Source organism: Burkholderia sp. SCN-KJ, from assembly GCF_024656005.1.
Classification (GTDB): Bacteria; Pseudomonadota; Gammaproteobacteria; order Burkholderiales; family Burkholderiaceae; genus Burkholderia.
The window spans coordinates 57,672-169,356 of sequence record NZ_JANKOG010000003.1; the positions used below are offsets into that span (position 1 = coordinate 57,672).

Sequence of the window (111,685 nt, forward strand, 5' to 3'; positions counted from 1 at the left end):
TTGCCGCGTCGCAGCGCGTCGTCGTCCATGCACGGCATGTCGTCGTGCACGAGCGAGTAGACGTGGATCATCTCCAGCGCCGCCGCTGCCGCGTTGCGCGCCGCTTCGGTCGCGCCGGTCAGTTCGCCTGCTGCATGGCACAGCAGCGGGCGAACGCGTTTGCCGCCGCCGAGGACCGCGTAGCGCATCGCTTCGTGGAGTTGCGTGGGCACCACGTTGTCAGCCGGCAAATAGTGGCCGAGTGCGTCCTCGACACGGTCGAGCACGGACCGCATCCATTGTTCGAATGTCATAGATCGTCGTCTTCGCCGTCCGTGGCGGCCGTTCCGGACGAAAGCGGCTTCAGCGTCGCGCCGTCGAGCACGCGAACCTGCTGTTCCACTTTCTCGAGCTGCTGTTGGCAAAACGCAACGAGAGTCGCACCGCGGCGATACGCAGCGAGCGAATCCTCGAGGCTCAACGTGCCGCCTTCCATCCGGGCAACCAGCGTCTCGAGTTCCGCGAGCGCCGTTTCATAGTTGTCCGGCAACGGTTCGGTGCCATTGCCGGGCGGGGTGGCGCCTTGGGATGCGGTTTTCGCCATGGACGAGGGTGTCAAATTTCAAAACAAGTCGGACATTCTACGGCAAAAGAGAATTTTCCGACCTGCCGACTTGGGCACCCGGGCACGCATTCGGGCCCCTTCTTCGACACACATTGTGCGCCACCCTATCGTCTCCGGACAAAAAATTGACACAAATCAGGCACTTAATCCTAGCCTTGCGAGGCGAACCGGGTATAATTCCGCGTTTCCCTAAATCGATTTTTCGATGGTTGGGTTGTTCACTGCTTTCACGCTAACACCGGGAGTGGGAATGTCCAATCTGAGCGATGCGCTTCAGTTGAAGTCGGCTCACAGCCAGCTTCCAGTCACTGCATACTTCGATGAGGCGCTGCTCGAGCGCGAGATCGAAACCCTCTTCAAGAAAGGACCTCGTTACGTCGGGCACGAGTTGATGGTGCCCGAGGCGGGGGATTATTTTGCGCTGCCGTCCGAGAAGGAAGGCCGCGTGCTGGTCCGCAACCCGGCGAACCAGATCGAACTGCTGTCGAACGTGTGCCGCCACCGGCAGGCGATCATGCTGAACGGGCGCGGCCACACGCAGAACATCGTGTGTCCGCTGCACCGCTGGACGTACGATCTGGAAGGCCAGTTGCTCGGCGCGCCGCACTTCCCCGACAAGCCGTGCCTGAACCTCGGCAAGAGCCCGCTGCAGAACTGGCAGGGGCTGCTGTTCGAGGCCGAAGGCCGCAACGTCGCGCGCGATCTCGCGAACCTCGGCACGAAGCATCACTTCGACTTCTCCGAGTATCACTTCGATCACGTCGAAGTGCACGAGTGCGATTACAACTGGAAGACGTTCATCGAGGTCTACCTCGAGGATTACCACGTCGTCCCGTTCCACCCGGGCCTCGGTAGCTTCGTGTCGTGCGACGATCTCAAATGGGAGTTCGGCGACTGGTACAGCGTGCAGACGGTCGGCGTGCACAACGCGCTCGCGAAACCGGGCAGCGCGACCTACAAGACGTGGCACGAGCAGGTGCTCAAGTTCCGCAACGGCGTGCCGCCGGAGTTCGGCGCGATCTGGATGGTCTACTACCCGGGCCTGATGATCGAGTGGTATCCGCACGTGCTCGTCGTGTCGTGGCTGATTCCGCGCGGCCCGCAGAAGACGACCAACATCGTCGAGTTCTACTACCCCGAGGAAATCGCGCTGTTCGAGCGCGAGTTCGTCGAGGCCGAGCGCGCCGCCTATATGGAAACGGCCATCGAGGACGACGAAATCGCGATGCGGATGGACGCAGGCCGCCGTGCACTGATGGCGCGCGGCGAATCGCAGGTCGGCCCGTACCAGAGCCCGATGGAAGACGGCATGCAGCACTTCCACGAGTTCCTGCGCCGCCACCTCGGCGATCTCTGACCGGCGCGCGGCGCTTGCGCGCCGCACGGCATTCGGCATATGAAAAGACGGGTTCCGGCCCGTCTTTTTTTGTTTAGACTTGGAGTATCAGGCCGTTTGCACTCCAGGGAGCCGTCATGCCACATACCCACTACACCACGCTCATCTCAGCAACCAATCTCGCCGAGCGCGTGGCCGCGGCGCCGGGCAGCGTTGCCGTGTTCGACTGCCGCTTCGATCTCGCCGATCCGGGCGCAGGCGAAGCCGCCTACGCAGCCGGCCATATCGCGGGCGCACAGTATCTCCATCTCGACCGCGACCTGTCCGGCCGCAAGACCGGCACCAACGGCCGCCATCCGCTGCCGACCCGCGACGCGCTCGCCACGCTGCTCGCCAGCCGCGGCGTCAAGCAGGGCCAGCAGGTCGTCGCCTATGATGCACACGGCGGCGCTTATGCGGCACGCCTGTGGTGGCTGCTGCGCTGGCTCGGGCACGATTCCGTCGCAGTGCTCGACGGCGGCCTGCAGGCATGGGAAGCAGCCGGCCAGCCGCTGACCGCCGACGTGCCGCACCCGGCCGCCGGTGACTTCCGCGCGGCAGCCCCGCTCGAATCGACGGTCGACGCGGCAGCCGTGCTCGCGAACGTGACGTCGGCCCAGCGCGTCGTGATCGATGCGCGCGCGCCGGATCGCTATCGCGGCGAAAACGAAACGATCGATCGTGTCGGCGGCCACATTCCGGGCGCACGCAACCGGTTCTTCAAGGACAACCTGGCTGCCGACGGCCGCTTCAAGACCGGCCACGAACTGCGCGAGACGTTCACTGCGCTGCTGGCCGGCACCGAACCGAACAACGCGATCCTGCAATGCGGATCCGGCGTGACCGCGTGCCACAACGCACTCGCGCTCGAGATCGCCGGGCTCCACGGTGCGTCGCTGTATCCGGGCTCGTGGAGCGAATGGAGCGCCGATCCGTCGCGGCCGATCGCGACCGGCCCGAACCCGTAAGCACCGGCGCGACACGTCGACGAGGCGGCGACATCTGCCGCCTTGTCGCCTACATCACGCCGTACTTGTGGAACCACTCGATCGCGCGCTTCCAGCCGTCCTCGGCATCGCCCTTCACGTAACTCGGCCGGTAATCGGCGAAGAACGCATGACCGGCATCCGGATACACGACGATCTCCGATTGGCGCGCGAGCTTCGAATCGCTCGCCTGGATCGCCTTGCGCATGTTCGCGAGCGCCGCCTGCGTGATGTTCGTATCCTTCTCGCCGTACAGCCCGAGCACCGGCACCTTCAGCAACGACGCATGATCGACCGGATTGAACGGTGTCATCTCGTCGGTCTTGCCTTCGACGAACCCGTACCACGCGACGGCCGCCAGCACGTGCGGATTGTGCTCCGCATAGAGCCACACCTGGCGGCCGCCCCAGCAGAACCCCGTCACGCCGAGACGCGACAGGTCGCCGCCGTTCTTGCCGGCCCACGCGACGGTCGCATCGAGATCCTCGGTGACCTGACGGTCCGGCACCTTGTTGACGATGTTGTCGACGAGCGCCTGGATGGTCGGATACTTCGACACGTCGCCCTGGCGCACGAACAGGTCGGGCGCGATCGCGAGATAGCCGAGCTTCGCGAAGCGACGGCAGACGTCGGCGATATGCGCATGCACGCCGAAGGCCTCGTGGATCACGATGACGACCGGCAGGTTCGTCTTGCCGACCGGCTGCGCGCGATACGCGGGGATGCTCGCGTCGCCCGAGCGGATCTCGATGGTGTCGACGTCCAGCCCCGCGCTGTCGGTCGTGATCGTCTGCGCCGACACGGGCAGCACGGCCGCCGCGAAGGTGCCGCCCAGCGCGGCCTGCATGAACTTGCGGCGCGAGAACGGAACATGGGGAACCAGGCTGTCGACTTCGGGTTTCAACATGAATGCACTCCTCGATTGGGCGCCGCCGTCACGGCCATCGCTTCGACCTGACGGGGCATCGCGCCGGCGGACGGCGCGGATGTCGCGGCGGTTGGCACCCGGCCGCAAGCGGAAATCCGGACAAGATGCCCAATAATCCGTTGTCGCGTCAACTGTCAGATGTGTAAGACTCGATTACGAAGGTGTAATCCGGCGGCGTCCGTCGCGGTATCGACAACCGCGGTCCGGCCCGGCAAGCTCATCCGCGGCGCACATGCGGCAAGCGCCTTCGCGCGCTCGAATGCTTGCGGATCGGCACGAAACGACGCGCAATAGACAGGCCCGGCGCGCGCGCCCCCCCGGTCACCCGGCACTTGAAGCGACAACGGGCAGGAAATGCGCGCGATGCGCATTCCCTGCCCGCCTGGCGCACGAACGTGCGGCCGCGTCAGTGCAGCTTGACGCGCGGCAGCGTCGTGCGGCGCAGCCAGTGCGCGACCGTATCGAGCATCATGCGCGGATAGCCGTGCAGCGCCGCGATGTGCAGCCGGTACAGCGACATGTACATGAAGCGCGCGAACAGCCCTTCGATCAGCATGTTGCCGCCGATCAGCCCGCCCATCAGGTTGCCGACCGCGCTGAAATGACCGAGCGACACGAGCGATCCGAAATCGCGATACGTGAATTCCGGCAGCGAACGCCCGTCGAGCCGGCAGCCGATCGCCTTCAGCAGGAAGCTCGCCTGCTGGTGCGCCGCCTGCGCGCGCGGCGGCACGTTGCGCTCGTTGCCGGGCCAGACGCAGGCCGCGCAATCGCCGAGCGCGAATACGTTGTCGTCGGTGAAGGTCTGCAGCGTGCGGCGCACGTCGAGCTGGCCGAGCTTGTTGACCTGCAGGCCGTCGAGATTCGACAGCACGGACGGCGCCTTGATGCCGGCCGCCCAGACCGTGAGATCCGCACGCACCGTCTTGCCGCTCGCGGTGTGCACGAAACCCGGCGCGACTTCGGTCACGCGCTCGGCGAGCATCAAGCGCACGCCGAGCTTTTCGAGCAGCTCGGCCGTTGCCGTCGATACGCGCTCCTGCAGCGCGGGCAGAATCCGCGGCCCCGATTCGATCAGCACGATGCCGACGTCGTGCTGCGGGTCGAGCTTGTGCAGCCCATAGACGGACAGCACCTGCGCGGTATTGCGCAGCTCGGCGGACAACTCGACGCCCGTCGCGCCGCCACCGACGATCACGACCTGGATGCGCGGCTCGGCCGCCGCCCCCGGCGCGGGCTGCGCCGGCGCCTGATGCTCGGCGCGCATGCACGCGGCGATCAGGCGCTTGCGGAAGCGCTCGGCCTCGCCGACCGTATCGAGCGCGATCGCGTTTTCGGCCGCGCCCTGCACGCCGAAGAAGTGCGTCGTGCTGCCGATCGCGATCACGAGCGTGTCGTATTCCAGGTCGCGCGCCGGCAGCAGCTCCGCGCCGTCGCTGTCGTTGACGGGCGACAGCGTGATGCGCTTCGCCGTGCGGTCGAGCGCGGTCAGTTCGCCCTGCTGAAACTCGAAGCCATGCCAGCGCGCCTGCGCCGCGTATTCGAGCTCCTGCGTGAACGGGTCCATGCTGCCGGCCGCGACCTCGTGCAGCAACGGCTTCCAGATGTGGGTCGGATTGCGGTCGACCAGCGTGACGAGCGCACGTGCAGGACGATTGCCGCGCGCGCCGTAACGGTCGCCGAGCCGCGTCGCCAGTTCCAGGCCGCCTGCGCCGCCGCCTACGATGATGATCCGATGCATCTGATTCCCCCTTTGCGATTCGAAACTGCTGCCGCCGCACGAGGCAGACGCGATGCGTTCGCGCCGCCCGTTGGATTAACCGGTTCGGACATCATCGATGTGCAGTTCGAAACACTTCGATGCGTCCGATGCCGGAACACGGGGCGCGCTGCCCCCGCGACAATGACCTGACCGACTTGCATTGTCCGGGAGCTTGCGCGTTGACCACAAGCAAACCATCTCGATATTCAGCATCCCTGCAACAATATGCCGCGGGAAACGGGAATCGCACGGGGGTGCGTCAGTGTGCCTCTTCCCAGTTCGCGCCGGCGCCCACTTCGGCGACCAGCGGCACCTTCAGCTTCGCCACGCCGCACATCATTTCGGGCAGCTTCTCGCGCACGAGCGACAGTTCTTCGTCGGGGACCTCGAGCACCAGTTCGTCGTGCACCTGCATGATCATCCGCGACGCGAGCCGGTCGCGCGTGAGCCAGTCGTCCACCGCGATCATCGACAGCTTGATCAGGTCGGCCGCCGTGCCCTGCATCGGTGCGTTGATGGCGGCGCGCTCGGCGGCCTGACGGCGCGGGCCGTTGCCGCCGTTGATCTCCGGCAGCCACAGGCGGCGGCCGAAAACGGTTTCGACGTAACCCTTCTCCTTCGCCACCGCGCGCGTGTTTTCCATGTACTGCGCGACGCCCGGGTAGCGCGCGAAATAGCGGTCGATATAGAGCTTCGCCGCATCGCGCGTGATGCCGAGGTTCGACGCGAGGCCGAACGCGCTCATCCCGTAGATAAGCCCGAAGTTGATCACCTTCGCGATCCGGCGCTGGTCGGAGTTGACCTCCAGCGGCGTCACGCCGAACACTTCGGCGGCGGTTGCGCGGTGGATGTCCTCGCCCTGCGAGAACGCGCGGAGCAGCGACGCGTCGCCGGAAATGTGCGCCATGATCCGCAGTTCGATCTGCGAATAGTCGGCCGACACGATGCGGTGCCCCGGCGATGCGATGAACGCCTCGCGGATCCGCCGGCCTTCGGCCGTGCGCACCGGAATGTTCTGAAGATTGGGATCGTTCGACGCGAGACGGCCCGTGACCGCGACCGCCTGCGCATAGTTCGTGTGCACGCGGCCCGTTGCGGGATTCACCATGCGCGGCAGCTTGTCGGTGTAGGTCGACTTCAGCTTCGACAGCCCGCGATGCTCGAGCAGCAGCTTCGGCAGCGGGTAATCCTCGGCGAGCTTCTGCAGCACTTCCTCGTCGGTCGACGGTGCGCCGCTCGGCGTCTTCTTCACGACCGGCAACTGCAGCTTCTCGAAGAAGATCTGCCCGATCTGCTTCGGCGAGCCGAGATTGAACTCGCCGCCCGCCAGTTCGTACGCCTGGCCCTCGAGCTCGATGAGCCGCGTCGCGATCTCGCTGCTTTGCGCCTGCAGGCGTGCGTCGTCGATCAGCACGCCGGTGCGCTCCATCTTGCGCAGCACGAGCGACACCGGCATCTCGATCTCGCGATACACGCGCTCGAGGCCCGCCTCGCGCGCGACCTGCGGATACAGCGCCTGATGCAGCTGCAGCGTGATGTCCGCATCCTCGGCCGCATACGCCGCGGCTTGCTCGAGCGCCACTTCGTCGAAGCCGATCTGCTTCGCGCCCTTGCCGGCCACGTCTTCGTACTTGATCGTCTTGACGCCCAGATGACGCAGCGCGAGGCTGTCCATGTCGTGCGTGCGGTGCGATTCGAGCACGTACGATTCGAGCAGCGTGTCGTGCTCGATGCCGTTCAGCGCGATGTCGTAGTTCGCGAGCACCTGCGCGTCGTACTTCAGGTGCTGGCCGACCTTCTTGCGGTCGGCCGATTCGAGCCACGGCTTCAGGCGCGCGAGCACGTCGTCGATCGGCAGTTGCTCGGGCAGGTCGGGACCGCGATGCGCGACCGGAAGATACGCGGCCTTGCCCGGCTCGACCGAGAACGACAGGCCGACGAGCCGCGCGGTCATCGGGTCGAGCGACGTGGTTTCGGTGTCGAACGCGGTCAGCGCGGCCGCGTCGATCTTCGCGAACCATGCGTCGAACTGCTCCCAGGTCTGGATCGTGTCGTACTCGCGGACGATGTCCACGGCCACCACCGGTGCGGGGTCGCCTTCCGGCGCATCGGCGCCGTCGCCTTCGGCGGGCGCGCTGTCGACTTCGCGCAGCCACGTCTTGAAGCCGTAGCGCGCGAAGATGTCGCGCAGCAGGTCGCGTGCTTCGCCGTCGCTCTTCAGCGACGCTTCGATCGATTCGAGATGCGGCGCGAGATCGCAGGCCGTGTCGACGGTCACGAGCTTGCGGCCGAGCGGCAGGAAGTCGAGCGCGCGGCGCAGGTTGTCGCCGACCACGCCCTTGATCTCGCCTGCGTGTTCGATCACGCCGTCGAGGCTGTCGTATTGTGACAGCCACTTCACGGCCGTCTTCGGCCCGCACTTCTCGACGCCGGGCACGTTGTCGACGGTGTCGCCGATCAGCGCGAGGTAGTCGATGATCCGCTCGGGCGGCACGCCGAACTTCGCGACCACGCCGTCGCGATCGAGCGTCTCGTTGGTCATCGTGTTGACGAGCGTGACGTGATCGGTGACGAGTTGCGCGAGGTCCTTGTCGCCGGTCGACACGATCACGTTCATCCCGTGCCGCTCGGCTTCGCGCGCGAGCGTGCCGATCACGTCGTCGGCCTCGACGCCCTCGACCATCAGCAGCGGCCAGCCGAGCGCGCGCACGGCGCCGTGAATCGGTTCGACCTGCAATGCAAGATCGGGCGGCATGGACGGACGGTTTGCCTTATAGTCGGCATAAAGGTCGTCGCGGAACGTCTTGCCCTTTGCATCGAACACGCAAGCGCTATACTCTGCACTGACTTCCTTGCGCATACGACGCAGCATGTTGATGATTCCGTAGAGCGCTCCGGTCGGCTCCCCGCCAGGGCCACGCAAATCAGGCATCGCATGGTAAGCCCGATACAGATAGCTCGAACCGTCAACCAATAGCAGGGTCTTACCTTCCAGATTTCGTTCTTCAGGCATTATGAACAAGAGAAAAGTGATTCCGAGTCTGCGTTCGCTCGCAGATCAAGAACGCGCGACGGCCAAGAAGGCGCGCGCATCGTGGCAGATGTTCACGATTATGGCAGAGTTTATCGAGGCGACCGAGTACCTGTCGGAGATCCGCCCGGCCGTCAGCATCTACGGTTCTGCCCGTCTGAAGCCCGATACGCCGCACTACAAGTTGGCCGTGCAGATCGCGCGCAAGCTGTCCGACGCCGGCTTCGCGGTGATCTCCGGCGGCGGCCCCGGCATCATGGAAGCCGCGAACAAGGGCGCGCACGCCGGCAAGGCGCCGTCGGTCGGCCTGAACATCGAGCTGCCGCACGAGCAGGCCGGCAACCACTACCAGGACATCTCGCTGCGCTTCCGCCACTTCTTCACGCGCAAGGTCACGTTCGTGAAGAACTCCGACGCGGTGATCGTGATGCCGGGCGGCTTCGGCACGCTCGACGAACTGTCCGAAGTGCTCACGCTGATCCAGACGAAGAAGTCGCGCCTCGTGCCGATCATTCTCGTCGGCAGCACGTTCTGGCAGGGGCTGCTGCAATGGTTCCGCGACCAGTTGATCCCGAACGGCCTCATCAATCCGGAAGACATGGACCTGATGCAGGTGATCGACGATCCCGACCAGGTGCTCGACGCCGTGCTCGCGTTCTACGAGGACAGCGGCGAGGAAGAAGGCGCGGATGGTGACGATCATCCGCCGCGGCCCGAAGAAGACCGCATGTTCTATCTGTAATTCGATCGACTCGACGGCCGGCCTTCACGGCCGGCATCCCGCTTCCCGCGCGGCAGGCATGGCGATTCCGCCACCTGCCGCGCGTCATTTTGTAACGTCGCGTTAATCCCGCAACGCGGCCGCGCGCCGTCGAATGTCAAATCCGGGCGGCCGGTGCCGCACAACGCATTCGACGCGTGCCACGCCCGGGACCGACCATTGTCAAATCACGCTGCCGGCCATCGGTCCAGCCGGCCGGCCTGACGTCAATCTGCCGTAACAAATGCCGCTCGCATTTTCCGTGCGGCGCCCGCACACTGCCTCTTGTCGGCGTGGCGTCCCCCCGGTGGAACGATCCCCCCTCGCGTCCATCGCGTCGCGCCGGCCTTTCGACAACGACATCACGGAAAACAACATGAAACGTTCGCTGATCGCCCTCGCCTTCGCCGGCCTCGGTGTTTCGCTGTCCGGCCTGGCCCACGCCGTCAACGTCGACGTCAACATCGGCACGCCCGCGCCGGTCGTCGTCGCGCCCGCGCCTGTCGTGGTCGCACCGGCGCCCGCGGTCATCGTCGGCTGGCACGGCGATCGTTACTGGGACGGCCGCCGCTACTGGGAGCGCCGCGAGTGGGAAGATCATGAGCGCCATCGCGGTCACGGCGGCTACCACTGCCCGCCGGGACACGCGAAGAAGGGCGAATGCTGAGCATCCGAGTGCGGGTTCGATCGGGCTCGCGCACTGCAGGACAAAGAACAAGGCCGCACGTGAACGAAAGTTCGCGTGCGGCCTTTGTCGTTACGCCCGCGGCTTGCGCGGCGTTCACGTCACTGGAACGCCACTTCCGCGAAGCTCCGCAGCTTGCAGACACAAAATCGTGTCAAATCAAGGCCTTGCGTCACTTCCTCAAACTTTATGCGGAACTACCGTTCACGATTACGTGGGGATTTCAGCTGCATTCTCGGAGCAAGTTAGACGACTCTTGCGGACGATCGAACACTGGATTCGTGCCGCATATCAAGACTTCATGCACATAGGTTAGGCTTCCGCGACTTCGCTAAGGTAGCGCGCTACCTTGCCCGCCAGCCCACGTCCCCAACCAATCTCTTCGAGACGGCATGTTTTTGCATGTTCGGCGACTGACGCTGCAACAGCCGACTTGACATCGTCGGACATCGCATCCCAACTCATACCCTGCGCATTCAGTATCCGCTCCATGACGACCGACCATTTCGCACACCTCCTACCTTTGCCTCCGCTTCGCCGCTGCGCGTCGTGAAATTCGTCAGGCGTGATATCGAACGCCACACACTGCGAAACTGCGTTGAGATATACCTCCGGCACGAAAAGGTCTTCGAACTCCGTGTCGGGGCAGTCGGGGCGGCCAGCAACCTCGAAAACGTCTTCGCGAAGCATGTGGCCGGACTCGCTGACGCGCTTCGAAGCCGCCCGGCCCTCGTCATCGCCATCGATGAACACCAGACATGTGGCGGCGTCTCGCGCCAGTGCTCGCACAACCGCCGGGATATTGGCCGCGCCCCCGGCGGACAACACCTTGACACGCCCTGATGAAAACGCAGTAGCCAGCGCCGCCGATAGTCGCCCGAGAACGGCAGGGAGGACGGTTTCCTCGCTCGCGCCTTCGACCACAATGACAACTTCCGCGGTCGTCATGTTCTCATGTGGCTTGATCCCCAATGATTTCCGGATGTCCTCTAGCCTCCCTGCCGCTCGTGCAGTCGAATAAAAATCCGCCTCCCCGCCCGAACTTTCTACAATTACGTTCGCTTTAATGTCATCCCTTTGAATCAAAATCGGGGAGTGCGTAGTGCACAACACCTGAAAATCAGACGACAAATTCCGCAACGCCCCCTTAATTTCATAGATGGCAGAGGAATGAAGGTGTGCTTCTGGCTCTTCAATCGCAAAAATCAGATTCCTCGTGCTTTTTTGCCTTGCAACATATTGCAAAAGAGACATCGAGAACAGGCTTTTAAATCCGTCACCCTTATGACGCAAAAGAGTTTTTGCTCCATCATCAACGATGACATCACTTACAGACACTAGACGTTCGAGGCTCCAATCTTCAATGGAGAAATTCATTTCCCTAACGGACGGAAGATACTGTCGCAGCTCTTCGACAAGCTCTTTCTCGACAACCGCGATTTCTGCCTTCACATCCTCAAACAACCTCTCTAACGCTTGAAGACGCTGCTTACTACGGCTGATCCGGGCTAACGCACCTGACACAACTTCGTCATATATCGTGCGGCGAAAGTTCGTTACTCCTCGTTCAGCCGAGATGTAGACGTATCGAACGTGCTCGGACAGCCAGATGAAAACCCCTTTTTCCAGACCTTTCGGCACCCCAGTTAAATAATAATTTGGCCGAAATGCCTTACTGAGATCGTGCCATTCGAATTTTATTGCAACCGAAATCGTCGGATCCGGACCAATATCGGCATCCCCTTGTATCAAAGCGACATCCTGGTCATCAATGTCCATTTCGACTTTAATTTCCGTCGGCCAGCGCCTCCCTGACCGCCCTTGATATCGCTTCGGATAGTCGATTTCGTATGAATAGGAACCATATCGCCTACGACCCGTCTCGAAATGCGAAAAGAATACTTCCAGCGCACTAAGGACTGTCGATTTACCTAAATTGTTAGGTCCGGTTACGACGGTAAAATCCTTGAGTGGAATTGTCACTTGCCTATCGAACGCCCGGTATCTTCGAATCTCAACTTTAGATATTTTCATGCCAACCCCGCTGTAATTTTTCGTTGTTCTTCCGTACCGACCATCTGTGAATGGCCGAACGCACCTTCAGTGGCCACATCAGTGTATCGCTATCTCACACATCCTAGCCTTCGTATCATCCCCGCTTCGCGTGCGGTTACACCTGATACGAGACTAGACGTGCTCACGCACTACCACCGCATCATGATCTGCACCACAATACACGGCAAATGCGCGTTCGACCCAACCACACGACGAGTATCGCGAGAGGCCCCAAATGAGCAAGATAGTCGCACCTGCTGCGAGTGAAACCGCCTTCAACTGCCCCCACTGCGGAGCGCTGACATCACAAACCTGGCATCGACTTCACTCGGTTCGCCTCACTGAACCAAGTCGCGTCCCCTATTTCCCCTCGCCCGACGATCAAGCGGAAATGCTTGCCGATGAAGAATTGGACGAAGAGAGCCGGGAACGCTTCGCCAAATATCTCAAGCGACTCCAGTCCGGCGCCCCCTTCATAACGGCCGACCAGCGGAACGTGTTCGCTGATGGCGAAATAGGAAACTTGCATTTGAGCGAATGCTATAACTGTCGCGGTGTGGCGATCTGGGTTCACGACAGGCTCGTTTATCCCGAGATTGCGCCCAGCATTTTGCCCAATGACGATTTGAGCGAGGATGTGAAAGCTGACTTCATCGAGGCTCGTTCAATCCTCAATGTTTCGCCACGTGGCGCCGCCGCGCTGCTTCGCCTTGCCGTCCAGAAGTTGTGTGTCCAGCTCGGAGAGCCTGGGAAACACATCGACACGGACATCGCGTCTCTCGTGAAGAAGGGCTTGAGCCCAAAAATCCAGCGTGCGCTAGACATCGTCCGCGTAGTCGGAAACGAGAGCGTGCATCCTGGCGAAATTGATGTTCGTGACGATGTGGAAACCGCGGCGAAGCTTTTGACGTTAGTGAATCTCGTCGCCGAACAGATGATCACGCATCCCCGTGAAGTCGACAGCCTTTATGAAATGCTTCCGCAGAGCAAGCGAGATGCTATCGATCGGCGAGACATGGCAAAACCAGCAAAGTAAGCGGATACCTCGATCTTCGATCGTGAGCGTGCTCAGCAATCGCCGCCTTTTTCCTTTCAGCCGTTTGGGGCGCCTTCGCCGGACGAGGGGAGCACGAAACCTCGGATCGCAGAGACTGCATAACCAAGGCGCATAAAACTGCATGGGAGATTTAGCCCGCCGAGCGCCGCGCGGCCCGTGCCAGGCGGCCCCGAGCGCCGGTCGCATAAGTGCATAAAAACCGTTCGTTTTCGCGGGCAGGTGGGGCGGGGTCACAACTGCGCGCGCCGGGTCTGAATCGTCATCCCAGGGGCAGGGTCCGGCCCCTGGGATGACGCCTCCGATGCGTCAGGCGGCCCGCCACGGCCCTGCGGCGGTCCGATCCGGCTCTAGGGGTATGTCGACGCCGCGGCCGCTCAGAGGCGCCCTAATCCGCCGAGGCTACGCACTGGCGACGGACGCAAAAAAGCCGCCGGCACCAAAGTGCCCGGCGGCTTTGCTTTGCCGGTTGCGGTCGGGCGTCAGCCCTTCGGCATCTCGAAGTCCCTGAACCGCACGACCTCGATACCGAGCCAGTCGTTCACCTCCCGGAGTCGCGCCTTCAGCGGTTCGATCTCGAGACCGTTGAATACCCCTGCCGCCTTCTCCACGTCACCAAATCCGCCCACGTTCGACGGAATGATTCCCATAAGCTGCGGCGGCACCCGGTGCGCCGCGAGCTGATCCTCAACCGTCACCTTCTTGATGTTCCAGAACTCGTCCTTCGCCGCGACCTCGCCGATCGGCAGGAGCTGGATGCCGTCCTTCTTCCCCTTCGGGGCGTACATGAACAGGTTCCGGAAGTTCCCCGGCCCCTTCGCGTTCTTCAGTGCCGAGCGCAGGTTGTCGACGTCCTCCTGCTTTTCAGCCGCGTCGGTCATGTACAGGATGAAGCCGGCGTGGCTCCCGTTCTTGTAGTAGCGCCGGCGAAACAGCGTCGCGCTTTCGTTGAGCCAGGTCGAGTTCAACGCCGACAGGTATTCGGGTAGCCCGTAGATCTCCTGGTTCAGGTCCGGCTCGAACAGGTGATAGACCGAGCCCTTCGGGAACTCGTACGGCTCCCGCACGTTCGTCACGAACCAGAATTGACCCGGCTCGACGCCGACCCGTGTGTACTTCGCGAGCGACGACTTCAGCGCCATCGGCGCGCGTAGCTGGTTCGTTCGCAGCTCGAGGTAGCTGTTCGCGAAGACCAGGTACTCAAGCACGAACCGGCTGAAGTCCGCGCGCGACAGCAGCGGATGCTCGATATACGACTGCACGAGGATGTTGCGCTTCACGTAGATGGCCGAGCTGTGGTGCGGCGCAGCCCGAAACGAGCGCGCGAGGCCGTCCAGGGGCAGCGGCGGCTCGTACCAGTTCCCCATCCGCATGCATTCAACATACTCGAGCAGCTCGCGCCGATCCATTACCTCGATCGGATCGCCAAACGAGAACACCTCCGTGCGCGTCGGCGCCGGCGTGGATTCGGCGGCCTGTTCGGCGCGGCCATACGTGCGGCGCCCGGCGCCGCGTCGAATCTTGCGTGACATCAGAAAAGCTCCATAAATCCGGTATTGGTGCTCGTCGCGCCCTCGAGCGGCTCGTTCGCGAGCGCGTGCATGCACGCCCAGGCCAGGTCGCCGTGGCTCGCCTCTTCGGATCGGCTCGCCTTGTACGTGACCTGCAGCCCGCTGGGCGTGATCGTTTTCTTGATCGCCATGAACGCGGCGGCGAAATCCTTCCAGCCAGTGTCGAACTCGAGCCGGCCTTTGCGGATCACGTTCTGCGCCTTCATCACGAGCGCGGTCTTGATCTCGACCGAGTAGTGGAACGGCGTCGCGGCCGGGAAAAACTTCGTGACGAGCTGATAGACACCCTGCCCGATCCCGGTCGTGTCGATGCCGATGTAGGTCACGCGGTAGCGCCTGGTCAACGCCTCGATCTGAGCGGCCTGCGCTTCGAAGTCGAGGCCGTGCCACTGGAAGCGCTCGAGCACGCGGAATTTCCCGCCGGGATACTTCGGCGGCGCCAGGACAACGCAGCCGGCACTGTCGCCCGTGTGCGACGGGTCGTAACCGATCCACACCTCTTCGTCGCCGAATGGGCGCAGGTACAGCGGCTTGAAGTCGTCCCACACCTCCCAGGTGTCGACCATGCAAGACTGCAGCGTCGACAGCGGGAACACTGACAGCGAATCGTCGATGAACTCGCACAACAGCAAGTTCGCGTATTCCTCCGTGCTGTACTCGAGCTTCAACCGGTCGAGGTTGAAGAGCGGCCTCGCTCCACTGTTACAGCCGCCGCGCACCGCGTCCTCGACCGTCACGATCTGGCGATACTGACCATCCGGGCACGACCGGCCAGCGGCCAGTGCCGCATGCGAAATGTCGATTGACACGTGCTGATCTTTCGGTCGACCGCGGTTGAACAGCTTGCCCGACCAGAAGGGATAGGCGTCGTGCGCGAGGCTCGACGGCGTCGAGAAATACGTCTGACGCCAGTGATCGTGAATCGCCATGCCCGACGCCACCTTGCGCAGGTCCTGAAAGCGCGGAACCCAGAAGTATTCGTCGAAATACAGGTTGCCGTGATAGCTCTGTGCCGTGCGCGCATTGGTGCCGAGGAAGTACAACGTCGCGCCGTTCGGCAGCACCATCGGATCGCCCTTCAGCTCGACGCCGACCGCGTCCTTCGCGAACTGGACGATGTACTGGCGGAACACGTGCGCCTGCGCCTTACTGGCCGACAGGAAAATTTGATTGCGGCCCGTGTTCAGCGCGTCGAGTAGCGCTTCGCGAGCGAAGTACCAAGTCGCGCCGATCTGCCGGCTCTTGAGAATGTTGCGAATCCGCTCCTTGAAGCCCGCGCGATACCAGGTACGCTGATAGTCGAAGATCGATTCGAGGAACGCGTCGTTCAACTTCTCGATCTGCTCTTCGCTGAACGCGTTGCGGTCGTCCGAGCTGCGTGATCGGCGCGTGCCGCCACCGCCCCCGGATTCGCTCACCTTTGCATCGTTCGCTGGCCGCGAGCGCAACCGGTCGAGCTGACGCGTCAGTAGGTCGATCTCCTTGAAGTCACGCCCTTCCTTCGCCTCCTTCGTGACGAGCTTTATCAGCTGCGCCTCGATCGTCATGTTGACGCGATCGACCGGCTCGGTCTTGTCCCATCCGTCGCGCTTTTTCCAGCTGTAGAGCGTGGCCGGCTTCACGCCGAGCAGCTCTGCGATGCGCGCGATGCGATACCCCTGCCAGTACAGGTCGCGCGCGCGTCGGCGTGGATCAACGTCGGAAGAATCGATGGGAAGTGCAGTCATGCAGCAAGGCTACCGACGCGCGCGCGTAGGCCCTACTGCATACGGTTGTATCAGTTGCGCGCACAACCAACATGCGTTGCGACACCGGTTCGAACTGCCGAAACTGGAATCCCTGAAAACAGCACCCTCTCAGCGGATTCGCACATGGCACAGGACGCAAAGAAGACGAAGTTTTTCTGCATCGCGACGGAAGGCGCGACCACTGACGGTCGCAAGATCGACCGCACGATGCTCGAGCAGATGGCGAGCAGCTACGACCCGAAGACGTACGGCGCACGCATCAACATGGAACACATCCGCGGCATGTATCCGGACAGCGCGTTCCGCGCATACGGCGACGTGATCGCGCTGAAGACCGACCACCAGGACGGCAAAACGCGCCTGCTCGCGCAGCTGTCGCCGACGAAAGACCTGATCGCGATGACCACCGAGCAGCGCCAGAAAGTCTACACGTCGATGGAGGTCGATCCCGACTTCGCCGGCACCGGCGAGGCGTATCTGGTCGGCCTCGCTGTCACCGACAACCCGGCAAGCCTCGGCACCGAAATGCTCGAGTTCACCGCGACAAGCAAGGCGCTCGATACGCGCAAGCAGCGCCCCGAAAACCTGTTCAGCGCTTCAGTCGCGGTTGACATCGAGCTGGACGAAGACGAGGTGCGAACGAACGATGCCGGCAAGTCGCTGTTCTCGAAGGTGCGCGGCCTGCTGAACCGCAAGGAAGCAACCGACGACCAGCGCTTTTCCGACCTCTCGCAATCGGTCGTCGCGCTTGCGGAGAGCCAGAGCCAGGTGCTCGAGCAGCTCGAGAAGTTCAACACCAATTTCGACGAGCTGAAGCGCGCGCAGCAGGACGGCGACAAGCGACACAGCGAGCTGGTCCAGAAACTGTCGCGCACCGACAGCAGCACGCAACAGCGTCCGACGTCGACGGGCAGCGACAACGGGGCGCAGACCGACTGCTAACCCGGCCTCATCCAATTTCCCCTAGACGGAGAACCCATGCGGAACACTACCCGCGAGCAGTACAACCGGTATCTGGCTCGCATCCAGGAACTGAACGGCATCAGCGATGCCACGAAGAAGTTTTCTGTCGCGCCGAGCGTGCAGCAAACGCTCGAAACCAAGATCCAGGAATCGAGCGCATTCCTCGGCCGAATCAACATCCACGGCGTCGACGAACTGGAGGGCGAGAAGATTGGCCTCGGCGTATCCGGCCCGATCGCGAGCCGCACCGATACGACCAAGCGAATGCGTGAAACGCGCGACGTCTCGGCACTCGACAACCAGAAATACCGTTGCGAGAAGACGAACTACGACACGCACATCCGCTATCAGCAGCTCGACGCGTGGGCGAAGTTCCCGGACTTCCAGGCACGTTTGCGCGATTCCATCATCGTGCGTCAGGCACTCGATCGCATCATGATCGGCTGGAACGGCGTGAAGGTTGCGGACGATACCGATCTCGCCAAGAACCCGCTCCTGCAGGACGTGAACATCGGTTGGCTGCAGCAGTACCGCAACAACGCAAAGCAACGCGTGTTCTCGGGCGTGAAGATCGGCAAGGGCGAGGAATTCAAGAATCTCGACGCCGTCGTTTCGCTCGCGCGCAACGAGTTCCTCGACCCGTGGTACGCCGAAGACCCGAAACTCGTCGTGATCTGTGGCCGCGAGCTGCTCCAGGACAAGTATTTCCCGCTCATCAACCAGGTGCAGCCGTCGAGCGAAACGCTCGCAACCGACATCGTCGTCTCGCAGAAGCGCGTCGGCAACCTGCCCGCAGTCAGCGTCCCGTTCTTCCCCGCACATGCGCTGATGGTCACTCGCCTGGACAACCTCTCGATCTACTGGCAGATGAGCGCGCGCCGGCGCTCGCTGAAGGAAGTGCCCGAGCGCGACCGCATCGAAAACTATGAAAGCTCGAACGATGCGTACGTGATCGAGCAGTACGGAGCCGGTTGCGTGGTCGAGAACATCCAGCTCGTCGACCTTGCCCCGGCCGCTCCGCAGGGTGGCGCATGACGAACCCGTTCCGCCAACACTTCCAGCGCACCGTCGCGGCTACGGCCGCGCGCGGCACGCCGGCGAGTGTCGGCGGGCTGCGCGACGACTCGGCATATACGCTGATGCTCGCGCAGCTCGACGAACACCGCCGCGCGCTGAAGGCTGTCGAGTCCCTCGAACGCAAGGCCGACCTTAAGCGTCAGTTTCTGCCCGCATACGACGCGTGGGTCGCGGGCGTGCTCGATGGCGCGGCCGGCGCCCAGGACGACGTGCTAATGACGATCATGGTCTGGCGCGTCGACGTCGGCGACTATCAGGGCGCGCTCGAGATCGGCGCCTACGCGCTGCGGCACGCTCTCCCGCTGCCCGACCAGTACAAGCGCAGCACGCCGTGCCTGCTCGTCGAGGAATTCGCCGAGGCCGCGCTGCGCGCCCATCGCGCTGGCGATGCCATCCAGGTCGAACCGCTCGTCCAGATCGAGCAGGTCACCGCAACGGCCGATATGCCCGACGAAGTTCGCGCGAAGCTGCACAAGGCGATCGGCTACGGCCTCTCCGCTTCCGATCCTGCGCGTGCCCTCGACCATCTACGCCGCGCGTTGCAACTCTTCGCGAACGTGGGCGTGAAGAAGGACATCGAGCGGCTCGAGCGCGAGCTGAAGAATTCCGCCAACGGGAGCCAGCCCGGCCCCGGTGGCTGACACCGAGCGTACCCCGCGCACCAGGCGGCACGGGGCCGTAGCCGGCAGTGTCCGCGCGAAAGCCCCGTCCACCGCCTCTACCGATCAACCTGACGAACCCGACCATGTCATTTGTCTCAACCCCGCCGCTGCCGCGCGCGCAGGCGGATACGGAACCCGCCAAGCCGATCAAGAACGACCCGTTCTACCCGGATGTGTCGCTCGAGCACGCGCGCGACACGATGCGCCTCGACGGGTCGATCACCGACGCTCGTCTGCGGCACGAGCTGCTCGCCGCGATCGCCGAGGTAAACGACGAGCTGCGCAGCGCACGCGCGGCGTGGCGCGATGCCGGCATCACGTACCTGGCCGACGTGCCGGCCGACCAGCTCGACGGCGAAAGCGTACGGCTGCAGCACTACCGGCGCGCGGTGTATTGCCTGGCGAAAGCGACGCTCATCGAGCGGTACCGCGACTACGACACGACGGGCGATGGCGCACGCCGCGCAGACGAGCTGGAGCCCCAGGGCGACGAGCTGCGCCGTGACGCCCGCTGGGCAATCAGCGACATCATCGGCCGCCCTCGCATGACGGTGGAGCTGATCTGATGGAGGTGCGAGCGCTCCAGGGCGAAACCATCGACGCGCTTTGCTGGCGCGTGCTCGGCCGCACGCGCGGCATTGTCGAAGCGGTGCTCGACCTCAACCGGGACGTGGCGCAGTACGGCCCGATCCTGCCTCACGGGCTGCTCGTCGAGCTGCCCGACGAAGTACCGCAAGCGGTGCAATCCGGTGCCGAGCGGCTCCAGTTATGGGACTGAGAATGGCTGAACCTATTTCCACGTCGTCCGCGACGGTCGCAGCGCTCGGCGTCGCCGCGCTGTCGCTGTTTCCCGGCGTCGACGCCAACGTCGTCATGGGCGCGTTCGCCGGCTCGCTGTTGTTCGTGATGACGGCCGCCGACCCGTCGATTCCAAAGCGCATCGCGTTCTTCGTGATCTCGTTCGTCGCCGGGTGCCTCACGGCCGAGCTGTTCGCCGCCGCGCTCGACGCCGCGTTGCCGGCACGCGTCGAGGTGCACGCCGGCATCGGCGCGCTGATCGCGTCTGCGCTCGTCGTGAAACTGCTGCTGTGGCTGATCGCCCAGGCCGATGCGCCCGATCGGCTGCTGAACATGTTCAAGGGGAGGGAAAAGTGATGCTCACGACCGTCTACGTGCTGCTGTGCGCGGCGCTCGCCCTGCGCCTCGTGACCTTCCGCCGTGGCACGAGCTCGCACCGGCCGCTCGCTGCATGCCTGGCATACACGATCGCGGTCGCCGCTGGCGCCGCGCCGATCCGCGCCGCGTTCGGCATGCTGCCGCCGGCGAATCTCGCCGACACAGTGCTGGTCGGCGTCCTGTGCCTCGCCGTGTACGGCGTTCGCGGCAACGTCGTCGAGCTGTTCCACCGTGGCAACCCGCGCGACTCCCTGATCGCTCGCATGTTGCAATTCAAGGTATGGGGGCGCCATGTATAAGACCCTGCGCCTCGGCGACCGCGGCGCCGATGTCGGTTACCTGCAGCGCCGGCTCATCGCGGCCGGCGCGCGTCTCGACACCGACGCGATTTACGGCAGCGTGACCCGTAACGCCGTGATGGCGTTCCAGGCCACGCACGGGCTGGTCGCAGACGGCATTGCCGGCCCGAAGACCTGGTCGACACTCTCGGCCGGCCGGCGCGACCCGCGCCATCTCACCGACGCCGACCTGCAGCGCGCGGCCGATCGGCTGCAGGCCGATCTCGCGGCCGTGCGTGCCGTCAATGAGGTGGAATCGAAAGGTGCCGGGTTCCTGCCTGACGGCCGGCCCGTGATCCTGTACGAGCGGCACATCATGTACCGCCAGCTCGCGGCGGCCGGCCTGGACGCGAACGCGCTGGCGGCGAAGCATCCAGCCCTGGTCAACTCGAAGCGCGGCGGCTACGCCGGCGACGCGGCGGAATATGCGCGCCTGGCGAGCGCGTCGCAAATTTCCGCCGCGTGCGCGCTCGAGGCGACGAGCTGGGGCGCGTTTCAAATCATGGGCTTCCACTGGAAGGCGCTCGGCTACCCGGACGTGTTCGCGTTCGTCGAGACGATGAAGGTCAGCGAAGCCGAGCAGCTCGAGGCATTCGTCCGCTTCGTCCTGGCGGACAAGGTGATGCTCGCCGCGCTGCGCGGCAAGAAGTGGGCGAAGTTCGCCGAGCTGTACAACGGCAAGGCGTACGCGGAGAACCTGTACGACGTCAAGCTCGAACGGGCGTTCGATCGCTACAGCCGGGCGGCCGCGTGACGACCGGCGCCCGTATCTTCGTCGCCGGCGCGATCGCGCTCGCCGGAGCTGCCGCCGTCATCGCGACCCAGCATGCGCGCATGGTCGACGCCGGCCAGCGCGTCGACGATCTCGCGCGCGACGTGCGCGATCGTACGGCCGAGCGCGACGCGGCACGCCGCGACGTGAAGGTCGTCACGCAGTACGTCGACCGCGTCCAGGTCGTCCGCGAGAAAGGCAACACCATCATCAAGGAGGTTCCCGTTTATGTGGATCGCGAAGCTGATCGCGCCTGCGTTGTTCCTGTCGGGTTTGTGCGCGTGCACGACGGCGCCGCCGCCAACGTGCCGGTGGGCGATCCCGGAAGCGCTGATGCGGCCCCCTCGGGCATTGCGCTCTCTGCAGTTGCCGCAACCGTCGCCGGCAACTACACCACCTGTTACGAAAACGCCGAGCAACTGATCGCGCTGCAGGCTCGAGTACGCGACACGGAGGAACCGGCGCCATGAACAAACCCAACAGCCTACGCGCGGCGCTCACCGCCGCCCTGCCCGAGTTCGCGCGCGATCCCGACCGGCTGCACATCTTCATCGAACACGGGTCGATTGCCGTCACCGCCGCGAAGTCGCTGTCGTTCGAGTATGCGTACACGCTCAACATCGTCGTGATCGACTACGCCGGCCATTCGGATCACCTGATGGTGCCGATCATCGCCTGGCTGAAGATCCACCAGCCCGAGCTGCTGCTCAACCGCGATCTCTGCCGTGACGGGTTCAAGTTCCAGGCCGAGCTGCTCGACAACGGCAAATCGGACGTCGAGATCCTGCTGAAGCTGACCGAGCGCGTCGGCGTGGTCGAGCAGCCGGGCGGCTACGAGATTCGCCACTTCGGCGAGCCGCCGATCGCGGGGGCTTGATGGTCGATCGACTGTCCCGCGCCGAGGATTGGGCGGCCGGCCTGCTCGGCCGGCTCACGTCCGGGCAGCGTGTGGTCCTGGCGAAAGGGCTGGCCGCCGAGCTACGCCGGCGCCATTCGCGGCGCATCGCCGAAGCCCGCAACCCGGACGGTAGCCGCTTCGCACCGCGCAAGCCACAGGCCCGGCGCAAGAAGGGCCGCATCCGGCGCGCAATGTTCGCGAAGCTACGCACCGCGCGGTTCCTCAAGACCGCCGCGACCGCCGATGCCTCGGTGCTGCATTTCACGCGCCAGGTCGAGCGCATCGCCCGCGTCCACCAGGAGGGCCTGCGCGATCGCGTGGAACGCAATCGTGGTCCGGTCGTGAAGTATCCCGCGCGCGAACTGCTCGGCCTGGCCGACGCGGACATACACCGGATCGCTGACGTCGTCCTCGAGTTTCTGTCGCGATAGCACGACGTGCGCCGAATTCGCGAAGACAGGCCCCTTGTTACGATGTTGACAGGTCGTCAGAATGGGATCTCCACGAAAAAGGAGACCATCTTGGAATTTCTCAACAGCGGCGACGTGAATCAGGTGTTCACTTTTCTGTCCCAAGGCGCGACATTGAACAAATCCGTTCGTGCCTTCTTCACCGGCATAGGAGTCGAGTTCGGCAACGCCGAGCTGACATCGAAAGGAGTCTCGGCCGTGGTCGCACCGGACGAGGACTCAATCGTCATCACGACGCCACATGGCAAAATCATCGGTGCCGCAGAGCACACTCGCGACGATAGGACCATCGCAGCGACCGTAACATTCTCAGTGGTTCGCACAACCGCCGACGACAAAAAATCTGCGGCCGAGATAATGTCGGTGATCCTGTCTGGGTACGGCTTCATCACCGCGCATAACGGTAATCGCTTACATCGACCGGTTAAGTTCGATGACGAGATCGCTTACAACATGGCGGTACTGTTACTCAAGTCCATCCAGGACACGCTCGATCCCACATCGTACGGTCACGGCTCGTAACCTACCGTCCGAAGCCCGCCGAATATTTCTGGCGGGCTTCGGTTGTGCCACGGTCGGTTACAACCATATCCGCGTGACCCACCCCCGCGCGCGCGGCATCCTCGCCGCATGGATGATTTTGCCGACCTGAACCGCCGACTCGAAAGCCTGCTGCGCGAGGGCACCGTGATCGACGTCGATCACGATGCCCGCCGCGTGCGCGTCGAATCGGGCGGACTGCAAACCGACTGGATTCGGTGGCTAGCGCAGCGCACGGGCGACAGCATCACCTGGGATCCGCCGTCGATCGGCGAGCCAGGTCTGCTGCTCTGCCCGTCCGGTGAGCCGACGACCAGCCTCTTTCTCCCTGGCGTCTACTGCGACGGCCACGACGCGCCCAGCTCGAGCCCGACGCAGCACGTCCGCGTCTACAAGGATCTAGCGTGCATCGCGTACGACTTCGCATCACATGCACTCACGGCAGTGCTGCCCGCAGGCGCGACCGTGCGCGTCGTCGCGCCGGTTAGTGTCCGGGTCGAAACCGATGACGCGACCGTCAAGGCGAAGAACGTCACCATCGACGCCGACGACACGGTCGTAACGGGCGCGCTGCGCGTGAAAGGGCCACTCTCCTTCGACTCCGGCGTGACCGGCAAGGACGGGCGTGGAACTGGCGGCCCTGTCATCAAGATTGACGGCAACGCGCGAGTCACCGGCACTGTGACGGCAGACGTCGACGTGCAGGCGCAGAACGTGAGCCTCGTGAAGCACCCGCACGACGCCCAGGGCGAATACGCCCGGACCACGAAGCCGATTCCGGGGGGCGCATGATCGGCATGAATGCACGCACCGGCCGCGCTATCAGCGGCCAGGCCCACATCGAGCAATCCGTCGCGGACATCCTGTTCACGCCGCTCGGCACGCGCGTGATGCGTCGCGACTACGGGTCATTGCTGCCCGAGCTGATCGACGGTCCGATCAATCCGCTGATGCGCATGCGCGTGATGGCAGCGTCCGTCATGGCGTTGGCCCGGTGGGAGCCGCGCATCCAGGTCACCCAGGTCGACTTCTCCGAATCCGGTATTGATGGCGCTGCCATGCTCGAGCTGCACGGCGAACGCACGGATGGCCCAAACGCAGGCATGCCGGTATCGCTACGTGTGCCGACGCCGAACATGCGAGGTAGGTCGTGAGCGCGGCCATGATCGATCTCTCCCTCCTCCCGGCTCCCGACGTCATCGAAACGATCGACTTTGAAACGTTGCTGGCTGAGCGCAAGGCACGGCTCGTGTCCTTCTATCCTGCTGATCAGCAGCAACAAGTCACCGCGACGCTGGACTTGGAATCGGAACCGCTGACGCGTGCGCTGCAAGAAAACGCGTATCGCGAAATGCTCCTGCGTCAATACGTGATCGACTCCGCACGCGCTCTGATGTTGGCTTTCGCCGAGCGCGGAAATCTTGAGCACCTTGCCGCCCTGTTCGGCATTAAGCGACACACGATCAACGAGCCGGATCCGGAAAACGGTATCGACGGGGTCTACGAAGGTGATACCGATCTGCGCTACCGCACGCAGCTCGCACCGCAGGGCTTCTCAGTAGCCGGCCCAGAGGCCGCATATCGCTCGAAAGCTCTCAACGCTGACGGGCGTGTGCGCGATGTGTGGGTCGAAAGCCCTGCAGGAGCTGAAATCGTCGTCACGGTGCTGTCACGTGACGGGGACGGCACGGCAGATAAGCCGCTGCTGGATCGTGTCACTGAAGCCCTGTCTCCGGAAGATGTTCGTCCGATTGGCGATCGCGTGGATGCGAGGAGCGCCATCATCAAGCGATACACGGTGACGGCTACGTTGATTTTCTACGATGGGCCAGATCGTGAGGTCGCATTAAGCGAAGCAAAAAAGCGCGTTGGGAAATTCACGACCGGCATGCACAAGCTCGGTGAAGAGGTCACTCGAGACGGCATTTCCGCGGCCTTGCGCGTGTCCGGGGTCCAGAAGGTCATCCTCCTCGAGCCCGCAACCGACATCCCCGTATCGACGCACGAAGCGGCGTTCTGCACCGAAATCGAGGTGCTCGACGGCGGAATTTACCGAAATGACTGACCTGCTCCCACCCAACGCGACCCCGCTTGAACGCAGCCTCGCGAGAGTCGGTGCACGCATCAGCGATATTCCCGTGCCGATTGACACGCTGATGGATCCGGATCGAATCCCGCTCGCCTTGCTGCCGTGGCTGGCCTGGCACCTTGGCGTAGACACGTGGGACGCCGCGTGGCCGGAAGAACGCAAGCGAGGCGTCGTTCGCAATGCGATTCGTATCTCTCTAATGAAGGGAACTATCGCAGCCGTACGACACGCGATAGAACCTGTCGCGCAACTGATCGAGGTGATCGAGTGGTGGCAGGAGACGCCCCTAGCGAGCCGCGGTACGTTCAGGCTGCGCGTTGGTGTGCTCGATTCTGGCATCACGGAAATCATGCATGCCGAGCTGCTGCGTCTCATCAATAGCGCGAAGCCGGCGAGTCGGCATCTCGCTGGCCTGGACGTCGTCCTCGTCTCGCGCGGGCCGCTCCATCTCGCCGCAGCCTCGTATGACGGCGACATGCAGACGGTCTATCCATACACCCCGAAGCAAATAACCGCGACCGGCTATGTCGTCGTCGGCGGCGGAACCCATGTAATTGACACACTTACTACGCGCCCATGAATCTCGACTACTTCACTCTCCTCACAGAAATCGGTGAGGCACGACTCGCGAATGCGATCGTGCTCGGCCAGAAGCTGGACTTTGTCACGATGAGTTTCGGTGATGGTGCGGGAGCGGTGCCGATCCCGGATCGAAAACAACAGAAGCTCGTGAATGAGGTTCATCGTACGAACATCAATCACGTTTTTCCAGATCCAAACAACCCGAGCTATGTCGTCATCGAGACGGTGTTGCCGGAGAACGTCGGTGGCTGGTGGATTCGTGAATATGCCGTGCATGACAGCGACGGAAACACTCTCGCCGTTGCCAATTGCCCGCCGTCGTATAAACCGATACTCGCCGAGGGTGCAAGCCGAACCCAGACCGTGCGAATGGTGCTTGCGATCGCGAGCGCGGCCAATGTTCAATTGAAGATCGATCCGTCCGTCGTGCTCGCGACGCGCCAATACGTCGACGACATGGTTGCGGCGGCAGCCGGTCGGATCAAGCACGACGTGACCGTGACGTACCCTGTGGGTACGCTCGGCCACATCATCAACAAAGCCGTGTTGAATTCGCCCGCGAATCGCGCGGCTCTGTCGTCGACCCCGATCGTCCTCGTCGGCTGGGGGCAGTCGAATCAGCTCGGCGCCAACAGCGGTGGACCGAATCCGGCTTCGCCATTGGTCAAGAGTTGGGATGCGGTGGCCGGCACTTGGGGGGCGAGCGATTACACGAAGCGCCCGTGGTCGTTGCCGGCTCCGAACGGAAATAGCGGATGCAACAACTTGACGCTGGCGCTCGCCCATCGGCTTGCGGACGAAACTGGTCGCCCGGTCTACATCATTTTCGACGCACGTAGCGGCCGTCCCATCAGCGACTGGATCGGCGCAGGAAAAGAGTCGGAGCGGTATGCGGCCGGAAAGGGAAAGATCGATGCAGCGCTGGCATCGCCGGAACTTGTATCGGCGGGCGTCAAGCGCGTCGACGCGTTCGTGTGGATGCAGGGCGAAGCCGACTATCTGCGCACGTTCGACGAGTATCTCGCGGACCTGAAAACGCTGGTTTCGCAACTTCGGTCAGAGTCGTGGTTTCCGAAAACCACGCCGATCCTGCTTGGCGAAATGTCCGACCTGCATGATCGATATGAACCGAAGAAGGCGATTCAATGGCTCGGCGGCGGAATCGATCCGTGGGTCATCAGTGTCAACTCGAAAGGACTCGCGACGTCCGATCAGACGCACTACCTTGGCGCGGACCTGTGGGAATTCGGTTACCACCGTTTCTATCGGGCATTGCAGCATGTGCCGCGCTCCTGGCACATCCCGCAGACCATCTGGCGGAACCGTGACGGAATTGCAGCGGGGATGCCGGGGGCGAATCCGAAATATGGGGATGCGGTTGTTTATACCGAATCGTCGATTTTTGCGGGGGGCGCGGATCGGAATCCCAATTACAAGGGCGCGCTCGCAGTTGGCCCGGCAGTTTCGCAGGGTGCGGCGAACGGCATCGCCGTCGGCGCGAGTCTGACGGTTACTTCACCAGGTTGCGCCGTGTTCGGTGTCGGATCGTCGGTGTCGGACATTGATTGCCTCGTCGCAGGGTATTTGCACGTCGTGTCGGGCCGGTACAGCGTGGTGTCCGGATATGGCAACACCGTGTCCGGACAGTACGCCGGCGCATTCGGTCGCGGCCATACCGTCGTCGATCCGTACTGCTACGCCTATGGTGGATTCAGCGAATTCAAGACGCCGCGCGCCGATCCCGCCATGCACCAGTTTGGAATTAGCAACGATGCGTCGAAACCGCGCAATGGGCTCACGCTCTTCGCCTCCGGTCTGGCTCTCTTCGGTGGGTCGATCGACTTCAAGGAAGATGCGAAGTCCACCGTCGGAACGCCGAGTCATCGGGCAGACGTCGTGTACGCATCGACCGCAACAATCAACACGTCGGATGCTCGCCTGAAGAAGGTGCGTGGCCCGCTCACGCGCGCAGAAATGGCGGCATGGGCGAGGATCCAGCCTTGCATCTACCAATTCATTGAATCGGTCGAGGAGAAGGGCGAAGAGAGCGCACGGCTGCATGCGGGACTCATTGCACAGGACGTGATGCGGGCATTCGAATCCGAGGGACTCGATCCGGCACGCTATGCGATGTTTTGCATCGACGACGTATTTATCGACGATATTGTCGTCGAGACGAAAACGGTACAACGGCAGAAGACAGTTTCGATGACGGTCCACGAAATCGATATTGTCGACGGCAAGCCGGTACGTACCCCGCGCGAGGTGCTGGTTCCGCAGTTCGTTGAACAGGAGGTCGTCGACGAGTCCGGCGCGGTCGTGATCGATGACGAAACCGGCGAACCGTTGATGTACCGAATACCGGTGATGGAGATGGCCGAGGAGGAAGTGCGTACGCCCGTCAATCGTCCGGCAGGTACGCGATACGGGCTGCGATACACGGAGTGCCTTATGTTCGAGTCGGCGTACCTTAGGACGTTGCATGAAGAAACGCGAGAGCAGTACGACAAACTGACTGCACGCGTTGAACAGCTTGAACGGTAGTCATCGAGCGACGCCGAGGTTGAAGCGAGCTGACAAGTGGGTCGGCGACGACGTGCGTGATGCGGCAACGTCACACATGGCCCGCACCCATAGCTGACGCCCACGATCTTACGCGCCGGCGGCCATTTAGGTTGTGGCGCGACTCTGTACAACCTCCTACGCGTGATCACCGCGCGCGCGAAAGGCAATCTTTCGGAACGCTCAATTCCGGGAGAAAAGCTTGCCTTCTGATTACCACCACGGCGTACGCGTCATTGAAATCAACGACGGTACGCGCCCCGTCCGCACGGTCAGTACGGCCGTGATCGGTCTCGTCAGCACTGGCGACGACGCCGATGCGACCACCTTCCCCGAAAACCGTCCAGTTCTCGTCACGGACGTACAGGCCGCGATTGGCCGCGCCGGCACGAAGGGCACGCTCGCGCGTTCGCTCGACGCGATCGCCGCACAGACCTCGCCGCTAATCGTCGCCGTACGCGTGCCGACCGGCAAGGATGCGAATGCCACAACCGGCAACGTGATCGGCACGACCACAGCGGACGGCCAGTACACCGGCATGAAAGCACTGCTCGCCGCGAAAAGCCGGCTCGGCGTCAAGCCGCGCGTGCTCGGTTGCCCCGGTCTGGACACGCTGCCCGTCGCGGCCGAGCTGGCAACGATCGCGCAGAAGCTGCGCGGCTTCGGCTACGTCAGCGCCTTCGACTCGAAGACGAAGGAAGAGGCGGTCGCCTATCGCGCGAATTTCGGTCAGCGCGAGCTGATGACGATCTGGCCGGACTTCGTGAACTGGAACACCGCGACCAACGCCGAGGACATCACCTGGGCGACGGCACGTGCACTGGGTATGCGCGCGAAGATCGACGAGCAAACCGGCTGGCACAAGACGATCTCGAACGTCGTCGTGAACGGCGTCACCGGCATCAGCCGCGACGTGTTCTGGGACCTACAAGACCCGAACACCGACGCCGGATACCTCAACAGTCACGAAGTCACCACGCTGGTGAACGCCAATGGCTACCGTCTATGGGGGTCCCGCACCTGTTCCGAGGACAAGCTCTGGGCGTTCGAGAACTACGTTCGCAGCGCGCAGGTGATCGCCGACACGATGGCCGAGGCGCACATGTGGGCGGTCGACCAGCCAATGAGCCGGACGCTGATCCGCGACGTCGTCGACGGCGTGAACGCGAAGTTCCGCGCGTGGAAAACGGCTGGCTACGTGATCGACGGCGAATGCTGGTTCGATCCGGACGCGAACGACAAGGATTCGCTGAAGGCGGGTAACGGCTTCATCGACTACGACTTCTGCCCGGCCCCGCCGCTCGAAAACCTGACATTCCGCCAGCGCATCACGGATCGTTACCTGCTCAAGTTCGCGGAAAGCATCGCCGTCTGACGGCCCGCCACTCACCATAGGAAAACGCAATGGCTCTGCCATCCAAACTCAAGAATTTCAACGTGTTCGAGGACGGCGTCTCGTTCGTCGGCGAGGTGCCCGAGATCCAGTTGCCAAAGCTCACGCGCAAGATGGAGGCGTATCGCGGCGGCGGCATGAACGCTGAGGTCGACATCGACCTCGGCATGGAGAAGCTCGAGCTGGGCGTCACGATGGGCGGCTTCATGAAGGAGATGTTCAAGACATGGGGCACGTCGAAGATCGACGGCGTATCCGTACGCTTCGCCGGTTCCTATCAGCGCGACGACACCGAGGAAACCGATGGGGTCGAGGTGTACGTGCGCGGTCGCTACAAGGAAATCGACCCCGGAAAGGCCAAGGCCGGCGACAACGCCGACCAGACCGGAACGATGTCGCTGTCGTATTACCGCCTCGTCGTGAACGGCGAAACCCTGATCGAGATCGACATCCCGAACTTCGTCGAGATGGTCGGCGGCGTCGATCGCCTCGCCCAACAGCGCCGCCACCTGGGCCTGTAACCCCTACTCCCCCGCCCTCTAAGGAATGACCATGTCTCTGAAACGAACCGACGCGCTGCGCCTCGACACCCCGATTGTCCGCGGCGAGCAAAAAATCGAAGCCGTCACGCTGACCTTGTCGGGTAGCGGTGCGCTGCGCGGCGTCACGCTCACCGATGTCCTGCAGCTCGACGTCATCGCTCTGTCGAAGGTGTTGCCACGCATCAGCAGCCCGACGCTGACCGACCAGGACGTGCTGCGCATGGACCCGGCCGACCTGGTCAAGCTCGGCACGGAGCTTGCCGGTTTTTTGGTACCGAACTCCGTGAAGCAGGACGCATCCCTCGATCCGTCGACGAAGTGATGGCCGACATCGCCCTCGTTTTCCACTGGACGCCCGACGTGATGCACGCCATGTCTCTTGATGAGTTGATGACCTGGCGCGAGCACGCCCGCGTCCGCTACGAGCGAGGCGATGAATGAGTGACCGTTCCCTGCGCCTCGAGGTCGTCCTCAAGGCGCTCGACCAGGCGAGCCGGCCGATCCGCGAGATCGCCACGAAGAACCGCACGCTCGTGAAGGAGCTGCGGGATTCCCGCACACGCCTCAAGGAACTCAACGATACGCAGCGGCGCGTTGGCGAGTTCCGCGAGATGCGCACGGGGCTCGCCAACACCGCGACGAAGCTCGCTGACGCACAGAAGAAGGTCAAGGAACTCGCGACGTCGTTGCGCGCGTACGGGCCGCCGTCGCAACAGATGGTTGCCGAGCTGGCGAAGGCGCGGCAAGCCTCATCGAAGCTCGGCGCCGCGTTCAAGAAGCAATCCGCCAGCGTCGACGAGCTGCGCAATCGGCTGAGCCGCGCCGGCGTCGACGCGGGCAGGCTTTCCCAGCATGAGCGCACGCTGCGCACCGACATCGCCGCAACGACCGGAGCGATCGACGCTCAATCGCGCCGGCTCGACGCGCTGAACACCCGGCAGAAGCGCATCGCGGATACGCGCGCGAGGATGGGCGCAGCGCGCGGCGCGGCGGCGGAATTGGCCGTCGGCGGATACGCCGCGCGTGCGACTGGGTCGCACATCCTCAACGATCTGCGCGAACCGCTCGCCGAGGCGAAGAAGGTGCAGAACGAGCGCGGCCGCATCCAGGCGCTCGGCCTGGGCGACCACGCCACGCAGGACGCTGAGCGCTACGTGCGCTCGATGAAATCAATCGGCGTGTCGACGTCCGAGAACATGACGCTGATGCGTGACGCGATGTCCATTTTCGCGGACGAGCATCATGCACAGATGGTCATGCCGACGCTCGCGAAGATGAAGTTCGCGAACGAGGCGATGTTCGGTGCCGGCCAGGGGCACGAGAACGAAGAAAAGTTCATGAACATGCTGAAAGTGATCGAGCTGCGCGGCGGCACGAAAAGCGAAGCGAAGTTCAAGAGCGAAGCGAACATGGTCCAGCAGGTGCTGTCCGCTACCGGCGGCCGCGTCGGCGGCGACGAGTGGCGCAACTTCATCCAGACCGGCAAGGTCGCCGCGAAGCAGATGCGCCAGGACGCGTTCTATTACCAGATGGAGCCGCTGATTCAGGAAATGGGCGGGCATGCCGCCGGCACTGGCGTGCAGGCCGCGTACAGCAACCTGATGCAGGGCAAAACGACCGTGCGCGCATCGAAGCGCCTGGTCGAGCTGGGCCTCGTCGACAAGAAAGACGTCGAACACACGACGACCGGTACGATCAAGCGCATCAAGCCCGGCGCGCTGCTGCAGGGCGACCTCTTCAACGCGTCGCCGTTCGAGTGGATGGAGAAGGTGCTACTGCCGAAGCTGAAGGCCAAGGGCATCACGTCCGACGCGAAGATCCTGGAGGAATTCTCCACGATCATGACGAACGGCAACGGCGCGAATCTGTTCGCCACGATGTACATGCAGCGCGAGCAGATTCACAAGAACGAAAAACTGAACCGTGGCGCGTACGGCATCGACAAGCTGCACGAGCTGGGCCAAAAGCAAACGGAAGGGAAGGCGCTGATCGCGCTCGAGAAGGTGCGCAACCTGCGCACCGTCATCGGCGAGCAGGTCCTTCCCGCGTACAACCGCGCACTCGAGCTGACGACGAACGTGCTCGAGCGGCTGCTCGGCTTCGCGAAGGAATATCCGAATTTCACACGCGCGGTCGCAATCGGCGCGGCCGGCTTCGGCGTCCTGCTCGCTGTGCTCGGCACGTTGACGATAGCGCTCGCCGGCATCCTCGGGCCGCTGGCGATCGTGCGCTTCAGTATGTCGATGCTCGGGATTCAGGGCGGCGCATTCGTGCGTGCGCTCGGCGCCAGTGCTGGCGCGCTGCGCGGCATTTCGCGTGCAGCGTCCGGCGCAGCCGCCGGCGTCACGGCAGCCGGCAAGGGCACGCAGTCCGCAGCCGGGCGCATCCGCACGGCCCTGTCGAGCGCATGGCAGGCGTCGTCGCCTCGAGCGGCCACGTCGTCACTGCGCGCCTATGTCGCGTCGCTCGCCCAGCGCGTGCCGGCCGCGTGCCAGGCCGCGAAGGCGTCGATCCAGCAATGGGGCGTGTCGGCCGCGACCGCGATGAAGGATGGCGCCAGCACCGCGCGGCAGTACACCGTCCAGGCGTGGCGGGCCGTAGCCGCCCAGGCGGCCGCGGCACGCGCAGCAGCAGGGTCGCGCTGGAACGCTGCCCGGCAGTACGTCGCCCGGCGCGGCGCGTCCGGCATGGCCGTCGACGCCACGCGCGGCGGCCTCGACCTGGTCAAGGGCGGCACGATGGGCGCGATCAACGGCATGCGCGCTGCGCTCGGCGGGCTCGCGCAGACGCTGCTGTTCGTCGGCCGCGCCGCGTTGACGAATCCGATCGGACTGGTGATTGCCGGCATCGCGCTCGCCGCGCTCCTGGTCATCAAGTATTGGGAGCCAATCAAGGTGTTTTTCTCGGGCTTTTGGCAGGGGCTGACGGACGGCCTGCGTCCGCTCGCGCCGATCTTCAGCGGCGTGCTCGCGACGCTCGGTGCGGCCTTCGCGCCTCTGAAGCCCGTGTTCGACTGGCTGGTCGGTGCCGTGAAGAGCGCATGGGACTGGATCATGCGTCTGTTGGGACCGGTCGACGCGAGCAAGAAAAGCCTCGACGCGGCGGCCAGCGCTGGCAAGGGGTTCGGCGCGTGGCTCGCGGATATCGTCGTTGTCGCGGCGCAGGCTGCTGCGCGCTTCGTCGACTTCGGCGCGAACCTGATGTCCGGCCTGGTCAACGGCATCAAAAGCGGCCTGGGCTCGGTCAAGGATGCGATCGAGTCGGCCGGCGGCAGCGTGATCGGCTGGTTCAAGGAAAAGCTCGGCATCCATTCGCCGAGCCGCGTGTTCGCGGCGCTGGGTGGCTTCACGATGGCCGGCCTTGAGCAGGGCCTGCGCGAGGGGCAGGATGGGCCGCTGTCGACTGTGCTCGAAGTCGGCAAGCGGATCGTTGCCGCCGGCGCTGGCATCGGCATCACGGGCGCGGCGATCGCCAGCGGTGCACCGCTCACGGTCGACAACCGCCCGCCGCTCACGGTCGCGTCGTCCGGTGCACGCGCGCCGGCCGCGCCGGCGCCGATCACGATCAACGTGTACGCGGCGCCGGGCATGGACGCGCATGCAATCGCGCAGGAAGTTCGCCAGGTGCTGCGCCAGGAACAGGCCGCACGGGGCGCGCGCGAGCGCTCGCGTCTGCGCGACCGCGATTGAAGGAGAGGTTGTCATGATGATGGCGCTCGGGCTGTTCGTGTTCAGCCTGTCTACCCTGCCCTATCAGGAGCTAAAGCGCCGGCGAGGCTGGCGCTTCGCCAGCAACAACCGCGTCGGCAAAAAGCCCGCGCGGCAGTACGTCGGCGAGGACGACGAAACCATCAGCATGTCCGGCGTGCTGCTGCCCGAGCTGACGGGCGGCGACATGTCCCTCGCCGTCATTGAAGCAATGGCCGACCAGCACACCGCGTGGCCGCTGATCGAGGGCACCGGCCACATTTACGGCATGTTCACGATCGACAACATCGACACGACGCGCACGCTGTTTTTCGACGACGGCACCGCGCGGCGCATCGAGTTCACCATTGCCCTGACGCGCAACGATGATCTCGACATGCTCGGCATCGTGACGGACGCCATCAAAGGGGCGATCTCGCTATGAACCTGGCTGACATCCCCGGAGCCGACCTGGTGCAGAAGGTCGTGATCGCCGACGATCGCGTGCCGCGTGCAATCTACTCGATCACGCTCAACGGCAAGAACATCACGAAGAAATTCGACGGCCGGCTGATCTCGCTGACGCTGCACGACAACCGCGGCTTCGAAGCGGACCAGCTCGATATCAGCCTCGACGATTCTGACGGCGCCCTCGAGATCCCGAGTCGCGGCGTCACACTGAAGCTGGCGATCGGCTGGGCCGGCGCGGCAAACGGCCTGGTCGACAAGGGCGAATTCATAGTCGATGAGGTTCGGCACACCGGCACGCCGGACGTGTTGACGATCCGCGCGCGCAGCGTCGATCTGCGCGCGGGCCTGTCGATCAAAAAGGAGCGCTCCTGGCATCGGCAGACGGTCGGCGCGATCGTGCGCGCGATCGCCAGTCAGAACAAGGTCGAGGCACGAATCAGCAAGGCGCTCGACGGGCAGCTCGTCGACCACATCGACCAGACGGCCGAGTCGGACGCCAATCTGCTGTCGCGCCTGGCGAAGATGTTCGACGCGATCGCCACCGTGAAGAATGGGCTGCTGCTCTTCATCAAGGCCGGCGAGGCAACCACGGCGAGCGGCAAGGCACTGCCGGCCGTTACGATCACGCGCGACGTCGGCGATCGTCATGAGTTCGGCGTCGCCGATCGGGACACGTATTCCGGCGTGCAGGCGTTCTACCTCAACACTCGCACCGCGAAGAAACAATCGACGACCGTGAAGCGGCGCCGGCGTCGCACGACGGCGAAGAAGAAGCCGATCGACAAGAGTGGCGACGTGCTGTTCGGTACGGCCGAGAATGTGAAGACGTTGCGGCACACGTACGCAAACAAGGGGAACGCGACGCGTGCGGCGAAGGCAGAGTGGGAGAAGTTGCAGCGCGGCGTCGCCGAATTCAGCATCGTGCTGGCGCTCGGTCGCCCCGAGCTGATGACCGAATTGCCTGTAACCGTGCGTGGTTACAAACGTGTCATCGACGATTGCAAATGGATCATCGCACGCGTTACACATTCGATCGACGGTAACGGCGGATTTACATCGGACCTCGATCTAGAGGTCAAGGCGTCCGAGGTGCCGGGGATCGACACCTCGACCGACGCCGAGTAGACGTCTCGCGATTTAGGCTGGTTCTGCCCCGAACCATGCCCCGATCTGCTCGCTACGTGTGTGCCAGAGCTTCACATCGTTGAAGACCTTCGACGCAGACTTGCCGGACTTCTCGTCGAAATCGCTCATCAGTGATACAACGACCGGGCCTACCGTCTTTGTCGTGCCGTTAGGGACAGCGGCCGTCAGAGCAGCTGTAGACGCAATGATGATGTTCGCTCCTGACTTCACCGTGCCGTCGCCGGCACCCATGAATACGACGCTGATCAGCTTACCCGTGGACTTGCTGACGGACCCGATCACGTACAGGTTGTCGTTGAGTGCGGATTTGAACGTATCGGCGGCGTCTCCTTTCTCCACCCGTGGTTTGATTCGGAAGGGCTCCTTCAGGTTTGCCATGATGCCATTGAAGTTTTTCGCGTACTGATCTGGCGTCATGTCCAGATTCTTTTCGGCGGCTTCCACGTCCACAGGCGAACCTTCCTTTTGTTCGGTCTTCGTTTCTACAGCCGAACTTTCCTTTTGCTGAGCAGCTTTCGATGTTACGGCGCTTGCCGCGCCATCTGATGATGGGCTTTCGTTACCCTTCTGGTCGGAGCAACCGTATATGCCAACCACCAACATCAACGCGAATAGAGCCGTGCTGGCGAATCCCGCAATATTGAGTACTTTCTTCATCGATCCCCCGGATGCTTGGCAATTGATTGCCTGTTAGAAATTTGTCGAGCGTGCGTTCCGTTTAGCGCCGGCCACCAGAAGCGCGCTCCCATCGCGCACCTCGCTCTCCGTCGGCAGTGCACTGCTGGCGAATGCCCGCCTGCATGACAACGCCGCCAGGTGAATAGCGATTACCACCGTACTCGCAATGAGGCGGAGGTTCTGCTGCTTGGGTTTGTGCGGACGCATCGAGATGGGGCACTACGACATACAGCACGACAGCTATGGCCATCGCTGCAGTCACCCCAATGGACACTGCAAACCAGGGGGATCGCTTTTTCCGTGGTTGTGCGGGTACAGCTGGAGGTGCCGGTTCCACTGGCGTCGTGGCAACGACAGGTGGCACCGGATCGCTCGGCGCTACTGGCTGCGGCACTGCGGGAGCTGGTTCTTTGACTTCCTTTGGGGCTAGCACACCTAGCGTCTGCCCGAGCGTGCCGTTCCGTATCCAGCCATCGAGGTATTTGATTGCCCGCTCGTACACATTGCGCGGCATCTCATCCATTCTCTCGAATTCGAACACCGTCATGAGCCGACGGTACACCATCAGCTTATCGGTGCCGGTCTTCGCCTGTATTTCGAACGCTTTGCGCGCGATTGCGTTGCGCTGCCTGTCGCTGATGAACTGCGTCACGATCGGCTTCGGTCCAGAGCCGTGGAAATGCACATTGACGTTTGTCTGCGCGCTGTTGCTCTTCACATCCCCGCCAGCAACTTGCCCGACGTCACCACTGAACTTCTGAATCATTGACTTCGTTTTCTCCTACGGCTGGCCCTACCGTTTGGCGCTCTCTCACTACCCTCAGGTGTCCCGTTTCTTTTTTCGCCCCGCCCCGCCTACATTGATCGTAAAAGGTGCAGTGAGGTCACCCGTGACGTGTTGCCCGACGTTCGCACCCTCAAAATTCTGATGAACCGTTGTGGTCTTCCCCGCCTTCGGTGCGGGTGGAACCTGCTGCGTCATTCCCGCGATCATGCCCAGCACGCCAGCGCGCCCCTTCGCATCGAGCGAACGATACCCCGCGAGCAAAACCCCTTCGTCCCCCGACAGGTGGGACGTATTGCGTTGCCCGGTGAGGATGTAGAGCACATCGACCCCAACGGCAGCGATCTGCGCCAGATACACGGCATCAGGCGCTCGTTCCCCTTTTTCATAGAGGACTTGCGTTTTCTCCGTCACGCCGCCGCGTTCTGCAAACGCGCGCTGCGATAGAGACGTGCGCTTCCGTTCATCGCGCAATCGATCACCAATACTTACCATTTGGTTTGTTTTTTGTTGCATACACACCGAACGGTGTGTATCATCAGTGTTGTGCAAGGTTAACGAAGGGAAGTATACCGTCATGGTTAAAAAGAAAGCCCCCATCCGGCGCTCGCCGCGCGGCGTTCTGTCCAACAAACCCGTCTACATGCGCCTGATGCCGGACGAGCGCCGCACGCTCGAGGAACTGTCCGCATGCCAAAACAGGTCGACATCCAGCGTTGCACGGCTGATCTATCTGGAGGGCGTCGAGCAATACCGCGCCAAAGTTATCGACTCGTCCGCTCAACCGCACTCAAGTTCTTTTGCCGGGCGTTGAGTCATGCAACCGGCTGCCCTCATCGAACCTGCGCTGCGCCATGCGCTGCATGGCCCCAAACGTCACGAAGTGCAAACAGCGCTCGGATGGGACGACTCCGAAGTCAGTCGATTCCTGAGCGGTGGCAAGGGCATCGTCATCGACAAGATTGACACGCTTGTTGCGGCGGTGGGCTTCGTGTGCGTGACCCGCAAATATCTCGACGCTGTAGCGACCTTGGGCGAAGTCGGCATGTTCTGCCAATGCGCGCGCCAAGGTCGCGGCGAATGCAGCCGCCAGTAGGAGCATCCGAATGAAATTGAAGTGCCATCACTGCGGCAGCCGCGCCGTCATCCGGACCAGCCGCACGCTGTCCGCTCTCGTTCGCGAAGCGTACTGCCAGTGCACCAACATTGAATGCGCGACGACCTACAAGATTCACGTCGCGACCGTCCATACGATCGCGCCGAGTCTGACGCCGAATCCCAACGTCTACCTGCCCGTCGGCAAGGTTGACCGGCTGCCGACTGATCCGCGCCAGCTCCCGCTGATCGACGCCTAACCCCTAATCGCTGTTTTTGTTCAACGCCCATCGCACCCGCCTTCGCGGGCGCGAGGGACTCCTTTTGCCTGAAATTCCGGAGACCTCATGCAAACGCCGACTCCCGCCGCTCACGTCACCCCCCTCGCCGCATCGCTCGACTACGACCAGCGCATCACATACCTGCAGAAGCTCTGCGCCGCGGACGTGCGCGTAGACGTGTTCGTCGCATCCGCCCGTGCGCTCGGTTTCGTCGTGTCCTGGGACCTCGCCCGCGGCACGCCATTGCTCGCCTGGATGCACTGAAGCGATGCGTGCGCCCCTCACCGACATCGACCTGCGCGCGACGTGGCGCCGCCTGCGCATGGTCGGCGATTTCGACTCGCTTCACCCGGCCGCCCGCCACGCCTTCGAATGCACGGCGAGCGTGTGGCGAGATCGGGAACCGGCACCCGAACCATCGCCCATCGACGGGAAGCGCCGCGCCGCGAACGACTTCGACTGACCCATCCGCGCCGGCCGCCGGCGCACTCATCTGGAACTACACCATGAAGCCTTACGTTTTCGGCGTCGGCGTGCTGCTGATGCTTTCCTTCTCGCTCACTGGCATCTACTGCCTGGTTGCCGACGTGCTGCGTCTATTCAACGTTCGCCACGTCCGCCCGATCGCTTTCGTGATCGGCGTCGCAGCGATGTTCTTCCTGGCCGTGGTGCTGGCCTGGTCCGTTCCGCCTCGGGGATGATCTGATGACGACCGCCCCCACCATCCGCTACGAACTGCTGACGTCGGCCGGCCTGTGTACCGTCGCCGGCGATCACGTCGTCATCCCGAACAACGCCAGCGCCGCGTTCGGCATCCACGCCGAGCCGCACGTCCGCGACGGCCACCCCGAAAAATGGGTTGTCACGCATCTGGCCTCGGGCCTGCGCGTCGGCCACGGCGCGACGCGCATTTCGGCGCTCGCGGCCGCGACGTCCAACGTCGAGCGCAACCGCGATCGCCTGCGCCAGATGCTCGACCAGGCGATGACCGCGCGCTACGAGCTGCAGCACGCCGTTCAACGCCTGCAGCAGAACCACCACGACATCCTCGGAGGCGCCGCAGCATGACGCACACGAACACTCCCCACGACGCCGCGCTCGCGGCCGCCATTACGGCGGCGGCCGACGTCCTGCGCTTCGATCACCAACCCGGCGGCATGCAGCGCGTCGCGACGCTCGCGCTGTTCGTCACGCTGCTCGGCGATCGCCTGGCGCTCGGCTTCCCGGCTTCTGCCGCCGCGCTCAAGGCGATCGTCGAAAGCCCCGCGACGCCCGGCAACCCTGCCGCCCTCTCCCTGCATCAGCAGCAATAACGATGGCCACGATCGACGAACTGAAACAACGTATCGACCTGCACGACCTTGCCGATCGCCTTGGCATGAAGCGCGGTCGCGGTGGCGATAAAGCGCTTTATCACTCGCCGCAGCACGACGACAAGAGCCCGTCCCTGTCGATCTTCATGAACCACCCGAAGCACGGCACCGGCTGGCGCGACCACAGCGCCGACATCGGCGGTTCGTGCATCGACCTGGTCATTCACGCGCGCGGCGGCAGCGTCGCCGATGCCGTGCGCTACCTACACGACGCGTACGGCATTCCGCTCGACCGGCCGACGCCAGCCGAGCGCCGCGAAAAAACAAAGTTCGAATACATCGCCGACTGCTGTTTCGCTGAACGCGATCGCGTGCGCGACTACCTCGGCGGCCGCGGCATCTCTGTCGCAGCGATCGACGCTGCGATCGCCGCGCGCTCGCTCGGCTTCAACACCTGGACCAGCCCGAAGGCCGCCGCCGGCGAAGTGGGGCACGGCGGGCCGGCCGCCGCGTTCATCGTCCGCGCGCCGGGCGACGCGCGCGTCGTCGCCGTCGACATGCGCTACATCGATCCGGCGCTCAACGGCGGCGTCAAGACGCAGACCCAGGGCGACAAGGCCGGCTACGGCTGGACGGCCGATCCTCGCCGGCTCGACAAGGCGAAGCGCGTGTTCATCGTCGAAAGCGCGATCAACGCGCTGTCGATCGACACCTGTGCGATGCCTGGCACCGCGGCCCTCGCACTGCGCGGCCTGGCGAACGTCGACGACATCGACTTCGCGTTCCTGCGGGGGAAACAGGTCATCGTCTGCCTGGACAACGACGAACCGTTCGCGGACGGCCACCCGCGCGCTGGCCGTCGCCCTGGTCCGGAAGCCGCCTGGGCGCTCTACGAACGGCTTACGGCGCTGAACATCAGCGCCGTGCTCGTCGACCAGGCCGGCTGGCTCGCCGATCTCGCGGACGGCGAGAAAACAGCGAAGCCGATCAACGATGTGAACGACTACCTGCAGATGCGCGGTCCGCTCGATCTGTCGCGCGCGCTCGAGCAGCTCGAGCCCTGGCTCATCGCCGGCCTGGTCGGCGACGCCACGCGTCGCGGCCGACCGCGCATCTTCCTGCCGCCGCACGACTTCGCACAGTACTGGCGTTTCCGCGTCCGGCCGGACTTCACCAGCTACATCACGAAGATGGACCGCAACGAGGAATCGGGCGTCGAGACGCCCGTCATGACGGATCTGTGCGGCTTCCGCATTGCCGGCATCAGCCGCGTGTCGGTCGCGAGCGCGACGTCGACGATGACGGGCGACGCCGACCAAGCGCCCGCCGTCTACTTCGCCGTGTCCGTCCAGGCGCCGCGCCACGGCGCGCAGCTCGTGCGCCGCGTGATGCTCGACGACCAGCTCCACAACGTCGACCAGTGGGGCAAGTTCGGCCCGATCTGGTCGCCGGCGCCGTTCAAGCGCATGGTGAACATCCTCGAGCGCGGAGCCGACCTCGGCGCGCGCCAGGCGGCGAACTTCGTCGGGCTCGCCTGGCGCGACGGCCGCCTGATCGTCAACGAAGGCCCGGACTGCTATTTCACCGAAGCCGACAAGCAGTGCCCGTATCACAACCTGACCTTCCCGACCGGCCCGGCCGGCGACGCGCGCCGCGTCATCACCGCGTACCAGGCGACGTTCAAGCAGAACGCCGCAACGATCCCGCTCGTGTGGGCGCTCGGCGGCCACCTGAAGGCGCTGCTCGGCTTCTGGCCGCACATCACGATCCAGGCGAACAAGGGCGCCGGCAAATCGACGCTCATCAAGCGGCTCGAGCGCTCGCTCGCGTTCACGATGTTCTCCGGGCAGTCGCTGCAGACCGAGTTCCGCCTGTTGACCAGCATCAGCCACACGAGCCACCCGGTCGGATGGGAAGAGCTGTCCGCGCGCCGGCAGGACGTGATCGACAAGGCCGTCGGGCTGCTGCAGGAGAACTACCAGTACACCGTGACGCGTCGCGGCAGCGACATGACGGAATATCTGTTGTGCGCGCCCGTGATGCTGGCCGGCGAAGACGTGCCTGTGCGCAGCCTGCTCGGCAAGCTCGTGCGCACGACCCTGACCGGCAAGCGCGGCCCGCTCATGCCCGACGACCTGCCCCGCTTCCCGGTTCGGCAGTGGCTCGAATTCCTCGCGGGCTTGGACAAGCGCGCCGTGGCCGACCAGTACGCCACGCTGCGCGACAAGGCGCTTGGGAAGTGCATCGCGAGCGGCGAGGACGACGGCGCGAAACGGATGGCCGGCAACTACGCGGCCGTCGCCCTGGCCTGGCGCTACCTGTGCGAATTCGCTGGCATGGACCCGAGCGAAGGCGACTTCCCGCGCGACCTACTCGCCGAAATGAACGGCCACATCGCCGAGACGAGCGCCGACCGCGAGCCGTGGGTCTGGATCATGGAAACCGTGTTGTCGGAGATCGACGGCGGCAACTACAAGCACCCGTTCACGTTCGACACCATCGACGGCGAGTTCTGCCTGCTGCTGCGCACCGGCCACGTGATGGACCACATTGCGCACACGAGCGCGCTGCGCGACAAATGGAACGGCCTGCCCGTGAAATCCGACCGCGTGTTCAAGGCGCAGCTCAAGCACGCCGGCGTCGTCGTCGGCGAGAAAGAAGTCGAGCGCCGCATCTACACCCGCCGCGTGCCGTACCTGACGCCGATTTCGCTCGACCGCTTGGCCGGCTTCGGACTGCACGTGTCGATTCGCGAAGACCTAGCCACCGACGCGACCGAACAGCGGAGCCGAGCATGACGCCCTCTCAGCCGATGCGGCCGCCGTGCTGTTCGGTTCCCCCCGTCCCCCCCACAAGTCGAAACGGCCGGGCAACAGCGCGGGCCTTGAAGGAAGGGGGCCGCGTGGGCCGGTTTTTCCACAGGGGACGGGCAGGCAGTACACGCGAATCGTGGTTTTCGGGAGTATCCGCTCGTAAGTCTTTGATTCCTGAAGCGAATGCCGCCACGTGCCGCCCTGTATTTGCCACTAGTTGGACCGTTTTTGCCACTAGTCCGGCTTTTGCGACGGCCGCCGTCGTCCCTTTCTCTCTTCTCTCTAATTCATTGAAAAAGAAGAAGAAAGAATACGTAGAAGGGGCGGAAATTGACCGAAATGCCCTGCCACGAGTCGGACGCGCTTTGCCACGAGTCGCGGACGCTGCCTATTTTTTAGGCCACGACTCCGAAGGGGGTGCCACGGGTTTTTCATGGCAAATGATGGCGAGAATAAACTTTATTAATCAAATAGTTAAATGCGCGACGCAATGCAAACCACGTGTCCACGAGTTGTTCTGCGCCCCCTCCCTCTGCGCACCAACGATCAGGCAGGGCATGCATACGCTAGCCAGACCAACTTGCTCACCCTGACAACGCAAGAAATCTACGAGGCAACTGGATACCGCCAACCAGCCAGACAACTTCGCGCCCTCGCGATCGCGGGAATTCCAGCCGATCGCCGACCTGACGGCAGCGTGCGAGTTTGGCGGCACCACGTGCTCGGTTTCGCCGCTCAAGAAAAAACGCTCAACCGGAAACGCCCAAAACTAACCTCTGACATCAAGGACACCACGAAATGATCCGACGCCGTCAAAGCCCCTCTTTCCTGCCCGCTCGTGTCTACGAGAAGCACGGGTCTTGGTGGTTCGTCGACAAGGACCGCAAATGGCACAAGCTCTGCCGCGTCAAAGACGGCATCGTCCGCCTGTACGAATCGCTGGCCGAGTTCACGCGTGCATCCGACAGCAAGGCAGCGCTCGAGAACACGATGCCGGCCCTCATCGACGACTGGGTGCGGAAAAAGCTTCCAGCGTATGCGCCGAAGACTCGCAGCAACTACGTCAAGATGATTGGACTCATTCGGAAGGAGTTTGGCCCCCAATGGTTGATCGAGGACGTCAGGCCGACCGATGTTGCTCAGTTCCTGGACAAGCATTTCCACGACAAGCCGAGTAGCAGCAACAAACACAAGGCATTGCTGTCGCTGATCTTCATGCATGCCGTTCGGCGTGGATTTTGCGACCGCAATCCCGCGCGCGAGATCGGCGCGGCCAAGGAAAAGAAACGGGATCGCTACATCACCGACGACGAGCTGGACGCAGTGCGGGCGGCCATCGTTGCCAGTGCCGGCTACAAGACATCGTCCGCACGGTCGATCCTGTGCCTGATCGACCTGGCGTACCAGACCGCTCAACGTATCGGCGACCTTCTCGCGCTCAACTGGCAGAACGTGTCCGACGAGGGTATTTCGTTTCACCCGAGCAAGACGGTCAACAGCAGCGGCGTGCGCCTGTTGATCGAGATGACACCGGACCTGAGAGAAACATTGGATCGAGCGCGCGGCGGCAAGATCACCGCGATCGGGCCGGTGATTTGCACGCATGCCGGCGGCCGCTTCACCTACATCGGCGCGTACTCAGGGTGGAAACGCGCTTGCCAGCGCGCACGATCGGCGTACGAGAAAGACTGCGACGAAAGGGGAATCACCCCGAACCCGATATATCTAGTCGGCATGCATTTCCACGATCTGCGGGCGAAGGCGCTGACCGATCTGAAGCGGCAGCGGGGTGCGGCGGCAGCGCAATCGCTGGCCGGCCACACGACCGAAAGCATGACGGCGCACTACACGAAATCACGCGAAGTGGAACGCGTCCAACCAGTCCCATTGAAGCGTGCAAGTTAGACACTGACGCTCATGTTAGACACGAAGGCTCCCCGGATCATCCGGGGAGCCTTATACCGCAAGGGCTTGTCACTGAAACGCCACTTCCGCAAAACTCCGCAGCTTCCGGCTATGCAGCTTGTCGAGCCCGTTCGTGCGCAGGATCTCCATCGCCTTCACGCCGATCTGCAAATGCTGGTCGACCTGCCCGCGATAGAACGTGTCGGCCATGCCCGGCAGCTTCAGCTCGCCGTGCAGCGGCTTGTCGGACACGCACAGTAGCGTGCCGTACGGCACGCGGAACCGGAACCCGTTCGCGGCGATCGTCGCGCTTTCCATGTCGAGCGCAATCGCACGGCTCTGCGACAGCCGCTGCACGGGCTCGCGGTGATCGCGCAGCTCCCAGTTGCGGTTGTCGACGCTCGCGACCGTGCCCGTGCGCATCACGCGCTTCAGTTCGGCGCCTTCGAGACGGGTGACCTCGGCCACGCCGCGCTCGAGCGCGAGCTGCACTTCGGCGAGCGCCGGGATCGGCACCCACAGCGGCAGGTCCGCATCCAGCACGTGGTCCTCGCGCACGTAACCGTGCGCGAGCACGTAGTCGCCGAGGCGCTGCGTGTTGCGCAGGCCCGCGCAGTGGCCGAGCATCACCCACGCGTGCGGTCGCAGCACCGCGATGTGATCGGTGATCGTCTTCGCGTTCGACGGACCGACACCGATGTTGACCATCGTGATCCCGCTGCCGTCCGGGCGCTTCAGGTGATACGCGGGCATCTGCGGCAGCCGCGGCGGCGCGGCGCCCTCGGCCGGCTCGCTGCCGAGGTTCGCGTTGTACGTGATGACATCGCCCGGCTCGACGAACGCGCTGTACTGGCTGCGGTACGCGCGCACCTCGGGATCGTCGCTCTCCGTCATCATCGTGCGGCCGAGCTTCACGAATTCGTCGATGTAGAACTGGTAGTTCGTGTAGAGCACGTAGTTCTGGAAGTGCGTGGGCGACGTCGCCGTGTAGTGACGCAGCCGGTGCAGCGAGAAGTCGACGCGCGCGGCGGTAAACAGCGCGAGCGGATGCGGCTCGCCGGGCGCCGGCTCGAACGTGCCGTTGACGATGCGGTCGTCGAGGTACGACAGGTCGGGCGTGTCGAAGATGTCGCGCATCGCGAGCAGGCGGTCGCGGTCGAGCTCGCCTTCGAGGTGGATGCCTTCGGGAAATGCGAAGTGAACCGGAATCGGCTGCGACGACACGCCGATCTCGATCTTCACATGGTGGTTCTTCGCCAGCAGGCGCAGTTGCTCGCGATAGTAGTTCGCGAACAGGTCGGGGCGCGTGACGGTCGTCTCGAACACGCCGGGGCCCGCGACGAAACCGTACGAACGGCGCGAATCGACGTGCGTGTTGACGTCGGTACGAATCCGCACGAACGGATAGCACGCACGCACGTGCTCGGTGATCGGTTCGTGGCGGCGATAACGCGCGAAGGCATCGCGCAGGAAGCCCGTGTTGGTGTCGTAGATGGCCGACAGCCGCGCGACGGCGGCGACGGAATCGTCGAATGCTTCGACGGGCGGACTCTCGGGCGTCAGCACCCGATGCCGGCGGCTCAAATCGTTCTTCATTTTCATCACCTCGTCTGATCGGACGACATTACCACGGAACCCGGTCATGCTCATGGCCACTCGCTTGCACGCCGCTTGCACGCGAGGGCCGGGCCGCGCGCAGTATTTGCTAAAATCGGAAGGTTCACTGGAGACTCATCATGAAGCCGCTCATTCTCGTCGCCGCTGCCGCCGTGTTCGCGGGCACGTTTGCCGCTGCCGGCGCCGCTTACGCCGCCGGCGGCACGCCCGACGCCGACGCGCAGGCCCGAGCCGAGGCCAACGAAGCCGCCGGCCTGCCCGATCTCCGCAAGATCAACCGGCCGGGCGCCGAAGTCACGTCGAAAGTCGACTTCGCCGACATCCGCCGCACGCCGAGCTTCCATGCAAAGAGCAAGAACGGCACCGAGGTCACCGAGTATCGCGATCGCGGCAAGCCGGTCGAGATCGACGTGAAGTCGAACTTCGGCACGCGCTACCAGATGAGCTCGACGCTCGACACGTCGCCGAAGCCGCACGACGCGGGCGTCCCGATCACGCGCCTGCCGTCGGTCAACCTGCGCTACTGATTTCCTGCCGCGCCGCGTCGGTCCCGACGCGGTGCGCCGGCACTCCCTTCACCTCCTGTCGCGCCGCACGCCGCGCGCGTGCCGACAACTGACCAGACGCATCTCGCATGGCCGTTTTCACCGCTGTTTCCGACTCCGATCTCGCGCAATGGATGCGCCACTACGAACTGGGCGACGTGCTGGCGTTCCGCGGCATTCCGTCCGGCATCGAGAACAGCAACTTCTTCCTGACGACGACGCGCGGCGAGTACGTCCTGACGATCTTCGAAAAGCTGACGGCGGAACAGTTGCCGTTCTACCTGGACCTGATGCGCCATCTGGCGAGCCACGGCGTGCCGGTGCCGGATCCGGTCCCGCGCGACGACGGCGCACTCTTCGGCGAGCTGCACGGCAAGCCGGCGGCGATCGTCACGAAGCTCGACGGCGCCGCCGAACTCGCGCCGGGGGTCGAACACTGCATCGAGGTCGGGCAGATGCTCGCGCGCCTGCACCTCGCGGGGCGCGACTATGCGCGTCACCAGCCGAACCTGCGCAGCCTGCCGTGGTGGCAGGAGAACGTGCCGGCGATCGTCCCGTTCGTTTCCGACGCGCAGCGCACGCTGCTCGAGGACGAACTCGCGCACCAGGCCGCGTTCTTCGCGTCGGACGACTACGCGGCGCTGCCGGGCGGCCCGTGCCACTGCGACCTGTTCCGCGACAACGTGCTGTTCGCGCACGCGGCGCCCGGTACCGGTCATGACGTACGGCTCGGCGGCTTCTTCGATTTCTATTTCGCGGGCTGCGACAAATGGCTGTTCGACGTCGCGGTCACCGTCAACGACTGGTGCGTCGACCTCGCGACGGGCGTGCTCGACGTCGCGCGCGCCGATGCGCTGGTGCGCGCCTACCAGACGGTCCGGCCGTTCACGGCCGAGGAGCGCCGCCACTGGAGCGACATGCTGCGCGCGGGCGCGTACCGCTTCTGGGTGTCGCGCCTGTACGACTTCTACCTGCCGCGCGCGGCCGAAATGCTCAAACCGCACGATCCCGGTCATTTCGAACGCATCCTGCGTGAGCGTATCGCCCACACGCCCGCGCTTCCCGAGACCCATACCGCATGCAACTGATCGAAGTGCCCGCGAAAGCGGGCTATGTCTGGTTCCGACAAGGCATCTGGCTGTTCCGCCGGAACCCGCTCGCGTTCATCACGCTGTTTTTCACGTACCTGCTGGCGATCACGCTGGTGTCGATGGTGCCGGTGATCGGCGCGGCGCTGCCGCTGCTGTTCATCCCCGGCATCGCGGTCGGCTTCATGGCCGCGTGCCGCGACACGGTGGCCGGCAAGCCGGTGATGCCGACGATCCTCATCGACGGCTTCCGCTCGTATGGCACCGCGACGACGCAGCGGCTGCTCGTGCTCGGCGTGGTCTATGTCGCGCTGATGGTGCTGGTGTTCGCCGCGTCGTCCCTCGTGGACGGCGGCGGGCTGCTCCAGATGATGCTCGGCGCCACGAACGAAGCGAGTCCGACGCCGGAAACGCTCGCCGCGCAAGGCACGCTCGGCGCGCTGCTGCTGGCGACGCTGCTCTACGCGCCGGTCGCGATGCTGTTCTGGTTCGCGCCGGTGCTCACTGCGTGGCACGACATTCCGCCCGCCAAGGCGCTGTTCTTCAGCATCGTCAGCTGCTGGCGCAATCGCGGCGCATTCGTCGTGTACGGGCTGCTGTGGTTCGGCGTCGCGCTCGGCACGTCGTTCGGCCTGTCGCTGCTGCTGCAGGCGCTCGGCGCCGGCGCCTATGTGCTGACGATCATGATGCCAGTGACGATCCTCATCGTCACGATGATGTACTGCTCGTTCTACGCGACCTATCGCGGCTGCTTCGGCGTGCAGGAACCGGGCGCCGCGACGCCCACCACCGGCCGCTGATGCCGCTCGGCCGGCGCCCGCCGCCGGCCGTCCACCCCCCTCCCGGCCTGCCCCGGCGCGGATCCTGCGCGGCACGTCTCACCCCTGTTCAACCAAATCTTTTGCGCGCAGAATAATTTGCGTACAAATCGTTAGCGCGTCCGCCGCGCCGCCCGAATCATGGACCGCCTGCCCCCGCTGCCCCAGACGCTCGACGAGCAACTGTGCTTCGCGCTCTACTCGACATCGCATGCGATGACGAAGGCGTACAAGCCGCTGCTCGACAAGCTGTCGCTGACCTATCCCCAATATCTGGCGATGCTCGTGCTGTGGGAGCGCGACGACATCGCCGTAAAGGATATCGCCGCCCGCCTCGACCTCGATCCGGCCACCGTCACGCCGCTGCTGAAGCGGCTCGAGGCGCTCGGCTACGTCGAACGCGTACGCAGCGCGACCGACGAGCGCGTCGTCAACGTGCGCTTGACGGCAGAAGGCCGCGCGCTGAAGAACAAGGCGCGCTCGGTGCCCGCCGATCTCTTTTGCGCCATGCACCAAACGCCCGAGTTCCTGGTCAGGCTGCGCGCGGATCTCCAGCAGTTGCGCGACGCGCTGTCGGCCGCCAACGAAGGCTGACGAACCCGCGGTCGCAAACGGCTCGGCACTGCCGGGCCTTTTCTTCAAAATTTCATTTGCACACAAATTATTTGTGTTCTATATTTACCTCGTGGCCGGCGACACCCCGTCCGACCGGACCGCTTCCTCCCATTCTTCCGACAGGAGCTGCACCATGAACATTCTGTACAAGACCAGCGCCACGAGCACGGGCGGCCGCGACGGCCGCGCGGTATCCGCCGACAACAGGCTGGAAGTGAAGCTGGCCGCGCCGCGCGAACTCGGCGGCACGGGCGCGGAGGGCACGAACCCGGAACAGCTGTTTGCCGCAGGTTACTCGGCCTGTTTCCTCAGCGCGATGAAATTCGTCGCGGGCCAGAACAAGCAGACGCTGCCGGCCGACACGCAAGTGACCGCGGAAGTGGGCATCGGCCCGAACGACGCAGGCGGCTTCGGGCTCGACATCGAACTGCGCGTGTCGCTGCCGGGGCTCGACAAGGCCGATGCACAGGCGCTGGTCGACAAGGCGCACCACGTGTGCCCGTACTCGAACGCGACCCGCAACAACGTGCCGGTGCGCCTGACCGTCGTCTGACGCGACGCACGACGGCAAATGCAAAAAGGGCGTGTGCGGCTGCTTGCCGCACACGCCCTTTTGCTTGATGCGCCGGACCGGCTGACACGCCGGCCCGCGCTGCGCTGCTTAACGCGAGCCGAACGAGAACGGACGGTTCATCGCCGCTTCGCGATCGATCTTGCGCATGCGGAATTCGAGATCGTAGATGTCGGTTGCTTCGGAAAGGTACGCGTCGGCGCGCTCTTTCGCGGCCTTTTCAGCGTTCTTGGTCAGCATCAGGAAGAGGTGGCTCAGCAGGTACATGGTCGATCTCGCAATCCAGAGGTTCTTTGACTAGGGTTTTCCCGAATTATAGGGAAAACCCTAGCCTTTGGCCAGCGTCGATCAGACAGTGCGTCGTTCGGTCGCCACAGTGCGGCGATTCTCTTCGAAAAAGGCCCAGATCATCGCGCTCGCATCGGGGCCGACCGCCGCATGGAACGGCACCGCTTCGTCGCCGCCCGCCCATGCATGATCGAGCCCTTTCACGTGACAGAGCCGCACGATCGACTCGCCGTCGCGACGCACGTCGGTGACCTGCGCGCCGGCCTCGCGAATCTCCACCCGCTCGCCGCCGCGCAGTGCGCCGCGGCTGTCCGCGAGCCCGTTCAGGCGCATGAACTGCACCGTCAGCTGGTCCGCATTCTTCGGCGCGACGACATGGTCGCCGTCGCCCTGCACGATCAGCACCGGCATGCCCGGATAGGCGCCGGTGTCGACCAGCGTGTCGACCACCGCAGCCGGGTTCTGCCGCAGGCCGCGCCGCATCACGTCCATCGCGCTGATCCCGGAATTCGCCTCGCCGAGCGCGGGGCCCGAATGCAGCGCGACCGCCGCGAAGCGGTCCGGGTGATGCAGCGCGAGCAGCGCCGCCAGGCCCGCGCCGGCCGACAGCCCGGCGACGTAGACGCGCGATGCATCGAAGCCGTGCTCGTCGACGAGCGCATCCACGAGCGACGCGACCGCATCCGCCTCGCCGCGGCCCGCGCGGTCGGTATCTTCATACCAGTGCCAGCAGCCGTGCGCATGCGCACGCAGCGACTGCTCCGGATACAGCACCGCGAAACCGTACTTGTCGGCCAGCAGGTTCATCCGGGTGCCCTGCGCGAACTCGTCGACCGATTGCTGGCAGCCGTGCAGCATCACGACGAGCGGTATCGCGCCGCGCCGGCGGCCAGGCGGGACGTACAGGCCGTAGGCGAGCTGCTGGACCAGGCGGCCCAGCGCGGGCGCCATCGGATGCTCGCCGCGCGTCCACTCGCCGGCGGCCCATGCGGCCGCGCGCGGCCGCACGCGCGACTCACGTGGCGGGGACAGATCGGTTGCGGCGGGCGATGCGGCGGCCTCGAGCGTATCGCGCGCAATCCGCTGGGCCTCGCGCGCCGCGCGTTTGGCGGCCGGAGACAGCATTCGTTTCATGCCGCCTAGCCATACCTTCGTCAGACTTTTGGTCATCAATCGGGCTCGCAGTCAGGAAAAATAGGGATACGACACGGGGTGCATCATTCGACTTTGTGCAATGCACCATAACATTGTTTCTGGGATTTTTCCTGCGCGCGGAGAGTTCCCCTCGACGCAAAAAACGGGCCTCGAACAGACGCGGCGCTATACTGGGGTTTGGCCGCTTGTATCCGTTGTAGTCGTTCTTCCCGGCTCGCGCGTTGATTTAAGCATTCGTCCCGCCCCTGCTCGTTCCCCCTCCCGATGTTCGACCTGCCCTCTCACCTGTGGATCACGATCACCGCGTTCGGTGGCGCCGGCCTGACCTTGCCGCTCGCGATCACGATCGCCGTATGGCTCGCGCTCGGCTACTCGTGGCAGCGCGCAGCCGCGTGGCTCGGCGTGCTCGCGGCCGCGATCGGGGTCGTCGCGCTCACGAAGATCGCCTTCCTCGGCTGGGGCATCGGCATCCGCGCGTGGGACTTCACGGGATTCAGCGGCCACGCGATGCTGTCGACGTCGGTCTATCCCGTCGCGATCTTCCTCGCGCTGATCCGCACGCGCACGCCGGTGCGGATTGCCGGCATCGCGCTCGGGCTCGCGGCCGGCATCGCGGTCGGCGTGTCGCGCGTCGCGCTCGACGCGCATTCGCCGTCCGAATCGATCACCGGCTGCATCGTCGGCGCGATCGCCGCGCTGGCGTTCATCGCCGGCTCGTGGCACGCGGTGCCGCACCGCTGGTCGGTGGCGGCGGTCGTCGCGAGCCTCGCGCTCGTCACCGTCGCGCTGCACGGCATCACGGTGCCGTCGCACCGCTGGGTCACCAGGGTCGCGCTGGAGCTGTCGGGGCACGAGCGGCCGTTCGTCCGCGCCCGCTGGAAAGCGAATCCGAACTACCGGCCGGCATCGCAGCCGTCGTCGCTGCAGCGCACCGATTCGTCGCAGCCGCTGCTGCACGCGTGACGGGCCGCACGCACGTCATCCGGTCGCCGTTCAAGTCTGAAGATCCTCATGCGCGCCATCGCATGAACGGTATGTCGAGCGTTATAACCCGCCCTATATTACGATTACGGTTTCCAACCATTCAAACGCCCCGACCATGCGCTCGACCGCCCGCCCGCTTCGCCGCACCCTGCTCCGCCTGCTGCCGCTCGCCGCGCTTGCCGCGGGCATCGCGTTCAGCGCGCCGGCTTCCGCTGCCGACGAGCTGGTCGTATCGGCGGCCGCGAGCCTGACGAACGCGTTCAAGGCCGTCGGCGATGCGTACCAGAAGCAGCATCCGGACACCAAGGTGCTGTTCAACTTCGGCGCGTCGGACGTGCTGATGCAGCAGATCGCCAAGGGCGCACCGGCCGACGTATTCGCCTCGGCCGACCAGAAGGCGATGGATCGCGCGATCAGCGAAAAGGTCATCGTGCCGGGCACGCGCCGCGATTTCGCGGCGAACTCGCTCGTGCTGATCGTGCCGGCGGACAGCCGTGCGGCCGCGCCGACGTCGCTGAACGACCTGACGGCGCCCGGCGTGAAGCGCATCGCGTACGGCGACCCGGCGTCGGTGCCGGTCGGCCGCTACACCGAAGGCGCGCTGCGCGCGGCAGGCGTGTGGGACGCCGTCAGCGCGAAGGGTGTGCTGGCCGCCAACGTGCGCCAGAGCCTCGATTACGTCGCGCGCGGCGAAGTCGACGCGGGCTTCGTGTTCGGCACCGACGCGGCGATCATGCCGGGCCGCGTGAAGGTCGCGCTGACCGTGCCGACGCAGACGGCCATCACCTATCCGATCGCGGTGGTCAAGGACAGCCGCCATGCCGCGCAGGCGCAGTCGTTCATCGACTTCGTCGCGTCGCCGCAGGGTCAGGCCGTGCTGGCGACGTTCGGTTTCAAGCCCGCGGGCAAGTGAGCGCAGCATGATGCAGGACGCCTGGGTACCGCTGCTGTTGTCGCTGAAGGTCGCCGGCTGGGCGACCGCGCTCGACATCGTGCTCGGCGTCGCCGCCGCCTTCGTGCTCGCGCGCTGGCGCTCGCCGCTGCGCGACGTGGTCGATTCGCTGCTGACGCTGCCGCTCGTGCTGCCGCCGACGGTGCTCGGCTATTACCTGCTCGTGCTGCTCGGCCGGCGCGGCGTGTTCGGCGCGTGGCTCGACACGCTCGGCATCGAACTCGTCTTCACGTGGCAGGGCGCGGTCATCGCGTCGATGGTCGTCGCGTTCCCGCTGATCCTGAAATCGGCGCGCGCCGCGTTCGAAAGCATCGATCCGCATCTCGAGCGCGCAGCGCGCACGCTCGGGCTCGGCGAAGCCGCGGTGTTCTTCCGCGTGACGCTGCCGCTCGCCACGCGCGGCATCCTGGCCGGCGCGCTGCTTGCCTTCGCGCGCGCGCTCGGCGAATTCGGCGCGACGCTGATGATCGCGGGCAACCTGCCCGGCCGCACGCAGACGCTGTCGGTCGCGATCTATGCGGCGGTGCAGGCCGGCGACGACAGCACGGCCAATTTCCTCGTGCTGGTGACGTCGATTACCTGCGTGCTCGTGCTGCTCGCGACCGGCTGGCTCGTGCCGTCGCGTGCCGGACGGAGCCAGCCGACATGACGCGCCGACCGCATCCGTACCGCTGCGCCGCACTGGTCGCGGCAACACGCCGTCCCGTCGCGCGGGCGGTTTCGCGCACGCACGGCGCGGCACGACGGAGGCCCGCATGAGCGTCGCCGTCGATATCCGCAAGACCTACGCGAACGCCGAGCGCCGCTTCACGCTCGACGTGTCGTTCACGGCCAGCACGCAGCGCGTCGTGCTGTTCGGGCCGTCCGGCGCCGGCAAGAGCATGACGCTGCAGGCGATCGCCGGCTTGCTGTCACCCGACGAAGGCACGATCACGCTGAACGGCGAAACGCTGTTCGATTCCGCGCGCGGCATCGACGTGCCGACCCGTGCGCGCCGCGTCGCGTATCTGTTCCAGGACTATGCGCTGTTTCCACACCTGAACGTGCGCCAGAACATCGCGTTCGGGCTCACGCCGGGCCTGCGCAACCCGCGTGCGAAGGCGGTGCCGCCCGAAGTCGCGTACTGGCTGCAGGCGTTCGAACTCGACACGCTCGCCGGGCAATTCCCGTCGCAGTTGTCGGGCGGGCAGAAACAGCGCGTCGCGCTTGCCCGCGCGCTGGTCGCGCAGCCGCACATCCTGCTGCTCGACGAGCCGTTCGCGGCGCTCGACGGCGCGCTGCGCCAGCGCATGCGCCACGAGCTCGCCGAACTGCAGGCGCGGCTCGATATCCCGATGGTGCTCATCTCGCACGACCCCGACGACGTCGCCGCGTTCGGCGACCAGGTCGTGCAATTGAGCGAAGGACGCGTGCAGGCCGCAACGCCGCACGCCGAGTGGCCGACGCGCGTCACGTGATCGCGCGACGGCGGTGGCCCACGCGGCCACGTTCGAGCCTGAGAGAAGCCGCGCGGGCGGCACAAGCTGGAACGAGCTGAAAAGAGGATCGAAGCCGGCGCCTCGTGCACGTCGGGCGGCGCCGGTTTTCGCCGCGTCCGCCCACGGTGATCGACAGAGATGGCGCGCTGCCGGCGCGCGCTCAGCCGGTCACCGCGAGAATCACGCTCGATGCCTTGAACAGCGCGATCGCCCGCCGGCCGGCGTCGAGTTGCAACGCACCGACGCTGTTGTTCGTGACCACGGCCGTGAGCGTCCCGCCACCGTCGAGCGCCAGCGTCACCTCGCTGTTCACCGCGCCCGCCGCGACCGTTTCGACCGTCCCGTGCAACTGGTTGCGTGCGGATACCTTCAAGGTCGCTTCAGGTCCGCCGTCGTCGACCGCCAGCACGACCCACGACGCCTTCACGAGCGCGCACGCATCCGCGCCCGGCTGCAGGCCGAGCGCGTCGGCGCTTTCGTGCGTCAGCACCGCGACGATCGCCTGCCCGCTCGGCAGCACGAGCGTCACCTCGTCGTTCACCGTGCCGCGCACGATCGACTCGACCTTGCCGAACCACTGGTTGCGCGCGCTCGTCTTCATCCCGATCCGGCCGATCAGCGCCCAGTCGACGTCGAAGCCGGACACCGCCGCGCTCGCGGCGTCGATGAAGCGGCGATGCTCGCGCTCGATCGTGCGGAACGCGGCGATCAGCGACGTCGCGCGCGGCGTCAGCGTCGTGCCACCGCCGCCCTTGCCACCCGTCGAGCGCGTCACGAGCGGCTCGCCGGCCAGGTTGTTCATCGTATCGATCGCCTCCCACGCGGCCTTGTAGCTGAGCCCGACGGCCTTTGCCGCGCGCGTGATCGACCCGGTGTCGCCGATCGCCGCGAGCAGCGCGATGCGGGTGGCGCCGCCGAGCGTCTGCTCGCCCGCGCGCAGCCACAGTTCGCCGCCCAGTTCGAGCGGCCCGGCGGAAGAGGAAGGAGGCGATGCGTCGCTCATCGGTCTGTCGGAAGAAAACGGGTGGCCATTATAGTGAGCGCGCGCCGCTCAACGCGGCTTGCCGTCGAGCTTCGGCGGGCGCAGGCTCGCGAGCAGCGCCTCGGCATCGCGCGCCGCGCGTTGCTCGAGCGCCGCACCGTAGCCGCGCACGAAACCGAGCTGGTACGCGGGCGCCGCCAGTTGCTCGAGATGATGCAGCGCGACGATCGTGTCGTTCGCCTCGCCAAGCACGCTCTGCACGCGCGCGAGCGTCTTGACGGTTTCGTTGCGCGTGCGGCGCGAGGCCAGCGACGCGAAGAACTCGAGCGCGTAGCGCAGCCGCTTCGCGTCGATCCGCACCTGGTGCCGCGCGGCCGTGTCGAGCGACGTGAGCGACGGCGATGCATACAGGTGACCGAACAGCCGCCGCACGCGCTTGGTCGCGTGGCGCCGCAGCGACGGCGTGTCGTCGTCGCCGGCGGCCGGCGGCAGCGCGAGCGCGCTCAACCATTCGAGCCAGCCGAGCGTCAGGCGCGCATAGCGCGCCGAATGCAGCGCCTGGCGCAATTCGACGCGCGCCGCCGTCGCCTGGACGCGCGCGGCGTCGAGCGTGCCGTCCCAGTCGGCGCTGCCGCCGTCGGCCGCGATCAGCGCGGGCAGGCTTTCGGTCGAGAACACGTCCCAGTCGCGCACCGTGCCGAGCAGCGACGCGACCCAGCGCAAGTCGGCGCCGAACGTGTTCTTCCATTGCTCGTCCGCAAAGCGCGGAAAGAAGCGCATCAGCGTGCGCAGCCGGCGCAGCGCGACGCGCATCTGGTGCACGAACTCGGGATCGTCGCGATCGAGCACGCCGCCCTCGTTGCCGAGCCATTGCGCGGCGATGTCGCCGGACAGCGCGAACAGCGCGGCCCGCTGCGTACGGATGCCGGTCAGGTCGACGAGTTGCGCCTTGACCGGCCTCGCAACGGCGGGCTCGCCCGCGCACGCGCGATCGATCACGCTGGTGAGCTGCACGAACGCGGGCCATGCGCCGCTGAGCTCGCGCGCGGCGGCGAACAGCGCGCGCAGCGCGGCCGTGCGCGCGGCGACGGTTTCCCAGTCGGGCGCCGCGAGGCGCAGCTCGACCTGGCGGCGCGGTGGTTCGGTGCCACGGTGCAGAATGATGTCGTCGAGCGTCATCTCGACCACCACGCCGCTGTCGTCCGCCCAGCGCCCGCGCCGCCGCTCGCTGACGAGCCGCGGCGGCGCCGGCCCGGACGATGCGGCGAGCGCCGCTTCGTCAACGGCGTCGGCCGTCACGCGGTCGCCCTCGCCGGTCGCCTGTGGCGCATCCGCATCGTCGATCGGCGCCGATGCGGGCGTGGCCACGGCGATGCCCGCATGCTCGGCATCGAACAGTTCGCGCTCCACGACGCCGGGCGCGAATGCCTTCGTGCGCGACGCGACGACCCGCCGCCCGTGCGCGTTCGACTCGATCCACGTCCACCAGCACTCGCCGGGGCTCGGCTCGGCTTCCTCGACCTGGCATGGCTCGATCGTCACGCGTTCCTGGCCGCGCCGCATCCGCACCTGCGGACAGATCCGCCACGCACGGACGAGTTCGGCGCCGAAGTCGCGCTGCTCACCACGGGCCCGGCTTCCGGCCCTGACCGGCCAACCTTCCAGCGACAGGCACAACACGATTTCCAGCACACGCGACATGGAGGCTCCTGCACATGAAGAATCGCCGGCACGTCCTCCGTGCCGGCGTCGTCCGTGAAGCAGCTTCCATAGTACACGCCGCCAATACGCGCGGGCGACGATCTGGCCCTGTCGCCCGTGTCACGCATCAAACGACGTATCAGACGACGTATTGCGCGATGCCGTTGCCGAACGACCAGTCCTCCTTCAGCACTTCCACGAGACTGATGAAGACGTCCTGCGGCCGCACGCCGGGCTGCCGCGCGAGGTTCTCGGCGATGGTCCGGTACAGCGCCTGCTTCTGCTCGAGCGTGCGCGTGTTGTTCGCCGTGATCTGGACCATCACCAGATCGTCGCTGCGTTCGATGTCGAGGTAGTGGCGGCCGAAGAAGAAGTTCTCGGCCGAATGCTCGGTCACGACCATGAAGATGTCGTCTTCGGGCACGTTGAACGTGTGCATCAGCGCGCGGTGCACGCCGTCGACGAGCGCCGCACGGTAGGCGGCCGGTTTGCCTTCGCGCACGGCGATACGGGTGAATGGCATGGTCCTGCTCCTTTCGGTGACGTTGAGAATCGGAAACGCAAGGTCAGGTTAGGCTCGCAGAACTATAATGAACAGTCATCATCCGATATTTCATTCATTTAGATTTGAAATGAAAGTCCTCGACCTCGATGCAGTGCGCGCATTCGTGCTGGTCGCCGATCTCGCGAGCTTCACGCGCGCCGCCGACGCGCTCGGCACCACGCAATCGGCCGTCAGCCTGAAGCTGAAGCGGCTCGAAGCGCACCTCGGCAAGCCGCTGCTCGCACGCACGCCGCGCGTCGTCAAGCTGGCGGCGGACGGCGAGAACTTCCTGCCGGCCGCCCGCGCGCTGCTCGACGCGCACGACCAGGCGCTCGGCGCGATTTCGGCCGGCACGCACCGCCTGTCGCTCGGGGTCAGCGAGCACGTCGCGGTGCCCGACCTGCCGGCCGTGCTGACCAGCCTGCACCGGCAGGATCCCGGACTGTCGCTGGAAATGCATCTGGGCATGTCGGCGAGCCTGCTCGCGCAATACGACGAACGGCGGCTCGACGCGGTGATCGTGCGGCACGAACCGGGCGAGGATCCGCCGCGCGACGACGGCACGCTGCTGTTCACCGAACCGCTCGCATGGCTCGCCGCGCCCGACTGGGCGCCGCGCGCGGGCGAGCCGCTGCCGCTCGCGGTGCTGGCCGGGCCGTGCGGCGTGCGGGCCGCCGCGCTGCGTGCGCTCGAGCATGCGGGGCGGCCGTGGCGCGAGCGCTTTACGGGCGGCGGCGTCGCGGCGGTCACGGCCGCCGCCGCGGCCGGGCTCGCGGTCTGTCCGCTGGCCCGGCGGGTCGCGCCGCGCACGCTGGTCGACGTCGGCACGAAATTCGGTTTGCCGCCGCTGCCGCATTCGCAGGTCGTGCTGTATTCACGCGTGCGCGACGCCCGCGCGGTGGCCGCGCTTCGCAGGTTTTCCGACAGCCTTGCAATCTCGGCGTAAACTACGCGGTTCCGCTGCCCGCAATCCCCTGACGAATTCCGATGAAGCCCGACGCCCGCAAGCACCTCCGCGCCAACCTGCTGATGCTCGCCGCCGCCGCGATCTGGGGCTCGGCGTTCGTCGCGCAACGACTGAGCCTCGACGTAATCGGGCCGTTCCTGTTCACGGGGCTGCGCTTCCTGCTCGGCGCGCTGGTGCTGCTCCCGCTGCTGATGGTCAACGCGGGCTCGCGCGCGCAGTTCGCGGCGATTCGCCGCGAGCCGGCCCTGCTCGCGCCGGGCCTCGCGCTCGGCGTGCTGCTCGCCGTATCGATCTCGCTGCAGCAGGTCGGCCTGCAGTACACGCGGGTCGCGAACGCGGGCTTCATCAGCTCGCTGTACGTCGTGATCGTGCCGCTGATGGGCGTGTTCGTCCGCCACCGGATCGGCGCCGGCACGTGGTTCGGCGCGCTGCTGGCGGCACTCGGCCTGTACTTCCTCAGCATCGACGAGCATTTCTCGGTGCTCTACGGCGACTGGTTCCAGCTCGCGGGCGCCGTGGTCATCGCCGCGCACGTGATGACCGTCGGCCATTTCGCGAAGCGGCACGATCCGCTCGTGCTCGCGTTCCTGCAATTCGTCGCGTGCGGCGTGCTGTGCCTCGCGGCCGGCCTCGCGCTCGAGCCGGTCAGCCTCGCGATGCTGAAGCGCGCGCTACCGACGCTGCTGTACGGCGGGCTGCTGTCGGTCGGCGTCGGCTATACGCTGCAGGTCGTCGCGCAGCGCGATGCGGCGCCCGCGCACGCGGCCGTGATCTTCAGCATGGAGGGCGTGTTCGCGGCCATCGCCGGCTGGGCCGCGCTCGGCGAGACGCTGACGCTGCGCGCGCTGGTCGGCTGCGCGCTGATGCTCGCCGGCCTGCTCGCGTGCCAGTTGCTGCCGAACGGCGACGCCCGGAAAAAGGACGAGGACGCGCTGCCGGCGTGACACGCACGATCCCTATAATGGCGGTTCGCGTGCTTTTCATGCCAACCGCTTCCGACAGGCCAGCCCCGTGACGTCCACTCCCGTCGATCCCGTCGCCGACCTGCTGCGCGAACGCGCAGCGCACTATGCCGCCGAGGCCGCGCTGTTCCAGCGCGACCAGGCGCTGTCCATCGCTTCGCACGACCTGCGCAGCCCGCTGAACGCGATGCACAGCTGGGCGTACGTGCTCGAGCGCCAGCTCGCCAGCGCCGACCCGAACCTGCAACGCGCGCTCGCGGGCATCCGCGCGGGGATCGACCAGCAGGTCGCGCTGATCGACGACGTGCTCGACGCACCGCGCGCGGCCACGCGCACCCTGGCGATCGCCGCACAGCCGTTCGCGCTGCGCCCGCTGCTCGACGACACGCTCGCACTGGTGCGCTGCGCGCTCGCCGACGCACGACAGGTGAGCGTCGACGCGACGCTGCCCGACGGCGAGCCGTCGCTGAGCGCCGACCGCGAGCGCATCGCGCAGGCGCTCTGGACGATGCTGACGACGGCCGTCGAAGCCAGCGCCGCCGGCAGCCGCGTGACGTTCACGTGCGCGCGTGACGGCGCGCAGTACGTCGCGCACGTCGCCTGCGACGTGAACGCCGCCGCCCTCGCCGATCCGGCGCTGCCGCATGCATTCGAACCGTTCGCGCGCCGCGAGATGCTGCACCCGCGCGACGCGAAGCGCGTCGCAGCGGCGCTCGCGCTGTGCCAGCGTGTCGCGCTCGCGCACGGCGGCTCGTTCACCCACGCCCCGTTCGCCGACGGCGCCGCCGTCACCCTGTCGCTCGCCGTCCCCTGCGAGGCGCCGGTGTAAGCCATCAGCCGCCCGACACATTACATTTCCCTTTCCGGCCCTATACTGTTGGGCCTGTCATGACTGGAGCGATTCTTTGTTACAGATCTTCGCGCTCATCGGCGCGTTGTTCCTGGTGGCCCTCAACGGGTTTTTCGTCGCAGCCGAATTCGGCCTCGTCAAACTGCGCGCGACGCGCGTCAAGACACTTGCCCGCAAGCACGGCCTGCGCGGGCGCATCCTCGCGATCGTGCACGGCCGGCTCGACGCGTATCTGTCCGCCTGCCAGCTCGGCATCACGCTCGCGTCGCTCGGCCTCGGCTGGGTCGGCGAACCGGCGTTCGCGGAACTGATCGGGCCGCTGCTCGACCTGCTCGGCGTGCAGTCCGAGCGCATCGTGCACCTGATTTCGCTCGTGTTCGCGTTCTCGCTGATCTCGTTCCTGCACATCGTGGTCGGCGAGCTCGCGCCGAAATCGATGGCGATCCGCCAGTCGGAGAAGGTCGGCCTGTGGGTCGCGCTGCCGCTCTACGCGTTCTACTGGGCGATGTATCCGGCGATCTGGGTGCTCAATACCAGCGCGAACGCGGTGCTGAAGCTCGCGGGCCTGTCGGCCGACCACGGCGGCGATGCGCACTACTCGACCGACGAGCTGAAGCTGATCCTGCGCAGCCGGCGCAGCGCGGGCAACGCGGCCCAGCCGGCGCGCGGCACGTACACCAACGACGAGTGGAACACGCTCGCGCACTCGCTCGATTTCTCGTCGATGACGGTGTCGGACCTGATGCGGCCGGCGCATGAAATGATCGGCCTGCGCCGCGACCTGCCGCTGCCCGACAACATGGAAATCGTCGCGCGGCACCGCTTCAGCCGCTATCCGCTGTTCGAGGATGCGTCGCGCGAACAGGTGAGCGGGCTGATCCACCTGAAGGACCTGCTGCTCGCGCGTCACGCCGGGGCGGCGCTCGAGGACCTGTCCGACTACGTGCGCCCGGTGCAGTACGTGAAGCCCGACACGCCGGCGCTGGAACTGTTCCGCCGCTTCCGCAAGGGCGCGCCGCACTTCGCGCTGGTCGGCAACAAGGGCGAGAAGCCGATCGGCTTCCTCACGCTCGACAACCTGCTCGGTGCGCTGGTCGGCCAGATCCACGACGAGTTCCGCCAGGGCGACGCGGACTGGAGCCGCCTCGACGACGGCACGCTGATGGGCAAGGGCAGCCTGCCCGTCGTGTCGCTCGAGCAGGCGCTCGGCATCGACATCGACGAAGGGCGTGCAGAATCGGTCGGCGGCCTGGTGATCCAGGCGCTCAGCGATCTGCCGACCGAAGGGCAGCGCGTGTCGTTCGATCGCTTCGACGTCGTCGTGAAGAAGATGAACGGTCCGCGCATCGTGCTGGTGCGCGTCTATCCGAAGATCGCGAAGGAGGCCGACGAATGACGGCCGCCGCGCGCCGCGCGCGATGACGCCGACGCTGCCGCGCTGCTGCGTGATCACGCCGGAGCCGGCGTCCGCGTCGGCCGCCGATTGCCACGCATTCCTCGACACGCTGTCGGCCGTGCTCGCGCGCGGCGAAACGCTCGTGCAGCTGCGCGTGAAGTCGTTCGACGCGGCCGCGTTCGCGCGGCTGGCCGCCGATGCGCTCGCGCGCTGCGACGCGGCCGGCGCGCAACTGATGCTCAACGGGCCGATCGACGCGGCCGGCGTGATGCGGCTCGACGGCGCAGGCTGGCACCTCGACGGCGCCGCGCTGCGCGCCGTCGCGCAACGGCCGCTGCCGGCCTCGCGCCGCATGTCGGCCGCCTGCCATGCGGCCGACGATCTCGTGCTGGCCGCGCGCGCGGGCGTGGATTTCGTCACGCTGTCGCCCGTGCTGCCGACGCTCAGCCATCCCGGCGCGCCGACGCTCGGCTGGACGCAATTCGCTGCGCTGGCCGCGCAGGCCGCGATGCCGGTCTATGCGCTCGGCGGCATGACGCGCGCGCATCTCGACGACGCGCGCCGCCACGGCGCGTACGGCGTCGCGGGCATTCGCGGTTTCTGGTAAGGGCGGCCGGGCGGCCAGCGCCCGGCATTCCAGGCATCACGCGTGCGGAACGGGACGCATCGCGCGCCATGCGCGGTCGTCGATCCGACGCACGTCGTGCGTCAGCGCGTACCGGTTGACGTCGCCCGTCAGCCACGCGACGAGCGAATACGGCGGCAACTCCCCTTCGTCGACCCGGTCGCGTGCGCGTGCCGGCGTCTCGAACACGACCTGCCCGCTCGGCGCATCGAACGGCACCGCGTCGGGCGACAGGTTCAACGCGATGGTCAGCGTCTCGTCGTCGGCGAGCCGCCATGACGCGAGCAGCGCGTCGGCATCGCCGTCACCGGTCGCCTTCAGCGCATGCGCGTCCCGCGGCCGGCAATCGGACAGCCGCGGCGCGATCAGCTTCGCGCGCACCGCGAGCGCCGACTGCACGAAATGCGCACGATCGACATCGCGCGCGGTTTCGTCGAAGACCAGCGGGATCTGCGGCGTGAGCAGCGACAACGCAAGCGCCGCGAGGCCCGCCGCCTGCTCGCTGTCGCGCTGTTCGCTGTCGCGTTGTTCGCTCTCGCGCCACGCGCCGTCGGACAGCACCAGCGACGTGAGCGCCAGCCCTTCGGCGCACGGGCCATCGCCCGCCGCGGCCGGCTGGAACGCCGCGCCTGCGGCGGTCAGCGCGCGCGCGAGCGTGTGGATCGACTGGTGGGGCGAAATCCCTTCGTGCGCCGACGTGTCGCGCCCCGTCAGCCGATGCAGCGCGCGTTCTCCGCAACCGTTCCACTGCGCGTCGAAATGCGTATCGGCCAGGTGCACCGGATGACGCTCGCTGCCGAGCACGAGGTGGATCATCCGGTCGGCCGGCACGGCCGCGCGCACGCGGTCGGCGATCTCGCGCAGCCACGACGTGCCGATCCGGTCGGCCTCGCGCAGCCGCAGGCCGTCGCAACGGTATTCGTCGATCCAGTACAGCGCGTTGTCGCAGAAGAAGTCGCAGACTTCCGGATGGTCGAGCGCAAGCGGCGCCGCCTGCAGCGGATCGTCGCGCGTATGGAAGAACGGCACCGCGTAATGGCGCAGTGCGTCGGTGCCGCTGCCGAAGCGCGCGTAATCGAGTTCCAGCAGAACCGCGAGACCGTAGCCGTGCGCGGCGTCGATCAATGCCTTCAACGCGTCGGGGCCGCCCTCGGCCGCGAGCGGCGCGAACGGCAGGCTGTCGTGCGGCGACGCGAGCAACTCCAGCGCGGTCACGCCGAGGCGCGCGAGCTGCGGCAACCGGCGGCGCACGCCGTCGAAGCCGCCCACCGCGTGCGGACGAATCGCGTACAGCGCGATGTCTTCCCACGGGCGGCCGCGCCAGAACGTGTTGCGCCATGTGAACGCACGCGGATCGACGACCTCGCTCGGGCCGTTGAGCCCGTCCGGTTGCGAACGCGACGCGGGATCGGGAATCGACACGACATCGTCGAGCCGGTAACGGTAGCGCGCGCCCGCACCGCATTCGACGAACACTTCGAACCAGTGCGGACCGGCCGCCGTCATCGGGACGAGCGTCGGGCCGGAGCCGGTATCGAGTTCGAGCTGAACGTGCGTGCTGCCCGGCGCCCACACGCGGAAATGCGTGCGCGGCGACGTGCCAAGCGCGCCGCAGGGCTGCGCGCCGGACGGCAGGCAGTGTATGTAGTGCTGCGCATACGGATCGTGCGGACAATCTGACATGATGCGCTCCTCGTGCGTGCCGAGCGGCATGGCCGCGCGATTCGCGCGGCGCATCGGGCCCGGCATGCGACGGCCAGGCAGGGGGGAAGAAAAGTATGCGCCGCTTTCACGATCGCGACGCATCGAATCCTCACATTTTTAAATGCGAATCGACCCCGGCATTGATTGCGCGCGATGCGCGCCGAATCGGGTAGTCCGCATACCGGAATGGCCGCTCGCCTTGTTGCGCCGCGGCCCCGCGCTTACGCTCGGTGCGATGCGCGTGGGCACCCCGCCCGCGCCCGAATTCGAGGAATCTCCATGTCGCTCCCCGCCAGCGCCGCGAAGTTCGATCCGGCACGCGCGCACGAATACGCCGAACAATCCCGCATCGCGCTCGCCGGCTACGACGCGTGCCACGAACTCGCCGCGTGCATGCTCGCGTCGGCGATCGGTGTACGCGATGCGCGGCTCCTCGTCGTGGGCGCAGGCGGCACGGGGCAGGACATCTGCGTGCCCGCGGCGCTCGAACCGGGCTGGCAGTTCACGGCCGTCGATCCGTCCGCGCCGATGCTCGCGCTCGCGCGTGCCAACGTCGAAGCGGCGGGGTTCGCCGCCCGCACGCAATTCGTCGAAGCCGGCGTCGACGCGCTGCCCGATGCGCCGGCGTTCGACGGCGCGACGCTGATCGGCGTGCTGCATCACGTCCCCGGCGATGCGGCGAAGGCCGCGCTGCTGGATGCGATCGCACGCCGCCTGAAGCCCGGTGCACCGCTCGTGATCGCGGGCAACTATCGCCGTTATGCGGAGCACCCTCGCCTGCTCGACGCGTGGCAGCAGCGCTGGCGGATGAAGGGCGCGACGCCCGACGCCGTGCGTGCGCAGCTTGCGAAAATCCTGCAGGGCGCCGATCCGCCCGCTGCCGAGGAAGCCGTCTTCGCGTTGCTGCACGATGCGGGCTTCGATGCGCCGCTGCGCTTTTTCTCGAGCCTGTTCTGGGGCGCGTGGATCGCGGTGCGGCGCGGCGCGTGACGGCGTGAGTCGCGGCCCGCCGATCGCCGCGCTCGAGCGCGGCGATCGGTAAGAACGGCTCAAGTCATCCGCGTCAGCTCAGCAACCCTGCCGCGACGTTGATCGACAGCCCGAGCACGGCCATGTTGAAGTAGAACGACAGGATCGACTGCGCGAGCACCGCGCGGCGCGCGGAGCGATTCGCGAGCGACACGTCGGCCGTCTGCGACGCGACCGCGAGCGTAAAGGCGAAATACAGGAAATCCCAGTAGTCGGGCTCGGGGTTGCGGTCGGGAAACCGCAGTGCGCGATCGTTGCTCGGCGAGCCGTAATAGAGCCGCGCATAGTGCAGCGTGAAGATCGTCGGGATCAGGAACCATGCGCCGAACAGCGTCGCACCCGTGACCGCGTAGTGGCCGAGCCCGGCACGAAAGCCGACGTTCTTCGCGGTGGCGAGCTCGATCGCGATCGCGGCGACGCTCGCGACCGTCGCGATGCAGATCACCGTCAGCACGGTCGTCGCGTTCTCGTCCTCGCGGATCGCGATCTCGCGCACCTGGTGGTGATGTGCGGTGACCATGCGCCCCCACATCAGCACGAGATACAGCCAGACCGTGCAATCCCAGCCGATCAGCGCACGCGCGGTCGGTCTCAACTGCAACGGCAGCAGCACCGCGCACAGCACTCCCGCGGCGAAGGCGGCGACCATGCGCGGCCTGTTGCGTAATACCTGCGGATAAAGCGTCATCGTGTGATTCCGAAAGCGGATGGAAAGGGTTCGGCCCGCGTGCGAACGGCCCGCCGGGCAGCGCCGGCGGGTACCGCCCCGATTATCGCCATTCCTGCATGACGTTGCGAAGGGCGTGAGCGCCTAAGATATCGGGATGACTCCCGTCCTCTGCCACCATCCCGCGAACGCGGCCGGCCGCGACTTCGTCGTCGGCGATCTGCACGGCTGCGTGGATGTGCTGCGCGCGCTGCTGCACGACATCGGCTTCGACCCGGCTCGCGACCGGCTGTTCTCGGTCGGCGATCTCGTCGACCGCGGCCCCGCGTCCGAAACCGCGCTCGAGCTGCTCGACCGCCCGTGGTGCCACGTGGTGCGCGGCAATCACGAAGAAGTGCTGAGCCTCGTCGCGCGCGGCAAGCTGTCGCCCGATGCGTGGCGCGGGATCGGCGGCGACTGGGGCGCCGACCTCCCGCCGGAACGGCTGCACGCGCACGCGGCGCGCGTCGACGCGCTGCCGCTCGTACGCGTGATCGGCGACGGCCCCGCGCGCTTCAACGTGCTGCATGCGGAATTCCTCGGTCCGGACGCCGAACTCGACACGGGCAGCTATTCGCCCGACGTGCGCGAGCGGCTGATCTGGGGGCGCGACCTGGTCCAGGGGCTCGTCGATCCGGCCCGGCAGGCCGGCCTGTCGCTGACCTGCACCGGCCACACGCCGGTGCGTGCGCCGCAGCGCATCGGCGCGCAATGGTTCATCGACACCGGCGCGTTCGCACCGTCGGGACGCCTGACGATCGTCGAGCCGCGCACGGGCGACACGTGGTCGCTGACGCAGGCCGACGCGCGCGCGCGTCATGCGGGCGACCTGCCGCTGCCTTAGGCCTGCGTTCACGCCGATAACGGGCCTGCGCAGGCCGCGGGCCGGCAACGCTCGGCGGACTCACGCTCACGCGCGCGCGTTTGCGTGCGCGAGCACTGCGCTAACCCACCTGGTTCAGCTCGAACACCGCATCGATCGCGGATCCGTTCCAGTTGTATTCGAGATACGCAGCGTGATGACAATCGCGCAGCAGCGTCGTGCGAAACGCCGCGAGACACTCGCCGCGCGGGTCGCGCACCGACGGATAGACGATCCCCGCGCCGCCCGCGTCGCGCACCGCGCGGCCGAGCGCCTGCCCCGCGCCGTAATCGAGCGGATCGAGCAGCGCCGGGCTGCGCTGCGGCCACGTGCGCACGTCGGCGACGTCGCCCTGCGCATACACCGTGTAGAGCCGCATCTGCTGACGCATCGGCGCCTCCTTCGTCGCGGCCAGGAACAGCCCGCTGTGATAGCGCGTTTCGGCGATCGCCGTATCGCGCGACCGCCCGCAGTAGAACACGCCGTAGCTGCCGTCGGAAAAGCGGCTGCCCTGCGGATTCAGATGCGTGAACGCGGCCATGATCGGCCCCCAGCCCGGGCCGTAGCGACGCTCCGCCGGCGGCACGAGCTCGAGCGTGCCGACTTCGTTGCGGATGCGATCGTTGGTCAGCGATTCGAGCGCATAGAGCGCATCGAAATCCTCGGCGGACGCGACGCGGTCGAACAGGTTGATGGCTGGAAAACGAGTGGGAATCACGCGATAGGCAGGTGCCCAGTCGACGACGGTCATGGGCCAGTGCTGTACTGCTTCGATCGGCATCGTCACGCCCAGCCACCCCGCATCGCGTCGAGGTATTGCCGGACGGCGACCAGGTCGCCGACGTTGCCGGCGAGCATCCGGTCGAGCGCGCGCTTGCCGCCGAACGGCGCGGCGTCGTTCGGCCGCTTGACCCAGGTGTCGGCCGCGGCCGGCTGCGGCAGCAGGATCTGCAGCGCCTTGTAGATGCCGAGCAGCAGCGATAGCCGCTCGAGCGTATCGCGCGGCAGGCGCGCCGATTCGGGCGACGCCTTCCACTTGAAGAACGTCGAGCGGCCGGGCGAGCCGAGCAGGACGATCTGTTCGTCGATCGTCAGCTCCCAGTCGCGCGCGATGTTGAAGAACGCGCGCAGGCCGGCCGCCGACATCTGCGCGACCGAAGCCTGCCGCGGGGCGGAATGCGGATCGAAGGCGGGCTGTGACATGATCGTTAGTCTCTAAACGAATTTACTAACAAGATTAGTCCATTTTCGTATTTTTGCAAGGGTCGCCCCCCGACGTGCCGGCGTTCCGCCCAAAGGATCGATATTTTTTGTCCATTCTGGACTGCGATTTTATTTTCTGCGTTAATGACCGTGCGGATAACGCACCGGGACGCGATGCGTCCCCGCAGCAACCGTGTCGCCCAGAACCGGATAGACCACGCCAAGGAACCACCATGAAGAGACTGATTGCCGCCGTTTCGATCACCCTGCTCGCGGTATCGGCAGGCCCCGCCGTCGCGAAGGACTGGACCACGCTGCGCTTCGGCACCGACGCCAGCTACGCGCCGTTCGAATCGAAGGCGCCCGACGGCAAGCTCGTCGGCTTCGACATCGACCTCGGCAACGAGATCTGCGCACGGCTGAAAGCGAAGTGCGTGTGGCTCGAGAACGATTTCGACGGGATGATCCCGGCGCTGAAGGCGAAGAAGTTCGACGCGGTGCTGTCGTCGATGTCGATCACGCCGCAGCGTGCGGAACAGATCGGCTTCACGACGAAGATCTACAACCAGCCGACGCGGCTCGTCGTGAAGAAGGGCTCGCCGCTGCTGCCGACGGCCGAATCGCTGAAGGGCAAGTCGATCGGCGTCGAACAGGGCACGACGCAGGAAGCGTATGCGAAGGCGTACTGGGCGAAGCAGGGTGCGAACGTCGTGTCGTACCAGAACCAGGACGGCGTGTACGCGGACCTGACGTCGGGCCGCCTCGACGCCGCGCTGCAGGACGAGGTGCAGGCCGCGATCGGGTTCCTGAAGTCGCCGCGCGGTGCGGGCTACCAGTTCGTCGGGCCCGAACTCGTCGACGAGAAGGTGCTCGGCATCGGCGCCGGTATCGGGCTGCGCAAGGAAGACGCCGACCTGAAGGCGAAGATCGATCGCGCGATCCTCGACATGGTCAAGGACGGCACCTACAAGCGGCTCGCGTCGAAGTACTTCGACTTCGACATCTACGGCGGCTGAAGCGGCTCCGCGCGCGCACGGGTGCGATGCCCGTCGCGCGCGGCCCGACCGCCCCTCCCCTGCTCGCCGGACGGCGACGCCTCCCTGACGCCTGCCGTCGCACCGGTTTCATCGTCCGTATCGCGCAACCGGATGCCGCACATCCTTCGCCTGGCGAACGGATCGCCTGCGCTGGCGACCGCAGGCGCTCGACGTCGTCAATAAGCGAAGACCGGGCGCCGGGGTACCGGTGCCCGCGTGCACATCCCCATGCGAACCGGGTTGGCGAGCAGGAAAGTGCCGGCCCGGCGCGGATGACCGGGTATCAGCCGGATCCGCCTCGCGCCGGGCGCGCAGAGGTGGCCTGTCGACGCATGCCGGCCGGCAGCAAGGTGCGCGGTCGACCGGCGATGGGTCGAATCACTGCGATCGCGGCCTGCCGGCCGCGGCGTGTTGTGACCGTTCATTTTTCTACCCCGTATTCGAATCGTTGCTTGTGCCGGCAACCGGACACCGCCGGTGCTCCGACGATCCGCCGACGACGGCCCATGCCGTCCGGAACGGGGCCATGCTGCCCGTCCGGCCGTCATCCCCGCGGACTGCGTCCTTGCCGGTTTTCGAATGGTTCGCTGCCGAACCGGCCGGACGTCGCGTCGTCGACTCTCGCACCCCAACCTGTGCAAGGAGCGCGCCAGCTTCGTTCGGGGCCGGCGGCACAAGCCTTTCATCGGACCAGTTCGCGGCGCGGACGGGCGGGACATGCCGGACGTTGCGAAACTGAAACATGCCGGGCGCGAGCGGCCTCGGCCGCGTGGCGGCAACGCCTTGCCGGACAAGGCGCGCGGACGAGCCGGAAAATTTTCCCGGCGCGGGCCGTGCGTCGCCGCCCGCGTTTGCCGGGGCTTTCTGCACAGCCGCCGGCACGAAACGTTTCACGCCCTTTACATGCCGCCGGACGCCCGCGCACGGACCGGCCGCGGACGCTTTTCGTGCCGCCTTCAGCCGACTCGCTGGTCGGCGTCGTCGGGCGGCGAGCCGTCCTTCCCGCCGTTGTCGCCGGTGTTGTCGTGGTCGTTGAGTCCGTGCTCGATCATCATCCGGTAGAGCGTCACGCGCGAGATGCCGAGTTCGGCGGCGGCCTTGTTGATCCGGTGATCGTTGCGCAGCAGCGCGTTCTCGATCGCGACGCGCTCGGCGAGCGAACGCGCCTGCTCGAGGGTCACGGGCTCCGTTTCACCCGGAACGTCGAGCCCGAGATCGTGCGGTGTCAGCAGCCGGCTCTCGGCCATCACGATCGCGCGGCGCACCCGGTTGATCAGCTCGCGCACGTTGCCGGGCCACTCGTAGCGGCGCATCGCGTCGAGCGCGGCCGACGTGAAGCCGCTGATCTTGCGGCCGCTGTCGCCCTTGAATTTCTGCAGCACGTAATGCGCGAGGATGTCGATGTCCTTGCCCCGCGCGCGCAGCGGCGGCTCGTGAATGCGCAGCACGCAGAGCCGGTGATAGAGGTCCGCGCGGAAGCGGCCGGCTTCGACCGCGCCGTCGAGATCCACGTGCGTCGCCGAGATGATCCGCACGTCGACCGGAATCGATTCATGGCCGCCGAGCCGCTCGATCTTCCCTTCCTGCAGGAAACGCAGCAGGCTTGCCTGGCTTTCGACCGGCATGTCGCCGATCTCGTCGAGAAACAGCGTGCCGCCGTTCGCCGATTCGATCCGGCCCGCGCGCCGCTGGTTCGCGCCGGTGAACGCGCCGCGCTCGTAGCCGAACAGTTCCGACTGCAGCAGGTGATGCGGGATCGCGCCGCAGTTGATCGCGACGAACGGCCCCTTGCCGCGTGCCGAGCGCTCGTGGATCGCGAGCGCCGTCAGTTCCTTGCCGGTGCCCGACTCCCCGGAGATGAACACGCTCGCGTCGGTTTTCGCGACCTTGCGGATCGTGCTGAACAGCTGCTGCATCGCTTCGCAGTTGCCGATCATGCCGTGCTCGCCGATCGATGCCGCGTATGCCGCGCCGTCGACGCGATCGAGCGCGGCCATCCCGCGCGCGTGGCCGAGCACGTGCGAAATCCATTCGTACGGCAGCGGCAGCGTCACGTAATCGAAACAATAGCTGCGGATCAGTTCGCGCACGGCAGCGCCGATCGTGATGCCGGCCTGCGCGATGGAAATCCAGCCGATCGCCGGCTGGCTCAGGCACGCCTTCAGCGCGGGATAGTCGCGCGACGTGAAGCCCGAGAAATCGATGAGCCCGGCGGCGACGTTCACGCCGGACGTCATGTTCTGCGCGGCGCCGGCCGTCTTCGCGACCGAGATATCCCAGCCGAGCCCGCGCAGCTGCGCCAGCAACGGCTCGTCCGGCGAACGCATGATCACGAACAGCTTGCGTCCGGCCTCGGGAGCGGTAACGGATACGAGCGGCGTCTCGGACGCCGCCGTCCCGCTTGCGTCGGGTGACCTTGCAACCATCGTTGTTCCCCGCTTGGCGTTGGTATCGTGCGCTGGCTCGCCGCCGCGTCCGACGGACCTCGATCGAACCGACATATTGGCCGCATTTTCGTCCGAATAAAATCCCCCAGGGAATAATCGCGTGCCGGACGAACCCATTCATGAACGGTATATCGACGCCGCCGATGCGCGGCTAGATGGGTGTTATCCCGGTGGCGCGGCGGACGCGAAGCAAGGCCGGACCCATCGCGAACGCCCGACGCCGCGCCGGTGCTGGCGCGCGGGGACGGCACGCGAGGCCGGGCGCACGGGATCGAACCGGCGGCACGGGCCGACACGCCCGGTCTGCCGCACCGGCCCGGCGCCCGCAACCGTTTACGCTTGATGCCGGTCAATCGTCGGGTAAAACGGGGATGATGCAGGAATGCAACACGCGGGGTGGCGCGGCGACCGGGTCAGCGTCCCGATGCGAGCGGCGCGAGCGCGTTGGCGCGGCCACGGCCGGCCGACGCGCCGTCGTGTTCGCCGTACGCGGCGACGAGCGCGTCGACCCGCGCGAGGTGATGGCGGTTGTCGCGGTCCCACGGGTGGAAGCCGGGCCGGAAAAAGCTGAGCCACTCGCGCGCGATCCGCGGAAACAGCCCACGACGCGGCCCGTACAGGAATGCGAGCATGCGCAGCATGCCGCGCACGCGATGCTCGATGTCGCGATCACGCGACAACAGCGTCGCGTGCAGCAGGAACACGGTCGGCCAGAACGTCAGCGTCGTCAGCAGGTAGACGCCGATGCGGATCAGATAGCGGCGCAGGCCCGGCTTCATCGCGACGTTCCAGACGTCGAACGACACGGCCTTGTGCTCGGTTTCCTCGAGCGCGTGCCACACCCACATTTGACGGTAGCCGTCGACCGAGCCTTCGAGGCGCGTCGGATCGCGCAGCAGCCAGTCGGCGAGCATGGCCGTGTAGTGCTCGGCGGCGACCGTATGCGCGAGTTGCACCGAGTGCGGCAGCTTGCGCTTCATGTAACCGAGCACGGTCCAGATGCGCTTGTCGAGCTTGCGCGCGGGCAGGCGGTTCTCCTGCATCAATTCGTTGTATTCGACGTGCTCGCGCGTATGCATCGCCTCCTGCCCGATGAAGCCGAGCACCTGCCGCTTCAGCACCGGATCGTCGATCCGGTCGCGATAGTGGCGCACGGAATCCATGAAAAATCGTTCGCCGGCAGGAAACAGCAGCGACAGCGCGTTGAAGAAGTGCGTCACGTGCGGGCCGAGCCCGTGCCAGTCCTTCGCGCGTTCGACCGGCAGGTCGAAGCGCAGGTCGCGGCGCACCGGCATCACCTCGGCTGCGGTCGCGCAAGCGGCTGACTTCATGGTCGTCGTTCTCCTTGTTTCCGGGCGGCCCGCCCGGCCGTTGCGAGCATTGCGGCCGTGCAGGCGTGGGCCCGGGCAGCGCATCGCGCAACACCCAAATCTTGACATCGATAGCTGTAAAGATAGGCGCCGGCCGACGCCGCGCGCAAGCCGCACGGTAGATGCGCGCTTCCAAACAGGGCACGGTCGGCAACGCGACAAAAACGACGTTCGGGCGGCGTTCGGGCGGGTCGCGATTCGAACGCGCGCATCCGTGCGCAACCGGCAGGCGGGCGACGCGCGCGCGAATCGCAATCGGCGCGCAAGCCCCGCGCGACGGGCGTTTTGCGGCGTCGCGCGGCGGTTTCTCGACGCGACGCCGAGCGGCCGGATAGCGCCGATTCATACGTGCGCGGCGTTCGCGCGGCGCGACCCCTTCGAGCCGGTCCGCGAACGATTCAAACATGCGTTCCATTCGCGTGTCGCGCGAGATGCGTCAGCGCCGCCGTGACCGGCGCGCGACAGGCACGCGGCAGTGCCCTCGCCGCCTGCGGCGGCCCCCTGCGCGCTCGCCTACAATAGCGGTTTTACCCAACCCCTTTCAGGAGAAGTCATGTCTGTCACCACGACCGCATCGGGCCTCAAAATCGAAGAGCTGACCGAAGGCACCGGCGCGGAAGCGCAAGCCGGCCAGACCGTCAGCGTCCACTACACGGGCTGGCTGACCGACGGTCAGAAATTCGACTCGAGCAAGGACCGCAACGACCCGTTCGCGTTCGTGCTCGGCGGCGGCATGGTCATCAAGGGCTGGGACGAAGGCGTGCAAGGCATGAAGGTCGGCGGCGTGCGTCGCCTGACGATCCCGCCGCAACTCGGCTACGGCCCGCGCGGTGCAGGCGGCGTGATCCCGCCGAACGCGACGCTCGTGTTCGAAGTCGAACTGCTCGCCGTCTGACGACGCCGGCCGACGTCCTTCCGATGGAACGCATCCCGTCTCCCGCCATCGCGCTGCGCCGTTACGACACGTGCGAAGCGTCCGACGTGCACGACTTTCACCAGGTCGTGCTCGGCGTCGACGGCGCGATGGTGATGGCGGTGGACGGCGTCGGCCAGCGCATCGACCGGCACGCGGCCTGGCTGATTCCGGCCGGCTCGCGCCACGATTACGCGGGCCTCGGCGACAATCGCCAGCTCGTGCTCGACCTGCCCGCCGCGTCGCTCGCGGTGCCGCAGCGGCTGTTCGACAGCGCGCGTGCCGTGCCGATCGACCCGGCGCTGACGTCGCTCGTCGCGCAGGTCGCGACAGCGGCCGCGCAGCTCGACGGCCCGGCCGGCGACACGCGGCACGCGCATCGCTTCCAGTGGCAGGCCGCCGCGCGTCTGTGCGACGCGCTGCTCGGCGACGCCAGCCTCGCCGCGCCCGCGGCGGGCCTCGATTTCGCGCGCATCGACCGCTGGCTGCGCGCGCGGCTCGCGGAGCCGCTGCGCATCGCCGATCTCGCCGCGCACTGCGGCTACGGGATGCGCCGGTTTCACCAACTGTTCGTCGACGCGTTCGGCGAGACTCCGCATCGCTACCTGCAGCGGCTGCGGCTCGACGCCGCCGTCGTGCTGCTCGCCGACGGCCGCCATCCGCTCGTCGACATCGCCGGCATGGTCGGCTTCGCGGACCAGAGCACCTTCACGCACGCGTTCACGAAACGCTTCGGCGTCGCGCCGGGGCGCTGGCGCGGCGAACGGCACTGAGCGGCCAGTCGCCACCCGTTTTCCTGCAATAGCGAACGCGATTGCGCCGATCGCGCCCATGCGTCATGGCCGGATGGTTTTCGACAGGCGTTGTCATCGTGACGCGTATACAGGCGACGCCGCGCACCGGTAAAGCACGGTCCTTGCGTCGCACGGCGTCCGGGGTCATCACGCCCGTATCCCCCCGCCCGTCAGGTTCGCCTCGCCCCCGGGCTCGGCGCGGCGGTCAGCACGGCCGCGCCCGGCGTATGGACCGTGACGCTCAGGCGTGCCTGAACGACGCGTGTCGAGCCCGGCGCGCGAGCCGCCGCACGCCCGGAGTCAAACGACAAAAAGCCGGCTCGCCCGGATCGGGCGGCCGGCCTGCGAACCGGACGTGTATGCCGGCTCGACCGTCGCGGCGACGCGCCGCGTTCGCTTACCCCGCCGCCTGGATCGCCTCTTCGTACACGCCGGCGACGCGTCGCGCGATCACCGCGTTGTCGAAATGGTCGCGCGCGTAGCGCTTGCACGCCGCTTCGTCCGGCAACGCGATCGCGCCCGACAGCGCGCCGCCGAGCCCTTCCGCGATCGCGTCCGCGCCCGTCGACGGCAGCACGAGGTCGTTGGACAGCCCGGCGACCGCCTCCGGCAGCCCGCCGACCGGCGTGACCAGCACCGGCGTGCCGGACGCGAGCGATTCGACGGTGATCAGCCCGAAGCCTTCGAGCGCGACGGTCGGCACGACGCTGACCGTCGCCGCGCGGTACAGCGCCGCGAGATGGTTGTCGGGCACGAAACCGAGCAGCTTCACGTTGTCCTGCAGCCCGGCTTCGTCGATGCGCTGCTGCAGCTCCTCGCCGATCTTGCCCTTGCCGGCGATCAGCAGCAGCACGTCCGGGTGACGTTGCTTGACGAGGCCGATCGCGTCGATCAGGTCCTCCAGCCCCATGCGCCGCACGAGCCGGCGCACGGCCAGCACGATCGGCCGGTCCTGCGGCAGTTGCAGCTTGTGCCGCGCCTCGGCCGGCGTGAGCGGCGTGTCGAACTGCGCGGTATCGACGCAGCCGGGAATCACGCGCACGCGCGACGGATCGATCCCGTAGCGGTTCGTCAGGATCTGGCCGAACGCCTGCGACAACACGATCAGGCGCGACGAGCGCGTATAGACGGCCTGCTCGAGATAGCGCTTCGCGCGCTGCCCGAGCGACGCGGCGCCCTCGACCTGGCTTTCGTCGGCCCACGGCCCCTGGAAGTGCGACACCTGCGGAATCCCGCGCGTGACGTCGAGCCCCGGGAACGTGTACAGCGCGAAGTGCGACGAGATCACGTCCGGCCGCTCGCTGCGGATCTCGTCGCGCAGCGCGCGGCGCGCGGCGAGCATGCGGCGCGCGAGCGGCTGCGACGCCGGTCCGAAGCCCTGGATCGCACCGCCCGTGTCGTCGGCGACCTTCGGCGAGCCGGCGACGAGCCCGCGCACCGCGACGCCCGCGCCCGGCAGCGCGCCGACGAGCGAGTAGTACATCCGGTCGAGGCCGCCCGCGCGTTCGGGGAACCAGTGCATGCCGATTTGCAACGATTTGATCGGCCGGGAAGATTGAGACGTCACGGTTGCTCCTGCGTGATTGCATGCTCGACCCGCTCGAAGGCGGACGGCTGCGTGGGTTGGCCGATGCGCCGGTAAAGCGCGACGTACTGGGCGCCCATGTGGGCCCAGCCGAAACGGGTCATCAGTTCGCGGGCCGCGTCGCCCATCGCGCGACAGGTGTCGCGCGACGCCGCGAGCGAGCCGATCGCCTGCGCGAGCGCGGCCGGATCGTCCGGGTCTTCCAGCACGATCCCGCAATCGCGCGTGATGATCTCCGCGCCGCCGGCGGTGCGCGCGGTGACGACCGGCAGCCCGGCCGCCATCGCTTCCAGCAGCGACAGGCTCATCGCTTCGTAGCGCGAAGGAAACACATACGCGTCGACCGAGCGCATCAGCGTCGGCATGTTCTTCACGAGCCCGAGAAAATGCACGCGCGACGCGATGCCGAGCGCGCGCGCCTCGTCGGGATACGGGCTGCCGGGCAGATAGCCGGCCACCGCGAGATGGACGTTCGCCGGCAGCTTCGTCAGCGCCTTCAGCACGGTGCCGAGGTTCTTGCGCGGCGTGCGCAGGTCGCCGACGAACAGCAGCATGAACGCGTCGTCCGGCAGCTTGAACGCCGCGCGATCGGCCTGCGCGCCCGCGAACGCGCTGCCGTCGACGCCGTTGTAGATCACGCTGATCTTGCGGCTGTCGATGCCGAGCCCGGCGATCTCGTCGGCCACCTTCTGCGAGACGGCCGTGATCGCGCGCGAACGCCGGTACGCCCAGCGCTCGAGCGCCGTATTCACGCGCGTATAGACGTACTGGTAGGCCGACCACAGCCCCTTCGTCGGGCCGAACGGATAGTACGGACTCTTGAACCAGCCGCCGTGCACGAAGTGCGCGGTGTTCACGTCGGCCTTGATCCACGAGATGAAGCCGTTCACGTGCAGCACGTCGTATTCGCTGCGATGCGCGCGCAGCCAGGCCGCGCTCTTGAGCGCGAACACCTGCTGCTTGACGAGATTCGACGGCCAGAAGCCGCCGACCTTGACCGGCACCCAGCGCACGCGCGGATCGGCCAGCAGTTCGGGCGCGACGTGCGACGCGACCAGCGTGACCTCGTAGTGTTCTGCCAGCGCCGCGCGCGCGATTTCGTAATTGACGCGGCCCTGCCCGTCGTTATGTCGCACGACGTGCGTGACGATCGCGATTCTCAATGGTCGCCTCCCCGTGAACGCGCGGCGGCCAGCAGGCGCTGTGCCTTTTGCCAGTGCGCCGCGGATAGTATGGAAAAAATGGCCGTGAACAGCAGCAGGCCGCCCGTGCCGATCAGCGAGTTCGTGAACACGAGCATCGCGAACACCGACAGGCACAGGCTCAGGCATGCGCCGACGAACTTGTCCTTGCGCAGCTTGAACGCCGCGCGCAGCGTGCGGGCGAGCAGCATCACGACACCCGACAGGTACAGCAGCGTGCCGGGCCAGCCGAGCACGAACGGCACGTTCATCACGCCGCTGTCGAAGCTGCCGTACTTGCCGAGCTCGCCGCTGTCGCTCGACAGCTTGGTGGACGCGCCGGTCGCGCCCATCCCTTCGCCGGCGACGTCGGTGAACGCCGTTTGCGCGAAGGTTGCGTAGAACTTGTTGCGGTCGTCGTAGCTGCGGTCGTCCTTCAGGTTCGTGATCGACTGCAGGCGCGCGCCGAGCCGGTCGGCCACCGGCCCGACGGTCAGGAGCGGCACGCACAGCCCGACCAGCACGACCCCGCTGATCAGGATCCGCATCCGCACGCGGTTGCTCGACTGCACGAGCTGGATCGCGAGCGCGATCACCCAGCCGCCCCAGGTCGAGCGCACGAGACACAGCGCGAACGACACGAAGCCGGCGGCGCCCGCGAACCAGCGGACCTTCTGCGGCGCCGCGAACACGAACACCAGCGCGCCCATGATCGCGAACGCGAACGGCCCCGACGAGTTCATCGTGCTGAAGACCCGCACGCCGTACGGCACCGGCTCGCCCTGCGAACCCATGTCCGAGCCGATCATCCAGAGCACGTCCCACTGCGGCATCACGAAGTACTGCACGACCCCGTACACGCCCATCACGAGCATGCCCCACATGAACGTGGACAGCAGCACGTCGCGGTACTCGGGATAGTCGCGCGCGTTGACCATGATGTGAAAGCCGATCAGCACCGGGTACACCCAGTTCGCGAGGTCGTAGGTCGCTGCCATCACGCCGCTCGACACGATCCCGACGAGGTACGCGTACGTCAGCCCGAACAGCATCAGCAGCACGGGAATCCCGCGCCGCTGGGCGAGCACGCGGTAATGCCTGAGCAGCCCGAAGCCAGCGATCATCGTCACCGCGAGCGGCGCGACCTGGATCAGGCTCGTCGGCGTGAACGCGCCCTTCGACCAGTCGGCGAGACGCCGCACTTCGGGGCTCAGGAACCACACCCACCACATGAAGCCGACGTAGCGCGCCGGGCTCTTGAAATACAGCCAGATGCCGACCGCGATGGCCAGCACCGGAAACGCGAGCGTCAGCACCTTGCCCTGGTGAATGGCGATCAGCGCAGCGGTCAACGTCCACAGCCCGGCCTGCCCGACCCAGTGCTTCGGTTCGGGTAAGCGGCTGCGGCTGCGCGACGGTGCGCGTTCGGCGGCAATCGTACTCATCGATCCGCTCTCACCGCGACGACGGGCGCGAATCCGCGAGCGGCATCGCGAGACCGGCGGCCGCCGGCGTGCGACGCCGGCGCAGCAGGTCGCGTGTGATCCGCACGTGCTGCTCGGCGAACGCCTGCGTGGTCAGGTCGCGCTCGCGCAGGCACGCGGCCGCGGCACGCGCGCATTCGAGCGCGGCGGCCGGATCGGCCACGAAGCGATCGGCGGCCTGGCGCATCGCCGCTGCGTCGAACGCCGGCACGTAGGCGGCCGTGTCGTGCGGGAAGTAGTCGCTGAGGCCGCCGACGTCGGACACGATCATCGGCTTGCCGACCGCCGCCGCCTCGAGCATCACGGTGATGCCCGACGCATGGAAGTTCGGCCGCAGCGGCACGACGATCACGTCGGCCCATGCGTACAGCTCGTGCTGCTTCGCGAGGCCCGATGCCGAGCCGATCTTCACGTTCGGCGCATGCCACTCGCGCGGCACGCGGCGGCGCGTCGCGAGCCGCACGTCGTAGCGCTCGTCGCCGCCGAACGCGGCGAGGAACGTGCGCCAGTCGCGGTCGCGGTCGTTGCCGATCGCGGCGATCCGCAGCGGCCGGTTCGGCTTCCATTGCTGCGGTTCGGCCGGCGGGAAGTCCTGCGTGTTCAGCCCGTAGTAGACGAACTCGGCTTCGCGCCCGAGATAGCGGCGGCACAGCTCGGCGTTGTCGCGGGCGAGCGTCGTCAGCGCGTCGGCGCGCGCGAGCAGCTTGCGGTACAGCCAGCGGCGCGGGCCGCCGAAGGTGTTCCACTTGTCGAACAGCCACACGCTCTGCGCGAGCAGCAGCGGGCGCTTGCCCTGCGCGCCGGCGAGCTTCAGGACCAGCGCGGCGGCGAGGTGCTCCTGCTCGGTGTGCGTCCAGATCACGTCCGTGCTCAACAGCGCGGCGCGATTGCGCCACGCGTGCACGACGTCGAAGCCGAGCGCCGCCTTCAGCGCACGGCGCGCGAGGCTCGCGACGCGGTTCTCGCGGCGGTCCTGCGAATAGGTCAGCCGGAATTCGTCGGATTCCGCGTGGTGATAGCCGTACAGGCAGCCGATGTTCTCGCCTTGCCGATAGGTACGCGGATCGGCACCGTAAAACAGGTGAACGTGAACCTTCGTCGAAGTCATGTCAGCCTCCGCCGGGCCGTCGGATGCACCGACGGACGAGCTTCAGGGAGCTGGAGGGGCTGCGCCCCTCCAAGCGAATCAAGTGAGCGCGGGAGTCGGACCATTTCATGCCCTTCGCGGGTGGCCGTGCTCGTGCGCGCGGCTCGTTCAAGACGTCACCGGCGGCATCGCCGCACGGTGGGGGGCAAGATTCGCGCGGCGCGCCTCGCGTGCGCCGCGGCGCACCGCGCGCCAGTGGTCGCGCACGCGCTCGCGCCGCGCGGTATGCAGCGACAGCAGCACGTGCGCGAAACCCGGGTAGACGCGCGTGCCGACCAGCGTCCACCACCACCACGCGATCTCGCGCCGCAGCGGCGGCAGATGCTCGCGCAGGATCAGGTGCAGGTTGTACGCGCCGTTGCTGATCGCATTCAGCGACGCGGCATCGCGCCGGTCGTCGTCGAAACGCTCGGCCGGAAAATGGTCGACCGCGATCGCCGGGTCGTAGACGAGCTTCCAGCCGTCGCGCTGCACGTGCATGCTGAAACCCATGTCGTTGTGCACCTGCGCACCGGCGCCGCGCAGCCGCGTGTCGAAGCGCAGCCGCTCGATCGCGGCGCGGCGGTAGCTCATGTTCGCGCCCTTGAGCATGTCGACTTCGCGCGCGCCGCCGACGCCCAGGTGATGGTTGCCGATGATCTTGCCGGACAGCGTGAGCTGGCCGACGAGCTCGCGCGATTCGTCGAGCACGCGGCCCTTCTCGTGCACCCAGTCGCGGCCGCCGACCGCACCGACGCGCGGGTCGGCGAGGAACACGGCCTCGATGCGCGCGAGCCAGTCGGCGTGCGGTGCCGCGTCGTCGTCGGTGATCGCGACGATGTCGCCGTGCGCCGAGTCGAGCCCCTTGTTCAGCGCGGCGACCTGCCCCGGCACGTCGACCGGCACGATCCGCAGCGGCAGCGCGCCGCCGACCGACGGATCGGCGAGGCGCTCGTGCGTGGCATCGTCCTCCGGGCGCGCGACGACGATCACCTCGTCGGGCAGCCGCGCCTGGCGCTGCAGCGCCAGCAGGCAGCGCGCGAGGTCGGCGGGACGCCGGTAGGTCGGAACGAGCACGGAAATTTTCATCGAAGGTTCTCCAGTCGGCCGGGCCGATGCGGCTCGCGCCGGCCCGGTTTCGTGCAATGCGGTCAGGCGCTCAGGTATTCGTGGACGGCCGCATAGCCGCGGCCGTAGCCGCGTGCCTTCGGCGGCACGCCGTTGAAGATCCCGCCTTCCAGATCGACGCCCGCGGTGCGCAGGCGCTTGATCGCGTCGGCGATCTCGCCTTCGGTATGCATGCCCGAGCGCAGCACCAGGAAGGTCGCGCCGGCCATGCGGCCGATGATGGTCGCGTCGGTCACCGCCAGCACCGGCGGCGAGTCGATCAGCACGACGTCGTAGCGCTTGCCGAGCCCTTCGAGGTATTGCGGCAGACGGGCCGACATCAGCAGTTCCGACGGGTTCGGCGGGCGCGTGCCGGCCGAGATGAACGACAGGCCCTGCACCGGCGTCTCGCGGATCGCGTCCTCGAGCGACGACTGGTCGCTCAGCAGCTCGGACAGGCCCGGCTGCGCGGTGAGGCCGAAGTAGCGGTCGAGCATGCCGCGCCGCATGTCGGCGTCGACCAGCAGCACACGCTTGCCGGAATGCGCGAGCAGCACCGCGAGGTTGACCGTCAGGAAGCTCTTGCCGATGCCCGGCGTCGGGCCGGTCAGCACGACCACGCGGTTCTTCGCGTCCATCATCGCGAACTGCATCGCGGTGCGCAGGCTGCGCATGCTTTCGACGCTCAGGTCCTTCGGACGCAGGCTCGCGAGGATCGGCCGTGCGCGGCCGCCGCCCTTCTCGGCCATGGCGTCGAGCTTCACCTGCTCGGCGCTTTGCGGCACCAGCCCGTACAGCGGCAGGTTGAACGTGCGCTCGACGCGGTCCGGATCCTCGATGCCCTGGAACAGGTTGCGGCGCAGGAACACGATGCCGGTGCCGAGGATCAGCCCGAGGAACACCGCCGCCGACAGGATCAGCACCTTCTTCGGCTTGATCGGATCGCCCGGGCGCAGCGCCGAATCGACGAGGTGGATGTTGCCGCCCGTGCCGGCCTTCTGCACCGACAGCTCCTGCACGCGGTTCAGCAGCAGCACGTAGATGTCCTCGGCCACCTTCGCGTCACGCTGGAGCTGGACGGCCTTCACTTCGGTGGCCGGCAGGCTGCGGAAGCGGTTGCTGAACTTGTCCTTCTCGCCCTGCAGTTCCGCGAGCTGCTGCTTCGCGGCGATCACCATCGGGTGCGAATCGGTGAAGCGCTGCGCGAGCGATGCGAGCTGCAGGCGCTGCGCGGCGATCTGCTGCTCGTACTGCACGCTGCCTTCGAGGTAGACCTTCGCCTCGTCGCTCGCGTTGATCGAGCCGGACGTGCGCTGGTACTGCGTCAGCGCGGCTTCCGCGCGCTCGAGGTCGGCCTTCAGGCGCGGTTCCTCGCCCTTCAGGAAGTCGAGCATCTTGGTCGCTTCGGCCTGCTTCGCGATCACGTGCTGGTTCAGGTACGACTGCGCGAGCGCGTTCGCGATCGCGGCGGTCTGGTCCGGGTCCTTGCCTTCGAGCGAGATCTGGACGACGCCCGTCTGCTTGCCCTGCTCGGACACCTGGATGCCCGACTGGAAGCCGGTGATCGCATCGAGATCGTTGTAGCGGACCACCGTGAATTGCGTGCCCGGACGCGCGACGAGCTTCTGCACGAGCAGCGTCACGCCGCCTGCCTGCTCCGATTCGCCGACACGGCCCGACAGAAGACGGTTGCCGTTCTGGTCGACCAGCGTGTAGGTGCCGTTCGGGCCGGCCGTCAGCGTCAGCTTCTTGCCTTCGAGCGCGGGCACGACGTTGATCGTGTCGATGTCGGCGACTTCGCCGCCCCATGCGTACGAGCGCAGGCCGAACCACGCACGCGACGGTTCGCCCGGCGTCGCGACGCGCGCGGCCAGGCTGCCGAGCACCGGCAGCGTCTTCGGCGCGACCGAGAAGTTCAGCTTGAACTGCTCGACGACCGGCGCGACGACGCCGCGGCTCTTGATGATCTCGATTTCCGCTTCGGTCGGCGCCTGCTGCGGACCGCTGTTGATCATCGCGCCCGTCTGCGTCTGGGTGAGCGCCTGCGACGTGTTGTCGTTGCCCTCGACCCGCACGTGCACGTCGGCCTGATAGACCGGCTTCGCGATGTAGCAGTACAGGCCGGCCATCGCGATGACGGTCACCGCGATGCCGAGCAGCAGCCAGATGTCGTCCATGAGCACCTGGAGCAGTTGGCCGAGGACGACGTCCTCTTCCTCGGTTTTCGCGGTCAGATCCGCGTAGGAGTGTTTCGCTTGCGTGTTCACCATTCGTTCCCGCTTGAGTGGTGCCGGGGGGCAGGCGCCGCCCCGGCGGGCTATCAGCGCGTGATTTGCCGCATGTAGAAGATCGTCTGGATCGTCGGCAGCACCTGCTGCAGCACACGGTTGAACTGCACCGAGCTGGCCGTGCTGACGTAGACGACGTCGAGCGGCTGGAGCGGGAAGCGGCTCGACAGCATCAGCGCATCCGGCTGCGTCATGTCGAGGCGGAACACTTCCGGCTTCGTCGGGTTGTCACGCATGCCGCGCATCACGTAGATCTTGCGCGGGTTCGCATCGGTGTCGAGGATGCCGCCGCCGGCCGTCAGCGCATCGGCGATGGTCAGCTTGCCCTTGAGCATCGGCACGGTGACCGGCGTCTTGACCTCGCCCATGATGAACACGCGGCTGTCGCTGCGGTCCGGCACGTTGACGATGTCGCCCGGCTGCAGCATCACGTTCTGCTTCACTTCGCCGCGATCGAGCACGCCGTTCGCGTCGAGCGTGTAGAGCTTGCCGTCGCGCGTCAGGCGCACGCGCTGCAGGTCGGCCTCGTTGGTCGAGCCGCCCGAGCGCGAGATCGCGTCGACGAGCGTCAGCGGCACGTCGCTCACCGCGAGCGGGCCCGGCTGCTTCACCTCGCCCGTCACCTGCACCTTCTGGCTGCGGAACGACAGCACGCGCACGTCGAGCTGCGGATTCTTCACGTAGCGCGCGAGGGTCGATGCCATCTGCTCGCGGATCTGCGCGACCGTCTTGCCCGCCACGCGGATGCGGCCGACGAACGGGAAGAAGATCGTGCCGTCGGCGGCGACCGTCTGGCCGTACGGATCGGCCTGGCCCGGCAGCGCGGTCGTATACGGCTGCTGCAGCGCGCCCGCGACCGACTGCGTCGTGTTGCCGCCGCTCGAGAACGACTGGCCCTGCGGCGTCGTCAGCTCGGGGTGATCCCACACCGTGACGCCGAGGATGTCCTGCGGACCGACGCGGTACACGTACTCCGACGGATCGGTGTATCGGCCCGGCGGCAGCGGATGCTCGACCTGCTGCTTCTGCAGCTGATCCATCACCAGCTTCGCGTCGATGTAATGAACCGGATAGGTTTCGGCCTGGCCTTGCCGGCCTTCGTCCTTCAGGTTCGACGAGTCGAGATAGTTGCCGGGCGCGCTCGCGCAGGCCGACAGGAATGTCGTCAACGCGACGGCGAGCGCCAGCGGGCGCATGGGACGTTTCAGCATAGTTTTTGCAGCCATCCTTGAACCAGACGTTCGATCAATGAGTAGCTCTCGCGATAGTCGGCCTCGGGGCCGCCATGCGGATCCGCGATCTCGGCGTCCTCCCACTTGCCCAGCAGGTGGACCTTGCCGCGCGCGAACGGATCGACCGCTTCGACGGCCTTGATCTGTTCGCGCTCGCTGACGAGAATCAGGTCGGCGTCGCGCACGATCCGGCGCGACAGCCGCCGCGAACGGTGCGTCGTCGCATCGACGCCGCGCTCGGCGAGAAGTTGGCGCATCACCGGATCGATGCCGTCGCCGTCGTTGGCACGCACGCCGGCGGAGTGGAACGTCACGCGCGGGCCGCCACGCGACGCCGCGTGCGACTTGAACAGCAGTTCCGCCGCCGGGCTGCGGCAGACGTTCGCGTGACAGACGATCAGGATGTTCCGGAACATGGCGTCTCGATTCGGGTGACGGGTAACGGCGCCGCGCGGGTCAGGCACGCTCGCGCGCGGCGCCCGGCACGCGGGCGGCGACGGCCTGGCGCGAGCCGGGGCGGCCGATCGGGTGGTATTCGATGCCCTGCTCGCTCATCGTCTCCGGCTCGTACAGGTTGCGGCCGTCGAAGATCACCGGCGACTTCCACAGGCGGCCGAGCGCGACGAAATCCGGGCTCTTGAATGCCTTCCATTCGGTGACGATCACGAGCGCATCGGCGTCGCGCGCGGCCTGCGCCTCGTCGTCGACGAAGCTGAGGCGCTCGAGCCAGCTCGGGTGATCCGCGAGATCGAGCGCGAGCACGCGGCGCGCTTCCTGCTGCGCGACCGGGTCGTACGCCGCGATGCGCGCGCCGCGCGACAGCAGCTCGGCGATCAGCTCGCGGCTCGGCGCTTCGCGCATGTCGTCGGTGTTCGGCTTGAACGCGAGACCCCAGATCGCGAACGTGCGGCCGCTCAGGTCCTCGCCGAAGCGCGCGACGATCTTGTCGGCCAGCACGCGCTTTTGCGTCGCGTTCACCGACGACACGGCCTTCAGGATCTGCAGCGCCTGCCCGTGCTCGTCGGCGGTGCGGATCAGCGCTTCGACGTCCTTCGGGAAGCACGAGCCGCCATAGCCGCAGCCCGCATACAGGAAGTGATAGCCGATGCGCGGATCGGAGCCGATCCCGCGGCGCACAGCCTCGATGTCCGCGCCGAAGCGGTCGGCCAGGTTCGCGAGCTCGTTCATGAACGAGATGCGCGTCGCGAGCATCGCGTTCGCCGCGTATTTCGTGAATTCGGCCGAGCGCACGTCCATGTACAGCGTGCGCTCGTGATTGCGGTTGAACGGCGCGTAGAGCTTCTTCATCAGCTCGCGCGCGCGCTCGCCCGGCACGTCGTCGTCGCAGCCGATCACGATGCGGTCCGGCCGCGTGAAATCGTCGACCGCCGCGCCTTCCTTCAGGAATTCCGGATTCGACACGACCGAGAACATCGGAGCCTCGCCGCCGCGCTTGGCGAGCTCCTCGGCCACCGCCGCGCGCACGCGCTCGGCCGTGCCGACCGGCACCGTCGACTTGTCGACGATCACCTTGAAGCCTTTCATGGTGCGGCCGATGTTGCGCGCCGCCGCGAGCACGTACTGCAGGTCGGCCGAGCCGTCCTCGTCGGGCGGCGTGCCGACCGCGATGAACTGCACGTCGCCGTGCGCGACCGCGGCCTCGATGTCGGTCGAGAAGCGCAGGCGGCCCGCCGCGCGATTGCGCGCGATGACTTCCTTGAGGCCCGGCTCGTGGATCGGCACGCCGCCGTTGTTCAGGACGTCGATCTTCGCCTGATCGACGTCGAGACAGAACACGTCGTGCCCGATGTCGGCGAGACAGGCGCCGGTGACAAGACCTACGTAACCGCTGCCGATGATAGTCAGATTCATGATGTGTCGGACCTCGTGACCAATGATTCGAAATTCGTGAAACCGGGGTGTCTGCGCGCGTTGCGCGTCAGTAAGCGTTGCTGCCGGTGAAGCCTTTCCAGAGCGTCAGCACGACGATCTTGATGTCGAGCCAGAACGACCAGTTCTGCATGTAGTACAGATCGAGCTTCACGCGTCCCATCATCTTCTCGATCTGGTCGGTCTCGCCGCGAAAGCCGTTGATCTGCGCCCAGCCGGTGATGCCCGGCTTGATCCGGTAGCGGAACATGTAGCCCTTCACCAGATCCTTATAGATGTCGTCGTGCGCGAGCGCATGGGGCCGCGGGCCGACGACCGACATCTCGCCCTTCAGCACGTTGATGAACTGCGGCAGTTCGTCGAGGCTCGTGCGGCGCAGGAACCGCCCGACCGGCGTCACGCGCGTGTCGTTCTTCGTCGCCTGCGTGACCTGTCCCGCGACTTCGTGATGCACTTTCATCGAGCGGAACTTGTAGATCTCGAACTCGTGCCCGTCGATGCCCTTGCGCTTCTGGCGGAAGAACACCGGCCCGCGCGACGTGAACTTGATCAGGCACGCGATCAGCACCATCACCGGCGCGAGCGCCGTGAGCGCCGCCAGCGCGAACAGCCGGTCGAACACGAACTTCGGCAGGATCCGCACGTCGGTGATCGGCGACGCCGCGAGGTTGATCGCCGGCACGCCGAGCACCTCGACCACTTCCTGGTTGAAGAACGACAGCGTGCGCACGTCCGGGATGAAACGGATATTCACGAAGTCGTGGCGGAACACCGTCACGATCTGGTGAATCCGGCGCTCCTCCGTGATCGGCAGCGTGAGCCACAGCTCGCTGATCGCGCGGCTGCGCACCAGCCACACCAGCGATTCGAACTGCCGCTCGATGCGCACGTCGTCGAGCGCGACTTCGCCCGGCGCTTCGCTTTCGTCGTATACGCACACCGGGTTGAAGCCCGCTTCCGGCCGCGCCCGCATCTGCGCGATCAGCCGCCGCGCCGCCGGCGTGCCGCCGACGATCGCGACCGCCTTCAGGTTGTAGCCGCCGCGGCGCAGTTGTCGCAGCACGACGTGCACGCAGGTCTTCGAGCCGGCGAGCAGCGCCATCGTCACGACTGCCCAGTAACCCAGCCACAGCCGCGACAGGTCGCCCGACTGGTGAAAGCTGAAGCTCATCAGGATGCCCGCGAGCTCGACCACCAGCCACGCGAACGCCACGCGCCCCACCAGCCCGACGAGACGCTTGCCGCGCCACGACTGGTAGATGCCGATGGCAGGAAAGAACACGACCACCAGCAGGCAGTCGAACAGCACCGTCGTGCGCTGCAGGTCGTTGAGCCAGATGCTGCCGCCGTGCAGCGCGGCGGCGATCAACGCCCCCAACACGACCATCGCGATATCGATGACTCTCGCCAGCACGCTCAACATGTCCGCTTCCTCTTTGAACAGGCGTTTGCCGAACAGCTCCTCGTGCAGCCCGTGCCGCACCTTCGATTCAAACGTTGCATGACGCTATTGAAGCGGTAAGAAAATCCCTTCTCAAGCGCACAAGTATTTCGAAAAATAATCGGAAATTCTTGCCGCGACATTCGCGAATTAATTCGGCACGTTTTCCCGAATCGATCGTGAATCGGGATTTTTTCGGAAACTTTACGGTTCCCGGCATCCCTTTACGGGAAAGGGCTCCAGCGCGCCCACCCGAATTATTTTTTATTTTTTATTTGCATCGGATGCTATCGCGGAAAATTTTCCCGGATACGTGCGCGACGAATATCTTGCAAAACGTCCGGTTTTATTGTCGATTTACTTCATGCTACAAACAGGCACTGACTTCAATCGAGGAGAGTGTCATCATGAATGCTCCGGCCGTGGCAGCCGATACGCGCCCTTCTTCTTCCGCCGCCAGCGACGCCAGCACGCGCGTCGCGGTGCAGCCGGTGATCCTTGCCGGCGGTTCGGGCACGCGTCTGTGGCCGATGTCGCGCGAACACTATCCGAAGCAGCTGATCGGCCTGCTCGGCGATCTTTCGCTGCTGCAATCCACCGCGCTGCGGCTCGACGGCCTCGCGACCGGTCATCCGCTGAACGACGAGGTGCTGATCGTGTGCGGCGAGGATCACCGCTTCACGACCGCCGAGCAACTGCGCCTGACCGGCAAGCGTGCGTCGATCATGCTCGAGCCGCTCGGCCGCGACACCGCACCCGCGCTGACGCTCGCCGCGCTGCGGATCGTCGCCGGCGGCGGCGATGCCGTGATGACCGTGATGCCGGCCGACCACGCGGTGGCCGACCAGCCGCGCTTTCATGCGGCCGTCGCGGCCGGCGTGCACTGCGCGGCCCAGGGCAAGATCGCGACGATGGGCATCGTGCCGGGCCGCGCCGAAACGGGCTACGGCTACATCCGCGTCGGCGCGCCGCTCGGCGATGCCGGCACCGGCAACCTCGACGTGCGCCGTCTCGACCGCTTCGTCGAGAAGCCGCATCTCGAACTCGCGCAGCAGTACGTCGCCTCCGGCGAATACTGGTGGAACAGCGGGATCTTCATCGTGCGCGCATCGGTGTGGCTGAACGCGATCCGCCAGCTCGAACCCGAGATCCTCGCTGCCTGCGAGCAGGCCGTCGCGCGCGGCAAGGACGACGGCGACTTCTTCCGCGTCGACCGCGACGCGTTCGCGTCCTCGCCGTCGAACTCGATCGACTACGCGGTGATGGAGCGGCTCGTGAACCTGCCGCAGCTGTGCGAAAGCGTCGTCGTGCCGCTCGACGCAGGCTGGTCGGACGTCGGCTCGTGGGACGCGATCTGGCAGATCCTGCCGAAGGACGATGCCGAGAACGTCGGCCGCGGCCACGTGCTGTTCGAAAATGCCGAATCGACCTTCGCGCATTCGGAAAGCCGGCTCGTCGCATGTGTCGGCACGCAGAATCTCGTCGTCGTCGAAACGCCCGACGCCGTGCTCGTCGCCGACAAGTCCTGCGTGCAGGACGTGAAGAAAATCGTCGGGCGCATCAAGGCCGAACGCGGCGCGGAAGCGACCGATCACCGCAAGGTCCATCGCCCGTGGGGGCACTACGACTCGGTCGACACGGGCGAGCGCTTCCAGGTCAAACGCATCGTCGTGAAGCCGGGCGCGCGACTGTCGCTGCAGATGCACCACCATCGCGCCGAGCACTGGATCGTCGTGCGCGGCACCGCGCGCATCACGCGCGGCGACGAAACCTTCCTGCTGTCCGAGAACGAATCGACGTACATCCCGCTCGGCGTGTCGCACCGTCTCGAGAACCCGGGCAAGATGCCGCTCGAGCTGATCGAAGTGCAGTCGGGCGCGTATCTCGGCGAGGACGACATCGTCCGCTTCGACGATACCTACGGACGCCAGTGACGCAATGCCTGCCGGGCGCACCGTCGCAACGGTGCACCCGGCATCACGGGCAATGGAAGCGACAAAAAACAACGCGCGGGCGCCGTGACACACGACGGCCCGCGCGTTTTTTTCGTTCGGACGACGATCAACCTACACGGTACGCGTATTCGCGGCGGTCCGACTGCACCGGGTCGTTGCGGCTCTCGGACAGCGTGCCCGCGCGACGCTCGGCGATGAAGCGCTTGATGTCCGACTCGGCCCGCGCCAGCGCGGACAGGCCGGCCAGCACCTCGCTTTGCGGCGCACGCACCGGTTCGTCGCTCGCACCGTGGCGATCGATCCACTGACGCGCCCAGTCGAGCGCGTACTGCTCCGCTTCCTCCGCATCGGTGAAGCGCGGGCCGATCAGGCCCGAGCGCTCGACGCGCCGGTCGTCCTGCATGATCTCGGCCCACGCGCGGTACATCAGGTTCTGCACCGGCTGCGCGCTGCCGCAGATCGTATAGCCGCGGTATTCGTCGACTTGCGGCTCGACCGCGGCAAAGCTCGCGGCGGACGGACGTCCGTGGCGCAGCCCCGCGGGCGGCGCGCCCGGGACCGTGAACGACGCTCCGGACGACGCGTGCGCTGCGTCGTTCGGCATCGCGGAGCGCGTCGCGCCCTCGCCATCCCAAACGTTTGCGTGCGCGACCGGCAGTTGCCACGATTCGGGGTTCTGCCAGAACACGCCGCGCAGACGATCGTTGTCGGGCGCCGGCTCCGCACGGCATGCCGGCGCGACCGGCGCCGGTGGCGGCGGCACATACGCGAACGTGCGCCCGCTGAACTGGGTCAGCACGTCGATCATCTGCAGCAGCGTGCCGTTCGCGAGCCACTCCTCGTAGCGGCGGCGGCACGTCGGCCCGGACGGATAGCGCCCGGGCAGTTTGGACCACGCTTCACCGGTCGTCAGGATCCAGAGGACCGCGTTGGCGACGACGCGCGGTTCCGCGCGTGGACGGCCTCGACGGTTCAGCCGAATCGGCTCGTCGGCGATCAGCGTTGAAAGACGAAACCACTCTTCATCGTTAAGCTCATCGAAGAACATAGTTGTTTCTCCACACAGCCAGGCCGGGGCTGCGATTGTCGGCGCCGCCGTCACGCATCGCGTCACGGGGCGGCCCGGTTGCACATTATGGTTATCCGATTGTTGTGCATGCCGGCGCGACACCGCACTTTCACGGTGCCGCCATTCCCGGCAATGGCGCACAAATCACGGTCTCACTCCAATGTGGGAATTTTTGTGCACGAAGCATACCATCCTCAGGGTTTATCTCAATATGACAATGACTTAATGTTACGCACTGAAACAACCTGCCATGGATGCGCAATCCATTTACCGTTGAATTTTTTTACGCGATCGTTATGCGCAACGCTGGGAAGCCCCGTCTGGCGGGGCTCCGCGGGGCGCGGCCACTGCCCTTCCGGCAAGCGATCCGCGGTGTTCTGACCCTCGGCTGAAACAATCCCTCGAATGCCCGGCCAAAATCGGTAAATCAGGGAAAATTTGGTAACAAGATATTCACGGATCGGTAAATCGTTCAAATTCCGTTGAACCGAAATTTCTCCGCGCACAATCTTTTTATTGTTTCTCGGCGAGTAATGAAAGCGGTCGACGGGCGATGCACATTGTTTCCCGGCGTGCAAGCGTCGACGGGCCTGTTACATCTTCGGGGGGAATGGGCAGGCGACGGCGGCGGGCGCGACGGTCGGGCGCCGCGTTTCGCGGCCGGACGATGCGCGATCTGCGCGGTATGGAGCGCGGCGCCCGGCCGCGCGTCAGCGCAGATCGCCGGCCAGCGACGCGGCCACGTCCGTCGCGATGCGCTGCGGCGGCACCGTATAGGCCGGGTGATCGCAGCCGATCGACAGCGTCGCGCCGTCCTTGAGCGCCGCGCGCATCGGCCCGCTCAGTTCGAAGCGCACGAAATGCACGGCCGAGGTCTTCTCCGCGTTGTCGCGCTCGAGATCCTCGTCGGCGATCGCATAGACGTCAGGATGCCCGTCGACCCGCAGGTACACGCGATCCTCGACGCCGATCAGCCGCGCGAGTGCCGCGCGCCGCTCGGCTTCGTGCTCGTATTCGATCTGCAGCGTCGCCTTCAGGTTGGTGCCGTCGGGCACGAGCGGCAAATAGGCTTCCAGTTCGCCTTCGATGCCGGCCTCGTCGAAGATCTTCTCGATGTGCAGCATTTCCTGGATCTGGTAGCGGATCGTGGTCTCGTCCTCGAACAGGAGGCGCAGATGGTTGCCGAGCGCCACCGCGCGGCGGCGCTTGTGCGCGACGAGCCGCGCATGTTCGGTCTTGCGGATCTTCGCGTACGCTTCGAGCGTCAGCAGCGAGTCGCGGGTCAGCGTCATGGGATGTCCTCGGATAACGTCGATGTCGTCGTGAAGCGGCCGGTTCAGATGCCGTACGCGCGGCGCAGCAGCGTCAGCGGATGCGCGAGCGGCGCGGCCGGCAACCCTTTCTCGTCGATGCCCTGCACGATGTGATGGCCGGCGAGCGCGCAGTCCGACGACACGAAATCGGGCTTCGGCTCGGCCATCGCCTTGAACACCGGCGCGCCGATCCGCATCGCGTCCGCATGGAAGGCCTTCTTCACGCCGAACGTGCCCGCGTGCCCGGAACAGCGCTCGACGACGTTCACGCGCGTATCGGGCACGAGCGACAGCGTGTCGGCCGTCTTGCGGCCGATGTTCTGCACGCGCGCGTGGCACGGCACGTGATACGACACGGTGCCGAGGCCCTGCTTGAAATCGGTCTTCAGCAAACCGTCGCGATGCCGCGCGATCACGTACTCGAACGGATCCCAGAATGCATCGGCCACCGCGCGCACGGCTTCGTCGCCGGGGAACATCAGCGGCAGTTCGCTCTTGTACATCAGCACGCAGCTCGGGATCGCGCCGATCAGCGCATAGCCTTCGCGCGCATAGCGCTCCAGCACCGGCATGTTCACGGCCTTCTTCGCGGCGACGCCCGCGAGATTGCCCTGCTCGAGCAGCGGCATCCCGCAGCACGCTTCGCGCGTGACGAGCTCGTACGGGATTTCGTTGTGCGCAAGGATCGCGAGCAGGTCGTGGCCGATGCCCGGCTCGTTGAAGTTCACGTAGCACGTCGCGTAGATCGCGACCTTGCCGGGCGTGCGTTCGCCGTCGCGGACCGGCGGGCCGTCCGAGCGCTGCGCCGCGCGCCGGAACTTGCGCGGCGCGAACTCCGGCAGCCATGCGTTGCGATCGACGCCGAGCGCCGCTTCGAGCGCGTGGCGCGCGGGCGGCGTGCGATTGACCGCGTTCACCGTCTGCGTGACGATCGGAATGCCCGCGAAATGGCCGAGCGCGTCGGTGTTCGACAGCACCTTGTCGCGCAGCGGCGCCTCGCCGCGCTTGTAGCGCGCGGCCTTGCCGCGCAGCATCAGGTGCGGGAAGTCGACGTTCCATGCGTGCGGCGGCACGTACGGGCATTTCGTCATGTAGCAGAGGTCGCACAGGTAGCATTGGTCGACGACCTTGCCGAACGCGTCCTTCGGCACTTCCTCGATGTCGCCCGTCGGCGTGTCGTCGACGAGATCGAACAGCGCGGGAAACGCGCCGCACAGCGATACGCAGCGCCGGCAACCGGCGCAGATGTCGAACACGCGCGTCATTTCCGCGTCGATCGCGGCCTGGTCGTAGAACGCTTCGGACTGCCAGTCGAGCGGATGCCGGGTCGGGGCTTCGAGACTGCCTTCCTTGTGGGGCATGAGGCGCTCCAGCGTGGCGCGCATGCGCGCGAACGCGCCGCCCGCGCGGCGCGGGCAGCGATCAACGCACGGCCGGCCGCGGGACCTGCCCGGCCGGGCCGTGCAGCCTTGGGGCGCAGCCCGCGTCAGTCGACGAGCGCGTCCAGCGCTTTCGTATAGCGGTTCGCGTGGCTGCGTTCGGCCTTCGCGAGCGTCTCGAACCAGTTCGCGATTTCGTCGAAGCCTTCTTCGCGCGCCGTCTTCGCCATGCCCGGATACATGTCGGTGTACTCGTGCGTCTCGCCGGCAATCGCCGATTCGAGGTTCAGCCGCGACGAGCCGAACGGCAGACCCGTCGCCGGATCGCCGACTGCTTCGAGGTATTCCAGGTGACCGTGCGCGTGGCCCGTTTCGCCTTCGGCAGTCGAGCGGAACAGCGCGGCGACGTCGTTCTGGCCTTCGACGTCGGCCTTCGAAGCGAAATACAGATAACGCCGGTTCGCTTGCGATTCGCCCGCGAATGCGGCCTTCAGATTCTCTTCGGTCTTGCTGCCCTTGAGTTGAGCCATGTGCGCCTCCGTTCGAACCGGCGCGGCCGCGTGCGAAGCCGGGCCGATGATGGATGTGGGGAACGATGCGTGCGCCGGACGCGCACGCTTCGTGCCTTTTAATCTAGGCGCTGGCGTTCGCATCCCCCAATAGGCTTTTTCAATCCGTGCGATAGCGGGGAGCGGGAATGGGGGACGGGTTGAGGCGGGCGCTGGCTGGGGGTGGCGTTTCGTGCGGCGTTTGGCGTTCGGCGTTTGGCGTTCGGCGTTCGGCGTTCGGCGTTCGGCGTTCGGCGTTCGGCGTTCGGCGTTCGGCGTTCGGCGTTCGGCGTTCGGCGTTCGGCGTTTGGCGTTTGGCGTTTGGCGTTTGGCGTTTGGCGTTTGGCGTTTGGCGTTTGGCGTTTGGCGTTTGGCGTTTGGCGTTTGGCGTTTGGCGTTTGGCGTTTGGCATTCGGCGTTCGATGCGACGCGCGGTGTACGCACACCGGCGTCGCCCGTCTACGTCACGCATCCGTCGCGCGCTTCAACAGCAATTCCCTTTCGCGCTCGTTGCGGGTCAATTCCGCCGCGCGGCGGAACTCGAGCTTCGCCTCGTCGGCGCGGCCGAGCTTCGCGAGCAGGTCGCCGCGCACGCTCGGCAACCAGTGATAGCGCGCGAGCGCCGGATCGTCGCGCAGCACGTCGACGATTTCCAGCGCCGCGGCAGGCCCGAACGCCATCCCCACCGCCACCGCACGGTTCAGCTCGACGACCGGCGACGGCGCGACTTCCGCGAGCGCGTCGTACAGCGCGACGATCTGCGCCCAGTCCGTATCCGACGCGTGCCGCGCGCGTGCATGGCACGCCGCCAGCGCGGCCTGCAGCGCATACGGGCCGCGCACGCCGCCGAGTTTCGTCGCCCGCTCGAGCGCCGCGAGGCCGCGCCGGATCAGCAGCGGATCCCAGCGGCTGCGGTCCTGGTCGAGCAGCAGCACGGGCCGCCCCTGCGCATCGGTCCGCGCATGCATGCGCGACGCCTGCAGTTCCATCAGCGCGACGAGCCCGAGCACTTCGCTTTCGTCCGGCACGAGCCCGGCGAGCACGCGGCCGAGACGCAGCGCCTCGTCGCACAGCGCCGGGCGCGTCCAGTCGTCGCCCGCGGTCGCCGCATGGCCTTCGTTGAACACGAGATAGATCACTTCGAGCACCGACGCGAGCCGCGCGGGCCGCGCGTCGGCGGCCGGCACCTCGAACGGCACGCGCGCCGCCGCGAGCGTGCGCTTCGCGCGCACGATGCGCTGCGCGATCGTCGGCTCGGGCGACAGGAACGCACGCGCGATCTCGCTCGTGGTCAGCCCGCCGAGCAGCCGCAACGTCAGCGCGACGCGCGCATCGGTCGACAGCACCGGATGGCACGACGTGAAGATCAGCCGCAGCAGGTCGTCGCCGATATCGTCGTCGCGCGCGTCGGCGAGCGCCTCCGCGATGTCGGGGACGACGTGCGCTTCGAGCGCGTCCATTTCATGGCCGAGCTGGTCGCGCTTCGCGGCATGCAGCGACTCCTGCCGGACCCGGTCGAGCGCGCGCCGCTTCACGGCCGTCATCAGCCACGCGGCCGGATTGTCGGGCACGCCGTCGACGGGCCAGTGCTCGAGCGCCGCGACGAGCGTGTCCTGCGCCAGTTCCTCGGCCACGCCGACGTCGCGCACCACGCGCGCGGCGCGCGCGATGATCTTGGGCGCCTCGATCCGCCAGACCGCTTCGATCGCACGGTGAGTCGCCTCACGCGTCACGACGCTTGCCCCTGGGCGGACACATCGAGCGGCATGGCCATCAGCTCCCATGCGTGGCCGTCCGGATCGTCGAACCCGTGGCCGTACATGTTCGGATACTCGCGCGGCGCTTGCGGCGCGGACCCGCCGGCCGCCAGCGCCTTCGCGACGATCGCGTCGACCTCGGCGCGGCTGTCGCACGACAGGCACGTCAGCGCCTGCACCTGCGTCGCCGGATCGACGATGGTCTTGCCGGTGAAGGTCTGGAAAAACGGCCGCACGAGCAGCATCGCGAAAATCGTGTCGCTGATCTTGATGCAGGCGGCCTGATCGTTGGTATAGGCCGGCACGACTTCGAAACCGAGTGCCTGGTAGAACGTCTTCGAGCGCGGCAGGTCGGCCACGGGCAGGTTGATGAAAACCATCTTGTGCATGACGGGTGCTCCGGTAGGATTGGCTTCGAGTAAAGTCAGGCGTGGCCGTGCCCGACATTGAGTTCGCGGAACCGCTCGACCGCCTCGCTGGGCGTCAGGTCGTCGAGTTCGAACAGCGGCCGCACCTCGATCTCGCAGTCCATCTCCGCACCGAACGGCGCGGGAAACCGGCGCGTCCATTCGAGCGCCTCGTCGCGCGAGCGCACCTGGATCAGCGTATAGCCGGCGATCAGCTCCTTCGTCTCCGCGAACGGGCCGTCGACCACCGTGCCCTTGCCGCCGGTGTAGCGCACGCGCCAGCCGCGCGCGCTCGGCCGCAGGCCGTTCGCATCGAGCAGCACGCCGGCCTTGGCCAGCTCCTCGTGATAGACCGTCATCGCCTCGACCAGCCGGTTGTCCGGCAATGCATCGGATTCGCTGACGGCGTTCGCCCGGATCATGATCATGAATCGCATCGTTCACTCCTTGTCATCGGTGGAAAGGGGCGTCCGTTCATCGGCGCCTTATCCCTACGACGGGCGGCAGACTGCCGGATCGACATACGGCGCGACGAATCCGGGTTAACACCGAGCCGCGGCCGTCACAGGAAACACGGGCCGACCGCGCGCACTTCGACCGTGCACCATTGCGCGGCCGGGCACTGGCGTGCGATCGCGATCGCTTCGTCGCGCGTGTCGACGTCGACGATGAAGAACCCGCCGACCATTTCCTTCGCCTCGGCGAACGGGCCGTCGACGAGGCGCGTCTCGCCGTCGCGCACCTGCACACGCGTCGCGCGCTCCGAGCGCTCGAGCGACTCGACGCCGCGCAGCACGCCGCGCGCCTTCAGCGTCTGCGCGAAATCGACCATCCGCGCGTACAGCGCCTGCCCCTCCTCGAGCGTGCGTTCGGCGCGCTGGCCGGTCGGTTCGACAATCAACAGCATGTAGGACATGGAAATCTCCAGTGGGGGCCGTGCGCAAGAAGCGTTCGGATCGCAGGCCGGAATGACACGTCAGATGCGAAGCGTAACAGCCCCGGGCGGCCCTGCCGTCATCGTTGGCCGTTCGACACTGGCCTGATGGCCAATTCGATCTCAGCACGCGATTTTGCCGTCAAGATGCTTGCCCGAACCTTCGAATTTTCTTCCTGTGGAGCATTCCATGTCACGCCTGATGCCACCGCTCGCGCTCGCCACATCGCTCGCCACGCTCGCCCCGCTCGCCCCGCTTGCCGCGTTTGGCCTTTCAGCGCCGGCCGCCAGCGCCACCACCACCACCGCGCTGCCGGTCAGCGCGGGCTGCGGCGGCCCCACGACGGCGATTGCCGACCTCCGGCATGCCGGCGGCCGGTCGCCGCTGGCCGGGCGCACCGCGTCGATCGAAGCGATCGTCACCGCGGCATTCGGCGGTGCCGACGGCTTCGGCGGATTCTTCGTCCAGCAGGCGGATGCGCAGCGGCGCCACCGGCCGGGCGTCCCGGAAGGCCTGTTCGTCTACGCGCCGCACGCGCGCGTCCGCCCGGGCGAACGCGTGCACGTCACCGGCAGGATCGAGCAGAAGTACGGCCGCACGCAACTGGCACTGTCGGGCCGCGTGGCCGTCTGCGCGCGCGGGCAGGCCGTCACGCCGGCCGCGCTCGTGCTGCCGGTCGACAGCGAGTCCGTATTCGCCGCGCATGAAGGCATGCGCGTGCGCTTTCCGCAAACGCTGACCGTCAGCGATACCTACGACCTCGGCCGCTACGGCAGCATCGTGCTCAGCCACGGCCGCCTCTACATGCCGACGCACGTGGTGCCGCCGGCTGACGCCGCCGCGCAGGCGGCGGCCAATGCCCGCAATCGCATCGTGCTCGACGACGGTTCGAGCCGCGTGAACCCCGCGACCGCCCGCTATCCGCCGCCTGCGCTGGGCGCCGCCAACACGCTGCGCGCGGGCTACACGGTGCGCGGCGTCGAAGGTGTGCTCGAGCAGCGCTACGGCACGTGGCGAGTGCAGCCCGTGCCGGCGTCTGCGCCGGTCTTCGACGCCGCATCGAATCCCCGGACCGATGCACCGCCGCGGCATCCGCGGGCCGACGTGCGGGTTGCGTCGTTCAACGTCTTCAACTATTTCAACGGCGACGGAACCGGCGGCGGCTTCGACGATCCGGCCAATCGCGGCGCGAAGACGCCCGCCGTCTTCGCCCGCCAGGAAGCGAAGATCGTCGCCGCACTGCGCGCATTGCGCGCCGACGTGATCGGCCTGATGGAAATCGCGAACAACGGCCACGGCCCCGCGAGCGCCGTGCAGCGTCTCGCGGCCCGGCTCGGCGACGGCTGGCGCGCGGTCGATCCCGGCACGGCGCGACTCGGCCGCGATGCGATCGCGGTCGCGCTGCTGTACGACAGCCGGACGATCGAACCCGTCGGGCGCGCCGCGACCGTCGCGCTAGACGGCGGGAATCGCCCGCCGCTCGCGCAGACGTTCCGGCGCATCGGCGGCACCCGCGCATTCACGGTCGCGGTCAATCACCTGAAATCGAAGAACTGCCCACGGGCGAGCGGCCCGGATCTCGACCAGTCGGACGGCCAAGGCTGCTGGAACGCGACGCGCACGCGTGCGGCCGAACGCATCGCCGCGTGGCTCGCCACGTCGCCGACCGGCGCCCCGGCCGACGGCGTGCTGCTGATCGGCGACCTGAACAGCTACGCGAAGGAAGACCCGCTGCGCGCGCTCGAATCGCGCGGCTACACGAACCTCGTCGCCCGCTTCGCCGGCAACGCCGGCTACAGCTACGTATTCCGCGGCGAAGCGGGCAACCTCGACCACGCACTCGCCACGTCGCCGCTCGCCGCGCGCGTGAAGGCCGCGCATGCGTGGCACATCAATGCCGACGAACCGGTCGCGCTGCAATCCGTGCCCGATTACAAAACCGCGGCGCAACGGGCGGCCTATTACGCACCCGATGCCTATCGCTCGTCGGATCACGACCCCGTCGTCATCGACCTCGCACCGGACGAAGGCGCCACCTGAGCCATCGCGGGCACAAACCCTGCTCCACCGAGAGACGGGCGATTAGTGCAATTGCATCAGCGTGATGCGTGCAACGGCACTATTTACCTGGCGCATCGGGCGACGCCATATTTACCGGACTTTCACGTCGCGCCAACGGCTTGCTGGTCGCTTCGCCCCGAAGCGCGAAATTTTTTCAACCGCCGCCCCGTCCCATTGCGCGGGGCTTCCCGGGAAATTTGCCGGCGAATTGAAAATTTGTCTCGAAACTCAATTGGCTGATGTGAATCACATTGGTTGCTGGGATTCGTCTTATCTTCAAATTAGCCTGCAAATCAAATCGAAGGAGGATAAACACCATGGCGCTCACCGACTCGATCGAACACAAGCTGGACCGCGGCCTGTCCGACATCCGTCGCACCGGCCGGCGCGTGGGACGCACGACGCGCTCGGCGGCTCGCGACCTGCATGCGGACGTGTCCGACGATCTGCGCGGGCTGGTCGATGAACTGGAAGACCTGCTGAAGAACGACGGCGACGGCGATATCGCCGCGCTGCGCAAGCGCGTGCAGGCGCGGCTCGACGAAGCGCGCAGCACGCTCGACTACGCGTCGGGCACCGCGGTCGCGCGGCTGCGCGATTCGGCCGAACGCGTATCGCAAGCCGTGCACGACAATCCATGGCAGACCGCAGGCGTCGTCGCGGGCCTCGCGTTCGTCGCCGGCCTGCTCCTTTCCCGCCGTTGAACGGGGCGACTACCCCGTCCTTCCTCCCCCCGACAACGAAGGAGAAACGCCATGCAGAAGTCCCTCGCCCTGAAAGCCGCCGCCGCCGTCATGCTCGCCAGTCTCGCACTTGCCGGCTGCACCACCACCCCCAACAAACCCGACAACGCGTCGGCCAGCGCGTCGAAACGCGAGTCGATCGACGCGAGCGTGAACGCGACGTTGTCGCGCCTCTATTCGACGGTGCCGGGCTCGCGTGAACTCGTCGCGAAATCGCGCGGCGTGCTCGTGTTCCCGAACGTGCTGCAGGCCGGCCTCATCGTCGGCGGCCAGTCCGGCAACGGCGCGCTGCGCGTCGGCGGCAGCACCGTCGGCTACTACAACACGTCGTCGCTGTCGGTCGGCCTGCAGGCCGGTGCGCAATCGAAGGCGATCGTGTTCCTGTTCATGACGCAGGATGCGCTCGACTCGTTCCGCAAGTCCGAAGGCTGGTCGGCCGGCGCAGACGCCTCCGTCGCGGTCGTGAAGATGGGCGCGAACGGCGCGATCGACTCCAACACGGCCACCGCACCGGTCGAGGTGCTGGTGCTGACCAACGCGGGCCTGATGGGCGATCTGTCGGTCAGCGGCACCAAGGTCACCCGGCTCCACATCTGACGATGCGGCACGGCCTCCGGGCCGGTTCGCTTCCCGGCAACGCCGCGGCCCCGGCCGCGGCGTTTTCTCGTGCGCCGCGCGCGGCGGGTATGATGGCGGCACCTTTGCGGGCATACTGCCGATCGGGCCGCCCTGCCGCGCTGCGCCGCGACATCCGTGACGTTCGCGAGCCGATCGCGCCCGAGGCAACGAAATTCAATCAAACCAGGCATCAATCTGCGCGAACCATCCATGGATAGCGGACACGATCACCAAAAATTCTTCTATTTCCTGCTGTTCGCGGTCACCGTCGGACTGTGCTGGATACTCGCGCCGTTCTCCGGCGCCGTCTTCTGGGGCACCATTCTCGCGATCCTGTTCCAGCCGGTGCAGCGCTGGCTCGCCGCGCGCTTCGGCAAGCGGCGCAACCTGGCCGCGCTCGTGACGATGTCGCTGATCATCCTGATCGTGATCCTGCCGCTCGTGTTCGTCATGGCGACGCTCGTGCAGGAAATCGCGTACGTGTACCAGGAACTGAAGAGCGCGCAGCCGAATTATTCGCAGTACTTCCATGACATCATTCATGCGCTGCCGACGTCGATCCAGAACCTGCTGCAGAAATACGGGCTGACCAACATCCCCGGCATCCAGAAGAAGCTGACCGACGGCGCCGCGCAGATCAGCCAGTTCGCGGCGACCCAGGCGCTCAGCATCGGTCAGAACACGTTCCAGTTCGTCGTCAGCTTCGGCGTGATGCTGTACATGGTGTTCTTCCTGCTGCGCGACGGCGGCGAGATCGGCCGCCGCGTGCGCCGCGCGTTGCCGCTCGACGAAGAGCACAAGAACCTGCTGCTCGCGAAGTTCACGACGGTTGTGCGCGCAACCGTGAAGGGCAACATCGCGGTCGCGCTCGTGCAGGGCGCGCTCGGCGGCCTGATCTTCTGGATCCTCGGGATCGAGGGCGTCGTGCTGTGGGGCGCGCTGATGGCGTTCCTGTCGCTCCTGCCGGCGATCGGCGCGAGCCTCGTGTGGGTGCCCGCCGCGCTCTACTTCCTCGCGATCGGCGCGATCTGGAAATGCGTGATCCTCGTCGCGTTCTGCGTCGGCGTGATCGGCCTCGTCGACAACCTGCTGCGCCCGATCCTCGTCGGCAAGGACACGAAGATGCCCGACTGGGTCGTGCTGATCTCGACGCTCGGCGGGATGGCACTGTTCGGCATCAACGGCTTCGTGATCGGGCCGCTCGTCGCTGCGCTGTTCATGGCGAGCTGGGACATCTACGCGCGCGCCGAACAGGGGGAGTGACGCCGCGCGTCACGGATGCCGAAGATGCACCGCTTGGTTCGATCGCGCGCCGCCGTTTGCCGACAATTACTTTAGGGAGAGCGACCGGAAAAATATTTGAGCAAGTCCTAAACTGATACCGGAATATTCGGACTCAATGCGCGCGAGCGCGACGGCTCATGCGTCCGGATCGACGCGCAGCACGAGCTTGCCGCGATGGTCGCCGTCGAACAGGCGGTTCAGCACGTCGGGGGCGTTTTCGAGCCCGTCGGCGACGGTTTCCTCGGCCTTGAGCCGGCCGTCGCGCAGCCACCCTGCGAGCGTCTGCACCGCTTCGCGGCTCTTGCGGTAGTCGAGGATCAGGAAGCCGCGCATCGTGATCCGCTTCGAGATCAGCACGCCGACGTCGTCCGCCGCGCGGCCGCTGTTGTAGTTCGAGATCACGCCGCACAGCGCGACGCGCCCGCCGATCACCATCCGCGACAGCACCGCGCGCATCACCTCGCCGCCGACGTTCTCGAAGTTCACGTGCACGCCGTCCGGCGTCGCCGCCTTCAACTGCTCACGAAAATCGTCGGCCTTGTAGTCGACGGCCGCGTCGAAGCCGAGCGTCTCGGTCAGGTAGCGGCACTTGTCCGCGCCGCCCGCGATACCCACCACGCGCGCACCGTGGATCTTGCCGATCTGGCCGGCGATCGAGCCGACCGACCCGGCCGCGGCCGACACGACGAGCGTCTCGCCGGGCTGCACCGGCGCGATGTCGGTCAGCCCGTAGTACGCGGTCAGGCCGCTCATCCCGCACGCGCCGAGCAGCGTCGGCAGCGGCAGGCCCGACTGCGCGGGCAGCTTCACGAGTTGCGCGGCCTGGTCGGCCGGCACCCGCGCATAGTCCTGCCAGCCGACCAGCCCCTGCACGAGATCGCCTTGCGCGAACCCCGCGTGGCGCGACGCGACCACGCGCCCGATGCCGAGCGCACGCATCACCTCGCCGATCGCGACGGGCGGCAGGTATTGCGGCACGTCGCTCATCCACACGCGGTTGGTCGGATCCATCGACAGATACAGCACACGCACGAGCACTTCGCCGTCAGCGAGCGCCGGCACCGGCGTTTCGACGAACGAAAAGTGTTCGCGGCCGACCCGCCCTTCCGGGCGTGTCTTCAGCAGCAGCTGGCGGTTCACGGGTGTCGACACGATGTTCTCCTCCGGTTGTGTTTATCGATGCGCGTCAGACCGCGCACATGCCGCCGTCGATCACGAGTTCGGCGGCCGTCACGAAGCGGCTTTCGTCGGATGCCAGATAGACGGCCGCATGCGCGACGTCGTCCGGTTCGCCGAGCCGGCGCAGCGGAATGCCGCGCGCGAGCTTGCGCGTCGCATCGCGTTCGCCGAGCGACTGGAACAGCGGCTCGACGATTCCCGTGCGAATGAACGCCGGGTGAATCGAGTTGCAGCGCACGTCGATCTCGCGGCGCGCGCAGTCGATCGCGACCGACTTCGTCAGCGACGCGACCGCGGCCTTCGACGCGTTGTACGCGGTGAAATCCGGCTCGACCTTGAACGCGGCCACCGACGAGATGTTGATGATCGATGCGGGATGGCTCTCGGCCAGATACGACAGCGCATGCTTGCAGCCGAGCACGATGCTCTCGACGTTGACCGCCATCACGCGCCGCCATTCGTCCAGTTCGATCTGCGCGGGTGAGCCGATCGAGCCGACACCCGCGTTGTTGACGAGCACCGAAAGCCCGCCCATCGCATCGACCGCCTGCGCGAGCAGCGCTTGCCAGCGCGCTTCGTCGCGGACGTCCTGCGTCGCGGCAAACGCGACTGGCGTCGCGTGGCCCGCGTTGAGTTCGTCGGCGAATGCATCGAGCACCGCCGCGTCGGCGATGTCGGTCAGGAACACGCGCGCGCCCTGCTCGACCATCCGGCGCGCGATCGCGCGGCCGAGGCCGCCGGCGGCGCCCGTGATGTACGCGCACTTGCCTGCGAGGCGCGGGGAAACGACTGTCATGGGACCTGCTCCTGTCGTGAATCGTCGCGGCGGACCGGTGCCGCGACGGCGGTTGCCGTGCGCCGGCCGACGGCCGCGCGGTATGCGCGAGTATAGCGAGCCGGCCGCACCGCGCCGGACGAATCCGGCGGCCGGCCGCTGCCGGCCCCGCTCGAACGAACGCCAGCGTACGCGATTGCCGCCAATCGATGAAATGAATCTTCGTAATGCCCGGTCATAGACATGGCTCATGACCTTCGGCTCCGCGGGCGGCGGGCCGGGCGGGCGCGGCACGGCCGATCACCGCGGATATCGGCTCGATAACGACCGGGAACCGGCTTTTGACGATGACGGAGAACGAATGGGATGGGACTCGGAGGAAGGTCGCCGCCGTGGCGACGACCGCATCCGGCACCGGCGCACCGATGCGCGGCAATGAACAGCCGTCAGAACCCGTCGCCGGACGTGCGCACGAACGCGCAGAACTGCGGGGAATGCGTGTCGATCATCTGCTGGAACGGTGCGCGATGCCCGTACGCGATGCCGGACACGAGGAGCAGGCAGACGGCCGCGATGCGCGGCGAGAACGCGCGCTTGTGCGCCCGCCGGTAGGCGCGCAGGAACACCAGCGCGACCAGCGCGCCGAGCAGCCAGCCGACGACGACTTCCGGGACCGTGTGCGAATGGTCGAACACGCGCGCGACGCCCGTCAGCGCGCCGACGACGAGACCGGCCGCCACGCCCGGCTCCTTGCCCGGACGGAATGCCTGCCACAGCATCGACAGCGCGACGGTCCACACGGACGTCGACAGCATCGTATGGCCGCTGATCACGCGGAAATCGAGCTGCGGGATCTCGACACCGCAGCCCGCATAGAGAATCTTGGTCGCCCCGACCAGGCTCATGCCGGCCGCGAGCAGCGCGAGCCAGCGCACCGCGAGCCGCCAGTTGGACAGCGCGAGCCAGACGGCGCAGGTCAGCGCGACCGGCAAGGTCAGCGCGGCATCGCCGATGTTGCTGATTTCACTCCACATGACGGACGTCGAACGGCTGGCAAAAGGCGCAGTTTAACGCAGGCGCGCCACGCGCCTGTTTCAGCCTGTGACAAGCTGTATCAGCCCGCGACACCCGTGATCAGCAGCAGGTTCGTGCCGGTGATGACGGCAAACAGTACCCAGGCGGCGGCCTGCATCCTGCGGCCGATCGCATGCTCGCCCATCGTGTTGCGATCGCTGACCGACCGGATCAGCGGCCACATCGCGAACGGCAGTTGCAGGCTCAGCAGCACCTGGCTCCAGACGAGCAGTTGCCCGACCGAGTTTTCGCCGAGCCACAGCACGCCGATCAGCGCGGGCACCAGTGCGAGCCCGCGCGTGATCAGCCGGCGCTGGTAGCACGGGATTTTCGTATGCAGGAAGCCGTCCATGATCACCTGGCCGGCGATCGTGCCGGTCAGCGTCGAGCTTTGCCCCGACGCGAGCAGCGCGATGCCGAACAGCAGCGCGGCCGCGCCGCCCGCGATCGGCGTGATCAGCCGGTACGCCTGTTCGATGTCGGTCACGTCGTGCTGGCCGGTCGCATGGAACGCCGCGCCCGCGACGACCAGGATCGCCGCATTGACGAGCATCGCGACGAACAGCGACACGCAGGTGTCGATGCGCACCAGCGCGAGCGTGTCGCGGATCAGGCCGCGCGCGCCGCCGACGACATGGCGCGTCTGTACGACCGACGAATGCAGATACAGGTTGTGCGGCATGATCGTCGCACCGACGATGCCGAGCGCGAGCACGATCGCGTCCTTGCGGTCATGGCCCGGATTGCCCGGCACGAGCCCCTTCGCGACCGCATGCCAGTCGGGCGGCGTGATCGCGACCTGCGCGACGAAGCAGAACGCCATCGTCGCGATCAACCCGAGCACGATCGCCTCGATCTGCCGGACGCCCTTGCCTTGCAACCCGAGCACGATCACCGTATCGAGCGCGGTCAGCACGATCCCCCACGCGAGCGGCACGCCGAGCAGCAGCTTGAACGCGAGCGCGCAGCCGAGCACTTCGGCGATGTCGCACGCGATGATCGACACCTCGGCTGTCACCCACTGCACGATGCGGCCGAAGGTGCCATAGCGGTCGTAGCTGGCCTGCGCGAGATCCCTGCCCGCGACGAGGCCGAGCCGCGCGGCGAGCATCTGCAGGAAGATCGCGGCGACGCTCGAGAACGCGACGACCCACAGCAGCGAATAGCCGAATTGCGAGCCGGCCTGGATGTCGGTGGCCCAGTTGCCGGGATCCATATAGCCGATCGCGACCAGCAGGCCCGGGCCGAAGAAGCGCTTGAGCTTCATCCAGCGCGACGCGCCGGCGTCGATCGTGATGCTGCCCTTTACTTCCGACGGGCAGAAGGGGGCTGTGGCGGTAGTGGGGAGCAAGGGCATGGAAACCGGGGATCGTGATCGCGACACGGTGATTTTACGTTCATCCGCCCCGCTTTCTCACGCGCGTCGCCGCACACCCCGGCTCGCCCGCTCGCCGTCGGCTGTCGCGAGCCGCGGCGCGGGCTGCGGATCGGCCTGCGGGTCCGGCGTCCCGGCACCGTTCGTCAGGATCCGCTCGCGCTCGGCGACGCGAAATTCGGTCGGCGACACCAGGAGGCGCTGGCGAAACAGCTTGGCCAGACGCTCGCCGCTGCCGAAGCCCGTGCGCCGCGCGACCTTGTCGGCCGGCAGCGTCGTGTGGACCAGCATGTGGCATGCGCGTTCGAGCCGCACGTGCTGCACGAACTCGGTCGGCGTCACGCCGATTTCCTTCTTGAAGCGCCGCAGGAAATTGCGCTCGCTCATCGCGACCGTCTGCGCGACTTCCGCAACCGAAATGCGGTTCGCGCTCTGCGCGCGCAGCTGCTGCACCGACATCCGGATCGACGGGCTCGCGCTCAGTTCGCGAAACGCCCACATCGACTGCGCATAGCGCTGCTCGACCGGCTGCATCAGGTTGCTGGCGATCTCCTGTGCGGCGCTGTCGCCGAGATCGGCGCGAAACATGTCGAGCACGGTCGCGAACACGTCGGCCTCGCCGGCCTGCAGTTCGATCGTGGCCGTCGCATCGCGGGCGCGATCGGTTCGCGCGCGATCGGCTTCCGTCTGCCGCTGCGACGCGGCGAGCGTCGACAGGCCCATCGCATCGACGATCCAGCGCGCATGGCGGCGGATGTCGCTCAGGCGGCGCCGCAACGCATCGTTCCAGTTGATCGACGCGCGCTCACCATGAAGATGAAAGAACGCGAGCGCACGATGGCCATGCTCGTCGCCGAGCGGATCGGCCGCGATCTGCACACCGGACGACGACTGCAGCAATCCCCCGTTTTCGGATACGTACTTCAGCTGGTAATCCGCATTGAACGCGTTCAGGCGATTCGCCAGGTTGAAAGCCTCGCCAAGACGCGCGGCCTCGGCCAAGGAAAACCCCGTACTCAAATAGATTACGACCCACCTCTGATCTGCTGCTTCCACTGGCCAAGCCCCCGGACTGTTTCGACTTCTTTTTTTAATACCGTCGAACTGTCAGGCTTATATTTGGTTTGAACACGTGCGACAGCGACGGCTATCTCGAAATATGAAGCGACGGCATCTTAGCCGAACTAGCCGAACGGGTCGTCTCTTTGTCACGAAATGGCCGACCGTGACAGTATGATGGCGGATTTCTACAGGCTGTCGCCGAGCGATGATCTGGCCGCGCGGAAATGCGCATGCCGATGGGGGGACTCGCATCGTGACGCCTGCCTCGCATCGCGCACCCGCGTTCCGTTGTTCGCGCATCCATTAGAATCGCTCCACCGCCCACCACGCCGCCTTCGTCCGTGCCCGCCGATCATCGTCTCGACCTGAACCTGTTCCGCGTGCTCGATGCGGTCTACGTGCACGGCGGCATCGGCGCGGCCGCCCGTGCGCTGCACCTGACGCAGCCGGCCGTCACGCATGCGCTCAACCGGCTGCGCGCGCATTTCGACGACCCGCTGTTCGTGCGCCAGGGCAACCGCGTCGTGCCGACCGAGCGCACGCGCGCGATCATCGCGGACGTGCAGCTTCACCTCGCCGGCCTGCAGCGCGCCGCGCGCGACCCGGCGGCATTCGACCCGGCGACGCTCGACCTGAGCATCGCGGTCGGCATTCGCGACGTGCTCGAATCGATCGCGCTGCCGCAGATCGTCGCCGCGTTCGCCGGCGAAGCACCGGGCCTGCGATTCGTGAGCCGCCGCGTCGCGGTGCACGACATCGAACGCGAACTCGCGTCGGGCAACCTCGATCTGGCCGTCGATCGACGCGTGCAGTCCGGCCCGCGCATCGTGACCGAGCACCTGCTCGACGATTCGCTCGTCGTCGCGATGCGGCACGATCATCCGTTGACCGGTGGTCCGCTGCGGCGCGGCGACTATTTCGCCGCGCGGCATGTCGCGGTGTCGTCGCTCGGCGAACCGCAATCGCTCGACGTGCTGCTCGGCAACGACGGACGCTTCCGTCACATCCAGCTCGTCTGCCAGCATTACTTCGCCGCCTGCCAGATCGCCGCGGCGGGCGACCTGCTGCTGACGCTGCCGCGCACGTATGCGCTGCGCATGGCGGCGATGCTGCCGATCGCCGTGCAGCCGCTGCCGCTGCGGCTCAAGCCGTTTCCGCTGCTCGCGTACTGGCACGAGTCGCGCGAGACCGACCGCGCGCACCAGTGGGTGCGCAAACGCGTCGCCACGCTCGTGCGCCGGAGTGCCGGCGTCGCCGGCTGATCCCGGCGAGCCCCGTCGACGCGCGTAGCGGCCGCGTTTTTCCTCGAGACGGTATGCTGACGGCTCGCACGCCGCGCATCGTCGCGGCCGCCTCTTACCCGCTTACCGGAGACTTGCCATGCCGCTCATCCACGCTGCCGCCACCCTCGCCGCCGACGCGCCCGACTACGTCGTCCAGCTGCAGGCCGGCACGCACACGCTGACCGGCGACGAAGCGCCGCGCGAAGGCGGACGGGGCCTCGGGCCGGCACCGTTCGAGTTCGTGCTGGCCGGCCTCGCGCAATGCACGGCCGCGACGCTGCGCATGTACATGCAGCGCAAGACGTGGCCGGCCGCGCGCATCGACGTGCGCACCGAACTGCATGCCGATCGTGACGGGCAGCAATACGTGCGCCGCGTCGTGACGCTCGACGGCCCGCTCGACGATGCGCAGCGCCAGCGGCTCGCGGAAATCTGCGAGAAGACGCCGGTGACGCTGTTCATCAAGCGCGGCACGCGCATCGAAACGACGCTGAACTGACGGGCGGCGTACCGCGCCGCACGCGATCGACGCGTCACAAGCAAAACGGGCGGGCCGCGCGCGATGCGCGGCCCGCCCGTTTGCGGATCTCGTCCGGCGCTCAGAGTCCGAGCGCGGACAGGTCCAGCTTGCCGTCCTTCACCGGCGGGCACCAGAAATACGCGCCCGTCAGCGGTCGCGTGAAGCGGAACAGGCCGTCGACGATGCCGTCGTCCGCGCCGCTCATCCGGCGCATCTGCACGTCGAACGCGCGGAACGAACAGCCGAACGCGACGAAGTAGAGCCCCGCGCGGCGCGCATCGGACCACGGCGACGAACGGCGCAGCATGAATGCCTCCGGCTCGAAGCTCTCCTGCGCGGTGCGCTTCACGTGCGCGAACTCGGGCGCGTCGTCGAGCTCCTCGTTGTCCGAGCGGCGGCGGCCGATGATGTGATCCATGTCGCCCGACGCAATGCGCTCCATCTGGTCGAAGTCGTGCAGCCATTGCTGAACCGCGACGAAGCTCGAACCGTCGAGCCCCGCGCCCTGCCCCGTGACGACCGCCGCGGCCAGCGCATCGTCGCCGGTCGGGTTCTCGGTGCCGTCCTCGTACCCCGACAGGTCGCGATCGTTCGAATAGCGGAACCCGTCGACCGCGTCCTGCAGCACGAACGCCGGCGCGAGCGCCCGCTCGATCGCCCGCGCGCGCAGCACGAGTGCGCCGCGATCGTCGCCGCGCAGCCAGACCCAGACGTCGGCCGGCGTGATCGGCAGCGTACGGTCGTTCACCGCGAACGCCGGGTACGCGGTGAGCCCCGGAATCGGGCGGCCGAGATGCGCGGCCAGCGCGTGCCCGAAGCCTGCGACCGTGTCGCGCCCGTCGACGAGCTCGCGCAATGCCGCGAGCGCCGCGGCCACATTGACGTTGTTCGAAATCGTGAAAGTGAGGTATCGGGCCGCCGTGTCGATCGGAGCCAGGATGCCTTGCTGAACGTCGCTCATCGTTTCCTCAGGAGTGTATCGGGGTGAATCCGCGGGGCCGCAGCGGCCGGCGCGCAACGGCAGAGTGTAATCGATGCCGCCCGCCGCCCCGTGCGGCACCGCACCGCGGAACACGCACGAAAGAGGGGCAAAACCCCGAATACTAACCGCATCGCCGCTGCAACGCCGCATTCGTCAGACGTTGCAGCGCGTCCGGCTCTGCTGATAAAATTCCTTCACGTCTTTTTCGGCGTCCTTTCAACCATTCACTTCAGGGAGGTGCAGATGTTCCGAATGCCAGCAACCTTCCCGAACGTGGTCCCACGACGCGGCTGATCCAGCCCGTCGTCCGCGCCGGCTTGCGAGTGCTTCTCTAGCCCGCCAGCCCGCGCATTTTCCCGACAGCCCGTTTCGTTTCGCCCGCGTCGTGCGCGCGGTCCGGCTGTCGCGTTTTCGACGTTCTCCGAACCGGAAAGTCCCGTCGCGCGATGCGCCGGGCAACGATACATGACCAGAAAAACCACCCATCTGGGCGGCCAGGCATTCCAGGCCGTCTTCGGCTTCACGTTCCGCTACTGGCGCAAGCAGCCGGTGCGCATCGCGACGATCACGACGCTGGCGCTGCTCGGCGCGCTTGCCGACGTGCTCACGCCGCTGTTCGCCGGGCGCCTCGTCGATGCGCTGTCGAGCGGCCTGACCGACCGTGCCGCCGCGTGGCATGCGGCCGTCACCGCGTTCGGCACGCTGGCCGCGCTCGGTATCGGCGCGACGCTGCTGCGGCAGGGCGTCTACCTGAACATCATCACGCTCACGCTGAAGATGATGAGCGAGATCGCCGCGGCGTCGTTCCATCGCGTGCAGCGTTTCTCGACCGACTGGCACGCGAACAGCTTCGCGGGGTCGACCGTGCGCAAGATCACGCGCGGGATCTGGGCGCTCGACCTGCTGAACGACACGGTGCTGATCGCGCTGCTGCCGTCGGTCACGATGCTCGTCGGCGCGACCGTGCTGCTCGGCACGCACTGGCCGGTGATGGGGCTCGTCGTCGGTGCGGGTTCGCTGCTGTACATCTCGGT

General features: G+C 66.4%; 114 protein-coding genes and 1 pseudogene (2 of these 115 only partly in view). 68 read left to right on the forward strand and 47 right to left on the reverse strand.

What is annotated here, in order from left to right; genetic code table 11:
- Positions 1–293, reverse strand: the beginning of a protein-coding gene (locus NQV17_RS06020; protein ID WP_044845271.1) for a polyprenyl synthetase family protein. Its footprint begins 592 nt before the window's first position; only the first 293 of its 885 coding nucleotides appear in the window; the start codon lies at positions 291–293; the stop codon falls past the left edge of the window.
- Positions 290–583, reverse strand: a complete 294-nt coding sequence (locus tag NQV17_RS06025; protein ID WP_044845270.1) for an exodeoxyribonuclease VII small subunit — start codon at positions 581–583, stop codon at positions 290–292. Before NQV17_RS06025 ends, NQV17_RS06020 begins: the two co-directional genes overlap by 4 nt.
- A 271-nt stretch (positions 584–854) precedes the next feature.
- On the opposite strand from NQV17_RS06025, the gene NQV17_RS06030 reads away from it, so the two are divergent.
- Both NQV17_RS06030 and NQV17_RS06035 read left to right on the forward strand, forming a co-directional pair.
- Positions 855–1,961, forward strand: a complete 1,107-nt coding sequence (locus NQV17_RS06030; protein ID WP_044845269.1) for an aromatic ring-hydroxylating dioxygenase subunit alpha — start codon at positions 855–857, stop codon at positions 1,959–1,961.
- A 116-nt stretch (positions 1,962–2,077) separates the two neighbouring features.
- Positions 2,078–2,947: a sulfurtransferase gene (locus tag NQV17_RS06035; protein ID WP_257770446.1), complete on the forward strand. Its 870-nt coding sequence runs from the start codon at positions 2,078–2,080 to the stop codon at positions 2,945–2,947.
- Between the two features lie 49 nt (positions 2,948–2,996).
- On the opposite strand, the gene NQV17_RS06040 is transcribed toward NQV17_RS06035, so the two are convergent.
- The 3 genes from NQV17_RS06040 to polA all read right to left on the reverse strand — a co-directional run bounded on the left by NQV17_RS06040 (position 2,997) and on the right by polA (position 8,668).
- Complete coding sequence (locus NQV17_RS06040) at positions 2,997–3,872, reverse strand: dienelactone hydrolase family protein (protein ID WP_257770448.1); 876 nt, start codon at positions 3,870–3,872, stop codon at positions 2,997–2,999.
- A gap of 427 nt (positions 3,873–4,299) precedes the next feature.
- Positions 4,300–5,634, reverse strand: coding sequence for an NAD(P)/FAD-dependent oxidoreductase (locus NQV17_RS06045; protein ID WP_044845266.1), 1,335 nt, complete (start codon positions 5,632–5,634; stop codon positions 4,300–4,302).
- Positions 5,635–5,914: 280 nt separating this feature from the next.
- A complete protein-coding gene (gene polA / locus NQV17_RS06050; protein ID WP_257770450.1) occupies positions 5,915–8,668 on the reverse strand; it encodes a DNA polymerase I in 2,754 nt (917 codons plus the stop codon).
- A gap of 1 nt (position 8,669) precedes the next feature.
- On the opposite strand from polA, the gene NQV17_RS06055 reads away from it, so the two are divergent.
- Together NQV17_RS06055 and NQV17_RS06060 are read left to right on the forward strand one after the other, a co-directional pair.
- A complete protein-coding gene (locus NQV17_RS06055; protein ID WP_044845264.1) occupies positions 8,670–9,428 on the forward strand; it encodes a TIGR00730 family Rossman fold protein in 759 nt (252 codons plus the stop codon).
- A 394-nt stretch (positions 9,429–9,822) separates the two neighbouring features.
- Positions 9,823–10,113: a hypothetical protein gene (locus NQV17_RS06060; RefSeq protein WP_257770452.1), complete on the forward strand. Its 291-nt coding sequence runs from the start codon at positions 9,823–9,825 to the stop codon at positions 10,111–10,113.
- 330 nt (positions 10,114–10,443) lie between these two features.
- Here NQV17_RS06060 and NQV17_RS06065 read toward each other — a convergent pair whose 3' ends face one another.
- Positions 10,444–12,165: an ATP-dependent endonuclease gene (locus NQV17_RS06065; RefSeq protein WP_257770454.1), complete on the reverse strand. Its 1,722-nt coding sequence runs from the start codon at positions 12,163–12,165 to the stop codon at positions 10,444–10,446.
- A 256-nt stretch (positions 12,166–12,421) separates the two neighbouring features.
- On the opposite strand from NQV17_RS06065, the gene NQV17_RS06070 reads away from it, so the two are divergent.
- Positions 12,422–13,222 carry a DUF4145 domain-containing protein gene (locus NQV17_RS06070; protein ID WP_257770456.1) on the forward strand — a complete coding sequence of 267 codons (801 nt, stop codon included), beginning with the start codon at positions 12,422–12,424 and terminating at the stop codon, positions 13,220–13,222.
- A 500-nt stretch (positions 13,223–13,722) separates the two neighbouring features.
- Here the strand turns inward: NQV17_RS06070 and NQV17_RS06075 are convergent, their stop codons facing one another.
- Positions 13,723–14,772 carry a phage portal protein gene (locus NQV17_RS06075; protein ID WP_257770458.1) on the reverse strand — a complete coding sequence of 350 codons (1,050 nt, stop codon included), beginning with the start codon at positions 14,770–14,772 and terminating at the stop codon, positions 13,723–13,725.
- Positions 14,772–16,538: a terminase ATPase subunit family protein gene (locus NQV17_RS06080; RefSeq protein ID WP_257770460.1), complete on the reverse strand. Its 1,767-nt coding sequence runs from the start codon at positions 16,536–16,538 to the stop codon at positions 14,772–14,774. Before NQV17_RS06080 ends, NQV17_RS06075 begins: the two co-directional genes overlap by 1 nt.
- 144 nt (positions 16,539–16,682) lie before the next feature.
- Between NQV17_RS06080 and NQV17_RS06085 the strand changes: the two genes are divergently transcribed.
- From NQV17_RS06085 to NQV17_RS06200, 24 genes are all read left to right on the forward strand, one after another.
- Complete coding sequence (locus NQV17_RS06085) at positions 16,683–17,501, forward strand: GPO family capsid scaffolding protein (RefSeq protein ID WP_257770462.1); 819 nt, start codon at positions 16,683–16,685, stop codon at positions 17,499–17,501.
- A gap of 36 nt (positions 17,502–17,537) precedes the next feature.
- Positions 17,538–18,557 carry a phage major capsid protein, P2 family gene (locus tag NQV17_RS06090; RefSeq protein WP_257770464.1) on the forward strand — a complete coding sequence of 340 codons (1,020 nt, stop codon included), beginning with the start codon at positions 17,538–17,540 and terminating at the stop codon, positions 18,555–18,557.
- Complete coding sequence (locus NQV17_RS06095; protein ID WP_257770466.1) at positions 18,554–19,240, forward strand: terminase endonuclease subunit; 687 nt, start codon at positions 18,554–18,556, stop codon at positions 19,238–19,240. Before NQV17_RS06090 ends, NQV17_RS06095 begins: the two co-directional genes overlap by 4 nt.
- 104 nt (positions 19,241–19,344) lie before the next feature.
- A complete protein-coding gene (locus tag NQV17_RS06100) occupies positions 19,345–19,827 on the forward strand; it encodes a head completion/stabilization protein (RefSeq protein WP_257771202.1) in 483 nt (160 codons plus the stop codon).
- On the forward strand, positions 19,827–20,039 hold the full coding sequence (locus tag NQV17_RS06105; protein WP_257770468.1) for a tail protein X: 213 nt from the start codon (positions 19,827–19,829) through the stop codon (positions 20,037–20,039). Before NQV17_RS06100 ends, NQV17_RS06105 begins: the two co-directional genes overlap by 1 nt.
- A 2-nt stretch (positions 20,040–20,041) precedes the next feature.
- Positions 20,042–20,416, forward strand: a complete 375-nt coding sequence (locus NQV17_RS06110; protein WP_257770470.1) for a phage holin family protein — start codon at positions 20,042–20,044, stop codon at positions 20,414–20,416.
- The gene (locus NQV17_RS06115; RefSeq protein WP_257771204.1) at positions 20,416–20,736 is read left to right on the forward strand and encodes a phage holin family protein; all 321 of its coding nucleotides are present in this window, start codon (positions 20,416–20,418) and stop codon (positions 20,734–20,736) included. The genes NQV17_RS06110 and NQV17_RS06115 overlap by 1 nt, the downstream gene beginning before the upstream one ends.
- Positions 20,729–21,529, forward strand: coding sequence for an N-acetylmuramidase domain-containing protein (locus tag NQV17_RS06120; protein WP_257770472.1), 801 nt, complete (start codon positions 20,729–20,731; stop codon positions 21,527–21,529). The genes NQV17_RS06115 and NQV17_RS06120 overlap by 8 nt, the downstream gene beginning before the upstream one ends.
- Positions 21,526–22,017, forward strand: a complete 492-nt coding sequence (locus NQV17_RS06125) for a hypothetical protein (RefSeq protein ID WP_257770474.1) — start codon at positions 21,526–21,528, stop codon at positions 22,015–22,017. The genes NQV17_RS06120 and NQV17_RS06125 overlap by 4 nt, the downstream gene beginning before the upstream one ends.
- Positions 22,014–22,424 carry a phage tail protein gene (locus tag NQV17_RS06130; protein WP_257770475.1) on the forward strand — a complete coding sequence of 137 codons (411 nt, stop codon included), beginning with the start codon at positions 22,014–22,016 and terminating at the stop codon, positions 22,422–22,424. The genes NQV17_RS06125 and NQV17_RS06130 overlap by 4 nt, the downstream gene beginning before the upstream one ends.
- Complete coding sequence (locus tag NQV17_RS06135; RefSeq protein ID WP_257770476.1) at positions 22,424–22,876, forward strand: phage virion morphogenesis protein; 453 nt, start codon at positions 22,424–22,426, stop codon at positions 22,874–22,876. Before NQV17_RS06130 ends, NQV17_RS06135 begins: the two co-directional genes overlap by 1 nt.
- Positions 22,877–22,966: 90 nt before the next feature.
- Complete coding sequence (locus tag NQV17_RS06140; RefSeq protein ID WP_257770478.1) at positions 22,967–23,437, forward strand: hypothetical protein; 471 nt, start codon at positions 22,967–22,969, stop codon at positions 23,435–23,437.
- Positions 23,438–23,545: 108 nt separating this feature from the next.
- On the forward strand, positions 23,546–24,247 hold the full coding sequence (locus NQV17_RS06145) for a phage baseplate assembly protein V (RefSeq protein ID WP_257770480.1): 702 nt from the start codon (positions 23,546–23,548) through the stop codon (positions 24,245–24,247).
- Positions 24,244–24,609 carry a GPW/gp25 family protein gene (locus tag NQV17_RS06150; RefSeq protein ID WP_257770482.1) on the forward strand — a complete coding sequence of 122 codons (366 nt, stop codon included), beginning with the start codon at positions 24,244–24,246 and terminating at the stop codon, positions 24,607–24,609. Before NQV17_RS06145 ends, NQV17_RS06150 begins: the two co-directional genes overlap by 4 nt.
- Positions 24,606–25,520 (forward strand): baseplate J/gp47 family protein, encoded by a 915-nt coding sequence (locus tag NQV17_RS06155; RefSeq protein ID WP_374692679.1) that lies wholly within the window; start codon positions 24,606–24,608, stop codon positions 25,518–25,520. The genes NQV17_RS06150 and NQV17_RS06155 overlap by 4 nt, the downstream gene beginning before the upstream one ends.
- On the forward strand, positions 25,513–26,124 hold the full coding sequence (locus NQV17_RS06160) for a phage tail protein I (RefSeq protein ID WP_257770486.1): 612 nt from the start codon (positions 25,513–25,515) through the stop codon (positions 26,122–26,124). The genes NQV17_RS06155 and NQV17_RS06160 overlap by 8 nt, the downstream gene beginning before the upstream one ends.
- Positions 26,121–28,670: a phage tail protein gene (locus NQV17_RS06165; RefSeq protein ID WP_257770488.1), complete on the forward strand. Its 2,550-nt coding sequence runs from the start codon at positions 26,121–26,123 to the stop codon at positions 28,668–28,670. The genes NQV17_RS06160 and NQV17_RS06165 overlap by 4 nt, the downstream gene beginning before the upstream one ends.
- A gap of 220 nt (positions 28,671–28,890) precedes the next feature.
- Positions 28,891–30,063: a phage tail sheath protein gene (locus NQV17_RS06170; RefSeq protein ID WP_257770490.1), complete on the forward strand. Its 1,173-nt coding sequence runs from the start codon at positions 28,891–28,893 to the stop codon at positions 30,061–30,063.
- A 29-nt stretch (positions 30,064–30,092) separates the two neighbouring features.
- Positions 30,093–30,602 (forward strand): phage major tail tube protein, encoded by a 510-nt coding sequence (locus tag NQV17_RS06175; RefSeq protein WP_257770492.1) that lies wholly within the window; start codon positions 30,093–30,095, stop codon positions 30,600–30,602.
- Positions 30,603–30,633: 31 nt separating this feature from the next.
- Complete coding sequence (locus tag NQV17_RS06180; protein ID WP_257770494.1) at positions 30,634–30,945, forward strand: phage tail assembly protein; 312 nt, start codon at positions 30,634–30,636, stop codon at positions 30,943–30,945.
- On the forward strand, positions 30,945–31,064 hold the full coding sequence (locus tag NQV17_RS06185) for a GpE family phage tail protein (protein WP_257770496.1): 120 nt from the start codon (positions 30,945–30,947) through the stop codon (positions 31,062–31,064). Before NQV17_RS06180 ends, NQV17_RS06185 begins: the two co-directional genes overlap by 1 nt.
- On the forward strand, positions 31,061–34,312 hold the full coding sequence (locus NQV17_RS06190) for a hypothetical protein (protein WP_257770498.1): 3,252 nt from the start codon (positions 31,061–31,063) through the stop codon (positions 34,310–34,312). Before NQV17_RS06185 ends, NQV17_RS06190 begins: the two co-directional genes overlap by 4 nt.
- A gap of 13 nt (positions 34,313–34,325) precedes the next feature.
- A complete protein-coding gene (locus NQV17_RS06195; protein WP_257770500.1) occupies positions 34,326–34,754 on the forward strand; it encodes a phage tail protein in 429 nt (142 codons plus the stop codon).
- Positions 34,751–35,905 (forward strand): phage late control D family protein, encoded by a 1,155-nt coding sequence (locus tag NQV17_RS06200; protein WP_257770502.1) that lies wholly within the window; start codon positions 34,751–34,753, stop codon positions 35,903–35,905. Before NQV17_RS06195 ends, NQV17_RS06200 begins: the two co-directional genes overlap by 4 nt.
- A gap of 12 nt (positions 35,906–35,917) precedes the next feature.
- Here the strand turns inward: NQV17_RS06200 and NQV17_RS06205 are convergent, their stop codons facing one another.
- The 3 genes from NQV17_RS06205 to NQV17_RS06215 all read right to left on the reverse strand — a co-directional run bounded on the left by NQV17_RS06205 (position 35,918) and on the right by NQV17_RS06215 (position 37,883).
- Positions 35,918–36,583 carry a hypothetical protein gene (locus NQV17_RS06205; RefSeq protein WP_257770504.1) on the reverse strand — a complete coding sequence of 222 codons (666 nt, stop codon included), beginning with the start codon at positions 36,581–36,583 and terminating at the stop codon, positions 35,918–35,920.
- Between the two features lie 61 nt (positions 36,584–36,644).
- Positions 36,645–37,370: an alpha/beta hydrolase gene (locus NQV17_RS06210; protein ID WP_257770507.1), complete on the reverse strand. Its 726-nt coding sequence runs from the start codon at positions 37,368–37,370 to the stop codon at positions 36,645–36,647.
- A gap of 54 nt (positions 37,371–37,424) precedes the next feature.
- On the reverse strand, positions 37,425–37,883 hold the full coding sequence (locus NQV17_RS06215) for a helix-turn-helix domain-containing protein (RefSeq protein WP_257771206.1): 459 nt from the start codon (positions 37,881–37,883) through the stop codon (positions 37,425–37,427).
- A gap of 82 nt (positions 37,884–37,965) precedes the next feature.
- On the opposite strand from NQV17_RS06215, the gene NQV17_RS06220 reads away from it, so the two are divergent.
- The 11 genes from NQV17_RS06220 to NQV17_RS06270 all read left to right on the forward strand — a co-directional run bounded on the left by NQV17_RS06220 (position 37,966) and on the right by NQV17_RS06270 (position 44,795).
- The gene (locus NQV17_RS06220; RefSeq protein ID WP_257770509.1) at positions 37,966–38,202 is read left to right on the forward strand and encodes a hypothetical protein; all 237 of its coding nucleotides are present in this window, start codon (positions 37,966–37,968) and stop codon (positions 38,200–38,202) included.
- A gap of 3 nt (positions 38,203–38,205) precedes the next feature.
- A complete protein-coding gene (locus tag NQV17_RS06225; protein ID WP_257770511.1) occupies positions 38,206–38,484 on the forward strand; it encodes a DNA-binding protein in 279 nt (92 codons plus the stop codon).
- Positions 38,485–38,494: 10 nt separating this feature from the next.
- Positions 38,495–38,743 (forward strand): ogr/Delta-like zinc finger family protein, encoded by a 249-nt coding sequence (locus tag NQV17_RS06230; protein WP_257770513.1) that lies wholly within the window; start codon positions 38,495–38,497, stop codon positions 38,741–38,743.
- An 87-nt stretch (positions 38,744–38,830) separates the two neighbouring features.
- Positions 38,831–39,028: a hypothetical protein gene (locus tag NQV17_RS06235; protein WP_257770515.1), complete on the forward strand. Its 198-nt coding sequence runs from the start codon at positions 38,831–38,833 to the stop codon at positions 39,026–39,028.
- 4 nt (positions 39,029–39,032) lie between these two features.
- Positions 39,033–39,227 (forward strand): hypothetical protein, encoded by a 195-nt coding sequence (locus NQV17_RS06240; protein ID WP_175908440.1) that lies wholly within the window; start codon positions 39,033–39,035, stop codon positions 39,225–39,227.
- 43 nt (positions 39,228–39,270) lie between these two features.
- Entirely contained in the window at positions 39,271–39,465 is a 195-nt protein-coding gene (locus tag NQV17_RS06245; protein WP_257770520.1) for a hypothetical protein, read from the forward strand.
- A gap of 4 nt (positions 39,466–39,469) precedes the next feature.
- Positions 39,470–39,832, forward strand: coding sequence for a hypothetical protein (locus NQV17_RS06250; protein WP_257770522.1), 363 nt, complete (start codon positions 39,470–39,472; stop codon positions 39,830–39,832).
- Entirely contained in the window at positions 39,829–40,077 is a 249-nt protein-coding gene (locus NQV17_RS06255) for a hypothetical protein (protein WP_257770524.1), read from the forward strand. The genes NQV17_RS06250 and NQV17_RS06255 overlap by 4 nt, the downstream gene beginning before the upstream one ends.
- Positions 40,078–40,079: 2 nt before the next feature.
- A complete protein-coding gene (locus NQV17_RS06260; protein WP_257770526.1) occupies positions 40,080–42,875 on the forward strand; it encodes a toprim domain-containing protein in 2,796 nt (931 codons plus the stop codon).
- A gap of 505 nt (positions 42,876–43,380) precedes the next feature.
- The gene (locus NQV17_RS06265) at positions 43,381–43,692 is read left to right on the forward strand and encodes a DUF4224 domain-containing protein (RefSeq protein ID WP_257771208.1); all 312 of its coding nucleotides are present in this window, start codon (positions 43,381–43,383) and stop codon (positions 43,690–43,692) included.
- On the forward strand, positions 43,689–44,795 hold the full coding sequence (locus NQV17_RS06270; RefSeq protein WP_257770528.1) for a tyrosine-type recombinase/integrase: 1,107 nt from the start codon (positions 43,689–43,691) through the stop codon (positions 44,793–44,795). Before NQV17_RS06265 ends, NQV17_RS06270 begins: the two co-directional genes overlap by 4 nt.
- 69 nt (positions 44,796–44,864) lie before the next feature.
- On the opposite strand, the gene NQV17_RS06275 is transcribed toward NQV17_RS06270, so the two are convergent.
- On the reverse strand, positions 44,865–46,391 hold the full coding sequence (locus NQV17_RS06275) for an AMP nucleosidase (RefSeq protein WP_257770530.1): 1,527 nt from the start codon (positions 46,389–46,391) through the stop codon (positions 44,865–44,867).
- Between the two features lie 140 nt (positions 46,392–46,531).
- On the opposite strand from NQV17_RS06275, the gene NQV17_RS06280 reads away from it, so the two are divergent.
- The 5 genes from NQV17_RS06280 (at position 46,532) to NQV17_RS06300 (ending at position 50,031) form a co-directional block, all read left to right on the forward strand.
- On the forward strand, positions 46,532–46,939 hold the full coding sequence (locus tag NQV17_RS06280) for a hypothetical protein (RefSeq protein WP_257770532.1): 408 nt from the start codon (positions 46,532–46,534) through the stop codon (positions 46,937–46,939).
- Between the two features lie 107 nt (positions 46,940–47,046).
- The gene (locus NQV17_RS06285; protein ID WP_257770534.1) at positions 47,047–48,045 is read left to right on the forward strand and encodes a homoserine kinase; all 999 of its coding nucleotides are present in this window, start codon (positions 47,047–47,049) and stop codon (positions 48,043–48,045) included.
- Positions 48,036–48,845 (forward strand): BPSS1780 family membrane protein, encoded by an 810-nt coding sequence (locus tag NQV17_RS06290; protein WP_124486434.1) that lies wholly within the window; start codon positions 48,036–48,038, stop codon positions 48,843–48,845. The genes NQV17_RS06285 and NQV17_RS06290 overlap by 10 nt, the downstream gene beginning before the upstream one ends.
- 159 nt (positions 48,846–49,004) lie before the next feature.
- The gene (locus NQV17_RS06295) at positions 49,005–49,457 is read left to right on the forward strand and encodes a MarR family winged helix-turn-helix transcriptional regulator (protein WP_257770537.1); all 453 of its coding nucleotides are present in this window, start codon (positions 49,005–49,007) and stop codon (positions 49,455–49,457) included.
- 154 nt (positions 49,458–49,611) lie between these two features.
- On the forward strand, positions 49,612–50,031 hold the full coding sequence (locus NQV17_RS06300) for an organic hydroperoxide resistance protein (protein ID WP_040139352.1): 420 nt from the start codon (positions 49,612–49,614) through the stop codon (positions 50,029–50,031).
- Positions 50,032–50,139: 108 nt separating this feature from the next.
- Here the strand turns inward: NQV17_RS06300 and NQV17_RS06305 are convergent, their stop codons facing one another.
- Complete coding sequence (locus tag NQV17_RS06305; protein WP_006753395.1) at positions 50,140–50,316, reverse strand: DUF3563 family protein; 177 nt, start codon at positions 50,314–50,316, stop codon at positions 50,140–50,142.
- An 81-nt stretch (positions 50,317–50,397) separates the two neighbouring features.
- Positions 50,398–51,507, reverse strand: coding sequence for a PHB depolymerase family esterase (locus tag NQV17_RS06310; protein ID WP_257770548.1), 1,110 nt, complete (start codon positions 51,505–51,507; stop codon positions 50,398–50,400).
- A gap of 249 nt (positions 51,508–51,756) precedes the next feature.
- Between NQV17_RS06310 and NQV17_RS06315 the strand changes: the two genes are divergently transcribed.
- From NQV17_RS06315 to NQV17_RS06330, 4 genes are all read left to right on the forward strand, one after another.
- On the forward strand, positions 51,757–52,455 hold the full coding sequence (locus NQV17_RS06315) for a phosphatase PAP2 family protein (protein WP_044845257.1): 699 nt from the start codon (positions 51,757–51,759) through the stop codon (positions 52,453–52,455).
- Positions 52,456–52,591: 136 nt separating this feature from the next.
- A complete protein-coding gene (gene modA / locus NQV17_RS06320; RefSeq protein WP_257770552.1) occupies positions 52,592–53,389 on the forward strand; it encodes a molybdate ABC transporter substrate-binding protein in 798 nt (265 codons plus the stop codon).
- Positions 53,390–53,399: 10 nt separating this feature from the next.
- Complete coding sequence (gene modB / locus NQV17_RS06325) at positions 53,400–54,077, forward strand: molybdate ABC transporter permease subunit (RefSeq protein WP_257771211.1); 678 nt, start codon at positions 53,400–53,402, stop codon at positions 54,075–54,077.
- Positions 54,078–54,183: 106 nt separating this feature from the next.
- A complete protein-coding gene (locus NQV17_RS06330) occupies positions 54,184–54,885 on the forward strand; it encodes a sulfate/molybdate ABC transporter ATP-binding protein (RefSeq protein WP_257770554.1) in 702 nt (233 codons plus the stop codon).
- Between the two features lie 181 nt (positions 54,886–55,066).
- On the opposite strand, the gene NQV17_RS06335 is transcribed toward NQV17_RS06330, so the two are convergent.
- From NQV17_RS06335 to NQV17_RS06345, 3 genes are all read right to left on the reverse strand, one after another.
- Positions 55,067–55,909 (reverse strand): TOBE domain-containing protein, encoded by an 843-nt coding sequence (locus tag NQV17_RS06335; RefSeq protein ID WP_257770556.1) that lies wholly within the window; start codon positions 55,907–55,909, stop codon positions 55,067–55,069.
- Positions 55,910–55,957: 48 nt separating this feature from the next.
- A complete protein-coding gene (locus NQV17_RS06340; protein WP_257770558.1) occupies positions 55,958–57,589 on the reverse strand; it encodes a CHAD domain-containing protein in 1,632 nt (543 codons plus the stop codon).
- A 139-nt stretch (positions 57,590–57,728) separates the two neighbouring features.
- On the reverse strand, positions 57,729–58,112 hold the full coding sequence (locus NQV17_RS06345; protein ID WP_124571627.1) for a tautomerase family protein: 384 nt from the start codon (positions 58,110–58,112) through the stop codon (positions 57,729–57,731).
- A gap of 109 nt (positions 58,113–58,221) precedes the next feature.
- On the opposite strand from NQV17_RS06345, the gene NQV17_RS06350 reads away from it, so the two are divergent.
- The 5 genes from NQV17_RS06350 (at position 58,222) to NQV17_RS06370 (ending at position 62,915) form a co-directional block, all read left to right on the forward strand.
- On the forward strand, positions 58,222–59,079 hold the full coding sequence (locus NQV17_RS06350; RefSeq protein WP_257770561.1) for a LysR family transcriptional regulator: 858 nt from the start codon (positions 58,222–58,224) through the stop codon (positions 59,077–59,079).
- Between the two features lie 41 nt (positions 59,080–59,120).
- Positions 59,121–60,044, forward strand: a complete 924-nt coding sequence (locus NQV17_RS06355) for a DMT family transporter (protein ID WP_257770563.1) — start codon at positions 59,121–59,123, stop codon at positions 60,042–60,044.
- 67 nt (positions 60,045–60,111) lie between these two features.
- Positions 60,112–60,891: a sensor histidine kinase KdpD gene (locus tag NQV17_RS06360; protein ID WP_257770565.1), complete on the forward strand. Its 780-nt coding sequence runs from the start codon at positions 60,112–60,114 to the stop codon at positions 60,889–60,891.
- Positions 60,892–60,967: 76 nt separating this feature from the next.
- Positions 60,968–62,308 carry a hemolysin family protein gene (locus NQV17_RS06365; protein WP_257770567.1) on the forward strand — a complete coding sequence of 447 codons (1,341 nt, stop codon included), beginning with the start codon at positions 60,968–60,970 and terminating at the stop codon, positions 62,306–62,308.
- Positions 62,309–62,330: 22 nt separating this feature from the next.
- Positions 62,331–62,915, forward strand: coding sequence for a thiamine phosphate synthase (locus NQV17_RS06370; RefSeq protein ID WP_257770569.1), 585 nt, complete (start codon positions 62,331–62,333; stop codon positions 62,913–62,915).
- A gap of 36 nt (positions 62,916–62,951) precedes the next feature.
- On the opposite strand, the gene NQV17_RS06375 is transcribed toward NQV17_RS06370, so the two are convergent.
- On the reverse strand, positions 62,952–64,616 hold the full coding sequence (locus NQV17_RS06375; RefSeq protein WP_257770571.1) for a DUF3459 domain-containing protein: 1,665 nt from the start codon (positions 64,614–64,616) through the stop codon (positions 62,952–62,954).
- A 300-nt stretch (positions 64,617–64,916) separates the two neighbouring features.
- On the opposite strand from NQV17_RS06375, the gene NQV17_RS06380 reads away from it, so the two are divergent.
- Positions 64,917–65,627, forward strand: coding sequence for a class I SAM-dependent methyltransferase (locus NQV17_RS06380; protein WP_257770573.1), 711 nt, complete (start codon positions 64,917–64,919; stop codon positions 65,625–65,627).
- Between the two features lie 73 nt (positions 65,628–65,700).
- Here the strand turns inward: NQV17_RS06380 and NQV17_RS06385 are convergent, their stop codons facing one another.
- Positions 65,701–66,354: a DUF1345 domain-containing protein gene (locus tag NQV17_RS06385; RefSeq protein WP_257770575.1), complete on the reverse strand. Its 654-nt coding sequence runs from the start codon at positions 66,352–66,354 to the stop codon at positions 65,701–65,703.
- A gap of 136 nt (positions 66,355–66,490) precedes the next feature.
- Here NQV17_RS06385 and NQV17_RS06390 point away from each other — a divergent pair, with 136 nt between their 5' ends.
- Positions 66,491–67,216: a metallophosphoesterase gene (locus NQV17_RS06390; RefSeq protein WP_257770577.1), complete on the forward strand. Its 726-nt coding sequence runs from the start codon at positions 66,491–66,493 to the stop codon at positions 67,214–67,216.
- Positions 67,217–67,316: 100 nt separating this feature from the next.
- Here the strand turns inward: NQV17_RS06390 and NQV17_RS06395 are convergent, their stop codons facing one another.
- Entirely contained in the window at positions 67,317–68,015 is a 699-nt protein-coding gene (locus NQV17_RS06395; protein ID WP_124646469.1) for an RES family NAD+ phosphorylase, read from the reverse strand.
- Between the two features lie 2 nt (positions 68,016–68,017).
- Entirely contained in the window at positions 68,018–68,437 is a 420-nt protein-coding gene (locus NQV17_RS06400) for an MbcA/ParS/Xre antitoxin family protein (RefSeq protein ID WP_044846587.1), read from the reverse strand.
- A gap of 233 nt (positions 68,438–68,670) precedes the next feature.
- On the opposite strand from NQV17_RS06400, the gene NQV17_RS06405 reads away from it, so the two are divergent.
- Positions 68,671–69,453 carry an ABC transporter substrate-binding protein gene (locus tag NQV17_RS06405; protein WP_257770582.1) on the forward strand — a complete coding sequence of 261 codons (783 nt, stop codon included), beginning with the start codon at positions 68,671–68,673 and terminating at the stop codon, positions 69,451–69,453.
- 977 nt (positions 69,454–70,430) lie between these two features.
- Here the strand turns inward: NQV17_RS06405 and NQV17_RS38005 are convergent.
- Positions 70,431–71,900: a sigma 54-interacting transcriptional regulator gene (locus NQV17_RS38005; RefSeq protein WP_374692680.1), complete on the reverse strand. Its 1,470-nt coding sequence runs from the start codon at positions 71,898–71,900 to the stop codon at positions 70,431–70,433.
- 434 nt (positions 71,901–72,334) lie between these two features.
- The gene (locus NQV17_RS06420; RefSeq protein WP_257770584.1) at positions 72,335–73,252 is read right to left on the reverse strand and encodes a metal-dependent hydrolase; all 918 of its coding nucleotides are present in this window, start codon (positions 73,250–73,252) and stop codon (positions 72,335–72,337) included.
- Positions 73,253–73,844: 592 nt separating this feature from the next.
- On the opposite strand from NQV17_RS06420, the gene NQV17_RS06425 reads away from it, so the two are divergent.
- Both NQV17_RS06425 and NQV17_RS06430 read left to right on the forward strand, forming a co-directional pair.
- Positions 73,845–74,186 carry an FKBP-type peptidyl-prolyl cis-trans isomerase gene (locus NQV17_RS06425; protein ID WP_044846591.1) on the forward strand — a complete coding sequence of 114 codons (342 nt, stop codon included), beginning with the start codon at positions 73,845–73,847 and terminating at the stop codon, positions 74,184–74,186.
- Positions 74,187–74,209: 23 nt separating this feature from the next.
- Entirely contained in the window at positions 74,210–74,977 is a 768-nt protein-coding gene (locus tag NQV17_RS06430) for an AraC family transcriptional regulator (protein ID WP_257770586.1), read from the forward strand.
- Positions 74,978–75,395: 418 nt separating this feature from the next.
- Here NQV17_RS06430 and NQV17_RS06435 read toward each other — a convergent pair whose 3' ends face one another.
- From NQV17_RS06435 to NQV17_RS06480, 10 genes are all read right to left on the reverse strand, one after another.
- Entirely contained in the window at positions 75,396–76,520 is a 1,125-nt protein-coding gene (locus NQV17_RS06435) for a glycosyltransferase family 4 protein (RefSeq protein ID WP_044846595.1), read from the reverse strand.
- 41 nt (positions 76,521–76,561) lie between these two features.
- On the reverse strand, positions 76,562–77,746 hold the full coding sequence (locus NQV17_RS06440) for a glycosyltransferase family 4 protein (protein ID WP_257770589.1): 1,185 nt from the start codon (positions 77,744–77,746) through the stop codon (positions 76,562–76,564).
- Entirely contained in the window at positions 77,743–79,209 is a 1,467-nt protein-coding gene (locus NQV17_RS06445) for an O-antigen ligase (protein ID WP_257770591.1), read from the reverse strand. Before NQV17_RS06445 ends, NQV17_RS06440 begins: the two co-directional genes overlap by 4 nt.
- A gap of 10 nt (positions 79,210–79,219) precedes the next feature.
- Positions 79,220–80,356: a glycosyltransferase family 4 protein gene (locus tag NQV17_RS06450; RefSeq protein ID WP_124646465.1), complete on the reverse strand. Its 1,137-nt coding sequence runs from the start codon at positions 80,354–80,356 to the stop codon at positions 79,220–79,222.
- A gap of 147 nt (positions 80,357–80,503) precedes the next feature.
- Positions 80,504–81,463 carry a glycosyltransferase family 2 protein gene (locus NQV17_RS06455; RefSeq protein ID WP_257770593.1) on the reverse strand — a complete coding sequence of 320 codons (960 nt, stop codon included), beginning with the start codon at positions 81,461–81,463 and terminating at the stop codon, positions 80,504–80,506.
- A gap of 62 nt (positions 81,464–81,525) precedes the next feature.
- A complete protein-coding gene (locus tag NQV17_RS06460) occupies positions 81,526–83,751 on the reverse strand; it encodes a polysaccharide biosynthesis tyrosine autokinase (protein ID WP_257770595.1) in 2,226 nt (741 codons plus the stop codon).
- Positions 83,752–83,801: 50 nt separating this feature from the next.
- A complete protein-coding gene (locus tag NQV17_RS06465) occupies positions 83,802–84,980 on the reverse strand; it encodes a polysaccharide biosynthesis/export family protein (RefSeq protein ID WP_257770598.1) in 1,179 nt (392 codons plus the stop codon).
- A complete protein-coding gene (locus tag NQV17_RS06470; RefSeq protein WP_124486461.1) occupies positions 84,974–85,417 on the reverse strand; it encodes a low molecular weight protein-tyrosine-phosphatase in 444 nt (147 codons plus the stop codon). The genes NQV17_RS06465 and NQV17_RS06470 overlap by 7 nt, the downstream gene beginning before the upstream one ends.
- Before the next feature lie 40 nt (positions 85,418–85,457).
- On the reverse strand, positions 85,458–86,873 hold the full coding sequence (locus NQV17_RS06475; protein ID WP_257770604.1) for a UDP-glucose/GDP-mannose dehydrogenase family protein: 1,416 nt from the start codon (positions 86,871–86,873) through the stop codon (positions 85,458–85,460).
- Between the two features lie 67 nt (positions 86,874–86,940).
- Positions 86,941–88,314 carry an undecaprenyl-phosphate glucose phosphotransferase gene (locus tag NQV17_RS06480; protein ID WP_257770606.1) on the reverse strand — a complete coding sequence of 458 codons (1,374 nt, stop codon included), beginning with the start codon at positions 88,312–88,314 and terminating at the stop codon, positions 86,941–86,943.
- A gap of 425 nt (positions 88,315–88,739) precedes the next feature.
- Here NQV17_RS06480 and NQV17_RS06485 point away from each other — a divergent pair, with 425 nt between their 5' ends.
- A complete protein-coding gene (locus NQV17_RS06485; RefSeq protein ID WP_257770608.1) occupies positions 88,740–90,266 on the forward strand; it encodes a mannose-1-phosphate guanylyltransferase/mannose-6-phosphate isomerase in 1,527 nt (508 codons plus the stop codon).
- Between the two features lie 127 nt (positions 90,267–90,393).
- Here NQV17_RS06485 and NQV17_RS06490 read toward each other — a convergent pair whose 3' ends face one another.
- From NQV17_RS06490 to NQV17_RS06525, 8 genes are all read right to left on the reverse strand, one after another.
- Positions 90,394–91,335 (reverse strand): transposase, encoded by a 942-nt coding sequence (locus NQV17_RS06490; RefSeq protein WP_257770610.1) that lies wholly within the window; start codon positions 91,333–91,335, stop codon positions 90,394–90,396.
- A gap of 731 nt (positions 91,336–92,066) precedes the next feature.
- On the reverse strand, positions 92,067–92,648 hold the full coding sequence (locus tag NQV17_RS06495) for a DUF3501 family protein (protein WP_257770613.1): 582 nt from the start codon (positions 92,646–92,648) through the stop codon (positions 92,067–92,069).
- A gap of 44 nt (positions 92,649–92,692) precedes the next feature.
- A complete protein-coding gene (locus tag NQV17_RS06500; RefSeq protein ID WP_257770615.1) occupies positions 92,693–94,030 on the reverse strand; it encodes a heterodisulfide reductase-related iron-sulfur binding cluster in 1,338 nt (445 codons plus the stop codon).
- Positions 94,031–94,155: 125 nt separating this feature from the next.
- A complete protein-coding gene (locus NQV17_RS06505) occupies positions 94,156–94,578 on the reverse strand; it encodes a rubrerythrin family protein (protein WP_040140994.1) in 423 nt (140 codons plus the stop codon).
- 482 nt (positions 94,579–95,060) lie between these two features.
- Positions 95,061–96,329 (reverse strand): RNA polymerase sigma factor, encoded by a 1,269-nt coding sequence (locus NQV17_RS06510; RefSeq protein ID WP_257770619.1) that lies wholly within the window; start codon positions 96,327–96,329, stop codon positions 95,061–95,063.
- Positions 96,326–96,742, reverse strand: a complete 417-nt coding sequence (locus NQV17_RS06515; RefSeq protein ID WP_257770621.1) for a VOC family protein — start codon at positions 96,740–96,742, stop codon at positions 96,326–96,328. Before NQV17_RS06515 ends, NQV17_RS06510 begins: the two co-directional genes overlap by 4 nt.
- 35 nt (positions 96,743–96,777) lie before the next feature.
- Positions 96,778–97,197 (reverse strand): YciI family protein, encoded by a 420-nt coding sequence (locus tag NQV17_RS06520; protein WP_257770623.1) that lies wholly within the window; start codon positions 97,195–97,197, stop codon positions 96,778–96,780.
- A 125-nt stretch (positions 97,198–97,322) separates the two neighbouring features.
- A complete protein-coding gene (locus NQV17_RS06525) occupies positions 97,323–97,676 on the reverse strand; it encodes a YciI family protein (protein ID WP_257770625.1) in 354 nt (117 codons plus the stop codon).
- Positions 97,677–97,884: 208 nt separating this feature from the next.
- Here NQV17_RS06525 and NQV17_RS06530 point away from each other — a divergent pair, with 208 nt between their 5' ends.
- The 4 genes from NQV17_RS06530 (at position 97,885) to NQV17_RS06545 (ending at position 102,380) form a co-directional block, all read left to right on the forward strand.
- Positions 97,885–99,735, forward strand: a complete 1,851-nt coding sequence (locus NQV17_RS06530; protein ID WP_257770627.1) for an ExeM/NucH family extracellular endonuclease — start codon at positions 97,885–97,887, stop codon at positions 99,733–99,735.
- 338 nt (positions 99,736–100,073) lie between these two features.
- Positions 100,074–100,460 (forward strand): YqjD family protein, encoded by a 387-nt coding sequence (locus NQV17_RS06535; RefSeq protein ID WP_044846611.1) that lies wholly within the window; start codon positions 100,074–100,076, stop codon positions 100,458–100,460.
- A 51-nt stretch (positions 100,461–100,511) separates the two neighbouring features.
- The gene (locus NQV17_RS06540) at positions 100,512–101,096 is read left to right on the forward strand and encodes a YSC84-related protein (RefSeq protein WP_124522622.1); all 585 of its coding nucleotides are present in this window, start codon (positions 100,512–100,514) and stop codon (positions 101,094–101,096) included.
- A 231-nt stretch (positions 101,097–101,327) separates the two neighbouring features.
- Entirely contained in the window at positions 101,328–102,380 is a 1,053-nt protein-coding gene (locus NQV17_RS06545) for an AI-2E family transporter (protein ID WP_257770632.1), read from the forward strand.
- A 156-nt stretch (positions 102,381–102,536) separates the two neighbouring features.
- Here NQV17_RS06545 and NQV17_RS06550 read toward each other — a convergent pair whose 3' ends face one another.
- Together NQV17_RS06550 and NQV17_RS06555 are read right to left on the reverse strand one after the other, a co-directional pair.
- On the reverse strand, positions 102,537–103,553 hold the full coding sequence (locus NQV17_RS06550) for an NADP-dependent oxidoreductase (RefSeq protein ID WP_257770634.1): 1,017 nt from the start codon (positions 103,551–103,553) through the stop codon (positions 102,537–102,539).
- Between the two features lie 34 nt (positions 103,554–103,587).
- Positions 103,588–104,376 (reverse strand): SDR family oxidoreductase, encoded by a 789-nt coding sequence (locus NQV17_RS06555; RefSeq protein WP_257770636.1) that lies wholly within the window; start codon positions 104,374–104,376, stop codon positions 103,588–103,590.
- A gap of 229 nt (positions 104,377–104,605) precedes the next feature.
- Between NQV17_RS06555 and NQV17_RS06560 the strand changes: the two genes are divergently transcribed.
- Complete coding sequence (locus NQV17_RS06560; RefSeq protein WP_257770638.1) at positions 104,606–104,794, forward strand: hypothetical protein; 189 nt, start codon at positions 104,606–104,608, stop codon at positions 104,792–104,794.
- A 7-nt stretch (positions 104,795–104,801) separates the two neighbouring features.
- On the opposite strand, the gene NQV17_RS06565 is transcribed toward NQV17_RS06560, so the two are convergent.
- From NQV17_RS06565 to NQV17_RS06575, 3 genes and pseudogenes are all read right to left on the reverse strand, one after another.
- Positions 104,802–105,389 carry a phosphatase PAP2 family protein gene (locus NQV17_RS06565; RefSeq protein ID WP_257770641.1) on the reverse strand — a complete coding sequence of 196 codons (588 nt, stop codon included), beginning with the start codon at positions 105,387–105,389 and terminating at the stop codon, positions 104,802–104,804.
- An 80-nt stretch (positions 105,390–105,469) separates the two neighbouring features.
- Positions 105,470–106,786, reverse strand: coding sequence for an Nramp family divalent metal transporter (locus NQV17_RS06570; protein ID WP_257770643.1), 1,317 nt, complete (start codon positions 106,784–106,786; stop codon positions 105,470–105,472).
- A pseudogene (locus NQV17_RS06575) lies at positions 106,735–107,806 on the reverse strand (helix-turn-helix domain-containing protein). Before NQV17_RS06575 ends, NQV17_RS06570 begins: the two are co-directional and overlap by 52 nt.
- A 401-nt stretch (positions 107,807–108,207) precedes the next feature.
- Between NQV17_RS06575 and NQV17_RS06580 the strand changes: the two are divergent.
- Together NQV17_RS06580 and NQV17_RS06585 are read left to right on the forward strand one after the other, a co-directional pair.
- Complete coding sequence (locus NQV17_RS06580) at positions 108,208–109,128, forward strand: LysR family transcriptional regulator (RefSeq protein ID WP_257770645.1); 921 nt, start codon at positions 108,208–108,210, stop codon at positions 109,126–109,128.
- A gap of 118 nt (positions 109,129–109,246) precedes the next feature.
- Positions 109,247–109,648 (forward strand): OsmC family protein, encoded by a 402-nt coding sequence (locus tag NQV17_RS06585; RefSeq protein ID WP_257770646.1) that lies wholly within the window; start codon positions 109,247–109,249, stop codon positions 109,646–109,648.
- 100 nt (positions 109,649–109,748) lie between these two features.
- Here NQV17_RS06585 and NQV17_RS06590 read toward each other — a convergent pair whose 3' ends face one another.
- On the reverse strand, positions 109,749–110,630 hold the full coding sequence (locus NQV17_RS06590) for a Dyp-type peroxidase (protein ID WP_257770647.1): 882 nt from the start codon (positions 110,628–110,630) through the stop codon (positions 109,749–109,751).
- Positions 110,631–111,116: 486 nt separating this feature from the next.
- On the opposite strand from NQV17_RS06590, the gene NQV17_RS06595 reads away from it, so the two are divergent.
- Positions 111,117–111,685, forward strand: the 5' end (the start) of a protein-coding gene (locus NQV17_RS06595; protein WP_257770649.1) for an ABC transporter ATP-binding protein. It continues 1,294 nt past the right edge of the window; 569 of the gene's 1,863 nt are visible here — the first part of the coding sequence; its start codon is at positions 111,117–111,119; its stop codon lies beyond the right edge, outside the window.

Coding starts and splice junctions, on each gene's coding strand:
- NQV17_RS06215 (WP_257771206.1), bottom strand. CDS start 37,883: ATGGTAAGTATTGGTGATCGATTGCGCGATGAACGGAAGCGCACGTCT.
- NQV17_RS06435 (WP_044846595.1), bottom strand. CDS start 76,520: ATGCACTGGTTCCCCGAACGCGCGGGCGGCCTCGACCGGATGTACTAC.
- NQV17_RS06085 (WP_257770462.1), top strand. CDS start 16,683: ATGGCACAGGACGCAAAGAAGACGAAGTTTTTCTGCATCGCGACGGAA.
- NQV17_RS06180 (WP_257770494.1), top strand. CDS start 30,634: ATGTCTCTGAAACGAACCGACGCGCTGCGCCTCGACACCCCGATTGTC.
- NQV17_RS06505 (WP_040140994.1), bottom strand. CDS start 94,578: ATGGCTCAACTCAAGGGCAGCAAGACCGAAGAGAATCTGAAGGCCGCA.
- NQV17_RS06060 (WP_257770452.1), top strand. CDS start 9,823: ATGAAACGTTCGCTGATCGCCCTCGCCTTCGCCGGCCTCGGTGTTTCG.
- NQV17_RS06295 (WP_257770537.1), top strand. CDS start 49,005: ATGGACCGCCTGCCCCCGCTGCCCCAGACGCTCGACGAGCAACTGTGC.
- NQV17_RS06525 (WP_257770625.1), bottom strand. CDS start 97,676: ATGTCCTACATGCTGTTGATTGTCGAACCGACCGGCCAGCGCGCCGAA.
- NQV17_RS06065 (WP_257770454.1), bottom strand. CDS start 12,165: ATGAAAATATCTAAAGTTGAGATTCGAAGATACCGGGCGTTCGATAGG.
- NQV17_RS06225 (WP_257770511.1), top strand. CDS start 38,206: ATGCAACCGGCTGCCCTCATCGAACCTGCGCTGCGCCATGCGCTGCAT.
- NQV17_RS06075 (WP_257770458.1), bottom strand. CDS start 14,772: ATGTCACGCAAGATTCGACGCGGCGCCGGGCGCCGCACGTATGGCCGC.
- NQV17_RS06535 (WP_044846611.1), top strand. CDS start 100,074: ATGGCGCTCACCGACTCGATCGAACACAAGCTGGACCGCGGCCTGTCC.
- NQV17_RS06465 (WP_257770598.1), bottom strand. CDS start 84,980: ATGCTGAAACGTCCCATGCGCCCGCTGGCGCTCGCCGTCGCGTTGACG.
- NQV17_RS06090 (WP_257770464.1), top strand. CDS start 17,538: ATGCGGAACACTACCCGCGAGCAGTACAACCGGTATCTGGCTCGCATC.
- NQV17_RS06570 (WP_257770643.1), bottom strand. CDS start 106,786: ATGCCCTTGCTCCCCACTACCGCCACAGCCCCCTTCTGCCCGTCGGAA.
- NQV17_RS06430 (WP_257770586.1), top strand. CDS start 74,210: ATGGAACGCATCCCGTCTCCCGCCATCGCGCTGCGCCGTTACGACACG.
- NQV17_RS06105 (WP_257770468.1), top strand. CDS start 19,827: ATGGAGGTGCGAGCGCTCCAGGGCGAAACCATCGACGCGCTTTGCTGG.
- NQV17_RS06260 (WP_257770526.1), top strand. CDS start 40,080: ATGGCCACGATCGACGAACTGAAACAACGTATCGACCTGCACGACCTT.
- NQV17_RS06420 (WP_257770584.1), bottom strand. CDS start 73,252: ATGAAGTCAGCCGCTTGCGCGACCGCAGCCGAGGTGATGCCGGTGCGC.
- NQV17_RS06445 (WP_257770591.1), bottom strand. CDS start 79,209: ATGAGTACGATTGCCGCCGAACGCGCACCGTCGCGCAGCCGCAGCCGC.
- NQV17_RS06210 (WP_257770507.1), bottom strand. CDS start 37,370: ATGATTCAGAAGTTCAGTGGTGACGTCGGGCAAGTTGCTGGCGGGGAT.
- NQV17_RS06110 (WP_257770470.1), top strand. CDS start 20,042: ATGGCTGAACCTATTTCCACGTCGTCCGCGACGGTCGCAGCGCTCGGC.
- NQV17_RS06185 (WP_257770496.1), top strand. CDS start 30,945: ATGGCCGACATCGCCCTCGTTTTCCACTGGACGCCCGACGTGATGCAC.
- NQV17_RS06230 (WP_257770513.1), top strand. CDS start 38,495: ATGAAATTGAAGTGCCATCACTGCGGCAGCCGCGCCGTCATCCGGACC.
- NQV17_RS06475 (WP_257770604.1), bottom strand. CDS start 86,873: ATGAATCTGACTATCATCGGCAGCGGTTACGTAGGTCTTGTCACCGGC.
- NQV17_RS06130 (WP_257770475.1), top strand. CDS start 22,014: ATGAACAAACCCAACAGCCTACGCGCGGCGCTCACCGCCGCCCTGCCC.
- NQV17_RS06350 (WP_257770561.1), top strand. CDS start 58,222: ATGAAAGTCCTCGACCTCGATGCAGTGCGCGCATTCGTGCTGGTCGCC.
- NQV17_RS06315 (WP_044845257.1), top strand. CDS start 51,757: ATGTTCGACCTGCCCTCTCACCTGTGGATCACGATCACCGCGTTCGGT.
- NQV17_RS06470 (WP_124486461.1), bottom strand. CDS start 85,417: ATGTTCCGGAACATCCTGATCGTCTGTCACGCGAACGTCTGCCGCAGC.
- NQV17_RS06405 (WP_257770582.1), top strand. CDS start 68,671: ATGAAGAGACTGATTGCCGCCGTTTCGATCACCCTGCTCGCGGTATCG.
- NQV17_RS06275 (WP_257770530.1), bottom strand. CDS start 46,391: ATGAAGAACGATTTGAGCCGCCGGCATCGGGTGCTGACGCCCGAGAGT.
- NQV17_RS06335 (WP_257770556.1), bottom strand. CDS start 55,909: ATGAGCGACGCATCGCCTCCTTCCTCTTCCGCCGGGCCGCTCGAACTG.
- NQV17_RS06165 (WP_257770488.1), top strand. CDS start 26,121: ATGAATCTCGACTACTTCACTCTCCTCACAGAAATCGGTGAGGCACGA.
- NQV17_RS06545 (WP_257770632.1), top strand. CDS start 101,328: ATGGATAGCGGACACGATCACCAAAAATTCTTCTATTTCCTGCTGTTC.
- NQV17_RS06375 (WP_257770571.1), bottom strand. CDS start 64,616: ATGTCAGATTGTCCGCACGATCCGTATGCGCAGCACTACATACACTGC.
- NQV17_RS06355 (WP_257770563.1), top strand. CDS start 59,121: ATGAAGCCCGACGCCCGCAAGCACCTCCGCGCCAACCTGCTGATGCTC.
- NQV17_RS06485 (WP_257770608.1), top strand. CDS start 88,740: ATGAATGCTCCGGCCGTGGCAGCCGATACGCGCCCTTCTTCTTCCGCC.
- NQV17_RS06340 (WP_257770558.1), bottom strand. CDS start 57,589: ATGTCGCGTGTGCTGGAAATCGTGTTGTGCCTGTCGCTGGAAGGTTGG.
- NQV17_RS06190 (WP_257770498.1), top strand. CDS start 31,061: ATGAGTGACCGTTCCCTGCGCCTCGAGGTCGTCCTCAAGGCGCTCGAC.
- NQV17_RS06250 (WP_257770522.1), top strand. CDS start 39,470: ATGACGACCGCCCCCACCATCCGCTACGAACTGCTGACGTCGGCCGGC.
- NQV17_RS06290 (WP_124486434.1), top strand. CDS start 48,036: ATGCAACTGATCGAAGTGCCCGCGAAAGCGGGCTATGTCTGGTTCCGA.
- NQV17_RS06045 (WP_044845266.1), bottom strand. CDS start 5,634: ATGCATCGGATCATCATCGTAGGCGGCGGCGCAGGCGGCCTGGAACTG.
- NQV17_RS06310 (WP_257770548.1), bottom strand. CDS start 51,507: ATGACCAAAAGTCTGACGAAGGTATGGCTAGGCGGCATGAAACGAATG.
- NQV17_RS06115 (WP_257771204.1), top strand. CDS start 20,416: ATGCTCACGACCGTCTACGTGCTGCTGTGCGCGGCGCTCGCCCTGCGC.
- polA (WP_257770450.1), bottom strand. CDS start 8,668: ATGCCTGAAGAACGAAATCTGGAAGGTAAGACCCTGCTATTGGTTGAC.
- NQV17_RS06150 (WP_257770482.1), top strand. CDS start 24,244: ATGATCGGCATGAATGCACGCACCGGCCGCGCTATCAGCGGCCAGGCC.
- NQV17_RS06160 (WP_257770486.1), top strand. CDS start 25,513: ATGACTGACCTGCTCCCACCCAACGCGACCCCGCTTGAACGCAGCCTC.
- NQV17_RS06495 (WP_257770613.1), bottom strand. CDS start 92,648: ATGACGCTGACCCGCGACTCGCTGCTGACGCTCGAAGCGTACGCGAAG.
- NQV17_RS06245 (WP_257770520.1), top strand. CDS start 39,271: ATGAAGCCTTACGTTTTCGGCGTCGGCGTGCTGCTGATGCTTTCCTTC.
- NQV17_RS06490 (WP_257770610.1), bottom strand. CDS start 91,335: ATGTTCTTCGATGAGCTTAACGATGAAGAGTGGTTTCGTCTTTCAACG.
- NQV17_RS06080 (WP_257770460.1), bottom strand. CDS start 16,538: ATGACTGCACTTCCCATCGATTCTTCCGACGTTGATCCACGCCGACGC.
- NQV17_RS06370 (WP_257770569.1), top strand. CDS start 62,331: ATGACGCCGACGCTGCCGCGCTGCTGCGTGATCACGCCGGAGCCGGCG.
- NQV17_RS06280 (WP_257770532.1), top strand. CDS start 46,532: ATGAAGCCGCTCATTCTCGTCGCCGCTGCCGCCGTGTTCGCGGGCACG.
- NQV17_RS06030 (WP_044845269.1), top strand. CDS start 855: ATGTCCAATCTGAGCGATGCGCTTCAGTTGAAGTCGGCTCACAGCCAG.
- NQV17_RS06305 (WP_006753395.1), bottom strand. CDS start 50,316: ATGTACCTGCTGAGCCACCTCTTCCTGATGCTGACCAAGAACGCTGAA.
- NQV17_RS06330 (WP_257770554.1), top strand. CDS start 54,184: ATGAGCGTCGCCGTCGATATCCGCAAGACCTACGCGAACGCCGAGCGC.
- NQV17_RS06120 (WP_257770472.1), top strand. CDS start 20,729: ATGTATAAGACCCTGCGCCTCGGCGACCGCGGCGCCGATGTCGGTTAC.
- NQV17_RS06520 (WP_257770623.1), bottom strand. CDS start 97,197: ATGCGATTCATGATCATGATCCGGGCGAACGCCGTCAGCGAATCCGAT.
- NQV17_RS06205 (WP_257770504.1), bottom strand. CDS start 36,583: ATGAAGAAAGTACTCAATATTGCGGGATTCGCCAGCACGGCTCTATTC.
- NQV17_RS06425 (WP_044846591.1), top strand. CDS start 73,845: ATGTCTGTCACCACGACCGCATCGGGCCTCAAAATCGAAGAGCTGACC.
- NQV17_RS06240 (WP_175908440.1), top strand. CDS start 39,033: ATGCGTGCGCCCCTCACCGACATCGACCTGCGCGCGACGTGGCGCCGC.
- NQV17_RS06070 (WP_257770456.1), top strand. CDS start 12,422: ATGAGCAAGATAGTCGCACCTGCTGCGAGTGAAACCGCCTTCAACTGC.
- NQV17_RS06175 (WP_257770492.1), top strand. CDS start 30,093: ATGGCTCTGCCATCCAAACTCAAGAATTTCAACGTGTTCGAGGACGGC.
- NQV17_RS06220 (WP_257770509.1), top strand. CDS start 37,966: ATGGTTAAAAAGAAAGCCCCCATCCGGCGCTCGCCGCGCGGCGTTCTG.
- NQV17_RS06500 (WP_257770615.1), bottom strand. CDS start 94,030: ATGCCCCACAAGGAAGGCAGTCTCGAAGCCCCGACCCGGCATCCGCTC.
- NQV17_RS06270 (WP_257770528.1), top strand. CDS start 43,689: ATGATCCGACGCCGTCAAAGCCCCTCTTTCCTGCCCGCTCGTGTCTAC.
- NQV17_RS06255 (WP_257770524.1), top strand. CDS start 39,829: ATGACGCACACGAACACTCCCCACGACGCCGCGCTCGCGGCCGCCATT.
- NQV17_RS06040 (WP_257770448.1), bottom strand. CDS start 3,872: ATGTTGAAACCCGAAGTCGACAGCCTGGTTCCCCATGTTCCGTTCTCG.
- NQV17_RS06025 (WP_044845270.1), bottom strand. CDS start 583: ATGGCGAAAACCGCATCCCAAGGCGCCACCCCGCCCGGCAATGGCACC.
- NQV17_RS06515 (WP_257770621.1), bottom strand. CDS start 96,742: ATGCACAAGATGGTTTTCATCAACCTGCCCGTGGCCGACCTGCCGCGC.
- NQV17_RS06345 (WP_124571627.1), bottom strand. CDS start 58,112: ATGCCATTCACCCGTATCGCCGTGCGCGAAGGCAAACCGGCCGCCTAC.
- NQV17_RS06195 (WP_257770500.1), top strand. CDS start 34,326: ATGATGATGGCGCTCGGGCTGTTCGTGTTCAGCCTGTCTACCCTGCCC.
- NQV17_RS06300 (WP_040139352.1), top strand. CDS start 49,612: ATGAACATTCTGTACAAGACCAGCGCCACGAGCACGGGCGGCCGCGAC.
- NQV17_RS06095 (WP_257770466.1), top strand. CDS start 18,554: ATGACGAACCCGTTCCGCCAACACTTCCAGCGCACCGTCGCGGCTACG.
- NQV17_RS06235 (WP_257770515.1), top strand. CDS start 38,831: ATGCAAACGCCGACTCCCGCCGCTCACGTCACCCCCCTCGCCGCATCG.
- NQV17_RS06390 (WP_257770577.1), top strand. CDS start 66,491: ATGACTCCCGTCCTCTGCCACCATCCCGCGAACGCGGCCGGCCGCGAC.
- NQV17_RS06395 (WP_124646469.1), bottom strand. CDS start 68,015: ATGCCGATCGAAGCAGTACAGCACTGGCCCATGACCGTCGTCGACTGG.
- NQV17_RS06480 (WP_257770606.1), bottom strand. CDS start 88,314: ATGTTGAGCGTGCTGGCGAGAGTCATCGATATCGCGATGGTCGTGTTG.
- NQV17_RS06265 (WP_257771208.1), top strand. CDS start 43,381: ATGCAAACCACGTGTCCACGAGTTGTTCTGCGCCCCCTCCCTCTGCGC.
- NQV17_RS06530 (WP_257770627.1), top strand. CDS start 97,885: ATGTCACGCCTGATGCCACCGCTCGCGCTCGCCACATCGCTCGCCACG.
- NQV17_RS06565 (WP_257770641.1), bottom strand. CDS start 105,389: ATGTGGAGTGAAATCAGCAACATCGGCGATGCCGCGCTGACCTTGCCG.
- NQV17_RS06145 (WP_257770480.1), top strand. CDS start 23,546: ATGGATGATTTTGCCGACCTGAACCGCCGACTCGAAAGCCTGCTGCGC.
- NQV17_RS06585 (WP_257770646.1), top strand. CDS start 109,247: ATGCCGCTCATCCACGCTGCCGCCACCCTCGCCGCCGACGCGCCCGAC.
- modB (WP_257771211.1), top strand. CDS start 53,400: ATGCAGGACGCCTGGGTACCGCTGCTGTTGTCGCTGAAGGTCGCCGGC.
- NQV17_RS06285 (WP_257770534.1), top strand. CDS start 47,047: ATGGCCGTTTTCACCGCTGTTTCCGACTCCGATCTCGCGCAATGGATG.
- NQV17_RS38005 (WP_374692680.1), bottom strand. CDS start 71,900: ATGGTTGCAAGGTCACCCGACGCAAGCGGGACGGCGGCGTCCGAGACG.
- NQV17_RS06540 (WP_124522622.1), top strand. CDS start 100,512: ATGCAGAAGTCCCTCGCCCTGAAAGCCGCCGCCGCCGTCATGCTCGCC.
- NQV17_RS06460 (WP_257770595.1), bottom strand. CDS start 83,751: ATGGTGAACACGCAAGCGAAACACTCCTACGCGGATCTGACCGCGAAA.
- NQV17_RS06560 (WP_257770638.1), top strand. CDS start 104,606: ATGACCTTCGGCTCCGCGGGCGGCGGGCCGGGCGGGCGCGGCACGGCC.
- NQV17_RS06100 (WP_257771202.1), top strand. CDS start 19,345: ATGTCATTTGTCTCAACCCCGCCGCTGCCGCGCGCGCAGGCGGATACG.
- NQV17_RS06380 (WP_257770573.1), top strand. CDS start 64,917: ATGTCGCTCCCCGCCAGCGCCGCGAAGTTCGATCCGGCACGCGCGCAC.
- NQV17_RS06455 (WP_257770593.1), bottom strand. CDS start 81,463: ATGAAAATTTCCGTGCTCGTTCCGACCTACCGGCGTCCCGCCGACCTC.
- NQV17_RS06400 (WP_044846587.1), bottom strand. CDS start 68,437: ATGTCACAGCCCGCCTTCGATCCGCATTCCGCCCCGCGGCAGGCTTCG.
- NQV17_RS06200 (WP_257770502.1), top strand. CDS start 34,751: ATGAACCTGGCTGACATCCCCGGAGCCGACCTGGTGCAGAAGGTCGTG.
- NQV17_RS06590 (WP_257770647.1), bottom strand. CDS start 110,630: ATGAGCGACGTTCAGCAAGGCATCCTGGCTCCGATCGACACGGCGGCC.
- NQV17_RS06555 (WP_257770636.1), bottom strand. CDS start 104,376: ATGACAGTCGTTTCCCCGCGCCTCGCAGGCAAGTGCGCGTACATCACG.
- NQV17_RS06035 (WP_257770446.1), top strand. CDS start 2,078: ATGCCACATACCCACTACACCACGCTCATCTCAGCAACCAATCTCGCC.
- modA (WP_257770552.1), top strand. CDS start 52,592: ATGCGCTCGACCGCCCGCCCGCTTCGCCGCACCCTGCTCCGCCTGCTG.
- NQV17_RS06385 (WP_257770575.1), bottom strand. CDS start 66,354: ATGACGCTTTATCCGCAGGTATTACGCAACAGGCCGCGCATGGTCGCC.
- NQV17_RS06450 (WP_124646465.1), bottom strand. CDS start 80,356: ATGACTTCGACGAAGGTTCACGTTCACCTGTTTTACGGTGCCGATCCG.
- NQV17_RS06055 (WP_044845264.1), top strand. CDS start 8,670: ATGAACAAGAGAAAAGTGATTCCGAGTCTGCGTTCGCTCGCAGATCAA.
- NQV17_RS06135 (WP_257770476.1), top strand. CDS start 22,424: ATGGTCGATCGACTGTCCCGCGCCGAGGATTGGGCGGCCGGCCTGCTC.